Source organism: Bradyrhizobium sp. JR4.1 (assembly GCF_040548605.1).
Classification (GTDB): Bacteria; Pseudomonadota; Alphaproteobacteria; order Rhizobiales; family Xanthobacteraceae; genus Bradyrhizobium; species Bradyrhizobium canariense.
On record NZ_JBEPRY010000016.1, the window covers coordinates 108,579 to 194,669 of the forward strand.

The 86,091-nt window shown below is 63.7% G+C and carries 80 protein-coding genes (1 of these 80 cut by a window edge); 42 read left to right on the plus strand and 38 right to left on the minus strand.

The window, feature by feature from the left end; genetic code table 11:
- The 4 genes from ABIB90_RS27245 to lptF form a co-directional block, all read right to left on the minus strand.
- Positions 1-439, minus strand: partial view of a peptidylprolyl isomerase family protein gene (locus ABIB90_RS27245; RefSeq protein WP_354201688.1) — the beginning only. 488 nt of this gene lie to the left of the window's left edge; the window shows 439 of its 927 coding nt (coding positions 1-439); the start codon lies at positions 437-439; the stop codon falls past the left edge of the window.
- Between the two features lie 69 nt (positions 440-508).
- Positions 509-2,998 (minus strand): LPS-assembly protein LptD, encoded by a 2,490-nt coding sequence (locus ABIB90_RS27250; RefSeq protein WP_007591972.1) that lies wholly within the window; start codon positions 2,996-2,998, stop codon positions 509-511.
- A complete protein-coding gene (gene lptG / locus ABIB90_RS27255) occupies positions 2,998-4,095 on the minus strand; it encodes an LPS export ABC transporter permease LptG (RefSeq protein WP_354163487.1) in 1,098 nt (365 codons plus the stop codon). The genes ABIB90_RS27250 and lptG overlap by 1 nt, the downstream gene beginning before the upstream one ends.
- Positions 4,092-5,261, minus strand: a complete 1,170-nt coding sequence (gene lptF, locus ABIB90_RS27260; protein ID WP_007591970.1) for an LPS export ABC transporter permease LptF — start codon at positions 5,259-5,261, stop codon at positions 4,092-4,094. Before lptF ends, lptG begins: the two co-directional genes overlap by 4 nt.
- Before the next feature lie 339 nt (positions 5,262-5,600).
- Here lptF and ABIB90_RS27265 point away from each other — a divergent pair, with 339 nt between their 5' ends.
- From ABIB90_RS27265 to ABIB90_RS27290, 6 genes are all read left to right on the plus strand, one after another.
- Positions 5,601-7,100 carry a leucyl aminopeptidase gene (locus ABIB90_RS27265; RefSeq protein WP_354163485.1) on the plus strand — a complete coding sequence of 500 codons (1,500 nt, stop codon included), beginning with the start codon at positions 5,601-5,603 and terminating at the stop codon, positions 7,098-7,100.
- Between the two features lie 6 nt (positions 7,101-7,106).
- On the plus strand, positions 7,107-7,559 hold the full coding sequence (locus ABIB90_RS27270) for a DNA polymerase III subunit chi (RefSeq protein WP_354163483.1): 453 nt from the start codon (positions 7,107-7,109) through the stop codon (positions 7,557-7,559).
- Between the two features lie 166 nt (positions 7,560-7,725).
- The gene (locus tag ABIB90_RS27275; RefSeq protein ID WP_198288228.1) at positions 7,726-8,220 is read left to right on the plus strand and encodes a hypothetical protein; all 495 of its coding nucleotides are present in this window, start codon (positions 7,726-7,728) and stop codon (positions 8,218-8,220) included.
- 436 nt (positions 8,221-8,656) lie between these two features.
- Positions 8,657-11,503 (plus strand): beta strand repeat-containing protein, encoded by a 2,847-nt coding sequence (locus tag ABIB90_RS27280; RefSeq protein WP_354163480.1) that lies wholly within the window; start codon positions 8,657-8,659, stop codon positions 11,501-11,503.
- Positions 11,504-11,532: 29 nt separating this feature from the next.
- Entirely contained in the window at positions 11,533-13,665 is a 2,133-nt protein-coding gene (locus ABIB90_RS27285) for a type I secretion system permease/ATPase (RefSeq protein WP_354163478.1), read from the plus strand.
- Positions 13,652-15,106, plus strand: coding sequence for an HlyD family type I secretion periplasmic adaptor subunit (locus ABIB90_RS27290; RefSeq protein ID WP_354201689.1), 1,455 nt, complete (start codon positions 13,652-13,654; stop codon positions 15,104-15,106). The genes ABIB90_RS27285 and ABIB90_RS27290 overlap by 14 nt, the downstream gene beginning before the upstream one ends.
- A gap of 156 nt (positions 15,107-15,262) precedes the next feature.
- Here ABIB90_RS27290 and ABIB90_RS27295 read toward each other — a convergent pair whose 3' ends face one another.
- The 3 genes from ABIB90_RS27295 to ABIB90_RS27305 all read right to left on the minus strand — a co-directional run bounded on the left by ABIB90_RS27295 (position 15,263) and on the right by ABIB90_RS27305 (position 17,847).
- Positions 15,263-17,125 (minus strand): ABC-F family ATP-binding cassette domain-containing protein, encoded by a 1,863-nt coding sequence (locus ABIB90_RS27295; RefSeq protein ID WP_354163474.1) that lies wholly within the window; start codon positions 17,123-17,125, stop codon positions 15,263-15,265.
- Between the two features lie 71 nt (positions 17,126-17,196).
- Positions 17,197-17,370 (minus strand): hypothetical protein, encoded by a 174-nt coding sequence (locus ABIB90_RS27300; RefSeq protein ID WP_007591955.1) that lies wholly within the window; start codon positions 17,368-17,370, stop codon positions 17,197-17,199.
- Positions 17,371-17,589: 219 nt separating this feature from the next.
- Complete coding sequence (locus ABIB90_RS27305) at positions 17,590-17,847, minus strand: sulfur globule protein precursor (protein WP_219683178.1); 258 nt, start codon at positions 17,845-17,847, stop codon at positions 17,590-17,592.
- A gap of 310 nt (positions 17,848-18,157) precedes the next feature.
- Between ABIB90_RS27305 and ndk the strand changes: the two genes are divergently transcribed.
- On the plus strand, positions 18,158-18,580 hold the full coding sequence (gene ndk, locus ABIB90_RS27310) for a nucleoside-diphosphate kinase (protein WP_007591953.1): 423 nt from the start codon (positions 18,158-18,160) through the stop codon (positions 18,578-18,580).
- A 44-nt stretch (positions 18,581-18,624) separates the two neighbouring features.
- The gene (locus tag ABIB90_RS27315) at positions 18,625-19,485 is read left to right on the plus strand and encodes a TerC family protein (protein ID WP_007591952.1); all 861 of its coding nucleotides are present in this window, start codon (positions 18,625-18,627) and stop codon (positions 19,483-19,485) included.
- 6 nt (positions 19,486-19,491) lie between these two features.
- Here the strand turns inward: ABIB90_RS27315 and ABIB90_RS27320 are convergent, their stop codons facing one another.
- From ABIB90_RS27320 to ABIB90_RS27350, 7 genes are all read right to left on the minus strand, one after another.
- Positions 19,492-19,803 (minus strand): DUF3240 family protein, encoded by a 312-nt coding sequence (locus ABIB90_RS27320; RefSeq protein ID WP_354163470.1) that lies wholly within the window; start codon positions 19,801-19,803, stop codon positions 19,492-19,494.
- Complete coding sequence (locus tag ABIB90_RS27325; RefSeq protein ID WP_354201690.1) at positions 19,803-22,871, minus strand: efflux RND transporter permease subunit; 3,069 nt, start codon at positions 22,869-22,871, stop codon at positions 19,803-19,805. The genes ABIB90_RS27320 and ABIB90_RS27325 overlap by 1 nt, the downstream gene beginning before the upstream one ends.
- The gene (locus ABIB90_RS27330; protein ID WP_354163466.1) at positions 22,872-24,005 is read right to left on the minus strand and encodes an efflux RND transporter periplasmic adaptor subunit; all 1,134 of its coding nucleotides are present in this window, start codon (positions 24,003-24,005) and stop codon (positions 22,872-22,874) included. It abuts the gene before it with no gap.
- 261 nt (positions 24,006-24,266) lie between these two features.
- Positions 24,267-25,769, minus strand: coding sequence for an exopolyphosphatase (gene ppx / locus ABIB90_RS27335; protein ID WP_354163464.1), 1,503 nt, complete (start codon positions 25,767-25,769; stop codon positions 24,267-24,269).
- A 15-nt stretch (positions 25,770-25,784) separates the two neighbouring features.
- Complete coding sequence (locus tag ABIB90_RS27340; RefSeq protein ID WP_354163917.1) at positions 25,785-27,977, minus strand: RNA degradosome polyphosphate kinase; 2,193 nt, start codon at positions 27,975-27,977, stop codon at positions 25,785-25,787.
- A 128-nt stretch (positions 27,978-28,105) separates the two neighbouring features.
- Positions 28,106-28,783: a P-loop NTPase family protein gene (locus tag ABIB90_RS27345; RefSeq protein ID WP_354163462.1), complete on the minus strand. Its 678-nt coding sequence runs from the start codon at positions 28,781-28,783 to the stop codon at positions 28,106-28,108.
- 116 nt (positions 28,784-28,899) lie between these two features.
- Positions 28,900-29,442: a CDP-alcohol phosphatidyltransferase family protein gene (locus tag ABIB90_RS27350; RefSeq protein ID WP_027517558.1), complete on the minus strand. Its 543-nt coding sequence runs from the start codon at positions 29,440-29,442 to the stop codon at positions 28,900-28,902.
- Between the two features lie 155 nt (positions 29,443-29,597).
- On the opposite strand from ABIB90_RS27350, the gene purM reads away from it, so the two are divergent.
- Positions 29,598-30,671, plus strand: coding sequence for a phosphoribosylformylglycinamidine cyclo-ligase (gene purM / locus ABIB90_RS27355; RefSeq protein ID WP_354163460.1), 1,074 nt, complete (start codon positions 29,598-29,600; stop codon positions 30,669-30,671).
- Positions 30,671-31,324, plus strand: coding sequence for a phosphoribosylglycinamide formyltransferase (gene purN, locus ABIB90_RS27360; RefSeq protein ID WP_354163458.1), 654 nt, complete (start codon positions 30,671-30,673; stop codon positions 31,322-31,324). Before purM ends, purN begins: the two co-directional genes overlap by 1 nt.
- 95 nt (positions 31,325-31,419) lie before the next feature.
- Here purN and ABIB90_RS27365 read toward each other — a convergent pair whose 3' ends face one another.
- Positions 31,420-31,626, minus strand: a complete 207-nt coding sequence (locus ABIB90_RS27365) for a cold-shock protein (protein WP_007591938.1) — start codon at positions 31,624-31,626, stop codon at positions 31,420-31,422.
- 377 nt (positions 31,627-32,003) lie between these two features.
- On the opposite strand from ABIB90_RS27365, the gene ABIB90_RS27370 reads away from it, so the two are divergent.
- Complete coding sequence (locus ABIB90_RS27370) at positions 32,004-33,158, plus strand: autotransporter outer membrane beta-barrel domain-containing protein (RefSeq protein WP_354163456.1); 1,155 nt, start codon at positions 32,004-32,006, stop codon at positions 33,156-33,158.
- Between the two features lie 79 nt (positions 33,159-33,237).
- Here the strand turns inward: ABIB90_RS27370 and ABIB90_RS27375 are convergent, their stop codons facing one another.
- On the minus strand, positions 33,238-34,278 hold the full coding sequence (locus tag ABIB90_RS27375; protein ID WP_354163454.1) for a LysR family transcriptional regulator: 1,041 nt from the start codon (positions 34,276-34,278) through the stop codon (positions 33,238-33,240).
- Between the two features lie 71 nt (positions 34,279-34,349).
- On the opposite strand from ABIB90_RS27375, the gene ABIB90_RS27380 reads away from it, so the two are divergent.
- The 5 genes from ABIB90_RS27380 to ABIB90_RS27400 all read left to right on the plus strand — a co-directional run bounded on the left by ABIB90_RS27380 (position 34,350) and on the right by ABIB90_RS27400 (position 37,905).
- Positions 34,350-34,967 (plus strand): hypothetical protein, encoded by a 618-nt coding sequence (locus tag ABIB90_RS27380; RefSeq protein ID WP_354163452.1) that lies wholly within the window; start codon positions 34,350-34,352, stop codon positions 34,965-34,967.
- Entirely contained in the window at positions 34,954-35,574 is a 621-nt protein-coding gene (locus tag ABIB90_RS27385) for a GNAT family N-acetyltransferase (RefSeq protein WP_007591919.1), read from the plus strand. The genes ABIB90_RS27380 and ABIB90_RS27385 overlap by 14 nt, the downstream gene beginning before the upstream one ends.
- Before the next feature lie 25 nt (positions 35,575-35,599).
- Positions 35,600-36,163: an isochorismatase family protein gene (locus tag ABIB90_RS27390; protein WP_007591916.1), complete on the plus strand. Its 564-nt coding sequence runs from the start codon at positions 35,600-35,602 to the stop codon at positions 36,161-36,163.
- A 30-nt stretch (positions 36,164-36,193) separates the two neighbouring features.
- Positions 36,194-36,364 carry a hypothetical protein gene (locus tag ABIB90_RS27395; protein WP_007591915.1) on the plus strand — a complete coding sequence of 57 codons (171 nt, stop codon included), beginning with the start codon at positions 36,194-36,196 and terminating at the stop codon, positions 36,362-36,364.
- Positions 36,365-36,522: 158 nt separating this feature from the next.
- Entirely contained in the window at positions 36,523-37,905 is a 1,383-nt protein-coding gene (locus ABIB90_RS27400) for an aspartate aminotransferase family protein (RefSeq protein ID WP_007591914.1), read from the plus strand.
- 188 nt (positions 37,906-38,093) lie between these two features.
- Here ABIB90_RS27400 and rnd read toward each other — a convergent pair whose 3' ends face one another.
- Both rnd and ABIB90_RS27410 read right to left on the minus strand, forming a co-directional pair.
- Entirely contained in the window at positions 38,094-39,245 is a 1,152-nt protein-coding gene (gene rnd / locus ABIB90_RS27405) for a ribonuclease D (RefSeq protein ID WP_007591909.1), read from the minus strand.
- A gap of 373 nt (positions 39,246-39,618) precedes the next feature.
- Complete coding sequence (locus ABIB90_RS27410) at positions 39,619-40,518, minus strand: LysR family transcriptional regulator (protein WP_354163447.1); 900 nt, start codon at positions 40,516-40,518, stop codon at positions 39,619-39,621.
- Between the two features lie 103 nt (positions 40,519-40,621).
- Here ABIB90_RS27410 and ABIB90_RS27415 point away from each other — a divergent pair, with 103 nt between their 5' ends.
- Positions 40,622-41,611 (plus strand): zinc-dependent alcohol dehydrogenase family protein, encoded by a 990-nt coding sequence (locus ABIB90_RS27415; protein ID WP_354163445.1) that lies wholly within the window; start codon positions 40,622-40,624, stop codon positions 41,609-41,611.
- Positions 41,612-41,707: 96 nt separating this feature from the next.
- Here the strand turns inward: ABIB90_RS27415 and ABIB90_RS27420 are convergent, their stop codons facing one another.
- The 5 genes from ABIB90_RS27420 to ABIB90_RS27440 all read right to left on the minus strand — a co-directional run bounded on the left by ABIB90_RS27420 (position 41,708) and on the right by ABIB90_RS27440 (position 47,365).
- The gene (locus ABIB90_RS27420) at positions 41,708-43,039 is read right to left on the minus strand and encodes an ABC transporter substrate-binding protein (RefSeq protein ID WP_354163443.1); all 1,332 of its coding nucleotides are present in this window, start codon (positions 43,037-43,039) and stop codon (positions 41,708-41,710) included.
- Positions 43,040-43,050: 11 nt separating this feature from the next.
- Complete coding sequence (locus tag ABIB90_RS27425; RefSeq protein WP_354163441.1) at positions 43,051-43,920, minus strand: carbohydrate ABC transporter permease; 870 nt, start codon at positions 43,918-43,920, stop codon at positions 43,051-43,053.
- Entirely contained in the window at positions 43,917-44,867 is a 951-nt protein-coding gene (locus ABIB90_RS27430; protein WP_035992818.1) for a carbohydrate ABC transporter permease, read from the minus strand. Before ABIB90_RS27430 ends, ABIB90_RS27425 begins: the two co-directional genes overlap by 4 nt.
- A 1-nt stretch (position 44,868) precedes the next feature.
- Positions 44,869-45,720, minus strand: coding sequence for a phosphodiesterase (locus ABIB90_RS27435; RefSeq protein ID WP_354163439.1), 852 nt, complete (start codon positions 45,718-45,720; stop codon positions 44,869-44,871).
- A gap of 169 nt (positions 45,721-45,889) precedes the next feature.
- Positions 45,890-47,365: a protein adenylyltransferase SelO gene (locus ABIB90_RS27440; protein ID WP_354163437.1), complete on the minus strand. Its 1,476-nt coding sequence runs from the start codon at positions 47,363-47,365 to the stop codon at positions 45,890-45,892.
- Positions 47,366-47,559: 194 nt separating this feature from the next.
- Here ABIB90_RS27440 and aspS point away from each other — a divergent pair, with 194 nt between their 5' ends.
- Entirely contained in the window at positions 47,560-49,332 is a 1,773-nt protein-coding gene (aspS, locus tag ABIB90_RS27445) for an aspartate--tRNA ligase (RefSeq protein ID WP_354163435.1), read from the plus strand.
- 157 nt (positions 49,333-49,489) lie between these two features.
- Here aspS and ABIB90_RS27450 read toward each other — a convergent pair whose 3' ends face one another.
- Positions 49,490-51,466, minus strand: a complete 1,977-nt coding sequence (locus tag ABIB90_RS27450) for an aq_1923 C-terminal domain (protein ID WP_354163432.1) — start codon at positions 51,464-51,466, stop codon at positions 49,490-49,492.
- 245 nt (positions 51,467-51,711) lie between these two features.
- On the opposite strand from ABIB90_RS27450, the gene ABIB90_RS27455 reads away from it, so the two are divergent.
- Together ABIB90_RS27455 and ABIB90_RS27460 are read left to right on the plus strand one after the other, a co-directional pair.
- Positions 51,712-54,021, plus strand: coding sequence for an NADP-dependent malic enzyme (locus ABIB90_RS27455; RefSeq protein WP_354163430.1), 2,310 nt, complete (start codon positions 51,712-51,714; stop codon positions 54,019-54,021).
- Between the two features lie 322 nt (positions 54,022-54,343).
- Positions 54,344-54,796, plus strand: a complete 453-nt coding sequence (locus ABIB90_RS27460; RefSeq protein WP_007591884.1) for a DoxX family protein — start codon at positions 54,344-54,346, stop codon at positions 54,794-54,796.
- 11 nt (positions 54,797-54,807) lie between these two features.
- Here ABIB90_RS27460 and ABIB90_RS27465 read toward each other — a convergent pair whose 3' ends face one another.
- The 4 genes from ABIB90_RS27465 to ABIB90_RS27480 form a co-directional block, all read right to left on the minus strand.
- Positions 54,808-55,359 carry a dihydrofolate reductase family protein gene (locus tag ABIB90_RS27465; protein WP_354163428.1) on the minus strand — a complete coding sequence of 184 codons (552 nt, stop codon included), beginning with the start codon at positions 55,357-55,359 and terminating at the stop codon, positions 54,808-54,810.
- A gap of 8 nt (positions 55,360-55,367) precedes the next feature.
- Positions 55,368-56,387 (minus strand): polysaccharide deacetylase family protein, encoded by a 1,020-nt coding sequence (locus ABIB90_RS27470; protein WP_354163426.1) that lies wholly within the window; start codon positions 56,385-56,387, stop codon positions 55,368-55,370.
- Positions 56,388-56,552: 165 nt separating this feature from the next.
- Entirely contained in the window at positions 56,553-57,122 is a 570-nt protein-coding gene (locus ABIB90_RS27475) for a glutathione peroxidase (protein ID WP_354163424.1), read from the minus strand.
- Positions 57,123-57,214: 92 nt separating this feature from the next.
- Entirely contained in the window at positions 57,215-58,828 is a 1,614-nt protein-coding gene (locus ABIB90_RS27480) for a L,D-transpeptidase (protein WP_354163422.1), read from the minus strand.
- Positions 58,829-59,036: 208 nt separating this feature from the next.
- On the opposite strand from ABIB90_RS27480, the gene ABIB90_RS27485 reads away from it, so the two are divergent.
- On the plus strand, positions 59,037-59,585 hold the full coding sequence (locus ABIB90_RS27485; protein WP_354163420.1) for a CreA family protein: 549 nt from the start codon (positions 59,037-59,039) through the stop codon (positions 59,583-59,585).
- A 53-nt stretch (positions 59,586-59,638) separates the two neighbouring features.
- On the opposite strand, the gene ABIB90_RS27490 is transcribed toward ABIB90_RS27485, so the two are convergent.
- Positions 59,639-59,848: a hypothetical protein gene (locus tag ABIB90_RS27490; protein ID WP_354163418.1), complete on the minus strand. Its 210-nt coding sequence runs from the start codon at positions 59,846-59,848 to the stop codon at positions 59,639-59,641.
- A 419-nt stretch (positions 59,849-60,267) separates the two neighbouring features.
- Between ABIB90_RS27490 and ABIB90_RS27495 the strand changes: the two genes are divergently transcribed.
- Positions 60,268-60,432, plus strand: a complete 165-nt coding sequence (locus ABIB90_RS27495; protein ID WP_007591870.1) for a hypothetical protein — start codon at positions 60,268-60,270, stop codon at positions 60,430-60,432.
- A 35-nt stretch (positions 60,433-60,467) separates the two neighbouring features.
- Positions 60,468-60,830 carry a hypothetical protein gene (locus ABIB90_RS27500; protein WP_354201691.1) on the plus strand — a complete coding sequence of 121 codons (363 nt, stop codon included), beginning with the start codon at positions 60,468-60,470 and terminating at the stop codon, positions 60,828-60,830.
- A 3-nt stretch (positions 60,831-60,833) separates the two neighbouring features.
- Here ABIB90_RS27500 and ABIB90_RS27505 read toward each other — a convergent pair whose 3' ends face one another.
- Complete coding sequence (locus ABIB90_RS27505) at positions 60,834-61,082, minus strand: DUF6719 family protein (protein ID WP_027517580.1); 249 nt, start codon at positions 61,080-61,082, stop codon at positions 60,834-60,836.
- Between the two features lie 67 nt (positions 61,083-61,149).
- Positions 61,150-62,622: a MocR-like pyridoxine biosynthesis transcription factor PdxR gene (gene pdxR / locus ABIB90_RS27510; RefSeq protein ID WP_354163414.1), complete on the minus strand. Its 1,473-nt coding sequence runs from the start codon at positions 62,620-62,622 to the stop codon at positions 61,150-61,152.
- Positions 62,623-62,696: 74 nt separating this feature from the next.
- On the opposite strand from pdxR, the gene ABIB90_RS27515 reads away from it, so the two are divergent.
- The 7 genes from ABIB90_RS27515 to ABIB90_RS27545 all read left to right on the plus strand — a co-directional run bounded on the left by ABIB90_RS27515 (position 62,697) and on the right by ABIB90_RS27545 (position 69,224).
- Entirely contained in the window at positions 62,697-63,422 is a 726-nt protein-coding gene (locus ABIB90_RS27515; protein WP_219684782.1) for a pyridoxamine 5'-phosphate oxidase family protein, read from the plus strand.
- Positions 63,423-63,476: 54 nt separating this feature from the next.
- Positions 63,477-64,754, plus strand: coding sequence for an ArgE/DapE family deacylase (locus tag ABIB90_RS27520; RefSeq protein WP_354163411.1), 1,278 nt, complete (start codon positions 63,477-63,479; stop codon positions 64,752-64,754).
- Between the two features lie 223 nt (positions 64,755-64,977).
- Positions 64,978-65,787 carry a hormone-sensitive lipase gene (locus ABIB90_RS27525; RefSeq protein ID WP_354163409.1) on the plus strand — a complete coding sequence of 270 codons (810 nt, stop codon included), beginning with the start codon at positions 64,978-64,980 and terminating at the stop codon, positions 65,785-65,787.
- 33 nt (positions 65,788-65,820) lie between these two features.
- Positions 65,821-66,660, plus strand: coding sequence for a tryptophan 2,3-dioxygenase (gene kynA / locus ABIB90_RS27530; RefSeq protein WP_354163407.1), 840 nt, complete (start codon positions 65,821-65,823; stop codon positions 66,658-66,660).
- An 8-nt stretch (positions 66,661-66,668) separates the two neighbouring features.
- Complete coding sequence (gene kynU / locus ABIB90_RS27535; protein ID WP_354163405.1) at positions 66,669-67,871, plus strand: kynureninase; 1,203 nt, start codon at positions 66,669-66,671, stop codon at positions 67,869-67,871.
- Between the two features lie 171 nt (positions 67,872-68,042).
- Positions 68,043-68,444: a PaaI family thioesterase gene (locus tag ABIB90_RS27540; protein ID WP_211396139.1), complete on the plus strand. Its 402-nt coding sequence runs from the start codon at positions 68,043-68,045 to the stop codon at positions 68,442-68,444.
- A 150-nt stretch (positions 68,445-68,594) separates the two neighbouring features.
- Entirely contained in the window at positions 68,595-69,224 is a 630-nt protein-coding gene (locus tag ABIB90_RS27545; RefSeq protein ID WP_354163402.1) for a GNAT family N-acetyltransferase, read from the plus strand.
- A gap of 80 nt (positions 69,225-69,304) precedes the next feature.
- On the opposite strand, the gene ABIB90_RS27550 is transcribed toward ABIB90_RS27545, so the two are convergent.
- The 7 genes from ABIB90_RS27550 to ABIB90_RS27575 form a co-directional block, all read right to left on the minus strand.
- The gene (locus ABIB90_RS27550) at positions 69,305-69,610 is read right to left on the minus strand and encodes a hypothetical protein (RefSeq protein ID WP_007591844.1); all 306 of its coding nucleotides are present in this window, start codon (positions 69,608-69,610) and stop codon (positions 69,305-69,307) included.
- Between the two features lie 95 nt (positions 69,611-69,705).
- Positions 69,706-70,392 carry a DUF2161 domain-containing phosphodiesterase gene (locus ABIB90_RS27555; RefSeq protein ID WP_354163399.1) on the minus strand — a complete coding sequence of 229 codons (687 nt, stop codon included), beginning with the start codon at positions 70,390-70,392 and terminating at the stop codon, positions 69,706-69,708.
- Between the two features lie 184 nt (positions 70,393-70,576).
- Positions 70,577-70,831 carry a ParE family toxin-like protein gene (locus tag ABIB90_RS41650; protein ID WP_007591841.1) on the minus strand — a complete coding sequence of 85 codons (255 nt, stop codon included), beginning with the start codon at positions 70,829-70,831 and terminating at the stop codon, positions 70,577-70,579.
- The gene (locus tag ABIB90_RS27560) at positions 70,828-71,025 is read right to left on the minus strand and encodes a hypothetical protein (RefSeq protein ID WP_027517590.1); all 198 of its coding nucleotides are present in this window, start codon (positions 71,023-71,025) and stop codon (positions 70,828-70,830) included. Before ABIB90_RS27560 ends, ABIB90_RS41650 begins: the two co-directional genes overlap by 4 nt.
- 53 nt (positions 71,026-71,078) lie before the next feature.
- Complete coding sequence (locus ABIB90_RS27565) at positions 71,079-71,759, minus strand: SDR family oxidoreductase (RefSeq protein WP_354163397.1); 681 nt, start codon at positions 71,757-71,759, stop codon at positions 71,079-71,081.
- A gap of 40 nt (positions 71,760-71,799) precedes the next feature.
- Positions 71,800-72,543: a tyrosine-protein phosphatase gene (locus ABIB90_RS27570; protein WP_007591836.1), complete on the minus strand. Its 744-nt coding sequence runs from the start codon at positions 72,541-72,543 to the stop codon at positions 71,800-71,802.
- Between the two features lie 168 nt (positions 72,544-72,711).
- Positions 72,712-72,915 (minus strand): DUF2735 domain-containing protein, encoded by a 204-nt coding sequence (locus ABIB90_RS27575; RefSeq protein WP_007591835.1) that lies wholly within the window; start codon positions 72,913-72,915, stop codon positions 72,712-72,714.
- Positions 72,916-73,453: 538 nt separating this feature from the next.
- On the opposite strand from ABIB90_RS27575, the gene ABIB90_RS27580 reads away from it, so the two are divergent.
- The 12 genes from ABIB90_RS27580 to ABIB90_RS27635 all read left to right on the plus strand — a co-directional run bounded on the left by ABIB90_RS27580 (position 73,454) and on the right by ABIB90_RS27635 (position 85,354).
- Positions 73,454-74,488, plus strand: a complete 1,035-nt coding sequence (locus tag ABIB90_RS27580) for a glutamine synthetase beta-grasp domain-containing protein (RefSeq protein WP_007591833.1) — start codon at positions 73,454-73,456, stop codon at positions 74,486-74,488.
- A 195-nt stretch (positions 74,489-74,683) separates the two neighbouring features.
- A complete protein-coding gene (locus ABIB90_RS27585) occupies positions 74,684-75,385 on the plus strand; it encodes a GrlR family regulatory protein (protein WP_354163391.1) in 702 nt (233 codons plus the stop codon).
- Between the two features lie 18 nt (positions 75,386-75,403).
- On the plus strand, positions 75,404-76,087 hold the full coding sequence (locus ABIB90_RS27590) for a substrate-binding domain-containing protein (protein ID WP_354163389.1): 684 nt from the start codon (positions 75,404-75,406) through the stop codon (positions 76,085-76,087).
- A 32-nt stretch (positions 76,088-76,119) separates the two neighbouring features.
- Complete coding sequence (locus tag ABIB90_RS27595; protein ID WP_354163387.1) at positions 76,120-76,941, plus strand: tetratricopeptide repeat protein; 822 nt, start codon at positions 76,120-76,122, stop codon at positions 76,939-76,941.
- A gap of 208 nt (positions 76,942-77,149) precedes the next feature.
- Entirely contained in the window at positions 77,150-77,299 is a 150-nt protein-coding gene (locus ABIB90_RS27600) for a hypothetical protein (protein WP_007591825.1), read from the plus strand.
- 277 nt (positions 77,300-77,576) lie between these two features.
- Entirely contained in the window at positions 77,577-78,281 is a 705-nt protein-coding gene (locus tag ABIB90_RS27605; protein WP_354163385.1) for a GrlR family regulatory protein, read from the plus strand.
- A gap of 168 nt (positions 78,282-78,449) precedes the next feature.
- Positions 78,450-78,995 (plus strand): cupin domain-containing protein, encoded by a 546-nt coding sequence (locus tag ABIB90_RS27610; protein WP_354163383.1) that lies wholly within the window; start codon positions 78,450-78,452, stop codon positions 78,993-78,995.
- Between the two features lie 718 nt (positions 78,996-79,713).
- A complete protein-coding gene (locus ABIB90_RS27615) occupies positions 79,714-79,875 on the plus strand; it encodes a hypothetical protein (protein WP_354163379.1) in 162 nt (53 codons plus the stop codon).
- A gap of 405 nt (positions 79,876-80,280) precedes the next feature.
- Positions 80,281-81,273 (plus strand): formylglycine-generating enzyme family protein, encoded by a 993-nt coding sequence (locus tag ABIB90_RS27620; protein ID WP_354163377.1) that lies wholly within the window; start codon positions 80,281-80,283, stop codon positions 81,271-81,273.
- 114 nt (positions 81,274-81,387) lie between these two features.
- Positions 81,388-83,058 carry an arylsulfatase gene (locus tag ABIB90_RS27625; protein ID WP_502917014.1) on the plus strand — a complete coding sequence of 557 codons (1,671 nt, stop codon included), beginning with the start codon at positions 81,388-81,390 and terminating at the stop codon, positions 83,056-83,058.
- Between the two features lie 260 nt (positions 83,059-83,318).
- The gene (locus ABIB90_RS27630) at positions 83,319-83,609 is read left to right on the plus strand and encodes a hypothetical protein (RefSeq protein ID WP_354163373.1); all 291 of its coding nucleotides are present in this window, start codon (positions 83,319-83,321) and stop codon (positions 83,607-83,609) included.
- A gap of 233 nt (positions 83,610-83,842) precedes the next feature.
- Positions 83,843-85,354, plus strand: a complete 1,512-nt coding sequence (locus tag ABIB90_RS27635; RefSeq protein WP_007591814.1) for an arylsulfatase — start codon at positions 83,843-83,845, stop codon at positions 85,352-85,354.
- Positions 85,355-86,091 lie beyond the last annotated feature (737 nt).

Below are 86,091 nucleotides of genomic sequence, written 5' to 3' on the forward strand. Positions count from 1 at the left end.
CGCCGACCAACAACTTCTCCTTGAAGCGGCCGCGCACGAGGCTGGTCCAGACCATCTCGGCCTTCATGCGGTTCTTCAGGGTTTCGGGGCGGACGCCCTTGACCTCGAGCGACTTGGTGAGCTGGTCCGGCGAGATGCGCATGCGCTGCGCCATGCCCTCGTAGGACTGGTTGATGTCGGAGACACCGGGGTCGACCCCGTATTTCTTGCCTTCCTTCATCTTCACCCGGTCGTCGATCAGCTCGTTGATGACCTCCTGACGGGCCGGTGTCTTCTGCGTCGTCAGCTGGTCGAGCTTGGAGCGCTGCTCGACGTCGAAGTCGGTGATGGGATCGCCGTTGACCATCACGACGATGTTCTGCGCGCGCGAGGGCGTGCCAGCCAGGAGCAGGGCGGCGAGGACGAGGAAGAGGCGGAAGACAGGCAATGGGATCGTCATATTTGTCGCTCGCATGTCAGCCGCGGTGAACCTGCGATCGGGAACACGCGGCCGGCACCTTCAAACCGTTCACTGGAGACCGCCGCCGGAACTGCTGGTCGTCGCTGTGTTCGCCAGCGTGCGCAGGCCGATCTGGAACATGATCGCGTGGTTCAGCACGGGCGGCGCCGCGCCTGCGGAATAGCTATACGCAGTTACATAGTTCAAGCCGAGCACAAAGCAATCGTCGACGTAGCCGGCGCCGAGCACATACTGATTGATCTTGTTGGCCTCCAGGTCCCAGCGCGCCGAGCCCGTGACCACCCAGTTGGCCGCGACCTTGATCGAGCCCGACGTCAGGATGCCCTCGCGGCGGGTCAGATAGCCGAGTTCCGGCTGGGCCGCGTAATTGCCGTACAGCATGCTGACGGACCAGCGGTTGAAGTTGGCGCGGCCTTCCGCCTCGAAGCGCTGGATGTTCCAGGTCTGCTCGTCCATGCGCGAGCGAACGCTGAACGTATAGGTGCTGTTGGGCGAATAGGCGGCGCTCGCCACATAGTCGGAGCGCGGCCTCTGCAGACCGGAATCCACGCCAGTATTGATGGAGTCCTGGACCGCGAAGGAGTTCATGCCGAACAGCTGGTAGGACTGGCCGAACAGCGTCTTGATGGCGCCGCCCCTGTCGAATTGCGTGGTGGACTGCACGCCGACATTGGCGCGGCCGCCGCCCTCGACACGGTCGTAACCGGAGAACTTGTCGACGCTGAACAGATTCGAGGCGTCGAACACCATGCTCTGCGCGTCCTCGTTGGGGAGCTTGCCGGCATAGGTCTCGTTCGGCCGGATGATGATCTGCGCGATCGGCTCGATGGTGGTCGAGCCCCAAGGCTGAACGTTGATGAAGGGGTAGCGGTATTCGAGGCCCACGGTCGGCATCAGGCGGAACGCCTGGGTGTCGCCGACAGGAAGATAGTTCGACACGCCCGGCTGGTTGGAGACCGAGGAGTTGATCGCGTCGGCGCGGAGAATGGCGAACGGAGTCCAGATTTCACCGAACGGATCGGTGAAGGACTTGCGCCACTGCGCTTCGGCCGTCAGGCGGGTGTAGGTGCCGGGGAAGCCGCGCAGCAGGCACTGCGACGGCGTGCGCGCGAGCGGATCGGCCGACACCGTCGTGCACAGGCCATTGGTGTTGGCGAGCGTCGTAATCGGATCGAACACCGCGGTGTCACGCGACAGGTTCACGAAATTGGTCTTGTAGCTGAACTCGCCGCCGAAGACCGGATAGTTCAGCACGTTCGAGTAGTCGATCACGGGGTAGACGACCGGCACCTGGCTCTGGTTGCCCGAGTAACTCAGCCAGTACATCGTGCGCGCGTCGAAGAAGCTGCGATTGCCGACACCGGTCAGGTAAAGCTGCGAGAGTGCATCCGTCGGCAGATACAGGAACGAGCCCAGCGGATCGCGATATTGCGACAACCGATAGTCCGAGAAGAAATAGTAGTCGGACATCAGGACACCGTCCCAACCCCAGACCCATTTGTCGTTCAGCGCGAACTGACCCTTGGTGTCGACGGCGCCGCGGAACTGCTTGTCGCCGGGCTGGCCGGCGAGCGCGTTCCGATCGAGCTGGTCGATGCCGTAGACGCGGATCTGATAGGCGCCGTCCATCAGGCGCTGGCGGAATTCGGCCTGGAACAGCACGCCCTGCTTGGACGTGATGCGCGGGCTGAAGGTCGCGTCCATGTCGGGTGCGATCGCCCAGTAGAACGGAACCTCGACGCCGTAGCCGAACGGCGTATTCGACGTGAAGCCCGGCATCAGGAAGCCGGTCTTGCGCTTCACGGTCGGGTCGGGCGTCGAGAAATAGGGCATATAGGCGATCGGCACGCCGAAGAATTCGAGCTGCGCCGTCTCGAAATACAGCATCTTCTCCTGCTGGTCGTGGATGATGCGCGCACCCTTGACCTGCCATAGCGGCGGCTTCTTCGGGTCGTCCTTGCACGGCGCGCAGGCCGTGTAGACGCCGTTCTCGAACACTGTGTAGTTGCCGCTGGAACGATCGGAGCGGCTCGCCGCCATGCGGGTCTGGTCGGCCGTGTCAACGCGCAGCGAATCGACGAAGCCGTCACGGTAGTCGTCGGAAAGGTCCAGGATCTCGGCATAGGTGATCTTGCCGTCGGCATCCGTCATCCGGATGTTGCCTTCGGCATGGAGCCGCTTGGTCTTCTGGTCGTAGATGACCTTGTCGGCCTCGACGCTGGTGCCGTTGTAGAACAGCTGGACGTTACCGACCGCGGAGACGCGCGAATTGTTGTAGTCGTAGTCGACCTCGGTCGCCTGAACCAGCATCTGGTTGTCGTTGACGGCCTTCGGCGGCTTCGCACGCGGCGGCAGCGGATTGTAGGTGAAGCTCTGGGCGGAGGCCGGCGCCACGGCGGCAACGTCCATCAGGCCACCGAGCGATGCCACGGCGGCGACAGCAAGCAGGAACCTGCGAATGGACAAGCCACACCCGTTCGCGCGCACCAATGTGCGCCGCGTCAAACGAGACACGGGTCCTCGGTGGACGGCCGTCACTATCCGTCCTCCTGATACAGCAAGGCCAAAAAGCCGGTGAGGCCGCCCACCACCACGGGCAACCACGCCGCAGCGATCGGATGCATCAACTCAGCCTTGCTCAAATCTTCAGTCACTTTCGACAGAACGTAGAGCAGAAAGCCTGCGCCCACGCCACTCAAAACCATCTTCTGCACGCCGCCCATCCGGAAGAAGCGCAACGACACGGAAGCCGCGAGCATCACCATGGCCGCAAGCAAAAACGGCTGTGCCAGAAGCTTCTGATACTGGAGTCGGTATCCGGCTGTCGCGAAGCCCGAGCTTTCGGAAGAGCGGATGTAGCTCGGTAGTTGCCAAAAGGACACAGTCTCGGGTGTGGAAAAGCTGTTGCGGACCTGCGCCTCGGTCAGCGTCGTCGGAATCTCCAGGCTGGCCTGATCGACCGGGGGCGAATCCAGCGAGAAGCGGCGGACGTCCTTGAACAGCCAACGGCCGGCCTCGAGTGTCGCCTCTCGCGCCTCGATGCGCTCCTTGAAGTGCTGCTCTGTGTCAAACCGGAACAGCGTGAGTCCCGTGAGCCGGATACCCTGCTGCTCGCTGCGCGCCGCGTTGATGATGGTCTGGCCGTCATTGGTGACCTGATTGAGCCAGAAGCCGGAGGCGTCCTGAATGCCGCCGCCGGGCGCCGAGCCGAACAGTTCGGCTTCCATGCGCTTGGAGAGCTCGCGCAGATTGGCCGACATCGGATTGTAGGCGACGGTGGCGATCACTCCGATCAGGAGCGCGCTGCCGAGTGCCGGCGAGATGAATTGCCATGCGGAGACGCCGGCGGCGCGCGCGACCACGAGTTCGAGCCGGCGGGAGAGGGCGAGATAGCAGGTCATGGCGCCGATCAGCATGCAGAACGGCGTCAGCTTCTCCAGCAGCTGCGGCACGCGGAACAGCGAGGTCTCGGCCACCATGACCGCGGAGGCGGATGCGAGGCCCGAAGTCTTGCGCACCATCTCGATGTAATCGACCAGCACCAGCAACAGAAAAATGCTGGCGAACACGCCGAGCGCCGCGACCACGAAACGGCCGGCGAAATAGCGCCCGAGTGTGTTGGTGAGCATGCTCATGCGGTGGCCGGCCGTCTGAACAGCCGCGCGATGCGTGCGTTCGACCTGTTGATGGCCTCCATGAGGCGCGGCGGCGGTTCGACCACAAGGCCGCCGATGATGATCGCCATCCCGATGCCGATGGCACCAATGACCATCGCATATTGGACCAGCACCGCGCCGGGCGATTTCACCGCCATCACCGAGCAGGCAAAGCCGGCCATGCGCAAGCCGAACACGGCGAAGATCGATGAGCCCATCGAGAAATTGCGGCTCTGGCGCGTGGTGCGAGGCGCACCCAGAAACGCGAAGGTCAGCACGGCAAAGGCGAAGGGATAGATCGGCGCCAGCAGGCTGTCATGCAATGCCGAGCGGAACTGGCCGGGAATCTGCTTGTAGACGGGATCGTCCTCGGACGGCGAGAGCAGCTCCCAGAGATAACGCTCGCGGATGCCGAGGGTGACGTCGCGGCCCTGGCCCGAGAACTTGGACATGTCGAAGCCGTAGCGGCCGAACGCCACCAGCGCGGGATCGCGCTTGCCGGCCTCGAAGCGCTGGAGATTGCCGGTCTCCAGCACCAGGAACGATCCGTTCTCGTTCTTCATGACTTCGCCGTGCTCGGCGACGATCGAGACCCGCTCGTTCGGATCGCGGCGGTCGTCGATGAAGATGCCGGCGAGGATGCCGCCGGGCTGGCGTTCGCGAATCCTGATCGTCAGGTTCTTGTCGAGCTGGGCGAAGCGGCCGGGCTGCAGGATGTTGGTAAGCACGTCGGCGGTGATCTCGGCGTCCCACTGCTTGATCCGCCGCATGCCGTCGGGAGCGAGATAGGCCGCGATGAAGGCGACCAGCAGCGCCACCACGCAGGTGGCGTAGAAGAACGGATAGAACAGCCGGAACGGCGAGAAGCCGGCGGCATTCATCACGATGATCTCGGAATCGGTCGCAAGCTTGTTCAGCGTATGCGAGATCGCGATCATCAGCGCGATCGGCGAAATGATCAGGACCAGCGCGGGCACGACGAGGCTGGTGATGCCGAGGAAGGTCAGGATGGTCTGACCCTGGCTCGTCATCAAGTCGATGCCGCGCAACGCCTGCGTAATCCAGATCACGCCCGTGAGGCTGACCAGGACCAGCGCAAACGACGCGAGCGTCGTGCGGAAGATATACCTATCGATTGACCCCATGCGCTACCGCACGAATCCCACCAAGTCCCCAATGCCGGCCGGAATTCCGGCTGTCCAACCAATCCCCGCAAGGGGATCCCCAAGGTCGGCCAACCATCTCATCCGCCGGCTTACTCTCTCAGTACCATCCCTTTGATCCGTCAACAAAATGGCTGCCCCGTGGCACCCTCAATATATGGTTAATATTTCCCTCGTTGTGGCCCCTCGGCCACGGGGGGTGCTTGGCATCGACCGGGCCGGTGGCCCATAGTGCATTACGCCCAGTGAATCGCCGTTCAGCTCCGGCCCGTGGCCGGGACGCCGATCGGTAAAAAGCCCTGTGTTTTTGAGGAGTTACTCATGTCCGATGCCATCAAGGTCGGCTTCGTTCCATTGTCTGCCGCCGTCCGTGGCATCATGGTCGTGTTCTGCGACGACAGCCTGAAGCTCGGGCCGGCGACCGCCAAGGCGCTTGGTGGGGCCACCGAACTCGTGAAGCGGGCGGCGACCGCCGCCGCCTTCAAGGGCAAAAGCGGCGCTGCGCTCGACATCCTAGCGCCGGAGGGCGTGAAGGCCACCCGCCTGATCGTGATCGGCGCCGGCAAGGCGGCCGGCCTGAAGGCCAACGACTTCCTCAAATTCGGCGGCGTGGCGGCGAGCAAGCTTCCGGCCGGAGCGGCGGCCATGACCATCATGGCGGAACTTCCCAATGGCGCCATGACCAGCGAGCAGGCGGTCGCGATCGCCTCGGGCCTGCGGCTGCGCACCTATAAGTTCGACCGCTACAAGACCAAGAAGAAGGACGGCGAGGAGGGCGGCACGCGCGCCGACGTCTCGTTTGCTGTCGGCGATGTCGTCGCCGCGAAGAAGGCGTTTGCATCGGCCGGTGCGATCGTGGACGGCGTGATCATTGCGCGCGACCTCGTCAACGAGCCGCCGAACGTGCTTTTTCCCGAGGAGTTCGCGCGCCGCGCGGGCCTGCTCCGCAAGCTCGGCGTCAAGATCGAGGTGCTCGACGTCAAGGCGATGGACAAGCTCGGCATGGGCGCGCTGCTCGGCGTCGGCCAGGGCTCGGCGCGGCCGAGCCGCACCGTGATCATGCGTTGGGACGGCGGCAAGAAAGGTGAGGCGCCGGTTGCCTTCGTCGGCAAGGGCGTCTGCTTCGACACCGGCGGCATTTCGATCAAGCCGGCCGGCAGCATGGAGGACATGAAGGGCGACATGGGAGGCGCGGCCTGTGTCGTCGGCCTGATGCATGCGCTCGCCGCACGCAAGGCCAAGGTCAACGTCGTCGGCGCCATCGGCCTCGTCGAGAACATGCCGGACGGCAACGCGCAGCGCCCGGGCGACATCGTCACCTCGATGTCGGGACAGACCATCGAGATCATCAACACCGACGCGGAAGGCCGCCTGGTGCTCGCCGATGTGCTCTGGTACGTCGCCAAGAAAACCAAGCCGAAATTCATGGTGGATCTGGCGACGTTGACCGGCGCCATCGTGGTCGCGCTCGGCACCGAGCATGCCGGCATGTTCTCCAACAACGACGAGCTTGCCGAGCGGCTGCTGGCGGCCGGCATCGAGAGCGGCGAGAAGGTCTGGCGCCTGCCGCTTGGCCCTGAATACGACAAGCTGATCGATTCCCAGTTCGCCGACATGAAGAACACCGGCGGCCGCCATGGCGGCTCGATCACCGCGGCGCAGTTCCTCCAGCGCTTCGTGGACGGCACGCCCTGGGCGCATCTCGATATCGCCGGGACCGCCATGGGCGCGCCGAAGACCGACATCAACCACAGCTGGGGAAGTGGCTATGGCGTTCGCTTGCTCGACCGTCTGGTCGCCGACCATTACGAACGCAAATGACCCGAGATGACTGAAGTCCTTTTCTACCATCTGCAAAACATGACGGTGGAGAACGTGTTGCCGCCGCTTCTCGAGAAATCGCTCGAGCGCGGCTGGCGCGTCGTGGTGCAGTCGACTTCGCCGGAGCGCGCCGATGCGCTCGACGCCCATTTGTGGACCTATCGCGACGATTCCTTCCTGCCGCACGCGACCTGGCGGGTGAGCGACGCCGCCGATCAGCCGATCGTGCTGGCGGTCGAGGAGGACAATCCGAACGGTGCCAATGTCCGCTTCCTCGTCGACAACGCCGCGCTGCCGCAGGACGCGCAGGGCTATGAGCGCATGGTGCTGCTGTTCGACGGTGACGATCCGGACGCGCTTGCGTTCGCCCGCAGCGCCTGGACGGATTGCAAGGCGCGGGGATTTGATGTCACCTATTGGCAGGCCGACGAGCGGGGCCGATGGCAGAAGCGGAATTAGCGGTCGCTCGCAATTAATGATAATTTGCACTTTTCGGGGGATGATGGCTTTTGTCACCTTCGTGCCGCAAAGTGGTGTTGGTACAATTGCTTAGGGCCGATCCTTCACTCGGGGAAATTAGTTTATCGTGCGACATCAAAAGCTTCCCAGCTCGCTCATAGTTGCGTTGGCGGCCATAGCCCCGCTGGTCGCGGGCTGTTCGGGCGGGACCGATCTGTTGTCCAGGGATGCCCAGTGGTTCAACACGCCCAGCCGCCTGTTCATCAAAAGCATCTCGATCGAGTCGCCGCCGCTAACCCCCGACAAGCCGGTTGGGGCCGAGGATCTGGTCAGCGCCGACGGGGCTTGTGCCGGCATGGCGCCGCCGCCCGGGCCGGCTGATGCGAATGCGTCGACGACCGCGCCGGCTCCCATGGGCGGCACCGTCGCGCTCGGCCACACCGAGTGCGATGTGGTGCGCGGCATCGGCGCGCCCTCGAGCGTCAACCTCTCCGGTGATGCCGCCGGCAGGCGCGTTGCGGTCGTGACCTGGACGACCGGTCCGCGCGCCGGCATCTACACCTTCACGGCCGGCCGCCTGTCCTCGATCGAGGGCACGCCGGAGGCGCCGGTCATGCCGAAGGCGACCAAGCCGAAGCCGAAGAAGAAGTCGGCGGCGTAACGGGTTTGGCCTTTTGCCCTGATGCTGGTTGCAGCTGTCGCTGCGATCGGCCGCGCATGCTTGCCCCTATCGTCAAGCGATTTTGCATCCATTGATTGCGATGGCGGGCGTGAACCGTGATCTCTGCGTTCGCGCTCGCTGGCGATCTTGTTCGCGAGTTTCGACGTCGCGGATGCCGACCTTCGCCCAAAGCGCCTTCATTGCCTCGAGCCGCGTTTTTCCGCGCGCGTTGAAAATCACGGGGGCGTTACGCGTGATCCGTGATCACGCGATTCGTGATGAGAGAGCCTTCGCATTCGTTTTCGAAAACTGCCCCGAAGCAAAACTGGAGGAAATCTCCAGAATAATCACGCGCGTCTCAAGCAACGGTTCAAGAATGTCATGTGCGCGGCTGCTACGCATCGAAGGGAGGGGCTAGGTCGGAAGGATCATTTGGATGTCCATTACCTCTGTGTTTTCCCCGGTTACGGGGCAGCTCACCATTTTCGGCGACAGCGCGAATAACGGCCTCGTGATAAGTCGCGACAAGTCCGGCCGCATCCTGGTCAATAACGGGCACGTGAAAACGGTTGGTGGCGAACCCACCGTCGACAACACCACTGCGATCGACATCTTCGGTCAAGGCGGTGACGACACGATCACCGTCGACGAATGCCACGGCCCGATGCCCGCGGTGCACATCTTCGGCGGCGACGGCAATGACAGGATCACGGGCGGCTCGGGAGCCGACCTCCTGTTTGGTCAGGCCGGCAACGATTTGATCAAGGGAGGCGGCGGCAACGATTTGCTGTTCGGCGGAGCGGGTAACGACGTCCTGGACGGCGGCAGCGGCGACAACCAGCTGTTCGGCGAGGCCGGCGACGATGTCATGATCTGGAATCCGGGCGGCGGCACCAACCTGTTCGAGGGTGGTGAGGGCAACGATACGGCTCAGGTCAACGGAAACGACGCCGCCGAGACGTTCACGATCACGGCGAACGGCACCCGCGTGCGGCTCGACGGGACGGGCGCGGTGCCGTTCTCGCTCGACATCGGCACGACGGAAAATCTCGTCCTGCACGGTGGGGGCGGCGACGATGTCATCACCGCGGGCAACGGGCTCGGCAGCCTGATCTCGCTGACGCTCGATGGCGGCGCCGGCAACGACAGGATTACCGGCGGCGATGGCAACGACCTCATCATCGGCGGCAGCGGGGACGACATCGTCAATGGCGGACGCGGCAACGACGTCGCCCAGCTCGGGAGTGGCGACGACACTTTCATCTGGAATCCCGGTGACGGCAGCGACACGGTCGAAGGCGGATCGGGCAGCGACAAGCTGCTTTTCAATGGCGCCAACATCAACGAGACCATCGACATCTCGGCCAATGGCGGCCGGGTGCGCTTCACCCGCGATGTTGCCAACATCACGATGGATCTCAACAGCGTCGAGCAGATCGAATTCGATGCGCGTGGCGGCGCCGACAACATCACTGTCGGCGATCTCACCGGGACCGGCGTCAAGCAGGTGCTGGTCGATCTCGGAGCCGTTCCGGGAGGGACGCAAGGCGACGGCGCAGCTGACACGGTGACCGTCAACGGCAGCAACGGCAATCAGCACATCGAGGTCACAGCCACGGGCACAACGGTCACGGTCACGGGGCTGCCGGAGCTCGTGACGATCGCAAATGCAGAGGCCGGCAACGACCGGCTGGTCGTTCAGGCGCTCGGCGGCAACGACGTCATCGATGCATCCACGCTCGGCGCGGCGATCGGGCTGACCATCGACGGCGGCGCGGGCAACGACACCATCACCGGCAGCCAGGGAGCCGACACCCTGATCGGCGGCGATGGCAACGACAAGGTCATCGGCGGCCGCGGCAATGACGTCGCGCTTCTTGGCGCAGGCGACGACATCTTCACGTGGAATCCCGGTGAAGGCAGCGACATTGTCGAAGGCGGCGCGGGAACCGATACGCTGGTGTTCAACGGCGCCAACGTGGCCGAGAACATGTCGGTCTCGGCGAACGGAAGCCGTGCGCTTCTCACCCGTGACGTCGGTGCTATCGTCATGGACCTCGCTGGCGTCGAGCACGTGCAGATCGCGGCAGCAGGCGGCGCCGACAACATCACCGTCAACGATCTGACCGGGACAGGAATCACGCAGGTTGCCATCGACCTCAGCGCCGGCCCCGGCAGCCAGAGCGGCGATGGCGCGGCGGACCGCGTGACCGTGAACGGCACGAATGGTGACGACAACATATCGGTCGTGACCGCCGGCGGATCGATCGTGGTCAACGGCCTCGCTGCGCAGGTGTCGATTGCGCATGCGGACGCCGGTGATGTGCTCGGCATCAACGGCGGACAAGGCAATGACGTCATCAATGCGTCTTCCATCAAGGCCGGACAGTCGTTCAGCCTCAACATCAATGGCGGCGACGGCAACGACACCATCACAGGCAGTGCCGGCAATGACATCGTGAACGGCGGACGCGGCAATGATTTCGCCAATCTGGACGCGGGCGACGACACATTCGTCTGGAATCCCGGCGACGGCAGCGACACCGTCGAAGGCGGCAAGGGCACCGACACGCTGGCATTCAACGGCGCCAATATCAGCGAGAACATCAACATTTCGGCCAATGGCGGCCGGGTGCTGTTCACGCGAGATGTCGCCGCCATTGCGATGGACCTGAACGGGGTCGAACATGTCGACTTCAATGCCCTCGGCGGTGCCGACAACATTACCGTCGGCGACCTCTCCGGCACCGGCGTGAGCCAGGTCGATCTCGATCTCGGCGCCAATGACGGCGCCGCGGATACCGTGACCATCAACGCAACCGGCGGCAACGACGTCATCACGGTGACCGAGCACGACGGCATCATCACGGTGTCGGGGCTTGGCCAGGACATCAACATCACCGATGCCGGCGCGGGTGACAGGATCGTCATCAACGGCCTCGATGGCGATGACGTCATCACGGCTTCCGGCTTGCACGGCGGCATCCAGCTCGTTGCCAATGGCGGCAACGGCGACGACGTGCTGATCGGCAGTTCCGGCAACGACACGCTGGCAGGTGGTGCCGGTGATGACGTGCTGATCGGCGGCGGCGGCCTCGACATCCTGGACGGCGGCACCGGCAACAACGTCGTCATCCAGGGCGGAGCGTTTGCGGCCGCGATGCTGCTCAACCAGGCCATGGCGGCCAGCTTCGTCCCGGCAGGTGAGGGGAACGGCGAGATGCCGCTGCCCGATCCGCACGCGACGCAGAGCCAGGTGCTCGCACCGCCCCAGCACGCCTGAAGCCGGCGGCATCCGCCCGGAGAACGCTCATGATGACCAACGCGGTCTCCACCGATACGGGGCTCGATGCGTTGCTGACGCTGCTGCATCTGCAAGGTGTTGCGGCCGATCGCGCGCAGCTCAGGCACCGGCTGGGCGCGGCAAGATTCGGCGCAGCGGACATTGTCCGCTGCGCCAGGTCTCTCGGACTTAAAGCCAGAACCTATCGCACACAGTGGAGCCGTCTGTCGGACACTCCGCTGCCTGCGATTGCAATGCTGCGGGACGGCGGCTTCATGGTCATCGCAAAGGCCTCCGCCGACAAGGTGCTGGTACAGTCCCCGGAGGCGCAGCGCCCGGTGCTGATGGAACGCGACGAGCTGTGCGCGATCTGGGACGGCGGCTTGATCCTGATGGTCCGGCGCGCCGGGCTGTCAGACCTCGGGCGGCATTTCGATATCACCTGGTTCATCGGCGCGATCGGCAAATACCGGCGGCTGCTGGGCGAGGTGCTGGCGGCTTCGTTCTTCCTCCAGCTTTTTGCGCTGGTCTCGCCGCTGTTCTTCCAGGTCGTGATTGACAAGGTGCTGGTACACCGCTCGCTGTCTACGCTCGACGTTCTCGTCATCGGCCTCGTCGTCGTCTCCCTGTTCGACACCGTGCTCGGGATCCTGCGCAATTACCTGTTTGCGCACACGACCAACCGCATCGACGTGGAGCTCGGGGCACGTCTGTTTCACCATCTGCTGGCGCTGCCGATGGCCTGGTTTCAGGCCAGGCGCGTCGGCGATTCCGTGGCGCGGGTCCGTGAGCTCGAGAACATCCGCAATTTCATCACCAGCTCGTCGTTGACGCTTCTCATCGACATGGTCTTCACCTCGGTGTTCCTCGCGGTGATGTTCGCCTATTCGGCGCAGATGAGCTTCATCGTGCTGGCGTCGTTCCCGTTTTACATCGCGATCTCGGCCGTGGCGACGCCGCTGTTTCGCCGCAGGCTGGACGAGAAATTCCGCCGCGGCGCCGAGAACCAGGCTTTCCTGGTCGAGAGCGTCAGTGGTATCGAAACGCTGAAGGCGATGGCGGTCGAGCCGCAGATGCAGCGTCGCTGGGAAGAGCAGCTCGCCGGTTATGTCTCGGCGAGCTTCGGTGTCACCAGCCTCGGCAACACGGCAAGCCAGCTGGTGCAGCTCGTCAGTAAGGTCGTCACCGCCGCCATTCTCTATGTCGGCGCCAGACTAGTGATCGGTGACGCCTTGACCGTCGGCGAGCTCGTGGCCTTCAACATCTTCGCGGGGCGGGTGTCAGCCCCGGTGCTGCGGCTCGCGCAAGTCTGGCAGGATTTTCATCAGGCGCGGCTGTCGATCGCGCGGCTCGGCGACATCCTCAACAGCGCGGCGGAGCCGGCTTACTCCGCCGCCCGCGCGGGGCTGCCGCCGATCCGGGGCAACATCCGCTTCGAGCACGTGTCTTTCCGCTACCGGCCCGATGGGCCGGAGATCCTGCACGATGTCTCATTCGACATTCCAGCCGGACAAACAGTCGGCATCGTCGGATCATCCGGTTCGGGCAAGAGCACCTTCGCGAAGCTGGTGCAGCGGCTCTACGTTCCGCAAGGCGGCCGCGTGCTCGTCGACGGAATGGATCTGATGACGACCGACCCGGCCGGGCTCCGTCGGCAGATCGGAATCGTGCTCCAGGACAACATGCTGTTCAACCGGTCGGTGCGCGACAACATCGCGCTGGCCGATCCGAGCCTGCCGATGGACCGCATTATCGACGCGGCGAAGCTGGCGGGCGCGCATGATTTCATTCTGGAGCTCCCCGAGGGCTACGATACGGTGGTCGGAGAGCGCGGCTCGACGCTCTCGGGCGGGCAGCGCCAGCGCATCGCGATCGCCCGCGCGCTGGTGGGCAATCCCCGGATCCTGATCTTCGACGAAGCCACCAGCGCGCTCGACTATGAAAGCGAGCGGATCATCCATGACAACATGAAGGAGATCGCGAAAGGCCGCACGGTCCTGATCATCGCGCACCGTCTCTCCACCGTCCGCGGCGCCGATCGCATCTTCACCCTGGAACGCGGCCGTCTGGTCGAGGACGGCACGCATGATGCGCTCATCAAGACCGGCGGGCGCTACGCCGCCCTGCATCGTCTCCAGGGAGGCATTTATGAGGTCGGCTAGCACTGTCCCGGCCCCGCGGCCGGAGCAGACCGTGATCCCGTTCCGGAATGGAAAGGGCCGGCGCGCCGAGGAAGTCGCCTTCCTGCCGGCGGCGCTGGAAATCACGGAGACACCGCCATCGCCGATCGGCCGCGCCATCGCCATGGTCCTGATGCTGCTTGTCTGCGCGGCGATGGCCTGGTCGGCCTGGGGCACGATCGACATCGTGGCCTCCGCAACCGGCAAGGTCGTGTCGAGCGGGCGAAGCAAGGTGGTCCAGCCGTTCGAGACCGGCGTGGTGCGCGCCATTCACGTGCAGGACGGCCAATCGGTCAAATCGGGCGACCTGCTGATCGAGCTCGATCCGACCGTGAACGCCGCGGAGCGCGATCGTCTGCACGACGATCTCATGGCCGAGCGGCTCAACGTCGCGCGCCTCCGCGCCGCATTGGCAGGCGGCGAAGAGGTGTCCGCCGAGCTCGTCGTACCAGAGGACGCCGATCCCATGCTGGTCGCGACGCAGCGACAGCTCCTCGCCAATCAGGTCAGCGAGAACAGGGCCAAGCTCGCGGCGCTGGCGCGTCAGGAAGCGCAGAAGGAGGCCGAACATCAGACGATTGCGGCGACGATTCACAAGCTTGATGCGTTGCTGCCGGTCACCCAGCAGCGTGTCGAGATTCGCAAGACGCTGATGGAGAAGGAGATCGGCTCGAAGCTGACCTACTATGAGACCCTCCAGCTCCAGATCGAGCAGCAGGAGGAGCTTCGCGTCCAGAGCAGCCGCTTGAAGGAGGCCGAGGCGGCCGTGGCCGCGATCCGGGAGACTCGCATCCAGGCCTTGGCCGAGTACAGGAAAAGTCTCTCCGACGAGCTTGCCAAGAGCGAACAGAAGGCCAATGGCGTCGCACGCGATCTGATCAAGGCGCAGCAGAGGACGAGGCTTCAGCAACTGACGTCGCCGGTCGACGGCGTCGTGCAGCAGCTCGCGGTCCACACTGTGGGCGGCGTGGTCACGCCCGCGCAGTCGCTGCTGGTGATCGTGCCGACCGATACGCGGCTCGAGATCGAGGCGATGATCTCCAACCGCGATATCGGATTTGTCGAGGCCGGGCAGGGCGCCGCCATCAAGATCGACACTTTCAGTTTCACCCGCTACGGGCTTCTCGCAGGCCGGGTCGTGAGCGTCTCGCAGGACGCCATCATCCGCGACCGGCCGCAGGAGCGCGGGAGCGACCGTGCGCTCGCGACGCAACGCGACAGCAGCGAGCCCAGCGGGCAGGAGTTGAGTTACAGCGCCCGTATCTCGCTCGATCGCACCCGGATGCAGGTGGACGACCGCCTCGTCAACCTGTCCCCGGGAATGGCGGTGACCGTCGAAATCAGGACCGGTTCGCGCACCATCCTGAGCTACCTGCTATCGCCGCTGCAGCGTTACCGGCACGAGATCATGCGCGAGCGTTAGTTCCCACATGATGCTGACGAAGCTTCGCGAGACGCGCCGGCTCAGTCGGTGCGGCAAAGAACAGGTTATTGAACGGCTAATCACCAGGTAGCAAAATACCGGTACTGTGCATGGGGTTGTTTTTGCGATTTTGATGTCGGCCCGGTCGCGTAGGCGTCAGCCCGCCGCCTCGTCGAACTGCGTGCTCGCCTCGAGCCACTGCTCCTCGGCACGTGCCAGCGCGTCGGCCGCATTGGCGCGTGCTTTCGACAGTTGGGCGGCCTGCTTGGGGTCGCGGCTGAAGATGTCGGGCAGGGCCAGCGCAGTGTCGATCTTGCTGATGATCTCGCTGACGCGGGCGATCTCGGTTTCGGCTTCCGCGATGCGTTTCTTCAGCGAGCCGCGATTGTCCGATCTCGGACGCTGCGGCTTCTCGCTCGCCGCGCTGCGTTCGCGCGGCGCGGGCTCGCCATTGCGCGCGGACAGCACCAGGCGGCGATATTCGTCGAGGTCGCCGTCGTAATTGGTCACGGTGCGGTCGGCGACGATCCAGAGTTGATCGGCGCAGGACTCGATCAGATAGCGGTCGTGCGAGACCATGATGACGGCGCCGGGAAATTCGTTGATGGCTTCCGCGAGCGCGGCGCGGCTGTCGATGTCGAGATGGTTGGTCGGCTCGTCCAGGATGATCATGTTGGGGCCGAAGAAGGTCGCAAGTCCCAGCAGGAGCCGCGCCTTCTCGCCACCCGACAATTTTCCAACCTTGGTGTCGGCCGCCTTGCCGGAAAAGCCGATCGCGCCGGCGCGGGCGCGTACTTTCGCTTCGGGCGCCTCGCCCATCAGCTTGCGGACGTGGTCGTAGGTCGAGGCATCCTCGTTCAATTCGTCGAGCTGGTGCTGTGCGAAATAGGCAATCGAGAGCTTGTCGGCGCGGGTCACTTTGCCCGAGAATGGAGCGAGGCGCCCGGCGAGCAGTTTCACCAACGTCGACTTGCCGTTGCCATTGGAGCCGAGCAGCGCAATGCGGTCGTCATTGTCGACGCGCAAGGTGACGCGGTTCAGCACGGGCGTGTTCGGATCGTAGCCGACCACGACGTTGTCGGCGGCGATGATCGGCGGCGACAGGATCTTCTCGGGCGCGGGAAAGCTGATCTCGCGCACGTCCTGGGTGACCAGCGCCGTGATCGGCTTCAGCCGTTCCAGCATTTTCACACGGGACTGCGCCTGGCGGGCTTTCGAGGCTTTGGCCTTGAAGCGGTCGACAAAGGCTTGCAGGCGCGCGCGTTCGGCTTCCTGGCGCTTGACCGCTTTGGCATCGAGCATCTCGCGCATGGCGCGTTGCTCTTCGAACGAGGAGTAGGTGCCTTTGTAAAGCGTGAGCTTGCCGCGCTCCAGATGCAGGATCTGGTCGACCGAGCTTTCCAGCAGGTCGCGGTCGTGGCTGATCACGATCACCGTGCGCGGATAATGGGCGAGGTGATCCTCGAGCCACAGCGTGCCCTCGAGGTCGAGATAGTTGGTGGGCTCGTCGAGCAGCAACAGGTCGGGCGCCGCGAACAGCGTTGCGGCAAGCGCGACGCGCATGCGCCAGCCGCCGGAGAATTCGGCGCAGGGGCGGAGCTGGTCGGCGGCGGAGAAGCCGAGGCCGGAAAGGATGGCGGCGGCACGGCTCGGTGCCGAATGCGCGTCGATGTCGACCAGCCGGGTCTGGATCTCGGCGATCCGGTGCGGATCGGCCGCGCTCTCGGCCTCGGTGAGCAGCGCGTCGCGTTCGAGGTCGGCCTTGAGCACGACTGAGATCAGGCTCTCGGGGCCGTTCGGCGCTTCCTGCGCGAGGCTGCCGACGCGCCAGCGAGGCGGCAGGGTCACCGTGCCGTGCTCGGCGGCGAGCTCGCCGCGGATCACCTTGAACAGGGTCGATTTGCCGGTGCCGTTGCGACCGACCATGCCGACGCGCGATCCGGGCGTGATCTGCACGGAACTCTGGTCAATCAGAAGGCGTCCGGCGAGGCGGATGGAGAGGTCGGTGATGGAGAGCATGCGGCCTTGTCACCGCACCCGCGATCAAACGCAACCCGTTTTTCCGTGTCCGCAAGCCGGTGCGTGTCAACTCAGTGCGAATCGCGCTCGCGCTGCTTCAGCTCATTGAGGAGTTGCTCGAGGTGCGTCGGCAGCCTGGCTTCGGGCCGCAGGCTCTGCTGGAGCCGTTCGGCCACGGCATCGGAGATCGAGCGGCTGGTGCGCCGGTCGATTTGCTCGCTGTCATTGGCAAAAGGGCCAGCCATCGCAGGGTTCCGTGTTCTCAAAGAAGCAACACGGTACCAAGTCCTTGGCCCCCAAATGGTTTCGCCACTCGCGGCGATTGCGCGGCATTCTAGCAAAAATTGTGTGAAGCCGCGCAATGTCCCCCTCCGAATACAAAGCCCCGGCGCTGGGGGACGCCGGGGCTTCGCTTGGAAGGTACCTTGGGGGGCTCAGGTACCTTTGGAAAGGTGCTGTCGGGCTCAGTAGCAGCGGTTGATCATCCGCCAGCGGGGTCCCCAGGGGGTCGGGACCAGCCGGCGCACATAGCAGCCGCCATAGCCGTAGGAGACGGGGGCATAGAAGCGCGGGCCACCCCAGCCGTAACCGTGATGCCAGCCGCCGCCGCCGCCGTGCCAGCCCCAGCCGCCACCATGCCAGTGCGCAGAGGCGGAGGTCGGTGCCAGCGCGGCACCAAGCGCAACCGCGGCAACGGCGGCGAGCGAAAGTTTCCTCAACATGGTGATCTCCTCAAAACTGCCGACGCGGGGCTATCGCGTCGATGGAAAGGCCGCCGAAACGGTCCGCCTCGGGAGGAGGCTTTGGTTTCGATGGACCTGAGGTTATCCGAGCGAGGCTGAACCAAACCCTGACGAGGCCTTCAGATTGGGTTCATTTAGGTGAAATCGTCGTAATCCATGTTGGCATTCTGACTCCTGGCCTGCGGCCAAGCGCCCGCGAGGCGGTTTTGGCGGTCGCTTGCCGTATGGCGAAGGCGCCGATATAAGCCCGGCAACTCCGAACCACCGTTTTCTCTTCAAGGACAACATCATGGCCATCGAACGCACCTTCTCGATCATCAAGCCCGACGCCACAGCGCGTAACCTCACCGGTGCGGTTAACGCCGTGATCGAGAAGGCGGGCCTGCGCATCGTCGCGCAGAAGCGCATCCGCATGACCAAGGAACAGGCCGAGACCTTCTATGCGGTCCACAAGGCGCGCCCCTTCTTCGGTGAGCTCGTGGACTTCATGACGTCGGGCCCCGTGGTGGTCCAGGTGCTGGAAGGCGAGGGTGCCGTCTCCAAGTATCGCGACGTGATGGGGGCGACCGATCCGTCCAAGGCGGCTGACGGCACCATCCGCAAGCTCTACGCCAAGTCGATCGGTGAGAACTCCGCGCACGGTTCGGATGCGCCGGAGACCGCCGCGATCGAGATCGCGCAATTCTTCTCGGGCAACGAGATCGTCGGCTGATCCGTCAGCCGATCAGGTAACGAGACGCGGCGAAAGGACGTAGTGTGAACTGGCTCTGGCAGATCTTCGATCCCGCTACGATCGGGGCATTCTTCACCCAGTTCCGCGTTGAGATGGCCGAACCGACCTTCTGGGTCGCGGTCGGCAAGATCATCTGGATCAACATCCTCTTGTCCGGCGACAATGCGCTGGTGATCGCGCTCGCCTGCCGCGGCCTCAAGCCGCGGCATCGGCTGTGGGGCATGATCCTGGGTGCCGGCGCCGCGGTGGTGCTGCGGATCATCTTCACGGGCATCGTCGCGAGCCTGATGGAGCTGCCGTACCTCAAGCTGGTCGGCGGTCTTGCGCTGATCGTGATTGCGGCAAAGCTGCTGGTGCCGGAACAGGAGGACGAGGACGGCGTGGAGTCGGCTTCGCATCTGTGGCAGGCCGTGCAGATCGTCGTCGTCGCCGACATCGTCATGAGCCTGGACAACGTCATTGCGGTGGCCGCGGCCGCCAATGGCAGCGCGCCCTTGCTGGTGCTCGGTCTTGCCATCAGCGTGCCCTTGATCGTCGCCGGCGCGGCGCTGATCATGGCGCTGCTCGCAAAGCTGCCGGTTCTGGTGTGGGCCGGCGCGGCGCTGCTCGGCTGGATTGCGGGCGAGGTGATCGCGACCGATCCCGGCATCGCGCCGAGGCTGCACACGCTGTTCGACGGTCCGTTCGGCGCCTCGCTCGACAACGTGCTCAGCGCCTTGCGCATCCCGCCGCAATTCGCCCATGGCGGCGGAGGCGGCGAATATCTGTGCGCAGCTCTCGGCGTCGTCGTCGTGCTGGCCGTCGGCTCCATCTGGCGCCGGCGCAGCATGAGCGCGGCCGCGCTGGAGTCCTCCGAGCGCCACGCCAAGGCCTCGGCGGAATAGGTTGCTTCAGTCGATCGCGCCGAACTCCGTCACGGGCGTCGTCCAGTAGACGATCTTGGTCCCGGCGAACGGAACTCGCAGTCGGTCGAGCAAGCGGCCAGCATCGCACCTCGCCAGAACGATCTGCACGATGGCCTGATCGGCGTTGCCCTTCACGCGTTCGGCCGCGGTGTGCAATCGGACTTCGGCGCCGTGACCAGCGCCGTGCAATGCGGTGAATCCCGAAACCAGGTCGGTCTGCTCCGTAAGATAGTCGAACACCTCGTCGCATAGTTGGCGAGACAAGATCAGCGTGAGGCAGACCGGCTGGTCGATCATCAGGTCACCTTCGACGTCCCGCCATAGCGGCGATACAGGATCGGCAAGAGAATCAGAGTGAGCAGGGTGGACGACAGGAGCCCTCCGATCACGACAACGGCGAGCGGTCGCTGGACTTCGGATCCTGGACCGGAGGCAAACAGCAGCGGGATCAAGCCAAACGCCGTGATGCTCGCGGTCATCAGCACTGGCCGAAGCCTGCGCATGGCTCCTTCGACGACGATACGATCCTCGCTCAGGCCGCGGGCCCGCAGCTGATTGAAATAAGAGACCAGGACGACGCCATTCAAAACGGCGATGCCGAGCAGCGCGATGAAGCCGACAGAGGCTGGCACCGAAAGATATTCGCCCGTCAGAACCAGTGCGAAGACGCCCCCGATCAGGGCAAAGGGAATGTTGACGAGGACCAGCAAGGCCTGCCGTATGGCGCCGAATGTGGTGAAGAGCAGCAGGAAGATCAGACCGATCGCAACCGGCACCACAATGGAGAGACGTGCGGCGGCACGTTGCTGGTTCTCGAATTGCCCGCCCCAGGTCAGCCGGTAGCCTTCCGGGAGCGGGAGTTCGGCCGCTTTCTGGCGTGCCGCCTCGACGAAGCCCACCATGTCGCGGCCCCGGACGTTGGCGCGGACCACGCTCATCCGCGCGCCGTCTTCGCGGTCGATTTTCACAGGGCCGTCCACTCGTTGGATCCGGGCGACCTGCGACAGCGCCACATGCTGTCCGGAAGCGAGCGTCATTGGCAGGCTCGCCAACAGCGTCGGCGCCTCCCTGGTTGTCTTGCTGCCGCGGATGAGGATCGGCGTGCGGCGTCCCCCCTCGAGCGCGGTACCGATCGTTCGGCCCTCGATCTGCGTGCGGAGCGAGTTCGCTATGGAGTCCCCCGTCAGGCCGAGGCGGCCGGCCTCCATTCGATTGACGGCGACTGTGTAATATTCAGCGCCTTCGTTGAGCGTGGTGTAGACGTCCTCGGCACCATCTATGCCGGACAGAATGCCCGACAGCTTTGCTGCGATTTCGTTCAGTCTGGCGATGTCGGGGCCGAAGATCTTGACTGCGACGTCGCCGCGCACGCCGCTGATCATCTCCTGCACGCGCATGTCGATCGGCTGGGTGAAGCTGAGCGAGATACCGGGAAAGCCGTTCAGAACCTCACGAAGCTTCTGCAGAAGGGTCTCGCGACTGTCGGTCTGTCTCTCGGCGGCCGGCTTAAGCACGAGGAACGTGTCGGTCTGGTTGGGGCCCATGGGATCGAGGCCAAGTTCGTCCGACCCGGTCCGTGCGACGATACCGGCGATATCAGGTACGGCCAGAAGTGCGGTCTGGAGCCTTGCATTGATAGCCAGCGACTCGTCGAGGTTGACGGAAGGAAGCGTCTCTACGCTGACGATGATGTCGCCTTCGTCCATCGTCGGCATGAAGGTCTTGCCGAGCTTTGTATAGCCGAAGCCCGCTACGAGCAGGCCGATCAGCGCTGCAGCGATCACCTTGCGCTCGTTGTCCAGGGCCCAGTCCAGCGCCGGTGCGTAGATCCGCTGTGCCGCCCGAATCAAGAGGGGATCGCGATGTGACGCGGACTTCAGCAGATAGGAGGTCGCGACCGGGATCACGGTGAGCGCCAGCAGCAACGAGCCGGCTAGCGCGAAAATGATTGCCAGTGCGACGGGGATGAATAGCTTCCCTTCCAGTCCCTGCAGGGTCAGCAGTGGTACGAACACGATCATAATGATGAGGACGCCCGAGGCGACGGGTTCCAGGACTTCGCAAACCGAGCGGTAGACCAGGTGGATGAGCGGAGTCGCCTTGCTCGGTTCGTGCTTGCCGAGGTTGCCGACGATGTTCTCGACGACGACAACGAGCGCGTCGATCAACATGCCGATCGCGATCGCAAGTCCGCCCAGGCTCATCAGGTTGGCCGACATTCCCACGACGCGCATGACGATGAGCGCTATGAGAATGGCCAGCGGCAGACTGAGAGCGATCACCAGCGAAGCCCGCCAGTTGCCGAGGAAAAGCAGCAGAAGAACGATGACGAGGACTGTGGCCTCGCCGAGTGCCCGGATCACCGTGCCCACGGCGCGGTTAACCAGGCTGCTGCGGTCATAAAACACGTTTATCGAAACGCCCTTCGGCAGCGAAGGCTGCAGCTCAGCGAGTCGGGCACGTACGTCTCGGACGAGCTGCCCCGCATTGGCACCGCGCAAGCCGAGCACCAGCCCCTCGACGGTTTCGCCGTGCCCGTCCGACGTGACTGCGCCATAGCGGGTCAGCGTCCCGACCTGGACGTTCGCGACGTCTTTGACCAGGATCGGCACTCCCTCGCGCGCGTCAACGACTATGGCCTTGATGTCTTCTGTCGACCGGATGCTGCCTTCAACCCGAACCAAGGCGCTGTCCTCGCCTTGGTTCACCCGTCCGGCGCCATCGTTGCGACTGTTGGCTTCGATCGCCCGACGGAACAGGTCATACGAAATGCCGCGGGCGGCAAGTGCATCATTGCGCGGCACGACCTCGAAGGCACGCACGTAGCCGCCGAGCGCATTGACGTCGGCAACACCGGCGACCGTACGCAGGGCGGGACGGATCACCCAATCGAGCAGGCCTCGGCGTTCGGCGAGCGAGAGTTCGGGACTATCGATCGTGAACATGAACATCTCGCCCAGGGGGCTCGTGATCGGCGCAAGACCGCCGCTCACCCCGTCAGGGAAATCACGCGAGATGCTCGATAGTCGTTCCGACACCTGGTTGCGCGCCCAGTAGATGTCAGTGCCGTCTTCGAAATCGACGGTAATGTCGGCCAATGCATATTTCGTGGTTGAACGAAGAACTTTCTTGTTAGGCAATCCAAGCAGTTCAAGCTCGATAGGGACCGTGATGCGCTGCTCGACCTCTTCGGGGGTAAGGCCCGCCGCCTTCATGATGATCTTCACCTGGACCGGGGAGACGTCGGGAAACGCGTCGATCGGCAGGCTGGGCAGGAGGACGATGCCGGCGGCGACCAGCAGCACCACACCCAGCATCACGAACAGTCGCTGCGAAAGCGCGAACGCGATAAGTCGCCGGAGCATCTACTGTCCCAGTCCCGAGAGAATGCCGCGAAGCGCCGAGATGCCGCCGATCGCGATCTCGTCTTGCTCTGTTACGGGGCCCGACACGACGACATGGTCCTGATCTTCCGCAACCAGTTTGACCGGGACCAGCCGAAAGCCGCCGTCGAACGCGACAAAGACCGACGTTTGTTCGCCCCGCCGCACCAGCCCGCTGTAGGGAATCTCCCAGGCACTTTCGCCGGCGGAGAGAAAGCCGATGCGGGCGGCGGTCGTCTGACCGGGATGCAGCTCTCCGTCGTTGGGTACTTCCGCGCGAACCAGAATGGTTTGGGTAGCGGGGTCGATGGTCTCGGAGACCAGTACGACCTTGCCGGGCTTTGAATAATTCTCAAACTCGACATTGGCACCGGTGCGGATCGCTCGGATATTGGCGGCAGGAACCGCGATTTCGGCCCATAGCGGCGAGAGCCGCGCGAGCTTGACGAGCGGCGTGGATTGTTCGACCCGTTGTCCTGGCGATACCGTGACATCGACCACTGATGCAGGCTGCGGCGCATTGACCGTGAGCGTCCCGCTGATAGCCGCTTCCTGGGCCAGCCGCGAAATTGCCTCATCGGACATCCCGCTTAGATGCAGCATCTGCCGCCGCTCGGCGACGACGAGAGTAGCCTGACGCGCCTCTGCCTGGCTGGTTTCCAACACGCGTTGCGGGACAGCCTTGCCTTCGAACAAATCGACGTTTCGCTTGAGCTGCTGGGTGGCGAGAACTTCCTGTGCGATCGCGTGCAGGTAGTCGCGCTGTTGAGAGACGAAGCTTGGACTTTCCAAGGTGACCAGCGGCTGGCCGGCCGAAACGCGGTCGCCGCGCCCGGCCCAGAGATTGGCGACCATGCCGGACACCGGTGCGCTGACGACCCACAATTGCGGCGTCGGGATCACGATTTGGACGGGATAGGGCAGCGTCAGATCGGTCCGACTCGCGATCGGATGGGTCACGCGCACACCTAGATTCCGCGCCTGCGCATCGCTCAGCTTCAGTTCATCTTGCGCCTTGCACACCGACGGCGAAAAGCTGAACGCGAGCGCAAGCAGGATGCCGGCAGCCAGGGTCCGAGCAGGGCTTGGCAGGAAAATCCCATAGTCGGGTTGCATGGCGGTACCATTCGAAATGCCGTCCTGCACGTTACTTACTGTAGCGCGACGCTGGTGGGTTGATATGCATCAACCGCCCGCTGTTTGCGCGGGATATCGCTGGCTTTGCGCAGCCGGCACTTCCTCTCCAAAAGCAGGTTTCGTCGAACTTCCGGATATCAATGGAAACAGTGGGACGTTGCGTTAAAATGAACTCGCGTCATCGCGAAGTGGATGGTGACGGTGCAAACGCACATCGTCCGCACCTGATCTCACCGCTTTCTACCGCCGCACGATCGACCCGGCGCGACCAATCAGCCGGGCCAGCGCGCGGAAGCGGCTGCCGACGCGATCCGCGACGAGATCGCCGAGGCGGTGCTCGAACACCAGCAACAGCTTGCGGCCCACGCTGCGGAAATGCGTCGCGGGCAAGACGCCCGGACGCGCCGCCGAGATCAGATGCGCAACGCGGAAGGCGGCGCCCAGTAGGCGGGCGCGTTCGAGTTGCGCCGGCGTCAGCAGCTCCTGCATGGCGACCGGCGGCTGGTTCTCCTCGCTGAGCCCCGCATAGCGATAGAACACGGACAGGCCGACGAAGGCGCGCTCGGTGTGGGTGATCGCGCCGAAATTGCCGTTGACGACGAGGCTCAGCGTCTGCTCGCCGCGATGGTCGGGATGCACGCGCCAGCCGATGTCGGACAACAGGCACGCGGCGTGGCGCAGACGGCGGTCCTCCTCGGTCTCGCGCAGCTTCACCACGCGCGCGAGGCGGTCGGTCCAGGCGATCAACTCGCGCGCGTGCTTTGCCGAACGAGACAGCAGCTGGTTCAGCTCCTCGGCCGCGCAGATCAGTCCGTCCTTGTTGCGTTCGGACTCCGGCAGCTTCTCGTGCAGCAGGCCCTCGCGCACGCCGAAGGTCGAGAACACGATGGTCTTCGGCTTCGCCACCCGGATGATGTGCTCGAGCACCAGTGCCGCATAGGTGAGGAGCGGGCGCCGGGCGTCGGCGACGATCTCGATGTCTGCAAGCATGCCGGCGGCCGCAAGCCGGCGGAGACGTCGGGAAAAATCGAGCGCCTCGGCAGCCGAAATCGAATAGCCGTGCATCACCTGGAGCGGGTAGCCGCTCTGGATGATGTGGATGCGCGCCAGCGCGCGCCAGGTACCGCCGACGGCGTAGAAGCTGCGGCCGCTCCCGGCCTTGAGCTGCGGCACCCCGTCGAGCGCTTCGCGCACGATGCGGTCGGCGCGTTTCAGGGATTTATGTGCGAGGTCCTGCAGCGCGAGCCCGCCGAGCGGCAGCGTCACGCCGCTGCGCACGGTGTTTTTGCGCACGTCGATCAGTTCGAGCGAACCGCCGCCGAGGTCACCGACGATACCGTCGGGATGATGGATGCCGGAGATCACGCCAAGCGCCGACAGCCGCGCCTCGCGCGGGCCCGACAGGATCTCGATCTTCACCGCGCAGATGCGCTCGGCTTTGGCGATGAAGTCGGGGCCGTTGGAGGCGTCGCGGCAGGCGGCGGTCGCAATCGCAAACACCCGTCCGACCTGCATCACCCGGCACAGCGCACGGAAGCGCTTGAGCGAGGTCAGCGCCTTGTCGACGGCGTCGGGCGCAAGCAGGCCCGTGCTCTGCACCTCGCGCCCAAGCCCGCACAGCGTCTTCTCGTTGAAGATGGGAATGAGGCTCCGCGTCAGTCCCTCGTAGACGACGAGACGGACCGAGTTGGAGCCGATGTCGATGACCGCGACGCTCGAGCCGCGCTTGCGCGGCCGCTTCACGTCGACGATCCCGGATCAGGATTGATGACGTTCATTACGGCGCGTGAGGCGGCGCGGCGAGGATTCCTTGAGCGACTTACCACGGCCAGACAGACTCGGATTGGTCATGAAGTAGTTGTGGACGTTGAAAGGCTCCTCGCCCTTCGCGGTCTTCATACGCGTTGAGGACCCGTCCGGCAACAATTGCCAGCTCTGTTCATTGTCCTTGAGATTGGCGACCATGATCTGTTCGAGAACCTGCTGATGCACCGTGGGATTTTGCAGCGGACACAGCACCTCGACGCGGCGGTCGAGATTGCGCGGCATCATGTCGGCCGAGGAGATATACACAGCCGCTTTCGCGCTCGGCAGGCCCTGGCCCATGCCGAAGCAGTAAATTCGGCCGTGTTCGAGGAATCGTCCGATGATCGACTTGACGCGGATGTTCTCCGACAGGCCGGGAATACCGGGCCGCAGGCAGCAGATACCGCGCACCACAAGCTCGACCTGCACGCCGGCCTGTGAGGCCTCGTAGAGCGCGTCGATAATGTCGGGGTCGACCAGCGCGTTCATCTTCATCCAGACCGCACCGGGCCGGCCGTGGCGCGCATGCGCGGTCTCGCCCTGGATGTGCTCGATGATGCGCTTGCGCAAGGTCAGCGGCGAGACCGCCATCTTTTCAAGATCGCTCGGCGCGGCATAGCCGGTGATGAAGTTGAACACGCGGGCGGCATCGCGGCCGATGGTCGGGTCCGAGGTGAAGTAGGAGAGGTCGGTGTAGATGCGCGCGGTCACCGGATGATAATTGCCGGTGCCGGTGTGGACGTAAGTCGTGAGGCTGCCGCCTTCACGGCGCACCACCATCGACAATTTCGCGTGGGTCTTCAGTTCGAGGAAGCCGTAGACGACCTGCACGCCGGCGCGTTCGAGGTCGCGCGCCCAGCGGATGTTGGCCTCCTCGTCGAAGCGGGCCTTCAGCTCGATCAGCGCGGTGACGGATTTGCCGGCTTCTGCAGCTTCCACGAGCGCGCGCACGATCGGCGAGTTGCTCGAGGTGCGGTAGAGTGTCTGCTTGATGGCGACGACGTCGGGGTCGCGCGTCGCCTGCTGGAGAAACTGCACCACGACGTCGAAGGATTCATAGGGGTGATGAACGACGAGATCCTTCTGCCGGATCGCAGCGAAGATGTCGCCGCCTTGCTCGCGCACGCGCTCGGGATGGCGGGGCACGTAAGGGGTGAATTCCAGATCGGGCCGGTCGAGGCGGGTGAGCTGCGAGAGCTCGTTCATGGCGAGCACGCCATCGACCAAAAACACCTCGTCGTCGGCGGTCGACAGCGCGTGCTGTACGAAGCTGCGCAGCTGCTCCGGCATCTTGGCATCGATCTCGAGCCGGATCACCGAGCCGCGGCGGCGGCGCTTCAGCGCGGTCTCGAACAAGCGGACGAGATCCTCGGCCTCTTCCTCGATTTCGAGTTCGGAGTCGCGGATGACACGGAAGGCGCCCTGGCCGTGAAGATTGTAGCCGGGGAACAGGCGGTTGATGAATAGCGCGGTGGCCTGCTCCAGCGAGATCAGCCGGACGACCTTGCCCTCGGCCGGCAGGCGGATGAAGCGGTCGATCTTGCCGGGCATGCGGATCAGCGCGTTCATCTGCTTGCCGTCGGCGGCGCGCGTGAGCTGGAGCGCGATGGTGAAGCCGAGGCTCGGAATGAACGGGAAGGGGTGGGCCGGGTCGATCGCGAGCGGTGTCAGCAGCGGGAACACGTTGCTGAGGAAGTAGTCCTCGACCCAGGTTCGTTCCGCTTTGGTGACTTCCTTGCCCTCGACCAGCACGATGCCCTCGTCGGCGAGCGTGCCGCGCAGGTCGCGCCAGATTGCCTGCTGGTCGGAGGCAAGCTGCGAGACGGTCCGGTTGATCAGTGCGAGCTGCTCGGACGGGGTCAGACCGTCGGGGCTGCGCTCGGCAATGCCTTCGCGCACCTGGGCCTTGATGCCGGCAACGCGGACCATGAAGAACTCGTCGAGGTTATTCGCTGAAATCGACAGGAATCGCACCCGCTCCAGCATGGGGTGGCTGGGATTGACCGATTCCTCCAGGACGCGGCGGTTGAAGTGCAGCCAGGAGAGCTCGCGATTGATGAACCGCTCGGGGCTCGATGCGATCGCCGGCGGGCCTTCGGCTTCCGGGGTTTTCTCTTTAACTTCAACAGCTTGCGCAGAATCCATCAGAAGTCGATCCATCCAGTTCGCCCCAATTTGCGACTTACGCGCAAAACCCGCGGGAGCATGTGTTAGAGCGATGACGTTTCGATGACATTGATGTTCCGCGGCCCGGCCGCGTCAAGCCGCCTTGGTCAGACATCCCGGAGCAGCTCGGCCGCCAGGGCCCGGGTGACGGGGCGGCCGAGGCGCAGGGCCTCGCTGTCCAGCAGGTCCACAGCCCGTCGGGCGGCGGCCGAGGACCGCTCCAGGCGAGTGGCGAGGTAGCTGACCACGCTCTCGTCCATGGCGAGCTGGCGGTCGGCGCAGAATTTGACGATCAGGCCGCGGAAGAGCTGGTCGTCAGGCGGCAGCAGCGAGATAACGGGGACAGCGCGGAGCCGCGAGCGCAGGTCGGCGAGCTCGATCTCGAGAGAGGCGGGCGCCTCGCGTCCGGTGAAGAGGACGTAGGCGCCGTCCTCGCGGGCCAGATTCATCAGATGGAACAGGGCGCGCTCATCGAATTCCCTCGCCTTGGGATCCTCGACCACCAGCGCGCCGGTGGCGAGCGCAGCCGGGACGGCTTCGGCGGTCAGCCCATTGGCCGTGGTCGAGCGGGCGCCTGAGGCCTCGGCCCAGATCGCGGCGAGATGGCTCTTGCCGCTTCCTTCCGGGCCGGCCAGCCACATGATCCGGTTCGGCCATTCCGGCCAGGCGTCGATGAGGGCAAGACCGGCGGCGTTGACGGGGCCTTCGAGGAAATTGTCCCGGCTCAGGCTCTCCGCATGCGGAAGCGAAAACGCCAATTGTCGGGGATGAACGCGGCCTGGCACGCTTGCTTTGCTCCGTGCCGGCATATGCCGGCTTGGTTTGAAGAGATGCGACTTAATCGAACGGGAGTTGGCCTTTGCGGGGCCGCTTCCCAACTCATTTGGCCTCGATCGTGCTGCTACTTGGCCTCGATCGTGCTCATGTGCCGCAACCATTCGACGAGATAGAGCGACACGGAGGAGAGCGTGAAGATCGTGACGAGGCCCATCAGGATTATATCATAAGGACCGGCTTTGAAGCCGAAGGCGAGGGCGGCCAGCACCAGCGCTGCGAACGCCACCTGGGCCACAGTGTTGAGCTTGGATACCTTCGAGGGCTTCATCTCCACAGGGCGGTCGAACAGCCACGATATGATCACGGCGGCGACGATCATGATGTCGCGCGAGACCACCAGGATGACGATCCAGCGCGGAATCGCGCCCCAGATGCCCAAGGCCATGTAGATCGAGACCAGCAGCGCCTTGTCGGCGAGCGGGTCGAGCAAGGCGCCGAGCTCGCTCGTCATGTTGAAGCGCTTGGCAAGGAAGCCGTCGACCGCGTCGCTGATACCGGCGATCAGGAAGACGGCGAACGCCACCTCCATTTGGCTCGACACGATGGCCCAGACGATGATCGGGACCAGCATGATGCGGCCCAAAGTAATGATGTTCGGTATACTCACACGGCGCTTCCCGGCACCCGGCCTGACCTCGAATTCGGCCCTTTGCAGGCTGAACCGGTTGATATCTCTACATAGTATACGGCGGCGCGCCATGCGAGCCATTGCGCGTCCCCGGAATTCGACGTAACCAGCCGCAAACCCACTGGAAATCGGGCATGACCGACCGCAAAAACGGCCTCACTTACGCCGATTCAGGCGTCGATATCGATGCGGGCAACCGCTTGGTCGACCTGATCAAGCCGATGGTGCGCGCCACCGCACGGCCCGGCGCCGACGCCGAAATCGGGGGATTCGGCGGCCTGTTCGATCTCAAGGCAGCCGGTTTTAAGGATCCCATCCTGGTGGCCGCGACCGATGGCGTCGGCACCAAGGTCAAGATCGCGATCGAGACCGGCCTGCATGGCGGGATCGGCATCGACCTCGTCGCCATGAGCGTCAACGACCTCGTGGTGCAGGGCGCCGAGCCGCTGTTCTTCCTGGACTATTTTGCCTGCGGCAAGCTCGATCCGGAGGCGACCGCGTCGATTGTCGCCGGCGTCGCCGAAGGCTGCCGCGAATCCGGCTGCGCCCTGATCGGCGGCGAGACGGCCGAGATGCCCGGCCTCTACAGGGACGGCGACTACGACCTCGGCGGCTTTGCCGTCGGCGCCGCGGAGCGGGGCACGCTCTTGCCGCGCAAGGACATCGCCGCCGGCGATGCCGTGATCGGGCTCGCCTCGTCGGGCGTGCACTCCAATGGTTTCTCGCTGGTGCGCAAGATCGTGGAACAATCCGGCCTCGGCTTCGGGGCGCAGGCGCCGTTTGCGCCCGTCATGACGCTCGGCGGCGCGTTGCTGACGCCGACGCGTCTCTACGTCAAATCCTGCCTGCGCGCGATCCGCGAGACCGGCGCGGTGAAGGGGCTTGCCCACATCACCGGAGGCGGCTTCACCGACAACATTCCGCGCGTGCTGCCGAAGCATCTCGGCGTCGGTATCGATCTGGCGCGCCTGCCGGTACTGCCGGTGTTCAAATGGCTGGCCGCGCAGGCCGGCATCGCCGAGCTCGAAATGCTGCGGACCTTCAATTGTGGGATCGGCATGATCGCGATCGTCGAGCCGGACAAGGTCGAAGAGGTCGTGGAGGTCTTCGCCGACGCCGGTGAGACCGTGGCACAGCTCGGTACCGTGATCCCCGCCGAGGGCGAGCATCGCGTCGTCTATAACGGCCATCTCGATCTGGCGCTGTGATGAAACGCCGCGTCGCCATCCTGATTTCCGGCCGTGGCTCCAACATGGCTGCGCTGATCAAGGGCGCGGCCGCGCCGGATTTTCCGGCGGAGATTTCGCTCGTCATCTCGAACAAGGCCGATGCGCAGGGGTTGGAAAGGGCCAAAGCGAGCGGCGTGAAGACGCTGGTGATCGAAAGCAAGTCGTTCGGCAAGGACCGCGCCGGCTTCGAGAAGGTGCTGCAAGCAGCGCTCGATCAGCACGGCATCGAGCTGATTTGCCTCGGCGGCTTTATGCGCCTGTTCACGGCCGAATTCACCAAGGCCTGGTACGGGCGGATGCTCAACATCCATCCCTCGCTGCTGCCATCGTTCCCCGGTCTCGACCCGCACGGCCAGGCGTTGCGCGCCGGCGTCAAGCTGTCCGGAGCGACAGTGCACTTCGTGATCCCCGAGACCGACGCCGGTCCAATCGTGATGCAGGGCGCCGTTCCCGTCAGCGACCACGACACGGCGGACACGCTGTCGGAGCGTATCCTCGAAGTCGAGCACCGCATCTATCCCGCAGCACTGAGCCTGCTCGCGACGGGCAAGGTCCGGATCGAGGGCGATGTGTGCAAGACCGCGGGCAGCGGGCCGTCGGAGAACTTTCTGGTTGCGCCGTTGGTGCGGTGAAGCGCCGTCGCACTCGGAATACTTTCATCCCAAACAAAAACCCCCGGCAGAGCCGGGGGCAACGTCATGATCTCTTGCGCAGACCGCGAGAGCAATCAGGAAACCTTGAGGTTCTCCGCGGATGCCTTGCCGCGGTTCTCCACGAGGTCGTATTCGACCACTTGATTTTCATTGAGGGTCGAGAGTCCGGCGCGCTCGACGGCGGAGATGTGGACGAAGACGTCCTTATCACTGCCGTTCGGCTTGATGAACCCATAGCCCTTGGTCGGGTTGAACCATTTGACGGTGCCCTTTTGCGGCATCCTCAGTCTCCTCCGCTAGATACAAAAACGACGCGGCCGCTTTTCGCGTGCCACGCCACAAACGGGCCTCCGGTAGTCTGTTCGAGTCTTGAGTTCAATGTCGCGAAACGCACAGTCGAGCGGCCAATTCCGATTGTGTCCGATATTGCAACATGAAAATCGCCCGTTAGCAAGCCGCGCGCGAATTTCAAGAGCCCGACCGGAGCGCCCGTCCGCAATTTGCGACCTGTGGCCGCGGAACCACAATCGGAAGCAATGCCTTTGCCTGGACGCGCCAGCCGGTTGACCCTCAGTAACAGTTCGGCACAAATCGCGGCACGCGTGCGCCGCTCCTGTTGCATTTTTGCGCGCCGCCCTTTGCTTCGGGATTTGTCGCCATGTGCTGCACGTCGCAGCCCTCAGAGACACGGCAGGCGATCAGGCTGAACCGCGTCCGTTGGATCGCGGCTGCCGTGGCGTTTGCGCTCATCATGGTACTGTCGACGACATCAGGCTTTGCGCAAAGTCCGACGCCTACGCCTACGCCGACCCCGACACCCACGCCGTCACCGACGCCGATTCCGATGCCGACCGCGACCAATTACGACCAGTCGGCCGGCAACAGCGCGCTCAATCTCGGCTCGAATTTCCTGGAGCGGCTCGGCAGCCAGGCTTCTGGCGGCGTCAACCGGGCGTTCCGGACCAATCCCGGCGGCGGCGGTGCATCGGCGGGCGCGGAAGATCCGCGCTACCGCACCTGGTTCGAGGGTTACGGCATCTCGGTCCGGACGGATGCACAAGGAGACTTTGTCGGCGACAAGCGGAAGACGTTTGGCGGTGTCGCAGGCCTTGGCGCGCGGCTCGCGCCGGGTGTCAATCTCGGCTTCTCCGTCGACCAGAGCCACACCGACATCGACGTGCCGCTCGCACTTCAGTCCGCGACGCTGGACCTGACGCAACTCGGCTTCAGCGGCTCGGTCGACAAGGGTCCCTGGACCTGGGCGTTCGCGGTGGTGCACGGCTTCGGCAAGGTCCGCTCCAGCCGGGACACCGGCCTGGGACTTGCGACCGCGGGTTATCGCGCCGCAGTCGACGGCGCGCTGACCGAGATCAGCTATTACTGGACCAAGGATCAGATGCGCATCGTGCCCAAGGGTGCACTGGAATATGTCCGCGCCACCAGCGTCGCGTTCCAGGAGGTTGGCGGCCTCGATCCACTCAATGTCGGCTCGACTGCGCTCTCGCGCGCGCGCGTCATGATCGGAGCCGAGATTGGACGCTACTTCATCTTCGACCAGAAGATCCTGGACCTGTCCGCCTACGGCAAGTTCGTCGACAATTTCCATCAGAACCTGGGATCGGTGCAAGTCAGCCTCGGGAGTCAGAGCATCGTCGTGCCCGGCATCGGCGAGAGCCGCTACGGCACGGATGCCGGCGCCTCGGCCTCGCTCAGCCTGACCAACACGGCGCGGCTCTACGTCAATTACGACGGCAAGTTCCGCAACGAGCTGACGTCGCACCAGGGCACGGTCGGCTTCGAATATCGGTGGTGAGGCGAAGCCTGCCCGCGTCGGCCCAGAGGAGGATCCGGAAAACTGCGACGCGGTTTTACGAAAGGATCATGCTCGAGTTTTAAGTCGGCATTGCCGCGACATAGCCCGTCAATCCAAAACCCTCGCGCGCGGCCGTCATCATCGGCGCCAGCGCGTTCGGGTGGATGAACTCGTCGCGGAAACAGGGGTGGGCCTTGGGATCGAAGATTTTCTTCAGCCAATCGACCACGATCTTGTGGCGCTCGGAGGCGCGGAACTCCTTGTGATAGGTAAGCCAGAGATCGGCGTGGTGGCTGACGCCGAGATCGACGGCGACGAGCGGGGCGCCGAGCGCGATCGAGACCGTCGGCAGGAATCCGATGCCGGCGCCGCGCTCCACCGCGTAGAGCACGCCGACCGAGGAATTGGTCTTGATCCCGACGATGCCCTCGAGCGACTTAAGTCCGAGCACGCGGGCATAAGCGCCGTCGTCGACCTGCGGAGCGCTCTGCTTGATGATGCGGTGGTTCTTCAGCTCGGCCAGGCTCGCCGGCACGCCGTAGAGGTTTTCGTACTCCTTGGACACGAAGGGATAGATGTGCAGCCGGCCGAGCTTGGCGACGATCAGATCGGGATTGGTCGGCGGCTCGAGCTGGATCGCAATATCGGATTCGAGCCGCGCGACGTCGGCCTGTTCCATCGCGCAGCGCAGGTCGACGGTGATCTTGCGATAGGTCTTCTGGAAGTCGATCAGTCGCGGCAGGATCCAGAAATTGCCGGGACCTTCGGTCACCGCGACCCGCACGGTGCCTGACATGTCGTTCGACGATCGCGAGGCTCGCCGGAACACGTTGAAGGCATGACGCTCCATATGCGCCACGTCGGCGATCATCGCGCTGCCTTCGTCGCTGAGCGTGAGCCCGCTCTGGTCGCGCAGGAACAGCTTGCAGTCGATGCTCTCTTCGAGCCGGTCGATCCTGCGCATCAAGGTGGTGGAGGTGAGCCCGAGCTCCTCGGCGGCGTTGCGGAAACTTTTATATTTTGCGCAAGCTAAAAACAGTTTCAAATCGTCCCAGGACATGTCCAGGGCTTCTTCACGGTGCTGCATTATCGCAGCACCCCGGTGCAATAACTGCTGCATACGCCTGATCCCCAGCCGCTAAGCTCTTGGTCATAGCGGGGCACGAAAGCCGCGAACGATAGAGGGGTGACATGGGTATGGAAAGGGGCTCGTTTGCCGCAAGGCATGATTTCGACGCGCTGCCGCTCAGTCCGGATGTCGACGTCCGTCGTGCCGAATTTTCCGAAATCGCCGCGCTTTCGCAGCTGGCGCACCGGCTGGTGCCGGGCGTTCGGATCGGGGCGACTGAGCTTGCAAAATATTTCGCCTTCGATCCCGAGAGCATCCTGACTTTCAGCCGGAAGGGCAAGCTCGTCGGCGGCATGGCCTTCCTGTTTCTCAACGATCGCGGGCATGATGCGCTGCTGCTCGACGAGATCTGCCTCACCGCGCCCGAGACGTGCCATCTCGCGTCCGCGAAGGAAGACGTTTCCGCCATCTACATCTGGGCGATCGCGGCGACGGGGCGCGGCGTCGCCGGTCTCGGCAAGGCCGCGGCTCATCTTAGACAGCTAAGGTTTCGCAACGCGGATTGCTATGCGCAGCCGTCAACCGTGGCCGGACGCGATATCATGAAGGCGACAGGCTTCGAGCCTGTTCCAAGCTTCCAACCCGACCTCTGGTGCTACGAGCGGCCCTGGCATCGGCAGCCGATGCGCATGCCGGGCGCGATCATCCAAGCAAGGAGTTTTGCAGATGCACGGTACTAGGATTCCTCTCGCGAAGCCCGATTCCCGCGCCATCACCATTCGCCTCGCACGCGATCTCAGCGATCTCATGCTGGTCACCTCGATCCGCTCAGCCGTCTATCTCGCCGAGCAGGATTGCCCGTTCGACGAGGAGTTCGACGGGAACGACATGGTCGCCGCGCATTTCATCGGCTATGTCGGCAACGAGCCTGCGGGCTGTCTACGGGTGCGGTTCTTCGGCGATTTCGCCAAGGTGGAACGGCTTGCGGTGCGGCACCAATATCGGCGCTCGCGGGTCTCATTCAAGCTGGTACAGGCGAGCGTCGACTATGTGAAGCGCAAGGGCTTTCGCAAGATCTACGGCCAGGCGCAGGACCGGCTGGTCGATTTCTGGGCTCATTTCGGGGCCAAGCCGCTCGGTCACAATCGCAAGATCACCTTTTCCGACTTCTCCTACACGGAAATGCTGCTGGAGATCGAACCGGGCCCGGATGCCATTACGCTGGACAGCGATCCGTACGTGATCATCCGCCCCGAGGGCGATTGGGACCGGCCGGGCGTGCTCGACGCCTCGGCAGGACGGGCCGTGACGTCGCCGCTGCGGGACGTCGCGCTCGCTGGCCGTTGAAACTGCTGCAGCTGCGCGCAAACCCATGCTGGTTTCCGTCACAGACGATCCGCCGATCCTGGTCTGCGCGGATCTCCAGGTCGAATATCTGACCCCCGGACGTCGCCACGTCATCCTCGACGGCGATGCCGCCACGGCGCGCTGCGTGGAACTGCTGACGCTGTGGCGCGACAATCTCTGGCCGGTGATGCATCTGAAGCGCATCGCGCAGGCGGCCTGGTTCAATCCGGCATCCAGGCTGACCGATTGGATCGCGGAGGCGAAGCCGCGGCCGGGAGAAATGACGTTCGAGCATCCGCTGCCGTCAGCCTACAGTTCGTCGCGGTTTGTGGACTACATGTCCAATATCCGCAATGTCCGTTGCGTGCTCGCTGGCTTTTCCCTGGACGAAACTGTGTTGGCCACCGCTATCGACGGGTTTCACCGCAGCCATCGCTTCCAGGTGGTGGCCGACGCGGTGGCCTGCCGGCAGCCGGGGACAGGCGATGCTGCCGCCTACAAGCATGCAGTAGTGAATGTGATCGGGAATTTTGCTACAATCCAGTCCAGCGCCGAACTGATCAGAACCAGCGGCGCCGTTGCGGTGTAGGCGGCCGCGATCGACGGATGGAGTGGGACATTGTCACGGGGAGATCAGCTCGAGGAGCTGGCAAGCGACCTGTCGCGTGCCGCCGAGGCGGCGCGCCGTCTTGGTCTGCCCACGACGGTGTATCTGCTCTCGATGGCGCTGGTGGAGGTGCGGGAGGCCGCTGCGGCCGATGGCGATGGGAATGACGACGGCGCGGCGTGACAGCTGCCCGATGTGCGGCTTTGTGCAACGCTGGTGAGCGCTTGCTGCCGACGAATTGACGTTGCAAGTTTTGCGCGGTGGCAATAGCCAAGGAGCTGGATCATCGAGTGATGACGCTGGCCGCGCCGGCGACGTGACGCTTTCAAGGATGCCCGCAAATGTCCATGTTGCCCAATTCGCAAGAGGCCCGGGATGTGGCCTATCAGCTCCATCCCTACACCAACGCGCGCGCCCATCAGCAGGCCGGTCCCCTGGTGATCGAGCGCGGCGAGGGCCCCTACGTGTTCGATGCGTCGGGCAAGCGCTATTTCGAGGCGATGGCAGGCCTGTGGAGCGTCGGGCTCGGCTTCAACGAGAAGCGGCTGGTCGACGCCGCGCACAAGCAGATGCTGGCGCTGCCATTCTATCATACCTTCTCCGCCAAATCGCACGGGCCCTCGATCGATCTCGCCGAGAAGCTGGTCGCACTTGCGCCTGTGCCGATGAGCAAGGTGTTCTTCACCAACTCCGGCTCGGAGGCCAACGACACAGTTCTGAAGTTGATTGCCTATCGCTCCAATGCGCTCGGCCAGCCACAGCGCAAGAAGGTGATCAGCCGGATGCGCGCCTATCACGGCGTCACCATTGCGTCCGCCAGCCTCACCGGCCTGCCGAACAACCACCGCTCTTTCGACTTGCCGCTCCCGAACATCCTGCACACGGGCTCGCCGCATTTCTACAAGGACGGCGCGCCCGGGGAGAGCGAGGAAGCCTTCGCGACGCGGCGAGCCGAGGAGCTCGATGCGTTGATTCAGAAGGAAGGCCCGGACACGATCGCGGCGTTCTTCGGCGAGCCGGTGATGGGCGCGGGCGGCGTCATCGTGCCGCCGGCGACCTATTGGGACAAGATCCAGAAGGTACTGAACAAATACGACATCCTGTTGGTCGCGGACGAGGTCATCTGCGGCTTCGGTCGCACCGGTAAGATGTTCGGCTGCGAAACCTACGGCATCAAGCCCGACGCGATCGTGGTCTCCAAACAGATCACCTCGAGCTATTTCCCGCTGTCGGCCATCATGATGAACGATCGCATGTTCGAGCCGATCGCCGATGAGAGCAACAAGATCGGCGTGCTCGGCCACGGCTTCACCGCGGGCGGCCATCCGGTCGGCTCGGCGATTGCGCTGGAGAATTTGAAGATCATCGAGGAGCGGGGACTGGTTGCGCACGCCGCCGAGCTCGGTGGCTACATGCAAGGCAAGCTGCGTGAACTCACCAGTCATCCGCTGGTCGGCGAGGTCCGCGGTGTCGGCATGATCGCAGCGATCGAACTGGTGCTGGATAAGGCGCGCAAGACCGCGGCGGCAACGCCGGGCGCCGTCGGCGGCATGGCCAGCCGCATGCTGCAGGAGCGCGGCGTGATCTCGCGCAACATGCTCGACGCCATCGCTATCTGCCCGCCGCTGATCGTCACCAAAGCTCAGATCGACGAGCTGGTCGCGGCGATTTCAGGTGTGCTTGATGACATGAAGCCGGAAGTGGCGAAGCTGACGCCGGCGTAAGGGAAGCGTCAATGCAGGCGGAGCGTTCCGCCGCACCCACCCTGTTGTCCCGGCGAAGGCCGGGACCCATACCGCGAGGTCTCTCGATGGGGATGGTAGGAGTCCCGAACGACGAGTCTTCGCCAAACTCTTCCCTGGGGTGATGGGTCCTGGCTTTCGCCAGGACGACGCTGGGGAGAGATGGCGGCCTATTCCGCCCGCTGAACCCCGATCACGCGGCCTTTCTCGACCGCCAGCGCCAGCTCGCCGCGCTTCAGTTTCAGTGCGGCCTCGCCGAACAGCTCGCGGCGCCAGCCGCGTAATGCCGGCACGTCGGCCTCGTCGTCGGCCGCGATCTCCTCGAGATCGTCGACGGTCGCAATCACCTTGCTGGCGACCGCATGGCGCTCCGCGGTCATGCGCAACAGCACCTTCAACAGCTCGACGATCGCGGCGCCATTGTTATTGTTGCGCGGCTTTTCCAGCTTCGGCAGCGTGGCGTGATCGCGCGCCAGGCCGCGCTCGACGGCGGCGACGATGTCGGCGCCCCATTTGGATTTCTCAAAACCCTTCGGCACCGAGCGCAGGTTCGCGAGCTTCTCGATCGTGTTTGGCGCGTGGGTCGCGATGTCGCTGACGGCCTCATCGCGCAGCACGCGGCCTCGCGGCACGTCGCGGCTCTGCGCCTCCTGCTCGCGCCAGGCGGCGACCTCCATCAGGACCGCGAGGTCCTTGGGCTTGCGCACCCGCGTCTTGAGCCGTTCCCAGGCGCGCTCGGGGTGGAAGTCGTAGGTCTTGGGCGAGGTCAGGACCTCCATCTCGATCGAGACCCATTCGCTGCGGCGGCGCTTCTTGAGGTCGGCATCGAGGGCTGCGAACACGTCGCGCAGATGCGTGACGTCGGACACGGCGTAGTGCATCTGCTCCTTGGTCAGCGGCCGGCGCGACCAGTCGGTGAAGCGGTGAGTCTTGTCCGGGCGGTGTCCGGTGACCTTCTCGACCAGCGCGTCGTAGGCGATGCTGTCGCCGTAGCCGAGCACCATGGCCGCGACCTGGGTGTCGAACACCGGATGCGGGATGATGCCCGCCTGATGCCAGATGATCTCGATGTCCTGCCGGGCGGCGTGGAACACCTTCAGCACAGCCTCATTGGCCATCAGCTCGAAGAACGGCTTGAGGTCGATGCCCGCCGCCAGGGTGTCGATGACGATCGCTTCCTCGGCGCTGGCCATCTGCACCACGCACAGCAGCGGGTAATAGGTGGTCTCGCGCAGGAACTCGGTATCGACGGTAATGACGGGGTGCTTGGCCAACCGGCTGCAGGCAGCCGCAAGGTCAGCGGTGGTGGTAATCAGATCCATGAACGGCCCATGACAAGTCCATCAGCCGTTCTGCCGAAAGCGCTGTGATGTCAAGGGGCTCGAAGCGAATTCGAGCCTTGCATTTGGGCCGGAATCGCATTTACCGACGAAAATCCTATTCGTAGCGGACCCGCCGGGAGGGTTTGCGCGTACAAGGCAGGGCCACCACGACCACGCACATGGCGACCAAGGCCAGTCCCAGGAACTCGAAAACCAACAGATCCACGGCAAAACCCCTCAGAAACATTGCTAAACTTGTCTGGGGCGAATTGAGGGTCTGTTAATTCTCGTGGTTACCGGCGGAAGGCCGGGCCGGATGGTGGACGCGGGGTTAACGGGCGCGCCATGCCGTGCAGCGTCGTGGCATCCGGCGTCAGGTCATGAGCTTCGGCAGGGCGGCCGCCAAGGCGTCCACGGCGGCGCGAACTTTCGGCGGCATCCGGGGCGAGCGGGGCCAGAGCGCATGGCAGTCGTAGAGGAATCCCGGCTGACCGCTCAACAGATTGATGAGTGTACCGGCGCGTAGGCGTTCGCGGACCAGCCAGTATGGCAGCCAGGCCAGTCCAATCCCCTGTGTCGCGGCATCCGCAATCGCATCGAGATCGTCGAACCTGAGCCTTCCCGCCGGCATGATTTCGCTCGGAGGCTGGCCCTTGCGGGGAAACAGCCACGGCCGGACGCGTCCGGAGCGGCGATAGATGATCGCCTGATGCTGGGCAAGATCGTCGAGCGATTTCGGCTTGCCGTTGGCGCGCAAATACGAGCGCGCGCCGCACACCACCATGCGCTGGCTTGCGATGCGCCGCGTCTTCAGGTCGGATTGATCGTGCAGATCGCCGGTCCGGATCGCAAGATCATAGCGGCCCTCGATGATGTCAGCGATCGGGTCGCCGAACGAGAGATCGAGCTCCAGATCGGGATATCGTCGCGCAAGCTTCATCAGCAAGGGGGCGATGCAGTGCCGGCCGAGCAGGGCGGGCATGGTCACGCGGAGCCGGCCACGCGGCTCGGACAATTCGTCGGAAGCGACGGCGTCGGCGGCCTCGGCTTCAGCGAGCACAGTGCGGCAGCGCTCGTAATAGGCTTGGCCCGTCTCGGTCAAGCTCTGGCGCCGTGTGGTGCGGTTGAGGAGGCGGACGCCCAGGCGCTCCTCGAGGAAACGAACGTGCTTGCCGACCATTGGCCCCGACATTTCGAGCGCATCGGCGGCGGCGGCGAACGAACCCACATCGACCGCCTTGACGAAGACGGCCATGCTGGTCAGGCGGTCCATGATTGCAAACTCCTGGTTTCGACTGTTCGCCCCTCTGAACCCTTTATCCAGTGCCGCCCGGTTGCCATAGCTCCATTCAATTCAATTGTTTTGGAGTGTGTTCATGGCGCGCGTCGTTCGCTTCCACAGACATGGTGGCCCCGAGGTGCTGCGCATCGAGACCGTCGACGTCGCGCCTCCGGGGAGAGGTGAGGTGCAGATCAGGGTCAAGGCGCTCGGGCTCAATCGCGCGGAAGCGCTCTTGCGGAGGGGGGCCTATATCGAGACCGCGACGCTTCCGTCCGGCCTTGGTCTCGAGGCCGCCGGCATCGTCGAGGCGATGGGCGAAGGCGTGAGCGGCTTTTCGCCGGGGGAGGCCGTCAGCATCGTGCCACCCGTGTCGATGGTGCGATGGCCGGCTTATGGCGAGCTCCTCACGTTTCCAGCCGAGTTCGTCGTGAAGCACCCGCCCGAGCTCGGCTTCAACGCGGCGGCCGCGGTATGGATGCAATATCTGACGGCGTTCGGCGCCCTGGTCGATATTGCTGGGCTGGAGCGAGGGGAGGCCGTAGTCATCACCGCGGCGTCGAGCAGCGTCGGGCTTGCGGCGATTCAGATCGCGAACCGGATCGGTGCGATCCCGATTGCGGTGACCCGAACCTCGATCAAGCGGCAGGGCTTGCGCGATGCTGGTGCCGGCGACGTCATCGCCTCGTTGGAAGAGGACATCCGGTCGCGCCTGGAGGACATTGTCGGCTCAAACGGCGTTCGCGTGGTATTCGACGCGGTCGGCGGCCCCATATTTGAGCCGCTCACCGCCGCGATGTCGCCGGGTGGCGTTCTCATCGAATATGGCGGCCTGAGCCCCGAGCCGACGCCGTTTCCGCTGGTCAACGTCCTGACCAAGAGCCTGACGCTGCGCGGCTATCTCGTGCACGAGATCATCCGCGATCCCGCGCGACTTGCGATGGCGAAGGCCTTCATCCTCGACGGGCTGCGCGCCGGCGCATTGCAGCCGATCATCGCCAAAACGTTTCCCTTCGAAGAGATCGTCGAGGCGCATCGGTTCCTGGAGTCAAACGAGCAGTTCGGCAAGATCGTGGTGACGATCTGAGAGTCTCGTGGCGATGCGAACGAGAGCACCTCCCCGAAACGCATTCGGCGCCCCGCAGGACGGGACGCCGACGTTCGTTTGACGTTGCACCCAGCCTTACGGCAGCTTCAGCGACGTCTCCGCATTGTACGGCTTCAGCGTCTCGTCGGCCGCCTTCTGGGCGGCCACTAGGGCCTCCTTCGGCTGCTTCTTGCCGTTGAGGACCAGCATGACCTCGTCCTCCAGCGTCTTGCGCACCGGCACGGTCTTGTAGGTCGCAAACCACGGTTTTGCGACGTCGAGCTGTTCGACGGCGGTCTTGGCGTCCGGGTTCTTGTTCAGGAATTCGACCATGTCAGGCGTCTTGTAGGCGGCCATGTTGGGAGCGAAATACCCGGTGGCGCGGCTCCACCAGCCGCTCTTCTCGGGCGAGGTCATCCACTTGATCAGCGTCCAGGCGGCCTTCTGCTTGTCGGCTTCCTGGCCCGCCGGAACGATCAGCGAGGCGCCGCCGATCGGCACGGCGTTGCGGACGTTGCGCGGGATGAAGGCAACCTTGTAGGCGAACTTGGCGTTGTCACGCACATAGGTCAGCGAGCCCGTCGAGAGCATCATCATCGCGGCATTGCCGGAAATGAAGGAGGTGCTGACGGCCGGGCCAGGCGTCGCGCCGGGCGGGTGAACCTTGTGCTTGGTGACGAGGTCGTTCCACCAGGTCAGCGCGCCCAGCATCGAGGGCGTGTCGTAGTAGACCTCGCCGCCGAACTCCTCGTTGTAGTAGCGCCCGCCATTGGTCATGGTGAGCGTTTCCATCATCCAGCCGCAATAATCGTAGGCGCACGGGATCGCGATGCCCCATTGGGTCACCTTGTCACCCTCGCGCTTGGTGAGCTTCTTGGCCCAGTCGGTCAATTCAGCCCAGGTCTGCGGCGGCTTGCTCGGATCGAGGCCCGCTTCCTTGGCCTTGTCGGCGTTGATGTAGAGCAGCGGCGTCGAGTTATGGAATGGCACGCCGTAGACTGAGCGGTTGATCACCGCGTTGCCCTGCAGCGCCGGAAAGAACTGGCCCAGAAACTGCTCCTTGGTGGTGCCGTCGGCGGCGATCAAGGGATCGAGGTTGGTGAGCTCGTTCTCGATCTGCATATCGAGCAGGAAGTTCGCCGACATGATCACGGCAGCCGGCGGCTTGCCGGCCTTGATCGAGGCGCGCGTCTTGATCAGCGTGTCGTCATAAGAGCCGGTGTAGACGGCGGTCGCCTTGATCGCGGGATGGGTCTCGTTGAACTCCTTGATCAAGGTGCCCATGTCGCGGGCGAGCTTGCCGTCGACGGGGACGGGGAAGAACAGGTCGATCTCGGTCGGGCCTTCGGCCAGCGCCGGGAAGGTGAGGGCGCTTGCCAAAGTGCCTGCAATGGCAAGGCCAAGCATGATCCTGCGGGAAAACAGCATCGAGAAATCTCCTATTTGATGCCTGAGGTGACGAAAGAGCTGATGAAGCGTTTCTGGAAGATCAGGAAGGTGATGAGCAGCGGTGCGATCACCATCAGCGTGCCGGCGGCGATGGTGCCCCAGGCCTGCGTGCCTTCCGCGGTCGCGGTGAACACCGAGAGTCCCACCGTGAGCGGCCGCTTGTCCGGCGAGTTGATCACCATCAGAGGCCACAGGAAGTCGTTCCAGTGGCTCGTGACGGAGATGATGGCGAAGGCCGAGAAGCTCGGCATCGACAGCGGCACGTAGATGTGGCGGATGCGCTGGAGCAGGCTGGCGCCGTCGATCAGGGCAGCGTCTTCCAGCTCGGTCGGTATAGCCTCGAACGCCTGCCGCATCAGGAAGGTGCCGAAGGCGGAAGCGAAGAACGGCATCATCACGCCAGTGAGGGTGTCATAGAGGCCGAGCTGTGCCACCAGGCTCAAATTGGGCACGATCAGCAGCACCGGCACCAGCATCAGCTGCATGAGGAAGAGATAGAAAATCAGCCATTTTCCGGCGAAGTCGAGCCGGGCAAAGGCAAAGCCCGCCAGCGTGATCGTGACGACCTGCACCAACAGGATGCCGGTGCAGATCATGATAGTGTTGAGGGTGTAACGCGGGAAATCGCCGATTTCCCAGGCGTCCCTGACGTTGTCGAGCGTCGGCTTCAGGCTCGGCATCAGCTCGGCCATCAGATTGATGCCGTCGGATGCCGGGCGCAGCGTCGCCACGCCCATCCACAGGAACGGGATCAGCCAGACCACCGCGAGCAGCACGGTCAGCGCAAAGCCGAGCTTTGGCGTGATCTCGCGGCGGGTGGCGAGCGGGGCGTCCTTGAAGAGCTTATCGATCAGCTTCATGCCCCGCCCTCGCGGTTCGCCATGGTCCGGAAGGAGAGCGCGGTGAGGCCCATCAGCGCCGCAAGCGTCAGCAGTGTCGCTGCCGAGGCCTTGCCGATGTCGTAGTGCTCGACCGCCTGCTGGTAGATGTAGAACAGCACGAGATTGGTCGCGTTGGACGGCCCGCCTTTGGTCATGACAAAGACGTGGTCGACCTGCGTGACCGCGTTGAGTGTGGCGATGACCGTGACGAACAGGAAGGTGGGCTTGAGCTCGGGCAGGATGATGTGGCGCAGCCGCTGGTACGGCCCTGCGCCGTCCAGATGGGCGGCTTCCATGACATCTTCCGGCACCGCCTGGAGGCCGGCCAGGAAGAACAGCATGTAATAGCCGGCGTTCTTCCAGATCGTGATGACCATGATGGCATAGAGCGCGATGTCGGAATCGCCGAGCCAATTCGGCAGCACCGGCAGGAAACGGCCGATGTAATAGTCGAGCAGTCCGACATTGGGCAGAAAGATGAACAGGAACAGCGCGGAGGCCGCGACCATCGGGATCAGCACCGGCAGGAACAGCGCGGCGCGCAGTGCACTGGTCAACGCGTTGGTGCGCGACAGCGCCAGCGCGAACAGCAGCGCGAGGCCAATGCTCGGGATCGCCGTGCCGACGGCATAAACGAGATTGTTGACGACCGCGCCGGTGAAGGCGGGGTCAGCAAGCACCGCTGCGATGTTGTCGAGACCGACGAAACGAACCGGCGCCCTGGGCGTGGCGCGCTGATAGAGCGCGTCGACGAGGACGCGGCCCATCGCACCGTAGGTGAACAGCGCGAGGAAGACGAGCGAGGGCAGCAGCAGCAGATAGGCGGGCAGGGAGGTTTTGAAGCGGTGAGAAAACCGATTCAGGATATGCAGGCGCGGCGGCGCCGAGGCCGCGACCGGGAGAGCCGCGGGTTCTGCGAAGCTCATCTCATCGCGCCGGGAAATTGAGCGCATAGTCGCGGCCGTCCACTCCCGCCGGTGGCTCGAAGGGAAAGCGCAGACTGGTGTCGAGGAAGTCGTGGCTGTGCACGACCAGGTTCTCGCCGTCGATCAGCACCACGCCGTAGGCCGGCGGCTCGTGGCTGGCGAGATGCTCGGCCGCGGCAGCGTCGAGCTCGAACCAAACCTGGTGGTTGGTGCCGCGAAGCGTCGAGAACGGGATCTTGCCGTAGCTGCCGAAGATCGGCCGGTGCACGTGGCCGAAGAAGAGGTGGCGGATGCGCGACCGGTAGGGCGCGATCACCTCGGCGAATTCGGCGCTCTGTGCCAGCGAGATTTCGTCCATCGCATGGACGCCGACCGGGAACGGCGGATGGTGCATGAAGACCACGAACGGCATGTCCGCCGGCGCGGCCGCGAGCGTGCTCGCGAGCCAGCCGAGGCGCTTGGCGCACATCTCGCCGGCATGGCTGGTCTCGTCCAGCGTGTCCAGAAACACGAACAGACCGTGCTCGGTGGTGCGCGTCCCCTGCACGAAGCCGTTCGGATCGCGCGGGGCGGACCTCAAGCCGTCCAGGCAGGCGACACGGCGGTCATGGTTGCCGACCATGGCGACGTATGGGATTTTCAGCGCGGACATTGCGTCTGCGAAATTGGCGTAGGATTCAGGCTCGCCCCAATGGGTGAGGTCGCCGGTCACGACCGCGAAGGCGGCATCGACGTGATGCTTGTTGATGTCGGCAATCGCAGCGTCCAGTCGGGCGCGCGGGTCGAGGCCATACAGCTGCAGCCCGGGGTTCGCGAGATGCGTGTCAGTGATGTGGATGAACTTGAAAGGCATGGCACTTGTCAGGATCGTTGGAGGGTGGGCGCCTCCGGCAAGACGACCCTGACAGGCCGTTAGAGTACGAGTGTTTCAGTTTGATGACAGCGGTTCCGGTGGCGCGAGGCGTCCACAAGCTCGGCTTAGCACGCCTTCGGCTAATCCACCCTACGCACCGAGTTTGTCATTACGTCCCGCAAAACGTCTGCAGCACCCGCTGGTCCGGCAGCGGAGGATCGGCATAGGCGGCGTAGTCCGGCTGGTCCTCGAACGGTTTGGCCAAGACCTTCACCAGCTCCTCGAACGGCGCGTAGTTGTCATCGTTGACCGCGGCCCGGATCACGGCCTCGATGCGGTGGTTGCGCGGGATGAAAATCGGGTTGACGGCGTGCATGGCGGCTTGCCGTTCGGCTGCGCTCTGCGGCTCCAGCGCTGTGCGCTCGTGCCAGCGCCTGGCCCACTCGTCGAACGCCGCGGGGTCCGTGAATTGCGCGCGTGCATCGTCAGCAGCCGGATCGCCAACTGCGTCACCGAGCTTGCGGAAGGTGAGGGTGAAGTCGGCCTGGTTCTTGGCCATGGCATCCAGCAGGTCCTGGATCAGCGCGTCGTCGCCGTCGCGCTCCGTGAACAGGCCGACCTTCTTGCGCAGGCCCGCCTGATAGGTGTCGCTGAACGTCTCGGAGAAGGCGCCGAGAATGTCCTGGGCCTCGGCAACCGCCTTTTCCTGATCGTCGGAGAACAGCGGCAGCAGGCATTCGGCAAGCCGCGTCAGATTCCACAGCGCGATGCGCGGCTGGTTGGCGTAGGCATAGCGGCCCATCTCGTCGATCGAGGAAAACACCTGCGACGGATTGTAGGAATCCATGAAGGCGCACGGACCGTAATCGATCGTCTCGCCGGAGATGGAAGAGTTGTCGGTGTTCATCACGCCATGGATGAAGCCGACAAGCAGCCAGCGTGCGACCAGTTCGGCCTGGCGCGCGACGACGCCGGACAGCAGCGCGTGATAGGGCCGCTCGGCGCCAAGCAGCTCCGGATAATGGCGGGTGATGACGTGGTCGGCGAGCCGGCGGACCGCCTCGGTGTCGCGGCGGGCAGCGAAGAATTGGAAGGTGCCGACGCGGATATGGCTCGAGGCGACGCGCGTCAGCACCGCGCCCGGCAGCGCCGTCTCGCGCAGCACATGTTCGCCCGTGACGACGGCCGCGAGCGAGCGCGTGGTCGGAATGCCCAGTGCGAACATCGCCTCGCTGACGATGTATTCGCGCAGCACCGGCCCGAGCGCGGCACGGCCGTCGCCGCGGCGGGAGAACGGGGTGGGGCCCGAGCCCTTGAGCTGGATGTCGCGGCGGACGCCGCTCTTGTCGATGACTTCGCCGAGCAGGATGGCGCGGCCATCGCCGAGCTGCGGCACGAAATTCCCGAACTGGTGGCCGGCATAGGCCATGGCGATGGGATCGGCCCCGGCGGGAACTGTCTTACCCGCCAGGATTTCGGCGCCCTCAGGGGTCTCCAGCACATCAGGATCGAGCCCGAGCTGGACCGCCAGCGGCCGGTTCAGCTTGATCAGCCGGGGCGCTGTCACGGGCGTCGGTGCGACCCGGGCGAAAAAGCTGTCCGGCAGCGCCGAATAGGAGTTCTGGAACGGGAAATGGACTGTCATGGCCTCAAGATAGGGGTGGAACGCCTGATGGCAAAGGCTTGAGCCCAGATTGGGCAAAAATGGGCACTTCCAGCCGAAAACGGGCCGTTCCCTTGGTTGCCGCCCCCGTCCTCCCGAGGTAAACCCTGCCGCAACTTTGGACCGGCCGTTTCGGCGGTTCGATTCGATCCTCCGACATTGAATTTGGGACGACCATGCATCGCTACCGGTCACATACATGCGGCGCGCTCCGCGAGAGCAACATCGGCGAGACGGTCCGCCTTTCGGGCTGGGTCCATCGCGTTCGCGACCATGGCGGCGTGCTGTTCATCGACCTGCGCGACCATTACGGCCTGACCCAGTGCGTGGTCGATCCGGACTCGCCGGCGTTCTCGCAGGCCGAGAAGCTGCGTTCGGAATTCGTGGTCAAGATGGATGGCAAAGTCCGCCGCCGCCCCGAAGGCACCGACAATGACGATCTGCCGACCGGCAAGATCGAGATCTATGTCAGCGAGATCGAGGTGCTGGGCCCGGCCGGCGACCTGCCGCTGCCGGTGTTCGGCGACCAGGAATATCCCGAGGACATCCGCCTGAAGTATCGCTTCCTCGACCTGCGTCGCGAGAAGCTGCATCAGAACATCATGACGCGCGTCGAAGTCATCAAGTCGATGCGCAGGCGGATGGAGGGGCAGGGCTTCTTCGAGTTCAACACGCCGATCCTGACCGCGTCCTCACCGGAGGGCGCGCGCGACTTCCTGGTGCCCTCGCGCATCCATCCCGGCAAGTTCTACGCGCTGCCGCAGGCGCCGCAGCAGTACAAGCAGCTCCTGATGATGTCGGGCTTCGATCGCTACTTTCAGATCGCGCCCTGTTTCCGCGACGAGGACCCGCGCGCCGACCGCCTGCCGGGCGAGTTTTATCAGCTCGACGTCGAGATGAGCTTTGTCACGCAGGAAGATGTCTTCGCCGCGATGGAGCCTGTCATCACGGGCGTGTTCGAGGAATTTGCCAAGGGCAAGCCGGTGACCAAGGGCTGGCGCCGGATTCCTTTCGCCGAGGCGCTGCGCAAATACGGCAGCGACAAGCCGGACCTGCGCAACCCGATCGAGATGCAGGACGTCTCCGAACACTTCCGCGGCTCCGGCTTCAAGGTGTTCGCGCGGATGTTGGAGGACCCCAAGAACCAGGTGTGGGCGATCCCGGCGCCGGGTGGCGGCTCGCGCGCCTTCTGCGACCGCATGAATTCATGGGCGCAGGGCGAGGGACAGCCGGGCCTTGGCTACATCATGTGGCGCGAGGGCGGCGAGGGTGCCGGTCCGCTCGCCAACAACATCGGTGCTGAGCGCACCGCCGCGATCCGCGCGCAGATCGGCGTGAAGGAAGGCGATGCCGCCTTCTTTGTCGCCGGCGATCCCGACAAGTTCTGGAAGTTTTCAGGGTTGGCCCGCAACAAGGTCGGCGAGGAGTTGAACCTCACCGACAAGGAGCGGTTCGAGCTGGCCTGGATCGTCGACTTCCCGATGTACGAGTACAACGAGGAGGACAAGAAGGTCGACTTCTCGCACAACCCGTTCTCGATGCCGCAGGGCGGTCTCGATGCCTTGAAGGGCCAGGATCCGCTGACCATCAAGGCGTTCCAGTACGACATCACCTGCAACGGCTACGAGATCGCCTCGGGCGGAATCCGCAACCACGTGCCGGAAGCGATGGTGAAGGCGTTCGAGATCGCAGGGTACGGCGAGCAGGAAGTCGTTGATCGCTTCGGCGGCATGTACCGCGCCTTCCAGTACGGCGCGCCGCCGCATGGCGGCATGGCCGCCGGCGTCGACCGCATCGTCATGCTCTTGTGCGGCACCAACAATCTGCGCGAGATCTCGCTGTTCCCGATGAACCAGCAGGCCATGGACCTCCTGATGGGCGCACCGTCGGAGCCCAGCCCCAAGCAGCTCCGGGAGCTGCACGTGAAGGTGAATCTGCCGCAGAAGTGAAGTTTGCGCGGGAAGATGTCCGTGCCCCGGACGCAGCGCAGCACGCAGTGGTGCGCAGCTGAGCCGGGGCCCATGTCTGAGCGAGCAGCAGGCTTCTGGATCCCGGCTCTGCGCAGCAGCGTTACACGCTGCAGCGCGTCCGGGACACGAAATCCAACTACAGCCCCGTCGACGCCTCGATCCTGAACTGCGCAAGCGCGCTCTGTGGGTCGGTTTGCAAGAGCTGCATCAATTGCATCAGCGGTGCCTTCGCGCGCGGGGACAGCTTAATGGAAAGCGTCTGGCCCGGCGTCTCGACGAAGCGGGCGATCGCGTCCACGACCGCGTTCGCATCCGGATTGGCGGAAGCAAATTGCTCGCGTCTAGCCTTGATGCTCTCGACGAGCGCCTGGCGTGCGGTATCGCGGCTGACCTTCTGCATGCGCGCGAACTGTGCCGCGACGAGATCGACGACGCCGCTGTCGCGCAATGAGAATTCGAGCGTGCCCGCCTCGATCCGGGCCGCCTGGCCCATGAGCTGGGCGGGATCGGCCGAAAACACCTCGCGTGGTACGTTGCCGAGCGCGATACGCAATTGCGCTCTTGCGATGCCTCCGATGTCGAGCGTCGCGGGCGTCAGAACGAAGCTGTTGGACTGTTCGGTCCAGGCAGCGCCGAGATCGAGGTCGACCGCGAGCTTGTCGATCCCGCTGGCAATCAATGGAAGCTGTTTTGGATCGGATGGATCGGCCGGCGTGACAAATTTGGCAACCACATGCGCCTTGCTCGGGATCGAGCCGACGAGCTGCCCCCAGTCCAGGCTCAGTGTGTCGATCATGACCAGCTCCTTGGTGGTCTTGAACGGCGCCGTCACGCCCTTGATCTCCGCGCCTGCGAGCACGCCGAACAGCCCGAGCATCTGATCCGGCGAGGGCGGCCGCCCGGGAGTGGTGAGGCTCGCTGCCCAGCGCATCAAATTCGCCGTGCTGAAGGATTTCAGCGCGAAGCGCTCCATCTTGAACTGTCCCTGCGGAGACGGCGTGTCGATGCCTTCGACCGCGAACTCGCCGTCGCGATATCGGATGGCATTAACGGTGGCCGTTCCTTGCGACGTGCCGACCGACATCTTGCCGATTTCGCCCTTACCGATGCGAAGACCCTCATAGACTCCGGCGAGCTTCTCCAGCAGCTCGCGTGCCTGTGCCGGAGTCGGCGGGGCCGCTTGATCCCGTGGCAGCGCCGCAAATATTTCGGCCAGCCGGAATTTCGACGGCTGCACGGCGACATCATCGATGGCGAAGCCGTCGATCTGGAGGCGCACGCCATCGAGGGTGACGATGTAAGGCCCTGACGAAATCTGTCGATAGATCTGATGATAGCTGACGTCATTCGCCTTCTCGGGATCGAGCGTGGCGAGCATGCCGCCTGCATCGAAATCGTTCATGACGAAATTCGGCATTTCTACCGTGAGCTTGTCGGACTTGCCCGGCTGGGGCAGCTTGAAGGTGGAGGTGAACAGATCCGCTTTGGTCGCCTCGACCTTGCCGCGTCTCAGGTTTTTCATCACCAGGCCGGAATAGGCGAAATCGCCGCCGCCTGGATTGGCCGTACCGGGCTTGCCGTCGACGGTGACGGTGATCGTCGGTACCTCGATCGACGACGCCGTGACGCCGCTGAACTGTTCGAGGCCAAATCGATACAGCTCGGTGATGGCGTTCGAGGCCGGCAGGGGCTGGGCACGAATCGCCCCGGCGTAATCCCGTATCGTGGCCTGCGGGATCTTGTAGGCGGTCTTGACTTGCGAGGAGTCGACCGAACTGTCGATTGCGAATTCGATCCCCGAGACCTCGATGGCATCGGCGGAGAAGGTCACGTCGTCGATCTGGCGCACGCCGATCGCCTTGACGCCGGCAATCCTGGCCGGCAGTTGCAACGGCTGGCCCGGCTCAACGGCGATGTCCTCGATCGTCAGGGTGCGCGTGGGCAGATCGAAGGCGATCTTGCCGTAGCTAGCCTTGCCGCCTTGCTTGCGGATTTGCTCGAACGCGGCCTCCACCTCGGCGGTGGTGCGATGCTGGACGTAGAGATTGAAGCCAAACCATCCGCCCGCGGCCATCACGGCCACGACGATCAGGCCGATCAGGATTCGCTTCATTCCCAGCTCCAGTTGCTCGCGTTGCAGGACGCAACCTGCCATATTCGCAAAGCAACGCGCGGTCCAGAGAAAGTGAGCGCTATCAGATATTTGACTGCGCGCCCTGTTGATGGGGCCGCAATCGGATGTTGCCACCGGGCCGCCCGGCGTGCTTCATCCCGTTTCCATGACCCGGAAATACCACCCGAAGGCGGGCCGGTCAGGACAACGTAGTTTGAGGCCGGTAACGCGAGGCAAGACACCGCATGTCGTCCTATTCTGATGATCTCCACCAGGCGGCGCTGGCCTATCATCGGCTGCCGCGCCCCGGAAAGCTCGAGATCCAGGCGAGCAAGCCGCTCGCCAACCAGCGCGATCTCGCGCTGGCCTATTCGCCCGGCGTCGCCGCCGCCTGCATGGAGATCGCCAAGAACCCGGCGGAAGCGGCGACGCTGACGATCCGCTCCAATCTGGTCGCCGTGGTTTCGAACGGCACCGCCGTGCTCGGCCTCGGCAATATCGGCCCGCTGGCCTCGAAGCCGGTGATGGAGGGCAAGGCGGTCCTGTTCAAGAAATTCGCCGGCATCGACGTGTTCGACATCGAGATCGCGGCCGACACCATCGAACGCGTGGTCGAGACCGTGGCCGCGCTCGAGCCGACCTTTGGTGGCATCAATCTCGAGGACATCCGCGGACCGGAATGCTTCGAGATCGAGGCGCAGCTCAAGGAGCGCATGAAGATCCCGGTCTTCCATGACGACCAGCATGGCACCGCGATCATCGTCGCCGCCGCGATCACCAACGGCCTGCGCCTGAACGGCAAGAACCTGTCGGACGTCAAGATCGTGGCATCGGGGGCAGGGGCCGCCGCGCTCGCGACACTGAACCTGCTGGTGTCGATGGGCGCTCAGCGCAAGAATATCTGGGTCTGCGACATCGACGGCCTTGTTCACGAAGGCCGCAACACCACGATGGACCGTTGGAAGGCGGTCTATGCGCAGAAGACCGACAAGCGCACGCTGGCCGACGTGATCGGCGGCGCCGACATCTTCATCGGCCTCTCCGCACCGGGCGTGCTCAAGCCCGAGATGGCCAAGGCGATGGGCGACAAGCCGCTCATCATGGCGCTCGCGAATCCGACGCCGGAGATCATGCCGGAGGAGGCGCGCAAGGTGCGTCCCGACGCCATGATCTGCACCGGCCGCTCCGATTATCCGAACCAGGTCAACAACGTCCTGTGCTTTCCCTTCATCTTCCGCGGCGCGCTCGATGTCGGCGCCAGCGCCATCAACGAGGAGATGAAGCACGCCGCCGTGGAGGCCATCGCGCAGCTCGCGCGCGAGGCGCCGTCCGATGCGGTCGCGCAAGGCTTCGACACCGGCGAGACGCAAGGGTTTGGCCCGGGCTCGCTGATCCCGAGTCCCTTTGATCCGAGGTTGATCCTGCGCATCGCGCCGGCGGTGGCGAAGGCCGCGATGGAATCGGGCGTTGCGACCCGGCCCATCACCAATTTCGATGAGTACACCGCGCTGCTCGAGCGCTTCGCGTTCCGCTCCGGCCTCGTCATGAAGCCGATGTTCGCCAAGGCCAAGACCCAGCCGGTGCGCGTGATCTACGCCGAAGGCGAGGATGAGCGCGTGCTGCGCGCGACCCAGGTGGTGCTGGAAGAAAAGCTGGCGACGCCGATCCTGGTCGGACGCCCGTCGGTGGTCGAGGCGCGCATCAAGCGCTTCGGCCTGTCGATCAAGGCCGGCAAGGACTTCGACCTCGTCAATCCCGAGGACGATCCGCGCTACCGCTCCTACGTGCAGTCCTATGTCGAGGTCGCCGGCCGCCGCGGCGTGACGCCGGATGCGGCGCGCACGGTGGTGCGCACCAACAACACCGTCATCGCGGCGCTCGCGGTGGTGCGCGGAGAGGCGGACGCCATGCTCTGCGGCGTCGAGGGCCGCTACATGAGCCATCTGCGCCATGTCCGCGAGATCGTCGGGTTTACGCCGGGGATCAGCGACTATGCGGCGCTGGCGCTGCTGATCACGAGCAAGGGCGCCTTCTTCATCGCCGACACCCAGGTGCGGCCCAATCCGAGCGCCGAAGAGCTCGCCGAGATCGCCTCGCTCGCGGCGGTCCACGTCCAACGCTTCAACATCAAGCCGAAGATCGCCTTCGTCTCGCATTCGGATTTCGGCAGCTACGACACGGAATCCTCGCGCAAAATGCGCCGGGCGACCCAGCTCCTGAAGGAGAAGCATCCGGAACTCGAGGCCGACGGCGAGATGCAGGGCGACACCGCGCTCTCGGCGGCTGCGCGCAAAATGGTGCTGCCGCACTCGAACCTCGAGGGCGAAGCCAACATCATGATCATGCCAGGCCTCGACACCGCCAACGTCGCCTACCAGATGATCAAGTCGCTGGCGGACGCGCTTCCTGTCGGCCCGATCCTGATCGGCCCGGCGCGCCCGGCCCACATCCTCACCCCGTCGGTGACGGCGCGAGGCATCCTCAACATGACCGCGGTGGCTGTGGTGGAAGCGCAGGAGCGCGCGTCGCGGCAGCAGCCGACGTTGTTTACGTAAGGGCGGGGCTCTAGCCGCGCGGCAGGTGCCGTGCCTTCTCCCCCTGCGGGAGAAGGTGGCGCGAAGCGCCGGATGAGGGGTTCTCTGCGCGAGACGAAATATCGAGAGTTGTCCGTGCCGATAGAAACCCCTCACCCGTCTCGCCGCTTCGCGGCGAGCCACCCTCTCCCGCAAGGGGAGAGGGGAAGAAGCTCTTGGCGCTAGTTTTGAATTACTCGCATTCGTCCATTTCCCCGTTTGTAAACCGGCGCACGACTCTCCATAATCCCCCGATGCTTTCGCAAAAATCCGGTTTCAAAAAGCCTGAGCAAAGAGGCCGATCATGCCAGCGTTCGTGACTTTTGGGCGGATCCTGTTCGCCGTGCTGTTCATCTACACGGGTGCGGCAAGATTGTTTGCCATGCAGGCGACCGTTGATTTCATCGCCGCCAAGGTCGTGGTGCCCGACATGATTGCGCCTTACGCCAAGCAGATCGAGACGGCGACGGCCATGACCACGCCGCAGCTGCTGGCGATCGCGGTTGGCGTGCTCGAGATCATCGCGGGGGTGATGATCGCGCTGAATTTCGGCGCGCGCTTCTTCGCGATGTTGATGATCATCTATGTCGCGGTCGCGACCTTCCTGTTCTACGACTTCTGGAACCAGGTGCCCCCTGACAACGGCAAGATGCTGGTCGACGCGCTCAAGAACCTGTCCATCATCGGCGCGCTGTTCATGATCATGGGCTACGGCCGCGCTACGCGTCCGGCCGAGGCGGCCTACGGGGACGTGTGACGGTCAAACCACTACATCCTGCGCCACGGCGTGACAGTCACGTCATGCGAGGCGTCGAGCAGATACGGCGCGCCCGGCTTCATCCCGTGTGAGGCCAGCACCTCCTGAGGCGTGCGCCCCGGTACTTCGACAAAACAGCCTTTGCCGCCGGGCAGCCGCAGATGCGGGGCTTCCGACAGCCAGAACGTGTCGTAGCGATCCATAAACATGTCGAACACGACGGGGCCGCCGATGATTGCGACGGTGCCGGAAGCGACATTGGCGAACGCGCAGGCGTCCTCGAAGCTGGCGTGATCCGGATTCCACAAGGTCGCGTTCGGCATCTCGGGATCGACGGTCAGAGCCTTGATCTTGCGGGTCAGGATCAGGCGCTTGCGCTTTGCTGAATTCGGCTGCTGCTCGTGCGAGTGACGGCCGTGCACGATCAGCGCGGCGCGATCGAGCGCCTGCTCGAAGAACAGCTTGTCGCCTTCGAACTTCAAGCTGTCGGGCATGACATGGTCGGCGTCGGCGAGCATGCCGTCCGCGGAGACGATGACGTAGCCTTCGATCCGAAAGGACAATGGCGCGGCTATTCGGAAACCGTCGTCACGACGCTGTTGACCGGCCGGTTGCTCACTGTCGGCAGCTTGACGTCCTTGAGCAGCTCCTGGTCGTATTCCGGCAGCGTCGAGGCCGGGAACTTGGCGCGCATCGCCACCACCTTGTAACCGCCGGCCTTCAGGCGCTTGAGCAATTCAGGCAGCGCTTCCGCAGTGTGCTTCTGGAAGTCGTGCATCAGGATGATGCCCTTGCCCTTGCTGTCGAGCTTCTTCATGACGGTCTCGATCACCTTCTCGGGCTTCGAGGCCTTGAAGTCGAAGGAGTCGATGTCGCAGGAGAAGATCGCCGTGTTGCGGTTGCCGAGATAGGTGACCATCTCCGGCGGATGCTGGAGCGCCGGGAAGCGGAAGAAAGGCGAGGGCGAAATGCCGCCGAGCGCCCATTTCACCGCGGAAAGGCCCTTCTCGATCTCCTCCTTGCGCTGCGCTTCCGTGAGCTTCTTGTTGTTGAGGTTGGCGTGGGACCAGGTGTGGGTGCCCACGGTATGGCCAGCCGCGTAGACCTGCTTGAGGATCTCCGGCTCGTAGGTCGCGTGCTTGCCGATCGAGAAGAAGATGCCGGTGGTGCACTCGTCGGCGAGCGCCTTCAGCACCGCGGGCGTGTTCTTGGGCCAGGGGCCGTCGTCGAAGGTCAGCACCACCTCGTGGTCACGCAGGAAGTCGAGCTCCTTGAAATGCTCGAAGCCGAAGCCGGGACCACCCGTGGTGTCGATCTCGACGGTGCGGGCGACCCCGAGCGCGCCCGGTGTGTTGCAGGCGGCGCGGGCGGGCTGCGGCGCCTGTTTAGGCGGGGGAGGATTGACGAAGCCTGCCGGCGCGGCGGCTGCTGCAGGAGCGGGTGCTGCAGCGGGCGCAGCCGCAGCCGGTGTTGCCGCCGGTGCGGCCTGCGTCGCGGCAGCGGGCTTTGCAGCCGGGGCCTGCGACCATGCCGCGCCCGTCATCGCCAGAGACATCGCGCTTGCCAATATCAGTCCTGCCGCCACACGCATGGTGTTGTCCTCGAGATTGATCCCGTTGTTCCGCCGCGGCTTTTCGCCTCCGGCAAAACCATCCTGCCCCTAACGATCCTAGCCTAGATGGTGGGCCCTCGCCATTGCAACGGCTGTTTGGCGCGCTAGCCCAATTGTGCCCAACCGGGTTGGGAACGCGTGGCGTCAAGTGTCGGCCAGTGCCTTCGCGATCGCCGTCTTGACCCGCGTGTCGGCCGGCTCGACCGTGGATGCAAAGACGTCGGCGATATACCCGTCACGGCCGATCAGATATTTGTGGAAGTTCCAGCGAGGAACTTCTCGCGGGCGCGCCTCTGCCGCCCATTTGTAGAACGGATGCGCCTTCGCACCTACCACGACGGCCTTGGCCGCGATCGGGAAGGTAACGCCGTATTGGTGGTGGACGGTTTCCGAGATCTCGCTGGTGCCGCCGGGCTCCTGTCCGCCGAAGTCGTTGGAGGGTACGCCAATGACGGTGAGGCCGCGTTCGCGAAACTCGCCCCAGATGTCTTGCAGGCCGGCATATTGCGGCGTGTAACCGCAGAGCGAAGCGGTGTTGACCACCAGCAGTGGCTTGCCGGTGAAGGCCGCAAGGCGGATGTCTTCGCCTGATAAGGCCGGGAAAGAGAAGGCGTAGGCGGAGATTCGGCTCATGCCGCCATCCGCCAGTGCACGCGTCGCCGGTGTCAGCGTGCCTGCAAAGGCGGCGATGAGCATGGTCCTGCGGTTCATCATGACGGCGTCCCCCGAAATGATCCGGGGCGCATGTTACCCCGCCGCTGTGAGCGGCCTCGTCAACACCGCGTTATCTGCCGCGATCAAGCGCGTTAGTACAGACGGACGATGAAATCGGTGCCTTCGCCAGTCTCGCCCTGGTTGATGCCCTGGTCGGAGACGATGATCGAGCCGCCTGACGTCAGCATTTCGTTGATCTTCGCGATCGTGTCGGCCGGGATCGAGACGCGGTCGAGGGCCTCGGACGGGCTATCCGGCGTGACCACAGGCTTTGCGGCGACGGGAATCACGGCCGCGCCACGCTGGCGGCCCGTCATGCGGCGGTCATCTTCCCGCGCGGCAGAGCGGACGGACACTGGCAAGGACACCACCGACCAATGCAGCGCATTGGAATCGGCCTTGTCGACCTCGGCGGTGAAGACATGCGTGCCGAGCGGCCGATCGCTCGCGGCGATCGTGACAGGCACGTCGAACAGTGGCGCAAAGTTCTGCCGCACGTAGAGCTTGGAATCCTTGCGGCTGATGAAGACCGCGATCTGGCCCGCCCGCTTGGGCGCTTCAGGTTTCGCCACGGGCGCCGGATCGGCAACGCGGGTTTCGTCCTTCTTGACGTCGGGCGTGGCCGCCTGCGCTGGCGCCGCGGCCGGTGCATCGGGCGTCTTCGCGGGTTCGGACTTGGCCGTTTCAGGCTTGGCGGTTTCGGACTTCGGCGTCTCCGCGGCCTCGACAGGCTTCGCTTCAGTGTTGGCGGGCTGCGCGGCGTCTCCGGCCTGGGGCTTGGCCGCGTCCGCCGCCTCAGCGGTCTTGGTCTCGGGCTTTGCCGTTGTCTCGGTCTGGTCGGCCGATGCCGCCGCCTCCTCGCGGGCCGGGGCATATCCGGTGGTCACGTCCGACATGACGGTGTGGCCGACCGACGAGCGCAACTCGAGCACGCCGTCGGCGCTGGCGGTCTTCGTTTCGGCCGGGTTTGCTGCGGCGGCTCCGGTATTGGCGGCGACCTTGTCGGCCTTGTCGCCGGCATTGGTCTGCGGCTCGAGGCTGGCCGCGGGTTGCAGCGGCACGCGCAGCGAGGCAAGCAGCGGATGTGAGAAGTTCTGCGGCGACATCTGGCCCGGCGAAACGATCACGCGCGCGCCCATCCTGGTCCAGTTCCACATCTTCACAGCGAACGCCATCGGCATGCGGATGCAGCCATGCGAGGCCGGATAGCCCGGCAGCACGCCGGCATGCATGGCAACGCCCGACCACGTGATCCGCTGCATGTACGGCATCGGCGCGCCGCTATAGATGTTGGAGTGGTGAAATTTGTGCTTCTGGATGACGCTGAACACACCCATCGGCGTCGAATGGCCCTTCATGCCCGTCGACACCGGGGATTCCGCGAACACGCCGTTGGTGTCGTAGACCGTGACCTTCTGCCGGTCGATCGAGACGACGATGACGAGAGGACCTTGCGGTTTCGTGCCCACTTCTTTTTCGGCAACAAGGTCTTTCTTGCCGGCCGCACCGCGCTTCTGCGGCTTCTGGCGCGGGACTTCCGGATGGCGCTCCTGGCGCCCGTAGGACCCGTCGGAATAATCCGTCCAGTAATAAAATGCCGCGTCCGCTTGGCTCACCGTGCCGATCGCACCGGCCGCCGTCAAAATGGCGACCTGCCAAAATCGCGCCGGCTTGGCAGAAAAACCAGACCCGTTCACGCTGTTCATCATCGAATCCATAATCCAAATCAGATGTTAGTCTCTCAGAGGGGATACGCGTTCACCAGCACGGCGGTTCTGCGATCAGCTAATTTTGTCCAAAGAGTAGCAAAAAAGCCTCACGGAGCGGTAAACGGCGGCCGTGTTGGCCTCCCGGTTGTCTTCCTGATCGGTCGCCTCATGCCTACATTGCTGGGACTTGTTACCGGAGAACTTCATGTCATCTCGTTTCCCCAGTCTTTCCAGCATCCGCTTGAAAGGCCTCGCTTTATTCCTTCTGGCGCTGACCGTGCCGGCAGCGTCCGCCTTCGCCGCGGACGAGCCGGATTTGATCTTCCGCCGCTCGACCGTGTTCAAATGGATGAGCCCGAACGACAAGCTTGCGACCTACGGCCTCGACGATCCTGAAGTCGAGGGCGTGGCGTGTCATTTCACGGTGCCGGAGAAGGGCGGCTTCAAGGGCTGGCTGGGCCTTGCCGAGGAGGTCTCGGACATTTCGCTCGCCTGCCGTCAGATCGGCCCGATCAAGTTCAAGAACAAGATGGAGCAGGGCGACGACATGTTCCGCCAGCGACGGTCGCTGTTCTTCAAGAAAATGCAGATCGTGCGCGGCTGTGACGCCAAGCGCAACGTGCTGGTCTACATGGTCTATTCGGACAGGCTGATCGAGGGTTCACCGAAGAACTCGACCTCGACCGTGCCCGTCATGCCGTGGGGCCCGGCGGACGCGAACGTCCAGAAGTGCGGAGAGTTCTTCACTCAGTGACGCTCTTGCGTTCACTCAGTAAGGGGTTTGCGTTCACAGTGACGCTCTTGCGTTCACTCGGTGATGTCAGCGCGGCTGGCGCGCGGTTTTGCAAGATGCGAGCCGGTCAGCCGCACGAATGATTGCGGCGTGGCCTCAAAGCCGGGGCTCGATTGCAGCGCCATTTCGCCAGGCGAATTGGCGCTGCTGCGAACAGGTCGTTGCTCCCGGCGGTCCGTTCGTTGGTCTGCATCGCGCGTCGTTGCGCGATCTTGCGCCGTCATGATGGCCGTTCCTCGCATGAACGCGCTCGGCGATACCCGGGCGTCCTCGGTCTCGATAGCTTGGGTCGCAGTCGAAGCGCCGCCGGTTCGACAGCACCCAGCCTTCGTTCGGCTTCTCTTCAGCAGAAAAACGTAAAACGCATGTGAAGGGAGTGAGGCGGGATCATGACGGCGCCCAGCGTTCCGGCGCGCATCCGAACTCGCCCGGAACCTGCCAGGCCACATTGGGTAGGCGCACGACCCATCTGAAAAGATTGAGATTTTCCGTCGAATATGTCGTCGCCCGAACCGGACGAAACAATTCTCACGGAGATGAAACCATTTTCCGGCTTTGGCGCATCACGCGCGAAACCGCCCATGGTTATCAACCTCACAACGACGACGGCGCACGCCGGCCACCGAATTCGGAAGAGAACTCCATGCGCACGCTCAGCCTCATCCTTGCTTTCGCCTTCGTGCTCGCCGGCTCCTCGTTCGCAGGCTCGCCGGACGGAAATGTCCCCGGTATCGGCACTTTCCAGTATAGCGGTTCGCCGATCATGACCCCGGCGCCCCAGCCGATCGTGGTTGCCGCGCGCTTCTGATCGCCAACAAGAAAAATCAGCCGATAAAGGCCATCATGCTTGCTCGTATCTGCGCCGCGGCGTTCATATCCCTTCTGACGATCAGTGCCGTTCAGGCGCGGGTGCGCTCTCCCTCCAGATTACCAGATCCCCGTACCGAGTTCGTGAGGCAATGCGCGCCGCGGATGCTCGGGCGGTGGGAGCATCCGGAAGAGGTTTGCGGCTGCCTGCACGATCATGCTGCCGCCGTCGTCGAGGATCGCGATCTCCGCGAGGCCCTGCTGCGCGGCATCAGCGAGACCGGGGTGCCGACGATCGAGACCGACTGGGTGCCGGCCGCAAAGCAGACCGAAATCGGCCCGACCTTCACCAAGATCGCCAAGCCGACCCTGCAATGCATGTTCGACCCGGCAAAGTAGCGCTCATCGCTTCGATTTCGGGCCAAACCGCGACACGCAGGTGCTGGTCCGTGCGACGCCCTTGTCGGTCATCTTGGCGCCGCGGACTTCCTTGACCTGTCCGGCGGGACAAGTTCCGTCGTCCACTTGCACGCGCTGGCCGAGCTTGAGATCGACGATGTCCTGCTCGCGTCCGACCGTGCCTGCGCGCGCCGTCGCGGCGAGTGCGATGAAGATCAGGAGCGAGAGGCAAGTCGCGCGGCGTAGCAGCATGGTGTGAGCTCCCGGCATCGATGCCGCAATGTAGGGAGCGGCAGCCGATTCTCATAGTGAACGTTCGTCATGCCCGCCGGGCCGGCTTGCGCCGCGCACGCAAGGCCGCTCGCGATTCCCGCGCGAGCCGCTCGGCGGATGCCACGAGATTCGGAATCGCGTGGCCGGAAAATCCCAGCACGAAACCGGGCAGTGGACGTGAGCGTGAATAAGTGTCGGCCAACAGCCAGCCTTCGGCGCCGGCGGCCTGCTTGGCGTCTGCCGCCACCAGCAGATCGACCGAGGGATCGAGCCGGGCGACAAGGTGCAGACCCTGCGATGGGACCGGCACCGACAGCACGCCGTCGGATGCGGCTTCGAGCGTCCCAGCCAGCGCGTCGCGCGCCTCGCGGTAAAGCTTGCGCACGCGCTTCAGGTTCGCTGCGAAGGCGCCGGAATTGAGCATGTCGGCCACCGCGCCCTCCATCAGCGTGCCGGGAAAGCGGTCGAGGGCGGCCCGCGCGGCGGTGACATCCGCGATCAAGCGCTCGGGCAGGGCGCAATAGCCAATGCGCAGACCTGGAAACAACGTCTTGGCGAACGTGCCCATGTAGATCAGACGCTGGAGGTGATCGATGCCGGCCAGCGACATCAGCGGAGCGCCGTCGTAGCGGAATTCGCTGTCGTAATCGTCTTCCAGCACGAAGGCGCCGGCTTGCCTGGCCCAGTCCAGCAGCTCGAGCCGCCGCGGCATCGACATCTGCACACCCAGCGGAAACTGGTGCGACGGCGTCACATAGGCTGCGCGCGCGGACGGCGCCGCTGCGCGGCCTCTGGCGACCCGCATGCCGTGCGCGTCGACGGGAACGGACACGGCGCGATAGCCGCAATGCGCGATGGTTTTGCGCGCAGCGGGGTAGCCTGGATCCTCGCACCAGACCTGGTCGTTGGGCTTCAGGATCGCGCTCAGCACGATGCGCAGCGCGTGCAGCGTGCCTGACGTCAGCATGATCTGATCGGGATCGCAGCGCAGGCCCCGCGCCGACAACAGATGATCGGCGATCGCCGCACGCAGCTCGCGGCTGCCACGGGGATCGCCATAGTGCAGATGCTCCGCGCCGAAGGCGCGCATGCGACGGCCGACAAAGGCGCGGAAACGCTGCACGGCGCGCGCGTCGATATGGGTGCAGCCGAGCGAAAACGCGCCTTGCCCCGGCGTTTCGACGCTGATCTTCGGCCGCTTCGGCTCGGCCGCGCGCGCGGGGATGCGCGCGGCGACGAAGGTGCCGGAGCCGACGGTTGCGTCGGCAAAACCGTCGGCGATCAGCCGCTCATAGGCGGTGACGACGGCATTGCGGCGAAAGCCGGTCTGTTTGGCCAGCGTGCGCGACGGCGGCAGCGGCTCGCCGGGTTTCACCAGACCGCCGACGATCATCTCGCACAGTGCCTGATACAGCCGGTGCGCCGACGAGGCGCCAGCCGTGATGTGCGGTCCCGCGAGGTCGAGCGGCAGCTCGGCCTTGGCCGGCGAGGGGACAGAATTGGTCGGAATTTTTCGCATGGAATTGGCACTATCGCAGACCAAATCCGCGGCTACAACTGCCCTGGAAGTGTTCCAATCCGACAGGAGCGGCCGTGAGCCAGACCGAGAACCAAAATTCCTATCCGACATCTGCGCGCAACCAGGTGAAGCGCCGTCACGATCGCGGCTTCTACGATTACGACACCGTTCATCGCATCCTGGATTCCTCGATGCTCTGCCACGTCTCCTACGCGATCGACGGCCAACCCTATTGCACGCCGACCTTTTTCTGGCGCGAAGGGACGAAGCTGTATTGGCACGGCTCGAGCGCCAGCCGCATGCTGCGCAACCAGACCCGGGGCGAGCGTGTGTGCCTGACGGTCGCCCATCTCGACAGCCTGGTGCTGGCGCGATGTGGGTTCAATCACTCGGCCGACTACCGCGCCGTGATGGCGTTCGGCACCGCCTATCTCGTCACCGATCCCGAGGAGAAGGAGCGCGCGGTGATCGCGATGGTCGACCGCTTCTTCCCCGATCGCACCGCGAGCCTGCGGGCGAGCAACACGCAGGAGATCAAGGCGACCTCATTCATCGCGATGGAGATCGAGGAAGCCTCTGCGAAAATCCGCGCCAAGGGTGTCGCCGACGACGAGGAGGACTATGAATTGCCGATCTATGCCGAGCGCATCCCGGTGCGCACGGTGATTGGCGCGCCAGAACCTTGCCCGCGGCTGCTCGACGGCGTGAGCAGGCCGGCGACGCTGAATGGCTATTCGGAGGGCCGGCTGCTCGAAGATGCATTGCGGGATGCCTATTTTGCAGAGTACCCGAACGGCTGAAATCGGTTAGCTTGCGCTCCATCGATGATCTCAACGCCCGATCGGAGTTGCCTGATGAATGCCGAAACGCAGCAGAGGATTCTTGATGCCGTCGATGCCGGCTTCGAAGCCCAGCTCGCGACCACACGCGATTTCGTCGCGATCCCCTCGACGCGCGGTGCGGAGGGGCCATGCCAGGACATGATCGGCGACCTCCTGCGCGCGCGCGGCTACGAGGTCGACGACTGGCACATCAATGTCGACGACCTCAAGGATCTGCGCGGCTTCGGGCCCATCGAGCATGATTTTTCGAAGGCGCGCACTGTGGTCGGCACGTACCGGCCCAAAACCGAGGCGGGCAAATCGCTGATCCTCCAGGGCCACTGCGACGTCGTGCCGGCCGGGCCGCTGGAACTGTGGGACACCCCGCCGTTCTCGCCCGTCATCAAGGACGGCAAGATGTTCGGTCGCGGTGCCTGCGACATGAAGTCGGGCACCATCGCAGCGCTCTCCGCGCTCGATGCGATCAAGGCCGCGGGCCTCAGGCCTACGGCGCGGATTCACTTCCAGTCCGTGATCGAGGAGGAGAGCACCGGCGTCGGCGCGCTCTCGACGCTTCAACGCGGTTATCGTGCGGATGCTTGCTTCATTCCTGAGCCGACCGGTGGCAAGATGGTGCGCTCGCAGGTGGGCGTGATCTGGTTCCGCCTGCGCGTGAAGGGCCATCCGACCCATGTCGCCTTCGCCGGCTCCGGCGCGAACGCAATCATGGCGGCCTATCATTTGATCCAGGCGCTGCAAAAACTCGAGATCGAGTGGAACGAGCGTGCGAAAGCCGATCGTCACTTCAAGACGCTGAACCATCCCATCAATTTCAACCCCGGCATCATCAAGGGCGGCGACTGGGCGTCGAGCGTGCCGGCCTGGTGCGACGTCGATTGCCGGATTGCCGTGTTGCCGGGCTGGTCGATCGCCGATCACCAGAAGGAGATCATGGCCTGCGTTGCTGCTGCCGCGCGCAACCATCGCTTCCTCGCCAACAATCCGCCGGAGGTCGAATGGTCGGGCTTTTTGTCGGAAGGCTATGAGCTGACCGAGGCCGCCGCGCCTGAGGCGGCGTTCGGCAAGGCCTTCAGCACCGTTTATGGCGGCCAGATCGAAGACCTCGTCTTCACCGCGCTCACCGACACCCGCTTCTACGGCCTCAATCACGGTATCCCGAGCCTGTGTTTCGGCGCGAGTGGCGGCGAGATGCACGGCTTCAATGAATTTGTCGATCTGGACTCGCTGAAGAAGACGACCAAGGCGATGGCGCTGTTCATCGCGGACTGGTGTGGGGTGGAGAAGGGGTAGGGGCCTTCCGCCGTCATTGCGAGGAGCCCTTGCGACGAAGCAATCCAGACTGCCACCGCGGAGGCAGACTGGATTTGCTTCGCTGCGCTCGCAATGACGGGGGCTGCCCAATCCACCGGCGTTCCAAAATCCTTTAAGCTTAAACTAAAGACTAGGATGCCGCCCGCGCCGGTGGCAGACTGGCGCCAGGTCCACAAGGCCTTGAGTCCGTCGAGGAAGCACGATGCGCGATTGGGATGACGCTTACGCCAATTCGGCCCATATCCCGGGCTCGGACAAGATACCGGCGCTGTGGGCGGAGCGGGCGGCGGCTTATCGCGCCGGGCTGAAGGAGTTTCGCGCCGACATCGCCTATGGCTCCCGCGCGCGCCAGCGCCTCGACCTCGTCTTGCCCGACGGCGACAGCAAGGGCCTCGTCGTGTTCGTCCACGGCGGCTACTGGATGCGCTTCGACAAATCGACATGGACTGATCTCGCCGAAGGCGCGCGCCATCATGGCTGGGCGGTGGCAATGCCAAGCTACACGCTGACGCCGGCCGCGCGCATCTCCGACATTACGGCGGAAATCACCGCAGCGATCGCCAAGGCGGCCGCGCTGGTCGCGGGGCCGATCCGGCTCGCCGGCCATTCCGCGGGCGGTCATCTCGTCACGCGCATGCTGTGCGATGATAGCCGGCTCGATCCCGCCGTCTTGAACCGCATCGCTGGGACGCTGTCCATCAGCGGCCTGCATGATCTGCGTCCGCTGCTCAAGACCAGGATGAACGACACCCTGCGCATGACGATGGAGGAGGCGACGCTGGAAAGCGCCGCGCTGCATCTACCGCGCGGGCCTTCGCCCGTGACCGCCTGGGTCGGCGGCAACGAGCGGCCCGAATTCATCCGCCAGTCCGATCTGATGGCCAATGTCTGGACTGGATTCGACGTGCCGACGCGTCTTGTCGTCGATCCCGGGCTGAACCATTTCACCGTGATCGACGCTCTCAAGGATCCGTCGTCGCCAATCACCGCGCGCCTGATCGGCCTCGACTGACGAGGCCTCAAAGATCGATCGAAAGGGCCTGCCATGACGTCCAGCCAATACGATCCCGCAAGCGAAGGCGCCGAGACCGATTTCGCACGGCGCATGTCCTATGGCAGCTATCTGGCGCTGGACGCGATCCTCGGCGCGCAGCATCCGCTGTCGGAAGCGCATGACGAGATGCTGTTCATTATCCAGCATCAGACGACGGAGCTGTGGATGCGGCTCGCCATCCACGAGCTCAGCGCCGCACGCCGTTCGATCGCGAAGGATGAAGTGCAGCCTGCGATGAAGATGCTGGCACGGATGTCGCGCATCTTCGAGCAGCTCAACGGCGCATGGGACGTGCTGCGCACCATGACGCCCAGCGAGTATACGCGCTTCCGCTCGCAGCTTGGCCAGTCCTCGGGCTTCCAGTCGCGGCAATACCGGCTGATCGAATTCCTGCTCGGCAACCGCAACCACGCCATGCTCAAGCCGCACGCGCACGATCTGGAAACCACGCAGCTGCTCGAAGCCGAGCTCGCGACGCCAAGCCTCTATGACGAGGTGCTGCGGCTCGCCGACCGCAACGGGCTCAAGATGCCTGCGGCCGTGCTGGCGCGCGACGTTCGTGAGACTCATAGCTTCAATGAAGGTGTGCTGCAGGCCTGGCGTATCGTCTACGAAGCGCCGGAAACGCACTGGATGCTCTACGAACTTGCCGAGAAACTGGTCGATTTCGAAGATTATTTCCGGCGTTGGCGCTTCAACCATGTGACGACGGTCGAGCGCGTCATCGGCTTCAAGCGCGGCACCGGCGGCACCGGCGGCGTCAGCTACCTCAAGCGCATGCTGGAGGTCGAGCTGTTTCCCGAGCTTTGGCGCGTGCGCACGATCCTGTAGAGATTTTCATGACCAAGCTTCGCGTCTACGACGATACCAAAGCGCTGTTCCATATGCCCGACGGTGTGATCTATCTCGACGGGAATTCGCTCGGCGCGCTGCCGCTTGGCGTTGCCGAGCGCGTCAGCCGCGTCATCACCGCCGAGTGGGGCGACGAGTTGATCCGCGCCTGGAATAGGGCGGGCTGGTACGCCCAGCCGCGTCATGTCGGCGATCGCATCGCGCGACTGATCGGTGCGGAAGCCGGCTCTGTCATGGTCGGAGATACGCTGTCGCTCAAGGTCTATCAGGCGCTCGCCGCCGCGCTCGACATGAACGCATCGCGCAAAATCGTTCTGTCGGACACCGGCAACTTTCCGACCGACCTCTACATGGCTGAAGGCCTGATCGCGACGCTTGGACGTGGCCATCAATTGCGCCTGGTGGCGCCGGAGGAGATCGAGTCTTCGTTGTCGGAGGAGATCGCGGTGCTCTACATCACCGAGGTCGATTACCGCACCGGACGACGCCACGATATGGCGAAGCTGACTGCGAGAGCGCATGCGCTCGGCATCGTCACGGTGTGGGACCTCGCGCATTCGGCCGGGGCGCTGCCGGTTGACCTTGCAGGCACCGGCGCTGATTTCGCCGCCGGATGCACCTACAAATACATCAACGCCGGCCCCGGCGCGCCGGCCTTCCTCTACGTCGCGCCGCGCCACGCCGACAGCGTGCGCGCCGCTTTGTCGGGGTGGATGGGACACGCAAAGCCGTTCGCGTTCGAGCTTGCCTATGCGGCCGCCGGCGGTGTCGAGCGCATGCGCGTCGGAACACCGCCGGTGCTGGCAATGGCGGCGCTGGAGGCCTCGCTCGACATTTGGGACCGCGTCGATATCGCGGAGGTCCGGGCGCGTTCGTTGGCGCTCGGCGATCTCCTGATTGCAGAGGTCGAGCGCCGCTGTCCGTCCTTGAAGCTTGTTACGCCGCGCACCCATGAGCGCCGCGGCTCTCAGGTCTCCTTCGCTTTCGACGGCGGCTACGCCGCGATGCAGGCCCTCATCGCCAGTGGCGTCATCGGCGATTTCCGCGCGCCTGACATCATGAGGTTTGGCATCACACCGCTCTATATCGGCGAGAGCGAGATCCTGCGGGCAGCCGAGTTCATCGAGGAGGTGATCGCGGGCGAGATTTGGCGGCGGCCGGAGTATCAGGTGGTGAATGCGGTGACGTGAGATACGACGGCTGTCTCCCGTCATTGCGAGCGCAGCGAAGCAATCCAGAAATGTATCAGCGGAAAGATTCTCGAATTGCTTCGCTGCGCTCGCACTGACGACCTCGGACGTCATTGCTTTGTCGCGCAGAGCAATTCACCCTGTGAGCAGAATGATTTGGGAGGAGATCCGATGACGCCGCTCGAAAAACTTAAAGCGATGAAGATGCCGTTTGCCGAACTCAAGGGCGTCGAGTTCGTCGAGGCCGGGAAAGATCGCGTGGTGGCGCGGATGACGGTCAGGCCCGATCTCTGCACGCTTCATCACACCATTCACGGCGGCGCGGTGATGGCGCTGGCCGATTCCGTCGGCGCGGCGGCCACCGTGATCAATCTGCCGGAGGACGCAAAGGGCACGACCACGCTCGAGAGCAAGACCAACTTTATCGGCGGGGCCAAGGAGGGAACCACGGTGATCGCGACCGCCACCCCAATCCACAGAGGCCGGCGCACCCAGGTTTGGACCACCCGGCTGGAGACCGAGGACGGCAAGCTGGTCGCGGTGGTGACGCAGACCCAACTGGTCCTCGTATGAATACGGGGGCTTGATTTTATTAACGAATTAGTCGCCTCCAATGCCCGAAACTTGGGCAGGTTCCCGTCTTGAAAAGTTTGTTGCGATGCACAATATTGGAGGCCTAGGGATTCGAACGCCTCCTCGAGGGACACCAAGAGGAGTTTTGACTTGTCACTCGCAGCAGATTTTGGACTTGAAGTAGCCAGCCGCCCGAAGTCCGTTCAGGGCTACGTGCGCACCTTGAGCCAGCAGGAAGAATTGCCGCTTTTGCGCGATCATCTGCTGAGGCTCGATGCCGAAAGCCGGCACGATCGCTTCAACGGTTTTCTCGACGACAGTTTTATCGAGCGTTACGCAGCCCGCTGTGCCGAGGACGGCACCGTGATCGTCGCCTATATCGTGGATGGCGTGGTCCGCGGGGCGGCCGAGCTGCATCCGCCCGAGGGCGATTCGTTGCCCGAGGTCGCCTTCAGCGTCGAAGCCTCGGCGCGGCGCCAGAACGTCGGCACTGTGCTGTTCAGCCGCCTGATCGCGGAAGCGCGCTGGAAAGGCTATAAGCGCCTGCGCATTACCACCGGCGCCGAGAATCACGCGATGCGCGCGCTCGCCAGGAAGTTTGGGGCGCATCTGCAATTCCGTCACGGCGAATCGACCGGTACGATCGATCTCGCCAAGGCGCCTGAGGACGAGCTCGCTGATCTTGCGGCCTCGCCATTCACAGCCGGCCGCGCTCTGATCAGCTTCAACTCGACCTGCTGGAAGATCATTTCCAGCATCTACGGTAATCGCGCCGCCTGACCTGAAAAAGCCGACTGGAATCAAAAAAGCGGACCGGCAAAACCGGTCCGCTTTTGTATTGGAAACAGGGAACTAAGCGTTCAGGTGCCGGTGCGCTTGTCGTTGCCGAAGCGGCGCACGACACGGCGTTCGACCACCACCGAGCGCTGCGCACCCTGTTCACCGGCGATCACGCGGGTCGAGGTGATGCGGCTGTTGGTGCGAACCTGTTTCTTGACCTCGGCCTGGACGACATCGAGCGGCATACCCATCAGGGCTGCGGCGATCTCGGCCTGCTGCTCCTGATCATCGGTGATGCCGACGGCAGCGAAGATCGCCTCGTCCAGGGTCGGCGGATCGTGGCGCACGCGCCGCGTGCCATATTTGGTATTCCAGTCTGCGTTCATAACGGCCTCGTTTCGATGCCGGGATACCTAGTGCCGTCTATGTTGCATTGCAATATGAAATCGGTGTGGCATCTCAGCTATGCACCGGTTGGGTGTCAGGGTGGTGACGCGACACCGGCAACATCCGCAACCCGCTGCTGTGGCCAGCGCTTCAGCGCCGCGCGGCCCGCTTCCGTCAGCCCGTAGATTCCCCGCTCGGTGCGTTCGAACCAGCCATACACATTGTTAAGCATGATCTTGCCGGCATCGGGACAGCGTTGGCGCAATTCGCTCACCTTCCGCGGGCCTGCTCCAAGCTCCGAGGCGCAGGCCAACGCCTGCTGCCGATAGGCCGTCATGATCGGCGCGCGCGTGCTGCCGCCCAGCACCGGATCGCCTTGGCGGCGCTGATGCTCTGCGACCAAGCGGGAACGGACCTTCGGCTCGCGGCGTGGCGCTGCCGTCGGCGGTTTCACCAGCACCTCGACCTGGCCCCTGTCGGTCACCCCGAGCATGCCGAAGCCGAGGCGGCGACAGAGATTGCGGTAGCGTGCGTCGGTCTCGCGTCCCTTGCCGCGCACTGACATCTTTGCGGCAATCCAGACCTCGTCGCCGGCCGGTGCACGATCAACGGCCTGAAGGATCAGCTCGAGATTGAAGGTCAGCTTGAGCTCGCCAATCACCACCACCGGCGGATCGCCGGCGCTAAGGCCCACGAGATCGCAGCCACCGATCTCGCCCTTGACCGTGAAGCCGAGCTCTTCGAGGAAGCGTTTGACAGGCAGATAGAGCGTGGTTTCCAAAGGAAGCTTCCGAGTGTCACGTCCGATCGGAGAATCAGTCTCGGTCAGTTTAGCCCGGAACGGACTTAGGGCTCTGAGCCATTTGATCGGGAACAGACGACCTGGGCGGGGGCATCGCGCTCGCCGGCAAGCAGAGCATCCGTTTCAAAGGCAATCTACGGCTTTTGGTGCCGGATTGACGCCTTTAGCCTATGAGACGGTCGTAGTCTGCGTGCGAGCCGATCCAGAACCAAACGCAGGCGCCGTCAGATTCGATAGCCAGGGCGCGGTAGCGTAGGCCGACTCTGGCGGACCAAAATCGACCGACCCGTTTGAACTGAAGCGAAGGATGAGTGGGGTCGTTCTTCAGCAGCTTGAAATTGGCATCGGCGAGCCGCCGAACATTGACGGGCAAGGCCTCATAAGCCTTCCAGAATCTCGTGGAAGCGGTGTGCTTCACAAGTCGCGCGTTTGGGCGGCGCGATAATCGCTCAGCGCTTCCTCGGCAAATTGATCGAGCTTACCCGCCTTGATGTCCTGCTCCAGGACATGATCGAAGCGTTCTGCATCGAACTGCTCGAACCAGGCGCGAAACCGCACCAATTCGTCAGGCGTAAGCCGTTCGATCGCTCGTTCGATATCTTCAGTTGTCATTGTTCAAATATAGCAGCCCGATGGGCCCGGGAAAAGATGCGTGGCCACCAACGCTACACCCGCCCGCCGACCGGGATCAGCGCGCCGGTGACGCCGCTCGCGGCATCGCTGGCGAGGAACAGAATGACTTCGGCGAGCTCTTGCGGGGTCACCCATTTGGCGAAGTCGGCCTTCGGCATGTCGGCGCGGTTGGCCTTGGTGTCGATGATCGAGGGCAGCACTGCGTTCACGGTCACCTTGCCTTTCCACTCGCTCGCCAACGCCTCGGTGAGGCGATGGACGCCGGCTTTCGATGCCGCATAGGGGCCCATGCCGGAGCCAGCCTGAAGCGCGCCCATGGCGCCGATATTGACGATGCGGCCGGCCTTGGACGCGGCCAGATGCGGCAGTGCCGCGTGCGAGGCGTTGAGCGCCGTCAGCAGGTTGAGCGCATGCATGCGCTGCCATGTCTTGATTCCGCCGTCGCCGACGGTCTCGAAGGCGAATCCGCCGGCAATGTTGATCAGCGCATCGAGCCGGCCGAATTGCTTCGCTGCCGCCTCGACCGCCGTCTTCGCCTGCGCCACGTCGGAGAGGTCGACGCCGCCGATCTCGATGCGCTCGGGCATTGCGGGGATCTGCGATGGCGCGTGGTCGATGCCCGCCACGCGCGCGCCGCGTGCCAGCGCGGTCTCGGCGACGACTTTTCCAAGTGCGCCGAGTGCTCCGGTCACGATCAGAACCTTGCCTTGCATCATCGTTCTCCCGGCGCGGCCGCTCAAGATTTACGGCCGCTTACGATTGCAGATAGCGCGCCTTCAGCGCGGTCCGCTCCGCTGTGCCGAGCTTGAGACCGTCGCGCAAGTAGGTTTCGAGATCGCCATACTCGCTACCGACGGCCTCGAAAGCAGCGGCAAGATAAGAGGCCTCGACGGTGCCGATCGCGTCGAGAACGTCGGCAGGAAGATCGGAGACGTTTGACGCGTCGCGCTTGTAGTGCAGGTTGGTCAACAGGTAGTCCTCGGCAATGACGTGGTCGGCTACGCCGAGCGCATGAAGGATCAGCGCGCTGGCAAAGCCGGTGCGATCCTTGCCGGCGGTGCAGTGAATGACGAGCGGCGCGTGGTCCTCCAGGAGATGCCCGAACATGTTGCGGAAACTGGCCGTGTTGTGGCGGACATAGTTGCGATAGGATTCGCGCATGAGTTCGAGCGCGACCGGCGCGGTCAGCCTGCCCCTGGCGAGCTCGGCGCGCAGCGCAGCCACGACCGTCGGCTCGATCGGCAACGAATGCACGGCGATCTCGTCGACCACGCAGACACCCGCCGCGCGCTCCTCGACGCCGCGAAAATCGAAGGCGCTGCGCACGCCGAGCGCGCGGACGATCTCGACATCGGCGGCAGTGAGCTGGCCGAGATGGTTGGAGCGGAAGATGTGCCGCCAGCGCGTGGTACGGCCATCTGCGGTCGGATAGCCGCCGAGGTCGCGAAAATTACTGGCGCCCTGCAGGGCGAGATGGCGGGCAGGGGAGTCTTTCATGGAGGTGTCTTGTCAGGCATCTGAAACGGTCGGTGACGGCTGTGGGACCATATGATCCTGTAATCAAGTCCGGAATCAAAAAGGGCCGAAACTTCGTTGTTTCGACCCTTTTTCAATCTGACGCCGGACGCTTGAGAGAGCGCGGCGGTACTGAACCGAACGCAGGCATCAGCGATCCCATTTCGGCTTGGCTTCATCGACTGCTTCCTGATGGTACCAGCTGCCGCTGCAAATCGTCTCGTTCACGGGGAGCGAGGCGTGGTTGGCGGGAAGGCGGGTCTCACCGTTGCGGCGCCCCCCGAGAGCCGAGCGGCCCCCGACAGGGAATTGGTAGATCTGTGCAGATCCGTGACTCAGTCCATTGTTCATCATTGCGGTATCTCCCGAGATCGCAGCGCTGGGCCTCCATGGTGCGCCCGACTCGTTGGCTTGTGGTTACTGGAATCCCCATATCGGCCGTGCATTCCGAAATGCAAAGTGCTGAAAAGGAAATCAGCCTTGGCCTATTTTGTAGGCAGACTGCATTCTGCTTCCTCTAAGGCAGCGGTCGGGTGGCTAACGCGTGGGCCGTTGCGAAGGTTGCGGGCGGCGGGCGCAGACTTGGCGAATATTGCCGGACGTTGATGCGCGTTTAGTCGGCAACCTCAGGCCCGGGCCTGCCTGCTCCAGAATCGGGCGTTTTCCGCGGGGTTTTTGCGGTGCAGCTTCACGCAAAGGTGCGCCGCTATGACGCACGGCGCGGCCGACGATCCGCCGGGAGGGAGAGGAGGCCGGCCGCAGTGGAAAACCTCCCGCGCTGCGGCCTTTTGGCACGTTAAATGCTTAGAAAGGGTCGGCCGATGTTGGCCGGGTAAACAATCGTGCGGGGGCCTGCGGCCCCCACCTTTCGCATCATCTACAGAGAGGCTCAATGACCAAGTATAAGCTCGAGTACATCTGGCTCGACGGATATACGCCGACTCCGAACTTGCGCGGCAAAACTCAGATCAAGGAATTCGCGTCGTTCCCGACGCTCGAGCAGCTTCCGCTCTGGGGCTTCGATGGCTCCTCCACCCAGCAGGCTGAAGGCCACAGCTCCGATTGCGTGCTGAAGCCGGTCGCGGTGTTCCCGGATGGCGCCCGCACCAACGGCGTGCTCGTGATGTGCGAAGTCATGATGCCCGACGGCAAGACCCCGCATTCGACCAACAAGCGCGCCACCATCCTCGACGATTCCGGTGCCTGGTTCGGCTTCGAGCAGGAATACTTCTTCTACAAGGACGGCCGTCCGCTCGGCTTCCCGGCCTCGGGCTATCCGGCCCCGCAGGGTCCGTACTACACCGGCGTCGGCTTCTCGAACGTCGGCGACGTCGCCCGCAAGATCGTCGAAGAGCATCTCGACCTCTGCCTGGCAGCCGGCATCAACCATGAAGGCATCAACGCGGAAGTCGCGAAGGGCCAGTGGGAATTCCAGATCTTCGGCAAAGGCTCCAAGAAGGCCGCTGACGAAATGTGGATGGCCCGCTACCTGATGCTGCGCCTGACCGAGAAGTACGGCATCGACATCGAGTTCCACTGCAAGCCGCTGGGCGACACCGACTGGAACGGCTCCGGCATGCACGCCAACTTCTCCACCGAGTACATGCGTACGGTCGGCGGCAAGGAGTACTTCGAGGCACTGATGGCCGCCTTCGACAAGAACCTGATGGACCACATCGCCGTCTACGGCCCGGACAACGACAAGCGTCTGACCGGCAAGCACGAGACCGCGCCCTGGAACAAGTTCAGCTACGGCATTGCCGATCGCGGTGCTTCGATCCGCGTGCCGCACTCCTTCGTCAACAACGGTTACAAGGGCTATCTGGAAGACCGTCGTCCGAATTCGCAGGGCGACCCATACCAGATCGCTTCGCAGATCCTGAAGACGATCGCCTCCGTGCCGGCCGACAAGAAGGCCGCCGCCTAAGATCCTCCCGGCCCGGGCTGGGGGGCTGGCCCGGGTTGGACTTCGATCCGCCGAAGCCGAAAGGCTTCGGCGGATTTTTCATTCTGATGACAGCCGTTTGCGGAGCCGCCTCGGACCTCATGGCGCGAAACTTGTCCATCGCCGCCGAAAGCGGGATAGAGTGCGTCTGGATGCGCGCAGGGCCGGGGACGGCTGGTGTTTGAAGGCTTCTACAAGGTGAGATTTCAGCTCGGCGACGCCGTCGGCCGGAGCGTGATGCATGCCGGCAACGGCAAGATGCTCGGCGGCAATTCGGCCTTCGCCCATATCGGCACCTACGCCAAGACCGAAGCCGGCGTCGACATCGTGATCAACACCGTCCGTCACAACCCCGATCCGAACTATCGCGCCATGGCCGGCACTGACGATGCGACCCTGCTTGCCAAGGGCTGGGCCGACGGCGATCTCTATCGCTGCAAGGGCGAGCTCAAGGAGCTGCCCGGCGTACCCTTTCAGTCGTTGATGACACCCATCACCGAAGACGAGATGCCGATCGCCGGCGGCGTCGGCGAGGCCGGCATCGCCGACGGTCTCTACTCGGTGCATCTGCGTATGCTCGATGGCGTCGACGGCGGTCTCACCGGCGTGATGCTGCTCAACAAGGGCCGCATCCTCGGCGGCGATGCATCGTTCTATTATCTCGGCAGCTACACCGCCGCCAACGGGCGCTGGAAGGGCCAGATCCTCAACCAGGAGCACACGCCGGCCAAGGACGATCCGATCTTCGGCGGCCACGAGGTCGGCATCGGCTTCTCCGGCACTTATGGTGCCGAGGAGGCGGTGCTGGAGGCAACGGCGCTTGCCGGCAAGCGCAGCCTGCGCCTGACCGCCGCGCTCAAGCTGATGCACCGCGCCTGATCGCCACGGGAATCGCTGATGGAAAAAATTCGCATGCTTTCGACGCTCGGCCTGATGGGCGCGATGCGCAGCCTGTCCTCCGCCTACGAGACCGCGACCGGCGTCCACATCGATGCCGATTTCGCGCCGACTCTGGCGCTGCTCAAACGACTGCGCGACGGCGAGGGCGCCGATCTCGTGATCCTCACCCGCGAGGGGCTCGACGAGATGGTCGGCGAGGGCCGCGTCGTCTCAGGGACCGCGGCCGACCTCGCGCGTTCCTTCGTCGGCATCGCGGTGCGGGCAGGGCAAGCACATCCCGACATCGCCACGGAAACCGCACTGCGCAAGGCGCTGCTCGCGGGACGGTCCGTGGCCTATTCGCGGCTGGGTGCGAGCGGGGTCTATTTCGCCCGGTTGATCGCGCAGATGGGCATCGCGCCAGAGATCAACGCCAAGGCCATCATCGTCGAGCAGGGCTTTACCGCGGAGCGGCTCGTGAGCGGCGAGGCTGACCTTGCCGTGCAGCAGATCAGCGAGCTGAAGCAGGTCGAGGGCATCGAGGTGGTCGGCCCGATTCCGCACGATCTGCAAACGCCGGCCGTGTTCTCCGCTGGCCGGATGACAAACGCCGAGCACGCCGACGCCGCGGATCGGCTGCTGCGCTATCTGGCATCGCCCGAGGTCGTCCCCGTGCTGCGCCGATCGGGACTCGAGCCTTGAATTTGCCGGGACGACGACGCAACCTGGCGTCCATGCGGACTTTCCTCGTTGCCATCCTTCTCACGCTTGCGGCGCCGTTATCTGCGCATGCGCAATCGGCCGATCTCGTCCTGTGCGACCGCGTCGCCGCCGATCCCAGTGATCCCGACAAGCCAGCCGATATGAGGGGCGTGACGGAGATTGCGGCCTCCGACGTTGCGACCGCCCTCAAGTTTTGCAAGCAGGCCGCGCCGTCGTCGCGGCGCGCGATGTTCGCGCTCGGCCGCGCTTATGCGGCCAACCGGCAACCGGCGGAAGCGATGGCTGCCTGGCGCAAGGCCGCCGACAAGGGATCGAGTGCGGCGATGGTCGAGCTCGGTGTGGCCTACGGCACCGGCTCCGGCGTCGCCAGGGATGAAGCGCAGGCGCGCAAATTGTTCGAGAAGGCGGCGCAGGCCGGCAATCCCCGCGGCATCAGCAATCTCGCCGCGCTCGGCGGCACCGGCGGTGCCACGCCGGCCGATCCCGCACAGGCGCGCGCATTGCTCGGCAAGGCGGCCGAGACCAACGCGGAGGCGCAGTACCAGCTCGGCATGATGCTCTCCGAAGGCACGGGCGGGGCGAAGGACGACGCCGCGGCGCGCGCGCTGTTCGAGAAGGCTGCCGCGCAAAACCATCCCGGCGCGCTGGAGCGGATGGGGGCCTTCGCACAGGAAGGCCGCGGCGGGCCAAAGGACAAGGACGCCGCGAAATCCTATTACGAGCGCGCCGCAGCGCTCGGCGACGCGGATGCCAAGCAGGCGCTGGAGCGGTTGCGCTGTCCCTATGCGATCAAGGACAAGCAGGGCAAGCTCGTCACCACGCTGTGCTTCTAAAAGCGCGGTGAACGCGCTTTAGAGTTATTTGCGAGCATGATCTTTCCGGAAAACCGCTGCGCACCTTTCCGGATCATGTTTCGTCCGCCGCCGATGGCCGTGACTGCTCCATGCTCACTTTGTCGCGTGCTTGTGTCGACGGGTTCGAATGCGTCAGGAACCAGCCTGGACACGGTCCGTTGAATCCTCGACAGCAGGAGGCGCAACCATGATCCGCAAGCTCGCATCGGGCGAATATCGGCTCTATTCGCGCAAGGTGAATCCCAAGACCGGCAAGCGCCGCAACCTCGGCACGTTCAGGAGCCGCGCGGCGGCCGAGAAGCATGAGCGCGAGGTGCAGTATTTCAAGCGACACTAGCGCCTGAGAAGCCGTTCGCGACCGGCCAAACAAAAAAGGCGAAAAACAACCCCATGCACAGTAGCCAAGTGGTTGAAATCACAGGCCTGCAAATGGTGTGATCGCCATCTGCGGAAACGCCGAAATCGATTGCGCCGTCGGGCAAAACAGGCGCATGATGGCATCATGGCAGGTGTGGCTCCGCGAATGGCCCTGCGCGAAAAAGCCCGATGGCCTTGGTGCGACGGCGGTGCTAGGTAGCGCGTGCTTTCCTTCTGATATTTCCGGGTCAATTGCGTTGCTGGACGGGCTCTACAAGGTTGAATACGGCGTCAACGATGCCTTCGGCCGCAGCATCATGTGCATGCATGACGGCAAGCTGCTGGGCGGCAATTCGGCCTTCGCGCATCTCGGAAGCTATGTCGAGCGCGACGGCGAGATCATCGCCGAAGTCATCACCGAACGGCATAACGACGATCCCAACTACAAGCCGCTGATGGGGGCTGACGTCGCCGCGATCGGCGCGCGCGGCCGGCTCGTTGGCAACCAGATCCGTCTCGCGGGCAGCGCGGACACGATGCCGGGCGCCGGTTTCTGGGCCAATCTCACGCGGCTCGATGACGAGGGATTGCCGCCGCAGGGGACGATCGGTCCGGGCGGTGTCGTGAACGGGCTCTATGCGATCCATCTGCGCGCGCTCGACGGCGTCGACGCCGGGCTCTCCGGCGTCATGCTGCTGATCGACGGCCGCATCCTGGGCGGCGATGCGTTCTTCTACTATCTCGGCGCCTATTCCTCGGCTGACGGTCGCTGGAAGGGCGAGATGCTCAACCAGGAGCACACGCCGGCGAAAGGCGAGAACCCCGTGTTCGGCGGCTACGAGGTCGGGATCGGCTTCTCCGGGACCTGCACTGCCGATAGCGGCGAGCTCGAAGGCATCGCACTTGCCGGCAAGCGCAGCCTGCGGCTGGCGGCATCGCTCAAACTGATGCGAAGGGCGTAGGGCGGTTACTTAGAGATCTGGGATGTCTGCTTGAGAGAGTAGCGCAGGCCTGAAGTGCGACTCCCTGCGAAGTCGGCAAGTGGACCCGAAGCGGACATCCGGCCTCGAAAAAGACACCGGTTGTGATGGTAAGGTGCCTCTCCTCAAAATCATGGAAACGAGGTCGAGATGACCGACACCTCTCCTGCGAATGCTCCGTCTGCTTCCTCGATCCCCGCCGACGATCCTGGTCGCGTCCTGACGGTAGCCGATCCCGACGGCGCCGGAGTGCCGCATATCTCGGTGGCGGGCGGCACTTACACGATCCTGGTGTCGGGCGCGCAGACCGCGGGACGCTATTGCCTGGTCGATATGCTGGTGCCCGCCGGCGGTGGCCCCCCGCCGCATCGCCACGACTTCGAGGAAATGTTCTCGCTGCTCGAAGGCGAACTCGAGTTCACTTTTCGCGGTAAGTCGCACACCGTACGCGCGGGATCGACCGTCAACGTTCCGGCGAACGCCCCACACGCGTTTAAGAACCTGTCCGGCAAGACGGCTCGCATGCTCTGCATGTGTACGCCGGCAGGACAGGATGAATTCTTTCTGGCGGTCGGTTTCCCCGTCGAAGGCCGCACATCGCCGCCGCCGAAGCCGACCCCGGAAGAGATGGCCGAGAAGGGAAAACTGATCGCGGCCCTGCTGCCGAAATATCGCACCGAGATCGTCAAGATGTGAGGCACATCCGCCTGACTGACAGCCAAGAATGGAGGCGGCCGCCGCAGAGTCGAGGCGGCCGTTCCTTTTCGCCGGTGATCGCTTGTGGCCCATCGCGATGGCTGGCACACGGCGGCGACATGTGCGGAGCGAAAGGTAGAGCGGAAGTCGTCCCACTCGGCGGCCGACCGCCGCCTTTGACCCGAAGAAGAACGACGTTCGGAATCCTATTGGTTGAAAATGTGCTATCATGCCTCTTGGGATAGCGTTTGCTGTCCCGGAAATCTAGGAGGACATGGCAGTGAAAGTCTCGGCACTTTTGTCCATGGGTATCGTTGTCGCGATCTTGTCGGTGGCGCCGGCGAATGCCCGCGATACTCAAAAGATCCAGAAACCACAGACAGCGCCGGTATGGAATCCAGGTGAGCCTTGGCCTCCCAAGTGGGCCACTTTCGAAGCTTGCCAGGCAGCCGGAAAGAAGTGGGCTTGGGATCTAAATGCCACTTCTCAATGGTGCAGCGCTCAATCGTACGACAGAGTGAGCGGCACCGTTCGCTGATGGCGAAGTTGGCGCGACAGAACAAGTTGAGGCCGCTCCAACGGGCGGCCTCTTTCATGTCAGCGCTAAGCCTGCGATGTCGCCTGTTGGCCCTTGGCTAATTCACTAGAGCGAGCTGATCATGTCCGCTCCCAAACGGCGAGGAGGGGCAACGATGCCTTCGGCCGCAGCATCATGTGCATGCATGACGGCAAGCTGCTGGGCGGCAATTCGGCCTTCGCGCATCTCGGAAGCTATGTCGAGCGCGACGGCGAGATCATCGCCGAAGTCATCACCGAACGCCACCGGCACCGCCGACAGCGGCGCGAAACAAAGGCCACCGCGAACACCAGAACAGGATAATGCGTCAGGTTTTCCATGGCACCGTCCACTCGACCAGAACGCCAAATCCCGGATAACCCTTCTGCGACACAAATCACATAACGCTTGTTGCTCACCCCGTCACCAATTCGCAGACGGCAACTGAGTCAATGCTGCTGACGCGGTTGGCCCGAAGGCGAAGCTGGCGGTAGCGTTGAGGCCAGACCGGACGTGGCGGAGACGCGACCAATTCGACTCGCATGACGCGAGTCGGACATCCTTTGATCTAGATCAATCCTGAGGTGTGTCGTTTAGTTTTGCGTACGTCTCAGCCTCGGTCAAAGGACCCAGTACCGGAAAATGCATATCAAGCGAAACAGCGTCGCAAATAAACAGAGTCACAAGTGAATCCACGCAAGCCGCTGATGCATGGGCCAGGAGATCGTGATGCACCTGGCTGAGACGAAATCGTCGTCGGGCGGACAATCGTTCGAGCATCCAGCAGGTGGGGGGATGCTGTATGTGCCGGGCGGCACGTTTCGCATGGGGTCGGATCGGCACTATCCGGAGGAAGCTCCGGTTCACCGCGTCAGTGTCGATGCGTTCTGGATGGATTGCCATCCCGTCACGAACCGGCAGTTCAAGGCGTTCGCCAAGGCTACCGGCCACGTCACCGTTGCCGAGATCACGCCCGATCCAAAGGACTATCCCGGGATGCTCCCGCACATGGTCTATGCGGGCTCGCTGGTGTTCTCGCCGCCCAACCATCCGGTCAGCCTGCGGGACTTCAGCCAGTGGTGGACGTTCGCCAAAAGCGCGGACTGGCGGCATCCCTACGGACCGGGGAGCAAAATCCAGGGGCTCGACGATCATCCCGTTGTGCATGTGGCCTTCAGCGATGCGCTCGCCTACGCAAGATGGGCCGGCAAGGATTTGCCGACCGAGGCGGAATGGGAATTTGCGGCGCGCGGCGGACTGGACGGCGCCGAGTTCGCGTGGGGAGATGAATTTACGCCCGACGGCCGTCATATGGCCAACACCTGGCAGGGCGAATTTCCGCGCCAAAACACCAGGGACGACGGATTCGACCGGACATCGCCGGTCACGGCATTCCCGCCGAACGGGTACGGGCTGCACGATCTGATCGGCAATGTCTGGGAGTGGACGTCGGACTGGTACTCGCCTCGGCATGGAGCCGACGCTGCAAAAGCCTGCTGCATTCCCGAGAACCCGCGCGGCGGCCACGAGGCCGATAGCTGCGACCCGAGAACGACCAACGTCAAGATTCCACGCAAGGTCATCAAAGGCGGCTCGCATTTGTGCGCGCCGAATTATTGCCGACGCTACCGGCCGGCTGCGCGGCATGCGGAGCCGATCGACACTTCCACAAGTCATCTTGGATTTCGGTGCATCAGGCGAGGAACCTCTGACGCATCTTAATGGGAGAGCGATGCCATGTTGAATTGCGTATTTGATGACAAGCTTTTGGTCGCAACGCCACGCAAGAAGCAAAGCTGGCTCAAGCGGTCCAGCGCAGCGCTGCTCGGTGCGACGATGATGATACCGTCGTCGGGATTGGTCAGCACGCCGGTGGCTGCACAGCCGGCGCAAAAGCCCAATATCCTCTTCATCATGGGCGACGATATCGGCATCATGCAGCCCAGCATCTACCATCGCGGTTTGATGGTCGGAGAGACACCGAACATCGACCGCATCGGAAACGAGGGCGCGCTCTTCATGACCTATTATGCGGAGCAGAGCTGCACCGCCGGCCGCAACGCGTTTTTCACCGGCATGCACCCGCTGCGCACCGGCATGATTCCTCCGCAATTGCCCGGCAGCCCGTCGTGGCTGCGGCCCGGTACGCCCGCCGTTGCCAAGTTCTTGCTCGACCTCGGTTACAACACTGGCGAGTTCGGCAAGAATCATCTTGGTGACAATCCCGAGGCGCTACCAACCGCCCATGGTTTCCAGGAGTTCTGGGGGTACCTGTATCACCTCGACGCGATGCAGGGGGTGAGTTTCCCGGACATCAACAAGAGCCCGACCGTGCAAGGCATTGCGCCGCCGTGCAAGGCAACCCCGGTCCCGGGCCTTACCGAGGTCCCCGGCGCCGTGGATCCTCGAACAACGACGTGCCTGACGCCGCCGCGGCCGGTGCTTGCGTGCAAGTCGTCGGACGGCTCACAGGCAAACCAGACCTGCAAGGACGAAGGTCCCTTGACGCTCGACCGTTCACGAAGCGTGGACGAAGAAATCTCAGCCAAGGTCATCGACTATCTTGATCGCAACGATCCCAAGAAGACCAACAAGCCGTTCTTCGTCTGGTACAACCCGGCGCGCATGCACATCACGACCGTGCTGCCGCCGAAATACGAGGCGATGATTGGCGAGCCGGGTGGCAAGGACTGGGGCCTCAACGAGGCCGGCATGAAGCAGATGGACGACAATATCGGCTATGTCCTCAAGAAACTCGAAGACATGGGCCAGCTTGACAATACCATCATCGTCTTCACGACAGACAACGGCGCCGAGAACATCACTTTTCCTGACGGCGGCACCACCCTTTTCAAGGGCGGCAAGCTGACCACCTGGGAAGGCGGCATGCGTGCCCCGATGGTCGTTCGCTGGCCGGGCCACATCAAGCCGGGCACGGTCAAGAGCGAGATGATGTCGGCACTCGACTGGCTGCCGACGTTGGTCGACATCGCCGGCGGGCCGAAGGGCGACGCTTTGAAGAAGCAGATCGAGGCTGGAAGCTACCCCGGCATCGTCAAGACAACGCTCGACGGCGTCGATCAGCGCGCCTATCTCGAAGGCACGGATAAATCCGCGCGCGAGGTCTTCTTCTACTACACCGGCGCGCAGCCATCGGCGGTACGCTACAAGAACTGGAAGATGTACTACACGATGGTGCCGGACACCGGGACCGGCGGGTTGTTCGGAGCGCAGAGCTTCCATTGGACGCAGGTCGCCAACATCAAGCGTGACCCATTCGAGCAGACGGTCGGCTCCGATGCCAAATCGTTGCTGGGCTATGCCGGTTCGATCGGCTCGCCGAGCACCGCCTACCTGTATGACTGGAATATCCTGCCCCTCGGCCAACTTCTCTGGGAAAAGGAGCTATTCTCTTACAAGGACTTCCCTCCGATGCAGGCGCCGGAAACTTACAACCTCGATGGTATCCTTGCTGAAATGAAGAAGTCCGGCCATCAGAGCGAGTGAACGAGGCGGGATAGTATGCCTTGATGATGTCTAAGCGGGCGGTCTTGAAAAAAGCCGCCCGTTGCAAGCACAATTGTGTCAGCGTCGGGTGCCGTCCCTTCAACTCCGATGATCCCCAAGGCTGCTGACGCCCCAAGGCTGCTACTCCAATTTTGCTGCCCCAAGACTATCGGACGATCCAATCCGTCAACGCGACGCTGACAAGCCGATGATGCACTTGCTCTGCCGCGTTCGAGAGAACTGCAATAAGGATTGCCGTCATGTACAGACCGCTTGGGTCAATACTGCTGGCTACCGCAGCTCTAGTTTTCAGCCCGTTGGTGCAGGCGCAACAGGCAACAGCACCGCGGGTTGCAGCCGAAACGCCGCGGTCGATGCTGGCAGCGCAGATTCGCTTGCAAGGTTTCACCTGTGACAAACCGCTCGGTGCCTCAAGGGATGCAAAACGCTCGCGTCCGGATCGGGCCGTCTGGATCCTGAAGTGCAGCAACGCAACATATCGGGTCACCCGCTCTCCCGACATGGCGGCGAAGGTCGAACCGCTGCTGTAAGCGACGCACTTCATCTGCCCCTGGTGGCCATGCGAGATAAGCAATCGATGTCAGCTTCTGGGCTCCTGGCCGAAGGCCGGTTGAACATGTGTCATATCGGCTGTCAGAGGCAAGCCGGACGCCGATCCAGGTTGGCGTCTTACCGCCGCAATGCGGACATTGGCGCGGATTTCGGATAGCTTCGAGGTTAGGCTTTCTCTAGAATGGTTACGCAGCATCTTCCGGAGTTTCGCATGCAAAACTCGGTCAAGCACTTCGCCTCGGCGGTGGTGCTGCTTGCGTTGATGGGTTCGGCGACAGCCTTTGCGCAGCAAAACAATAAGCCCAACATTGTTTTCATTCTCGCCGATAATGTCGGTTACGGCGACCTTGGGTGCTATGGCGGCGGCGAGTTGCGTGGGGCATCGACGCCGCATCTCGATGCAATGGCTCGAGACGGATTGCGCCTCACACAGTTCCTGGTGGAACCGGCGTGTACCCCCTCCCGTGCAGCGCTGATGACTGGGCAATATTCGATCCGAAACGGTCTGTCGCTGATCGCTATTGAGGGTAGTCCCTATACGCTTCCCGCTAATGCCTTCACCATGGGCGAGATGTTCAAGAGCGTTGGTTATGCGACTGCGATCTTCGGGAAATGGCACCTTGGAAGTGCGCCTCAAAGTCTGCCGACCGCGCACGGCTTTGATGAGTTCTACGGTATCCCGCCGGACATTAGCTGGGATGCAGCAACATACCCGGCTACAATCGCGCTCACGCACTCAATCAATGAGCCGTACGAGACACTGCTGAAGACTGGGCCGCAGATCGTTGAGGCGAAGGCCGGAGGCCCGCTACAGGCGGTCAAGCCATTTACCGAGGACGTCCGCGCCAACATCGACGATGAGTTCGTGGACAGATCAATCGATTTTATGAGGCGCCAGAGAGCATCGGGACAGCCCTTTTTTCTCTATCTTCCTTTTTCAATGGGGCACTTTCCAAACTTGCCTTCTCAACAGTTCAAAGGAAAATCACGGATCGGCAACTACGGCGACAAGTTGATGGAGGGAGACTATCACGTCGGACAAATCCTAGATACGCTGAAGCAACTCGGCATTGACGACAACACAATCGTTGTCTTTGCCTCGGACAATGGCCCCCAGGGCCAGACCGCGCGAGAACACGGCAACCAGGGAACGCCTGATATGGGTAATTCAGGTCCGTTTCGCGGAGAGTTAGGCGAAGTCACTGAAGGAGCAATACGGACGGCGGGGATCATCCGGTGGCCCGGCAAAGTCAAGGCAAACACAACCACATACGCCATGTTCTCGATCATGGATTTCCTGCCGACCTTTGCCCACATCGTCGGTGCCAAGATGCCAACAGACCGCCAGATCGACGGGATCAATCAAGCCGATCTCCTGTTGGGCAACACGGCGACAGCGCCTCGCGAAAGCCTCTTGAGCTTTATCGGTGGAGATCTCGTCGCCGCGCGCTGGAAACAGTGGCGTATCTACTTCACGGACGTCCATCCGACCGGCATCGGACCACAGCGGCAGCCCGGCATGTTCTCCGCGAGTGCGCCGATGGCCGGCTACCCGAAGATTTACAACATTGAAATGGATCCGCACGAGGACCTCATCGTCGCGGCAATGTTTGGCTGGGTATCGGGTCCTGCGCTCAAAACTGTCGAAGAGTATTTAGCGACCCTCAAGAAACATCCAAATCCACCACCGCCGAACATCACGCAATTTCGTAGCGGCGGTTAAACTGGCTCGGCGGTTTGTCCGCTTCTGACCGTTGCGGACATTCTTGAGCAATATTGGGTGCCGCCAACATAACGCCGTGGGGCTTTTCTGCCGCCCTGATCCGATGTCGCTGTAGGGGAGTCGGTTCGCCACAGGAGACCGAAATGAAACGATCAATCGCGCTGTCGGCATTGCTAATAATTGGGTTCGCTGGAAGCCCTGGAAGGGCGAGTGACGTAGTCTGTTGCCAATACGCTGGCTATCCGGTTGCTTGCATCGCACGGCCCGGATTCGGGGGCGCCCCAATTCACGACACTCGCCGAATTCCACCCGCAATTGATGATCGCCCAAGCGGCCTTGTAAGGCAGGACTTGTTCGATCGAAATAACCCAAACAACCTACGATCGGATTGGCCCAGTCCACCTGCTCAACCGGGCGCGCTCTGAAAGTAGCACTGAGCTGATCATGGCCTGCGAGCAGTAGGATCAGACCCCGGTGTGGAGTGCTTCGGACTTTAGCGATTCAACGCTGCATCCGCTCGTGGCCCATTGCTTCAGTTTGCGCGGCGCAGCAGACGTCAGGAGGCGGAATTAGACCGGAAGTCATTGCCCGAGGAGTAAATCTCGCAATTGATCCATAACGCAGTGGTTACGCCATTCGCCCGTAAGCGCGATTTTCTCCGCACGTGACACCCGCGTTTTTGACGGATGGCCTTCGTATCGAGGGCGGCATCTGACCCGTTCAGGCAGCGGCGGTTT

Bases quoted from the DNA above. Each gene is read 5' to 3' on its own strand.
- ABIB90_RS27390 (WP_007591916.1), top strand. From the start codon at position 35,600: ATGCTGGTTTCCGTCACAGACGATCCGCCGATCCTGGTCTGCGCGGAT.
- ABIB90_RS27375 (WP_354163454.1), bottom strand. From the start codon at position 34,278: ATGCAGCAGTTATTGCACCGGGGTGCTGCGATAATGCAGCACCGTGAA.
- ABIB90_RS27330 (WP_354163466.1), bottom strand. From the start codon at position 24,005: ATGCAACCCGACTATGGGATTTTCCTGCCAAGCCCTGCTCGGACCCTG.
- ABIB90_RS27595 (WP_354163387.1), top strand. From the start codon at position 76,120: ATGCGGACTTTCCTCGTTGCCATCCTTCTCACGCTTGCGGCGCCGTTA.
- ABIB90_RS27380 (WP_354163452.1), top strand. From the start codon at position 34,350: ATGGGTATGGAAAGGGGCTCGTTTGCCGCAAGGCATGATTTCGACGCG.
- ABIB90_RS27485 (WP_354163420.1), top strand. From the start codon at position 59,037: ATGTCATCTCGTTTCCCCAGTCTTTCCAGCATCCGCTTGAAAGGCCTC.
- lptF (WP_007591970.1), bottom strand. From the start codon at position 5,261: ATGGGGTCAATCGATAGGTATATCTTCCGCACGACGCTCGCGTCGTTT.
- ABIB90_RS27295 (WP_354163474.1), bottom strand. From the start codon at position 17,125: ATGCTCTCCATCACCGACCTCTCCATCCGCCTCGCCGGACGCCTTCTG.
- ABIB90_RS27435 (WP_354163439.1), bottom strand. From the start codon at position 45,720: ATGCCTTTCAAGTTCATCCACATCACTGACACGCATCTCGCGAACCCC.
- ABIB90_RS27300 (WP_007591955.1), bottom strand. From the start codon at position 17,370: ATGGCTGGCCCTTTTGCCAATGACAGCGAGCAAATCGACCGGCGCACC.
- ABIB90_RS27305 (WP_219683178.1), bottom strand. From the start codon at position 17,847: ATGTTGAGGAAACTTTCGCTCGCCGCCGTTGCCGCGGTTGCGCTTGGT.
- ABIB90_RS27525 (WP_354163409.1), top strand. From the start codon at position 64,978: ATGCGCGATTGGGATGACGCTTACGCCAATTCGGCCCATATCCCGGGC.
- ABIB90_RS27570 (WP_007591836.1), bottom strand. From the start codon at position 72,543: ATGAAAGACTCCCCTGCCCGCCATCTCGCCCTGCAGGGCGCCAGTAAT.
- ABIB90_RS27490 (WP_354163418.1), bottom strand. From the start codon at position 59,848: ATGACGGCGCAAGATCGCGCAACGACGCGCGATGCAGACCAACGAACG.
- ABIB90_RS27505 (WP_027517580.1), bottom strand. From the start codon at position 61,082: ATGCTGCTACGCCGCGCGACTTGCCTCTCGCTCCTGATCTTCATCGCA.
- ABIB90_RS27400 (WP_007591914.1), top strand. From the start codon at position 36,523: ATGTCCATGTTGCCCAATTCGCAAGAGGCCCGGGATGTGGCCTATCAG.
- ABIB90_RS27365 (WP_007591938.1), bottom strand. From the start codon at position 31,626: ATGCCGCAAAAGGGCACCGTCAAATGGTTCAACCCGACCAAGGGCTAT.
- kynA (WP_354163407.1), top strand. From the start codon at position 65,821: ATGACGTCCAGCCAATACGATCCCGCAAGCGAAGGCGCCGAGACCGAT.
- kynU (WP_354163405.1), top strand. From the start codon at position 66,669: ATGACCAAGCTTCGCGTCTACGACGATACCAAAGCGCTGTTCCATATG.
- ABIB90_RS27625 (WP_502917014.1), top strand. From the start codon at position 81,388: ATGATGATACCGTCGTCGGGATTGGTCAGCACGCCGGTGGCTGCACAG.
- ABIB90_RS27290 (WP_354201689.1), top strand. From the start codon at position 13,652: ATGAGGTCGGCTAGCACTGTCCCGGCCCCGCGGCCGGAGCAGACCGTG.
- ABIB90_RS27520 (WP_354163411.1), top strand. From the start codon at position 63,477: ATGAATGCCGAAACGCAGCAGAGGATTCTTGATGCCGTCGATGCCGGC.
- ABIB90_RS27475 (WP_354163424.1), bottom strand. From the start codon at position 57,122: ATGATGAACCGCAGGACCATGCTCATCGCCGCCTTTGCAGGCACGCTG.
- ABIB90_RS27280 (WP_354163480.1), top strand. From the start codon at position 8,657: ATGTCCATTACCTCTGTGTTTTCCCCGGTTACGGGGCAGCTCACCATT.
- ABIB90_RS27460 (WP_007591884.1), top strand. From the start codon at position 54,344: ATGCCAGCGTTCGTGACTTTTGGGCGGATCCTGTTCGCCGTGCTGTTC.
- ABIB90_RS27425 (WP_354163441.1), bottom strand. From the start codon at position 43,920: ATGAAGCTGATCGATAAGCTCTTCAAGGACGCCCCGCTCGCCACCCGC.
- ABIB90_RS27620 (WP_354163377.1), top strand. From the start codon at position 80,281: ATGCACCTGGCTGAGACGAAATCGTCGTCGGGCGGACAATCGTTCGAG.
- ABIB90_RS27480 (WP_354163422.1), bottom strand. From the start codon at position 58,828: ATGAACAGCGTGAACGGGTCTGGTTTTTCTGCCAAGCCGGCGCGATTT.
- pdxR (WP_354163414.1), bottom strand. From the start codon at position 62,622: ATGCGAAAAATTCCGACCAATTCTGTCCCCTCGCCGGCCAAGGCCGAG.
- ABIB90_RS27325 (WP_354201690.1), bottom strand. From the start codon at position 22,871: ATGCTCCGGCGACTTATCGCGTTCGCGCTTTCGCAGCGACTGTTCGTG.
- ABIB90_RS27495 (WP_007591870.1), top strand. From the start codon at position 60,268: ATGCGCACGCTCAGCCTCATCCTTGCTTTCGCCTTCGTGCTCGCCGGC.
- lptG (WP_354163487.1), bottom strand. From the start codon at position 4,095: ATGAGCATGCTCACCAACACACTCGGGCGCTATTTCGCCGGCCGTTTC.
- ABIB90_RS27470 (WP_354163426.1), bottom strand. From the start codon at position 56,387: ATGCGTGTGGCGGCAGGACTGATATTGGCAAGCGCGATGTCTCTGGCG.
- ABIB90_RS27270 (WP_354163483.1), top strand. From the start codon at position 7,107: ATGACTGAAGTCCTTTTCTACCATCTGCAAAACATGACGGTGGAGAAC.
- ABIB90_RS27580 (WP_007591833.1), top strand. From the start codon at position 73,454: ATGACCAAGTATAAGCTCGAGTACATCTGGCTCGACGGATATACGCCG.
- ABIB90_RS27410 (WP_354163447.1), bottom strand. From the start codon at position 40,518: ATGGACCGCCTGACCAGCATGGCCGTCTTCGTCAAGGCGGTCGATGTG.
- ABIB90_RS27415 (WP_354163445.1), top strand. From the start codon at position 40,622: ATGGCGCGCGTCGTTCGCTTCCACAGACATGGTGGCCCCGAGGTGCTG.
- ABIB90_RS27565 (WP_354163397.1), bottom strand. From the start codon at position 71,759: ATGCAAGGCAAGGTTCTGATCGTGACCGGAGCACTCGGCGCACTTGGA.
- ABIB90_RS27630 (WP_354163373.1), top strand. From the start codon at position 83,319: ATGTACAGACCGCTTGGGTCAATACTGCTGGCTACCGCAGCTCTAGTT.
- ABIB90_RS27550 (WP_007591844.1), bottom strand. From the start codon at position 69,610: ATGAACGCAGACTGGAATACCAAATATGGCACGCGGCGCGTGCGCCAC.
- ABIB90_RS27340 (WP_354163917.1), bottom strand. From the start codon at position 27,977: ATGGATTCTGCGCAAGCTGTTGAAGTTAAAGAGAAAACCCCGGAAGCC.
- rnd (WP_007591909.1), bottom strand. From the start codon at position 39,245: ATGGATCTGATTACCACCACCGCTGACCTTGCGGCTGCCTGCAGCCGG.
- ABIB90_RS27610 (WP_354163383.1), top strand. From the start codon at position 78,450: ATGACCGACACCTCTCCTGCGAATGCTCCGTCTGCTTCCTCGATCCCC.
- ABIB90_RS27430 (WP_035992818.1), bottom strand. From the start codon at position 44,867: ATGAGCTTCGCAGAACCCGCGGCTCTCCCGGTCGCGGCCTCGGCGCCG.
- ABIB90_RS27615 (WP_354163379.1), top strand. From the start codon at position 79,714: ATGCATGACGGCAAGCTGCTGGGCGGCAATTCGGCCTTCGCGCATCTC.
- ABIB90_RS27320 (WP_354163470.1), bottom strand. From the start codon at position 19,803: ATGATCGACCAGCCGGTCTGCCTCACGCTGATCTTGTCTCGCCAACTA.
- ABIB90_RS27590 (WP_354163389.1), top strand. From the start codon at position 75,404: ATGGAAAAAATTCGCATGCTTTCGACGCTCGGCCTGATGGGCGCGATG.
- ABIB90_RS27385 (WP_007591919.1), top strand. From the start codon at position 34,954: ATGCACGGTACTAGGATTCCTCTCGCGAAGCCCGATTCCCGCGCCATC.
- purM (WP_354163460.1), top strand. From the start codon at position 29,598: ATGACCGACCGCAAAAACGGCCTCACTTACGCCGATTCAGGCGTCGAT.
- ABIB90_RS27370 (WP_354163456.1), top strand. From the start codon at position 32,004: ATGTGCTGCACGTCGCAGCCCTCAGAGACACGGCAGGCGATCAGGCTG.
- ABIB90_RS27455 (WP_354163430.1), top strand. From the start codon at position 51,712: ATGTCGTCCTATTCTGATGATCTCCACCAGGCGGCGCTGGCCTATCAT.
- ABIB90_RS27265 (WP_354163485.1), top strand. From the start codon at position 5,601: ATGTCCGATGCCATCAAGGTCGGCTTCGTTCCATTGTCTGCCGCCGTC.
- ABIB90_RS27450 (WP_354163432.1), bottom strand. From the start codon at position 51,466: ATGAAGCGAATCCTGATCGGCCTGATCGTCGTGGCCGTGATGGCCGCG.
- ABIB90_RS27560 (WP_027517590.1), bottom strand. From the start codon at position 71,025: ATGACAACTGAAGATATCGAACGAGCGATCGAACGGCTTACGCCTGAC.
- purN (WP_354163458.1), top strand. From the start codon at position 30,671: ATGAAACGCCGCGTCGCCATCCTGATTTCCGGCCGTGGCTCCAACATG.
- ABIB90_RS27285 (WP_354163478.1), top strand. From the start codon at position 11,533: ATGATGACCAACGCGGTCTCCACCGATACGGGGCTCGATGCGTTGCTG.
- ABIB90_RS27500 (WP_354201691.1), top strand. From the start codon at position 60,468: ATGCTTGCTCGTATCTGCGCCGCGGCGTTCATATCCCTTCTGACGATC.
- ABIB90_RS27600 (WP_007591825.1), top strand. From the start codon at position 77,150: ATGATCCGCAAGCTCGCATCGGGCGAATATCGGCTCTATTCGCGCAAG.
- ABIB90_RS27540 (WP_211396139.1), top strand. From the start codon at position 68,043: ATGACGCCGCTCGAAAAACTTAAAGCGATGAAGATGCCGTTTGCCGAA.
- aspS (WP_354163435.1), top strand. From the start codon at position 47,560: ATGCATCGCTACCGGTCACATACATGCGGCGCGCTCCGCGAGAGCAAC.
- ABIB90_RS27635 (WP_007591814.1), top strand. From the start codon at position 83,843: ATGCAAAACTCGGTCAAGCACTTCGCCTCGGCGGTGGTGCTGCTTGCG.
- ABIB90_RS27440 (WP_354163437.1), bottom strand. From the start codon at position 47,365: ATGACAGTCCATTTCCCGTTCCAGAACTCCTATTCGGCGCTGCCGGAC.
- ABIB90_RS27575 (WP_007591835.1), bottom strand. From the start codon at position 72,915: ATGATGAACAATGGACTGAGTCACGGATCTGCACAGATCTACCAATTC.
- ABIB90_RS27420 (WP_354163443.1), bottom strand. From the start codon at position 43,039: ATGCTGTTTTCCCGCAGGATCATGCTTGGCCTTGCCATTGCAGGCACT.
- ndk (WP_007591953.1), top strand. From the start codon at position 18,158: ATGGCCATCGAACGCACCTTCTCGATCATCAAGCCCGACGCCACAGCG.